Raw genomic sequence first — 93,656 nt, forward strand, 5'->3', positions numbered from 1 at the left:
GCCGTTGACCGCCGTCTGCCAGGCGTGCGAGACGCCGTTCGCCCCGGCCGCGAACACCTCCAGCCGGCCGTCCGCCGAACGCGCCGACACCACCTTGCCGGACTGCGCCGGGTACGCCGGCGGCGCGGGGCGCGGACCGGTGCCCGGCGTGCAGGGCATGGTGATGCCGCGCTCCGCGAGGTACGGGATCGGGTCGGTGCGCACGGTCGCGCCCGCGTCGGCCCAGACCCGCAGGTGCAGGTGCGGGCCGCTGGACTCGCCCTCGCTGCCCATCAGCGCGATCAGCTGGCCGGCCGCCACGTGGTCGCCGGCGGCCACCTCCCGTTCGCGCATGTGCCCGTACTCGGTGATGGTCCCGTCCGGGTGGAGGATGCGGATCCACTGGCCGTAGCCCTGCGCCGGGCCGGAGGCCGTCACCTGGCCGTCGCCGGCCGCGTAGATGGGGGTGCCGTAGTCGTTGGCGATGTCGATGCCGTTGTGCTCCGGGGTGTAACCCTGGGAGATGTAGCCGGCGGCCGGGCAGGACGCCGCGGCTCCAGCGACGGCAGCGGAGGCGGTCAGGGCGGGTGCCGCCGTGGCGGTCGCGGCCGCGGCCGGCGCGGCCGGTACGGCGACCGGCAGCAGCAGGGCGGCCGCGGCCAGGGCGAGCCGGTGGGCGCGGCGGGAGAGGGACGGGAACACCGGTGCGCCCCTCACGCCTTGCGCAGGCGGTCGATGATGCCGTCGAGGTCGAGCCGCATCATGTCGGGACGGATGATGTGGCCGCCGGGCACCTCGTGGGAGTCGTGCGGGATGCCCGCCCGGTCCAGCGCGGAGCGGAACTCGCGCTGCCCGGCCAGCACCTGCGGCTCGTTGACCTGGCTGAACCAGTCGACCGGGTCGGGGCTGGTCCCGGCCACCAGGAAGACCCGCTTGTTGCGGTAGCTCTCGATCCGCTCGACCGGGTTGTCGGCGCTCACCCGGGCCTGGTCCCACAGCGGCGCGCCGTAGATCGTGCCGCCCGCCAGGTCCAGCGCGGCGGAGGAGGCGTTGGCCCAGTGCGCCACCAGGCCGCCGTCCCGGCGCAGGCTGGCCGGGCCGGAGTGGGCGCTGACCGAGGCGAAGTGGCCGTAGTACTTGGCGGCGTACTTCAGCGCGCCGAAGCCGCCCATCGAGAAACCGGCCACCGCGCGGCCGTCGTACTCGGCGTAGGTGCGGAAGTTGGCCTCGACCCACGGCAGCAGCTGGTTGATGTGGAACTGCTCCCAGTTGCGCGGGCCCACGTTGGAGCTGACCGGGTTGGAGTACCAGCCGGCGTGCCCGCCGTCCGGCATCACCACGATGATCGGCTTGCCGATGGTCCAGTCGCGCACGCCCATCCGGTCGAAGGTGATGAAGTCCTGGTCGGTGCCGCCGCCGTGGAACAGGTACAGCACCGGGTAGGTGCGCCCGCTCGTCCAGTAGTCGTCCGGGAGCAGCACGTTCACGGCGGGGTTCCAGCCGATCGCGGAGGTCTGGAAGCGGTAGTACCACATCCGCGGGTCGCTCTCGTTGCGGTCCACGATCGTCAGGCCGAAGCCGTTGTCGGCCGCCGCCGCGGACCGCGCCGAGGCCAGCGAGCCCGCGGCGCCCAGCGCCAGCGCGGCGCCGAGCCCCCCGGCGGACTTGAGGATGCTCCTGCGGGTGGGGTGGTGCGCGGTCAACGTGGCCTCCTGGGAGCGCGTGACGGCGGTCCGTCCGGACCGCCGGGTGTCGAGCGGTTGGGACGGTAGCCACGCGCCGCGCGGCGTGGAACCCGGAACCATCCGGACTGACAGCGGCCGACCGGCAGCCGAGACTGGTCCCTCCCGCCGGGGTCGGCCGAGCAGGCGGATCGGCTCGCCCGGGGGAAGGCCGCGATTGAGCGATCCGCCGCCGCCGCCCGTACCGGTGACTGAGGGCCCCGCCGCGCGGGCGGGGCGCCACCCCACCGGAGCGGACCATGGGCCTGAACCTCCTCCACCGCGGCACAGCCCTCGGCCCGCGGCTGCTCACCCGACTGCTGCTCCAGGCGGTGACCGCCGCCGCACTCGCCGTCGACGCCGCCGTCCACGCGGACCTCGCTCCCGACTACGACTTCGGACCCGGCCCGACCCAGGGCACCCTGTTCCGGGTCGAAGCCGCCGCGGCCTGCCTGGCGGCCCTCCTCGTCCTGTTCGCCGGCCGCCGCTTCGCGGTGTGGGCGTTCGCCTTCCTCGTCTCCGCCTCCGCCCTCGGCGCCGTACTCCTCTACAGCCACGTCGACGTCGGCGCGCTCGGGCCGCTGCCGAACATGTACGACCCGGTCTGGTACCCGCAGAAGACCGCCAGCGCGGTCGCCGAGGCGGTCGGCACCGCCGCCGCGCTGGCCGGCCTCCTGCTCAGCCGCCCGCCGCGCTGGGGCGGGCGGTGGCGCCGGCGCCGGCTCTGAACGTCCCGGGGGGGACGCCTCGGAGCGCCGCCGCCGCCGTGTTCTGCTCCGAACCGCCGTCAGCAGGGGCCGGCGCCGGGGCCGCCCAGGTGGAACCCGGTGGGGGTGACCCGTCCCGAGTCGTACAGGGCGGGGCTGGTGGCGGTGACCGTCAGCCGGGCGGGGTCGGCGGAGTCCACCAGCTGGAAGTCGCGGATCCAGCCGGAGCCGGGGGCGCTGCCGAAGCGGCCGTCGCCCATGGACTCGCAGGTGCTGCCGGCCGCGTGGGCGACCTCGCCGAAGGCGGTGATGACCTGCGTGCGGGTGTAGCCGCCGTTCCAGAGCGAGCCGGGGAAGTAGCCCACGGCGTGCTGGTTGTAGAAGATCCACCAGTCGCCGCCGATGTTCACGATCCCGTAGCGTCCGGCGTCCCCGGGCCGCAGGGCCATGCCGGCGGTCACGGTGCGCGAGACCGGCACGAAGCCGCAGCCGTTGTAGCAGCTCTCCTGGCCGTCCACCCAGTGGTAGACGAACAGGTGCGGCAGCAGGTCGCCGTTGAGGCCGAGGTCGACCGTCCAGCCGACCTCCACGGTGGACTTCTTGTCGGCGGACTGCACGGCCAGCTCCTGCAGCGAGTGCGAGGAGGTGTCGCCGGGCTTGACGGTGGGGGCGGCCTGGAGCATCTGGACGCTCGCACCGGCGGCGTCGGTCGTCTGGCGGCCCGACACGTAGTCGTAGCAGGCGCCGAACCAGCAGATCGGGCCGGAGCCGGCGGCGAGCGGTGCGGCGGTGGAGGGCACCGCCGGCGGGAGGGCGTGGCTCGTGGCCGGCGCCGCCGCCGTGGTCGCGGTGGCGGCGGTGGCCGGGGCGGCGGCCGTCAGGCCGAGGGTGGCCGCCAGGACGGCGGTGCCGAGGATGGTTCGCCGAGTGCGCATGGGGGTCCGTTCAGCGAGAGCGAGTAGGGGGATGGCCGAGTCCGGTCCGGGGGGTCCTGACCCGGCGTTAACTGATGGCTTAACCTGACTTACATTCGGGCTTAAGTCAATGGCTGTCACACCGGCACGCCATAGCCTGGACACGGCAGCGGCCGGCACGCGGCAGCGCGACCGGGACGGGGAACAGGAGCGGCATGGCGGACGACCGGCACGACGACCGGCTGCGGATCGGCAGACGGATCCAGGAACTGCGCGCCGAACGCGGGCTCACCCAGCGCGCGCTGGCCGAGCCCGCCTACACGGCGGCGTACGTGTCGACCCTGGAATCCGGCAAGGTCCGCCCCTCCGACACCGCACTGCGCTACCTCGCCGAGCGGCTGGGAGTCAGCGCGGACCAGCTCGCCACCGGACGCCCCGCCCATTTCGCCACCGATCTGCGGCTGCGCCTGGCCGACGCCCGCCAGACCCTGTGCACCGGCGAATCGGCGGACGCCGCCGCGCACTTCACCGAGCTGGCCGCCGAAGCCGGCCGCTACGAGCTGGCCGACGAGCAGGCGGCGGCACTGCTCGGGCTGGGCGACTGCGCCCTGGAGATCGGCGAACTCGACGAGGCCATCGGCCACTTCCGGGCCGCCGAGGACCTGCTGCGGGACGCCCCGCTGCCCCGGCGGGTGCCCGCGCTGCGCGGCCGGGCGGTCGCCCACCTGCTCGCGGGCGACGTGCGCTACTCCTGCTACCTGCTGGAGAGCACGATCGACCGGCTCAACGCGGGCGGGCTGCCCGATCCGCAGGCACTGCTGCTGCTCTACTCCGCGGTGATCGCCCCCTACCTGGACCTGGGCGCGCACCGCCGGGCCGTGCAGGCGGCCGAACTGGCCCTGGCCCTCGCCGCGCAGGTGGACGACCCGATCGCGGTGGCCCGGCTGCACCGGTCGGTGGCCCGCACCATGCTGGCCGACGGCCGGGCCGCCGAGGCCGACGCCTCGCTGGCCCGCGCCCAGGAGCTGTACCAGCAGCTGCGGATCCGCACCGAACTGGCGCACTGCCACTGGATGCGCGGCTACCTGCGCGCCCAGGACGGCGACCTGCCCGCCGCCGAGCGCGAACTGCGCACCGCCCGCGCGATGCTGACGGACCGTCACGCCGCGCTCTACACCCAGCAGATCGACGTCGAACTGGCCGACGTGCTGCGTCGGTCCGGCCGCGGCGACGAGGCGGCGGCACTGCTCTCGGACCTGCTCGGCTCGCTGCACCCCAAGCGCGGCGCGGTGCACGCGGGCGCGGCCCACCGGCTGCTGGGGCGGATCGCCGAGGAGCGCGGCGCGGTGGCCGACGCCGAGGAGCACTACCGCACCGCGCTGGAACTGCTCCAGCACGCCGGGGCCACCGCCGATCTGGCCGACCTGTGCCGGCTGCTCGGCGACCTGCTGCGCCGCACCGGCCGCGCGGAGGAGGCCCTCGACGTCTACCGCAGCGGCCTCGGGCACCGGGCCACCCCCGGCACCACCACCCTCGGCCCGGCGCCGGCCGCACCACCGCTCGGGTCGAACGCGTCGATCTAGTGCGGCCGGTGAACGGTGTCGCCCTCGCCGGACCGGCCCCGGTCGGGTCCCGGCGCTGTCAGGACGGCCGGCCGCCGGGGTGCCAGGGGTGGACTTCGATGCTCGCGTAGCGGTCCGCGGTGAGGACGGCCCGGGCGGCGGCGGGGCCGGGGGCGCGGAGGATCGCGGCGGTGCCGAGCCAGGCGGTGGCGTCGTCGGAGAGCAGCGGCCCGTAGGCGACGAGGTCGTCGCGGTTGGCGGGGACGGTGAGGTCGGCGGGCTCGCCCTCGCCGAGGCCGAGGACGAGGAAGCGGTCGTCGCCCTCGCGGCCGCCGGGGAACTCCCACATGGTGCGCCCCAGCAGGTTCCGCCAGCGGCGCAGCAGCACGTCGCGGTAGACGCCCGCCTGGTAGGTCGGCTCGTCGAAGGCGAACGCACGGGCGGCGGCGGGATCCGGCAGGTCGAGGATGTGCACGCTCCCGGTGGGCAGTTCCCGGTCCTCGGTGAGCGTCGGGCCCCGGGCGATCATCTGCTGGGCGAAGCCGTCCATGTAGGACCAGTGCGTTTCCAGCATGTCGTCGCGCAGCGGCAGCGAGCCGGGCCGGTCGCGGTGGTAGGTGAGGAACTCCATGCCTCATGATCACCGCGGCCCGGCCCTCGGCGCGAGCGGATTTCCGGTGCCGGCGGCGTCAGCGCCGGGACGGGCGGCGCGGTGGTGAACCCAGCGCGCGGAGAACGGAGTTGTCGAGCGGGCTGGCGGTGAGGCGGAGGACCAGCGCGGTGAGTACGGCGCGCAGGCGGTGCGCCGGGCGGACGGGGGAGTGGAACGCGGTGAAGACGGACATGCGGCTCACCTCCGGGAGCGATGGCCTGCGGATCCGCAGGTGATCACCAGCCTGGACCCGTGCGGCCCCGCCACGGGCGTTCTTGACGGTCTGCTGACGGGGCCCTGACGGAACGTGAATTCGAGTGCCCAGGTCCCGCGGCCCTGGCCGGAGGCCGTGCACGCGCTGATCGCCGCGCAGCAGCGGGCCGTGGACGGCCTGCTCGGCGCACCCGAGGCCCGGACGGTGGTGATCGACTCCCGGGCGGCACTCCGGGGCCGGCGCCGCGCGCGCCGGACCGCCGCCCCGGCGGCCGCCGGCGTGCTGGTCGCGGGCCTCGGCGTCGGCGGGTACCTGCTGTGGGGCCCGCAGGACGGGGCGGGGGTGCCGGACAAGTACCTGAAGGCGCCGATCTGCGCGGAGGCGGCGGGCGGGCTGCACCTGCCGGCCGACCAGCGCAAGCCCGACAAGGACTGGTACGTCGAACGGTCCGGCACCGCCGAGACCCGCTGCTCCTGGTACGGCTCCTCCGTCGTCCAGGGCGTCCGCTCCGAGGACCACGACCCGTCCGCCACCGTCCAGTGGGAGTTGCGGCGCAGCGCGGGCAACAGTGAGAACGCCACCAAGGCGCAGCGCGACGACTTCTCCGCCGCGGCGAAGGACCGGCAGGCCGATGCCCCCGGCATCGGCGACGAGGCCTACTGGGACAGGCCCGGCACCGGCGAGACCTGCGCCCTGGTCGTCCGCGACGGCAACCTGCGCCTGTGGGTCCGGCTCGGGGGCGAGGACCACCCGGAGCCGGACTGCAAGGCGCAGGCCGCCGCCGTCGCCCGGGCGGCGCTGGCCGCGATGCCGCGCTGAGGCGGGGTCAGGGGTACTGCGGGGTCGGGCCGGGGACGACCGGGGCGGTGGTGCTCGGGGTCGGCTTCGGCGGGGCCGGGCGGTCCGGGCCGTCGAACGCGCCCAGCAGGAACGCCAGCAGTATCCCCGCCGCGCCGAGGGCGACGGCGGCCAGCACGGCACGGAGGCGTTGCCGCCCCGCGCCGCCGGACGAGGCGACGGCGCCCGCCGCGACGAACTTGCCACTCTGGAAGGGAACCGGTGCCTGGGCCGGTTGGGGGCTCCAGCGCCCGCCCGGAACCGGGGCGAAGAACGGTGGCCGGGGTTGCCACGGCGGCGCCACCGGCGGCAGAACCTCCGGTCGCCGCTGCTCGGGCACCGCGCCCGCCCGTACGGCCGGCGGCGGAACGTCCAGCAGCGACGCCAGGAACCGCCGCCACCAGGCCACTTCCGGCCCCGGCCGCGGGCATGCCGAAGGCGCGCCCGGCCCGCCGTCCGAGGCGAGCAGCGAGCGCAGGTACCGGCGCTGGAAGGTCACGGGCCGACCTCCTCGGGCCGGCGCGGTGCCGGATCCGCCGCGTCGCCGTCCGGCGCGGGGCCCTGGACGATCTCGCGGACGCTGCCGAAGGTCCCCAACTGCCGGATCAGCGCCGGTGCGGAGGCCCCGGCGGCGACCGCCGCGTACAGGCCGGTGACCTGCGAGTGCAGCAGCCAGCCGGTGAGGGCGCCGAGGGCGACCCGGCTGAGGCCGGCGGCGAGGTCGGCGGTCGGGTCGATGTAGTGGCGCAGGGGCGGCATGCGGCGGCGTTTCTCGTCGCGGGCCTTGTGCCGGGCCGCCTGCCAGGCCAGTAAACGTCCGTTGGCGATGACCAGTTCGACCAGTGCGCCGCCGACCGCGCCGTATCCGGCGGCCTGAGCCCAGTCCAACCGTGCTCCCTCCAGGGCGGGTTGTGATGTGCGGGCCAAGCATCGTGCATCCGGGGGTGGTGGATCAAGGCGGTTGGTGAACTCTTGGGGCCGCGCCGGCCCGGGGCGGTCAGCGTGCCTCGGCGGCCGCGCCCGCCCGCGTGCCGGGTCGACCGGGACGACGAGGACCGCCTGCGGGCTGCGGATCAGCGGCGGCATCGAGGACCCGCTCGGCCGGACCTCCACCGCGGCCCCGCCGGCCACCCTTGCCGCCACCGTGTCCAAGGCCCCCATGGGGGCGATGCTCTCGAGCCCCCGCGGGGGAGTCGACCGCGGTGTCCGGTCGGGCGAACATCACCCGGGCGGGTGAGCGGTGCGCCGCCCCTTCCCGGGCACCGGCGGGACCGGCGGGCCGGGGCCCGGCGGGCGTCCGGCACCGCACCGGCCCGCGTTCTCGACCGGCGGCCGAGGGCACGGGCTCGTACCGTCCGGGCAGAGGGCTCGCGTGTCCTCGTCCCACCCCCGAACCGAGGAGGCAGCCATGGATGCCGCCCGCACCCCGTCATCGCCGCCGTCACCGCCGCCGGGGGCCGGCGCCGCGCCCGCGGCCCGGCCGGCGGGCGCCAGGCCCGTCTGGTCCGCGCCCGCCGTGGAGTGCCACCGCACCGGCGCCGAGGTCACCGCGTACGCCGGACGGGCCGCGCAGTGGCGCGACCGCTGAGCCGCGAGCGGTTCGCGGCCAGGCTGTACGACCTGCGCGGACGGTACTGGGACACCCACCCGTTCCACCTGCGCCTGCACTCCGGTGGCTGCACGCCACCGGAGCTGCGGCGCTGGGTCGCCAACCGCTGGTACTACCAGCTCTGCCTGACCCGCAAGAACGCCGCGATCATCGCCAACTGCCCGCTCCCGGAGGTCCGCCGGGCCTGGGCCGGCCGCCTCGCCTACCAGGACGGCCCCCGGCCGGACGGCCACGGCCCGGACGGCCCGCGCCCGGACGTGCCGGTCGGCGCCGAGGGCGGCCTGGCCGACTGGCTGGTGCTCGCCGAGGCGGTCGGCCTGGACCGCGCCGAGGTCCTCGACGAGCGGCACGTCGCCCGCGGCGTGCGCTTCGCCGTCGACGGCTACCTGCACTTCTGCCAGACCCGGCCGTGGACCGAGGGAGTGGCGGCGGCGCTCACCGAGATGTTCTCGCCCGACCACATGGCCGAGCGCGTCACCGCCTGGCGCGCGCACTACGGCTGGATCGCCCCGGCCGGGTACGCCTACTTCGAGCACCGCATCCCGGTCGCCCGGGAGGACAGCGCCCGCACCCTCGAACTCGTCCTGGACCACTGCGTCACCGAGGCCCAGCAGCAGGCCGCCGTGGCCGCGCTGGCCTTCAAGTGCGAGGTGCTGCGGGCCATGCTGGACGCCGTCGACTACGGGCCCGACCGATGAGCACGGCCCCCGCCCCCGTCCCCGGCCTGCGTGCCGGCGTCCGCCTGGTGCACGACCCGGTGCGCGGCCGCTCCGCGCTGCTCCACCCCGAGGGCGTGCTGCTGCTCAACGCCACCGCCGCCGCCGTGCTGCGGCACTGCGACGGGCGCCGCGAGGCGCGAGCGGTCACCGCCGGGCTCGCCGAGGAGTACGCCGGGGTGGACGGCGCCCAGGTGGACGCCCTGCTCGCCGACCTGGCCGAACGGCGGCTGCTCGCCCTGGACGGCACCGGCGCCCCCGCCGTCCCCGCGGCCGCCGCCGCACCGCCCGCCGGCGCCGGCACCGTCCGCACCCCCGCCCCGCTCGGTCTCATCGCCGAACTCACCTACCGCTGCCCGCTCCAGTGCACCTACTGCGCCAACCCGGTCGAACTCGCCCGCTACCGCGCCGAACTGGACACCGCGCAGTGGCTGCGGGTCCTCGACCAGGCCCGCGCACTCGGCGTGCTCCAGCTCCACCTCACCGGCGGCGAACCGCTGCTGCGCCCCGACCTGGCACAACTCGTCGCCCACGCCCGCACCTTGGGCCTCTACACCAACCTGGTCACCAGCGGCGTCCCGCTGGCCGCCGGCCGCGCCGGCGAACTCGCCGAGGCGGGCCTGGACCACGTGCAGCTCTCGCTCCAGGACACCGACCCGAACCGCGCCGCCGCCGTCGCCGGGCTCGCCGCCCACGACCGGAAGCTCGCCGCCGCCCGGCAGTTCACCGCCGCCGGCCTGCCGCTGACCGTCAACGCCGTGCTCCACCGCGGCAACCTGCCCCGGCTCGGCGCCCTCGCCGACCAGGCGGTCGCGCTCGGCGCCGACCGGGTCGAGCTCGCCCACGTCCAGTACTACGGCTGGGCCTGGCGCAACCGCGCCCACCTCGCTCCCGACACCGAGCAGGTCCGGCAGGCCGAACGGGACGTGGCCGCCGCCCGGCGGCGCCACGGCGGGCGGATCGAGATCGTCCACGTCGCCGCCGACCTGCACGGCGGCACCGTCAAGCCCTGCATGAACGGCTGGGGCCGCGAGCAGCTGGCGGTGGCCCCCAACGGCGACGTCCTGCCCTGCCTCGCCGCCGCCGGCCTGCCCGGCCTGACACCGCCCAACGCCGTCACCGACGGCCTGGCGGCGAGCTGGCACGACTCGCCCGCCTTCAACCGCTTCCGGGGCACCGACTGGATGTCGGAGCCCTGTCGCAGCTGCGCGCTGCGCGAGCTGGACCACGGCGGCTGCCGCTGCCAGGCCTACCAGTTCACCGGCGACCCGGCCGTGACCGACCCGGCCTGCCGCCTCTCACCGCACCACCACCTGGTCACCGCCCCCGCCCCGGCCGGATCGGCGGCCCCGGTGCCCCGGCGCTTCCACCGAACTCCTGGCGAATGAGCGCGAGTTGAAGATCCGCATCCTCGGAACCACCGCCGGCGGCGGCCTCCCGCAGTGGAACTGCGGCTGCACCGAATGCGCCGCCGCCCGCCGCACCGGTACCGCCCGCCACCAGGACTGCCTGGCCGTCAGCGGCGACGGCCGCGCCTGGTACCTGGTCAACGCCTCCCCGGACCTGCGGACCCAACTCCTGGCGACCCCCGAACTCGCCCCCGCCCCCGGCACCCGCGACACCCCGCTGCGCGGCGCCCTGCTCACTAGCGCCGAACTCGACCACACCCTGGGCCTGTTGACCCTGCGCGAAGCCGCCGGCCTGACCATCCACGCCACCGCCGCGGTACGCCACGCCCTCCACCACGCATTCCCCGCGGGCCCGCTCCTCGCCGCCTACACCACCGCCGACTGGCACACCGTCACCCCGGGCAAGCCCGTCCACCTGGACGGCGGCCTGAACGCCGAACCCTTCGCCCTCGGCGGCAAGCGCCCCCGCTACGCCGCCGACCTCCCGGACGGCCCCGACTGGGTGACCGGCTACCGCTTCACCGAGGACGGCGGCGCCGCCTGCGCCGTGTACGCCCCGGGCCTCGCCGACTGGACGCCGGCCATGGACCGCGCGGTGGCCGGCGCCGACCTGGTCCTGCTCGACGGAACCTTCGCCACCCCCGACGAACTCGCCGCCCGCACCTCCGGCGCCCGCCGTTCCCCCGGCATGGGCCACCTCGCCGTCCGCGACTCCCTCCCGCACCTCGCCCGCCACCCCGGCCCCCGCTACCTCTACACCCACCTCAACAACACCAACCCCCTCGCGCGCGACACCCCGCCCGAGCTGACGGCAGCGGGCGCCGCGGTCGCCGAGGACGGCCTGCTGATCGAGCTCTGACCCCGGGGCGGCGCGGACACGGCTGTGCCCGACCGGAGGAACCGGTCGGGCACAGGATCCAAGAGCCGGGCCTCAATCCGTCACTGGCTGCCGAAGGCCACGATGTGGCCGTCCCTGGTCCCGACGAACACCCGGCCGCTGTCCGTCGCGGGGACGACGAACTTGGCCGCCGTGCCGATCGGGAAGGACCGGCGCAGGTGCATGACGCCGTTGACGGGCACCGCGTCGTACACCCGCAGCTCGCCGCCGACGCCGCCCGCGCCGGAGCCGGACCAGACCGCCCAGACCAGCGCGGAGCCGGGGTTCGTCCCGTTGGAGGTGACCACCGGGGAGCCGGAGCCGTAGCCGAAGCCCTCGTTGCTGGTGCCGGCGCTGGTCAGGGTCGGGACGCCGGAGCCGTTCAGCCCGTACCTGAGCGCCCGCATCGGGGAGCGGCCGTTGCCGGTGTCGGTGGACACCGTGTAGACGTAGCCGCCGCCACCGCCGAAGACCGCCGGGTGGCCCCAGACGCCCTCGAAGGGGCCGGCCATGCTGACCGGGTTGTCGGTGCCGTTCGGGCCCTGGCCCATGCCGCCGAGGTTGTCCCGGTCCAGCAGGAAGACCCGGCCGTCCTTGCCGACCTCGACCAGCAGGTGCGGGTGCGTGGCGGTCCCGAAGCCGGACGGCAGGGCCGTCGGCCCGCCGGAGCCGAGGTCGGTGTCGTTCGAGTCCATCGTGCGGTTGTTGGTCGGGCTGAAGAAGTCCTTGGCGCTGAGGCTGCCGTCGCTGTTCACCCCGAGCCGGATCACCGACTCGCCGAGGTGGCCGGGGGGCCGGTTGCCGGGGCCGGGGCTCGGCGAGGCGCCCGTGCCGGCGCCGTTGCCGGTGGCGACGAAGATCCGGCCGGTGCCGTCCGAGACCAGCCCGCCGCCGCTCTGCCAGATGCCGGCCTCCATGGTGTCGGAGCCGGCCTCGGTGGACCACAGGGTGAGCTTGCGGGTGCTGACGTTGACGCCGACGACCTGGCCGACGTACGGGCCGGTGTCGCAGTAGGAGGCGAAAGCCGCGTAGACGGAGCCGTTCATCAGCAGCAGGCCGGGGCGCCCGTTGGCCGTCTTGGCGTTGAACGGGTGGCCCGGGCTGTTGGTCGGCGTGCCCTGGATGGTCACCGGCCAGCCCGAGCGCTCGGCGCCGGTGGACGCGTTCAGCGCGTGCAGGTACCAGTGCGGGTGGTCGACGTCCGGGCCGTCGTTGGCCTTGCTGGTCAGGTAGACGGTGTTGGAGGAGGAGTCGTACACCGGCGTGGCGGTGATGCCGGTGTGGGCGGCCGGGTCGTTGCAGCTGACGGCCGAGGTGGGCCAGGCCGGGCCGAGCTGGCGGGTCCAGTTGGCCTTGCCGGTGGCGGGGTCGAGGCCGTAGACGTCGTTGTTCTCGGTCGCGGCGATCACGTTCGTGCCGGTGACCAGCGGCTGGGCCAGCACCGCGCCGCTCACCGCGGTCGACCAGCGCTGCCCGAACGCCGAGGAGGACACCTGGGCGTGCGACAGGTTCGGCTCGTTCGCGTCCCAGCCGGTGCGCTTGTTGTTGAGCGAGACGGTGGGATCGACGGCCTGCGCCGGTGCCGCGAAGCCGAGCAGCAGCAGGCCCGCCGCGGTCGCCGCCCCCGCTCTCAGCCGGAGCAGTGCCCGTCCCCTCCTTCCTCCTCCGTCTCGCCGGTGCGTCGGTGAACTGAGTCGCGTCATGTGATCCGCCCTGGTCTCCGGTTTGCCGTGGCCGCCGAGATCCGGCCGAGCGCCCATTGTGGTGACGTCGCGTCAGGTCGGCGCGCAACCGCGGGGCGACGCGGCGGCAGCTTCACGCGAGGGGAGCAGTGGGGTCGGCCCGGGTCCGGAAACCGCGGCGAACCGGAGTTCCCCTCGTGACCGACACCCACGGAGCCCGACTCGGGGCCGAAGCCGCCCGACTGCTGCGGGAGTTGCACGACTGCGAGATCGAACCCGGCCTCGGCGGCGAGGAGTTCGAGCGGATCGAGGCGCAGTACGGCTTCCGGTTCGCCGACGACCACCGGGCCTTCCTCGCGGCCGCGCCGCCGCTGGTCCCGCTCTACGGGCACCGCTTCCTCCCCGCCGGGCGGGGCACCAGCGGCCACCCGGTGCTGTCGATCTGGGGAACGGAGATGATCTCCTACGGCAGCGACCTCGCCGAGTACATCGACCACGAGTTCGCGCACCCGGGCGGCTTCCCCGTCCCGGAGGGCTGGGACCTGCAGGCCACCGTGCCCTTCTGGAAGGACTTCCCGGGGTAGCGCCGGGCGGCGGCCGCTCACTCGCACGGGTCGCTCCCGGGGGCGGCCGCCCGGCGGGCCGGGTTAGGACTGGACGGGACACCACCGGTCACCGCCGGGCCACGCGCCCGGGCGGCCTCACCACGCTGGGACCCCACCATGAACGACTCCCCGACCGTCGGTGCGACCGTGCACCTCGTCGAGCCGGACGGGTCCGCCGGGCCCGCCCTCGCGCACGGGTTCCTCGCCGGGCCGAGCACCGTCCTCGTCCCGGACCCGCCGAAGACGATCGGCGACCCCTGGCAGCGCTACCTGGTCGAGATCGGGCCGAACGGCGACGGCGGCGCGTCCGAGACCGTCCGGGTGGCCGGGATCAGCCTGGCCGCCACCTCGGCGGAGGGCATCCGGACGGCGGCCGCCGTCCTCGCACTGGTCGGGCCGTCCCGGCACGCGGACCAGGCGGCCGTCCGGACCACGCTCCCGGCCCTCGCCGACAGCCTGCGCCGGCACCAGGGCGACCTGTGGTCCGCGTACGCCGGCCTCGGCTTCCCGGTCACGGCCCCCGCCGTGCCGGCCGACGGGTCCGCCGCGGCCGCCGAGGCCTGGTGGATCGGGCAGGAGGGGCACGACCTGGTCGTCTTCGCCCAGGGCATCTGCTGCATCACCGTCAACTGCGGCGGCTGCAAGTAGCCGTGAGCACCGTCGCGCAGGCACAGCCCGCCGCCGACCGCCGGCGCTGGCTGCGGTCCACCCGGCTGCAGGACGCCGCCCTCGCCCTCGCCGTGATCGTCCCGGAGGCGTTCTTCTTCGGCGACCCGGTCGCGCCCGGCACCACCTGGCGCAAGCAGCTGGAGCTGGTCGCGCTCTGCGTGCCCGAGTTCCTGGCCCTGCTGTACCGGCGGCGCCTGCCCGTCCCGGCGTTCGCGGTGGTGTGGGCGGTGGCGGTCTGCGCCGACCTGCTGACCATCACCACCGACTTCCAGTTCACGCCCTACTTCGGGGTGCTGGTCGCGCTCTACACCCTCGCCCGCGACGGCGGCCGCAGTACCGGCCTGGCCGCCCTCGCGGGCGCACTGGTGCCCGCCGGGCTGGCCGTCTGGTACACCTTCGACCAGCTCGCGGTGCCCGGCTACCGCACGGCCGCGCTGATCGCCGGCATCGCCTTCTACCTGCCGGTCACCGCCGCGACCTGGGGCGTCGGCGTGTGGGGCCGGGCCGTCGCCGAGGCGGCCGAACGGGACCGCCGCGAACTGGCCCGAGCCCGCGACGCCGTCCGGCACGAACGGACGCAGATCGCCAGGGAGTTGCACGACATCGTGGCCAACGCGGTGGCCGTCATGGTGCTCCAGGCCGAGGCGGCCCGCGCCGCCGGGCCCGCCGCCCTCCCGCCCGGCGCGGACGACGCCCTGGGCCGGATCGAGGAGGTCGGCCGGGGCGCGATGGGCGAGCTGCGCCGGCTGCTGCGGCTGCTGCGCACCGCCGACGCCACCGTGGAGGCCGGCGCGGGCCGCCGCGGACTCGCCGACCTGGCGGCGCTGCTGGAGGACGTCCGGCAGGCCGGCGTCACGGTCGACCTGGAGGTGCGCGGCACCCCGGCGCACCTGGACGACAGCGTCGACCTGACGGCCTACCGGCTGGTGCAGGAGGCCGTCACCAACGTGACCAAGCACGCCGGGCCGGGCAGCCGGGCCGTGGTCCGGATCGACTGGTCGGACGTGCTGAGCCTGGAAGTGGTCGACGACGGCGCCGGCCGCCCCCGAACCGGCCCCGGCCGCGCCCTCTCGACCGGCCACGGCCTCCTCGGCCTCGCCGAACGCGTCGCCCTGTTCGGCGGCGAGCTGACGGTCGGCCCCTACCACGACGGCTTCCGCGTGGCGGCCACCCTGCCCCTCAGCCCGACACCGGACCCCGTGCCGCCGGGCTGACGGTCGGGCCCCGCGGCGACGACTTCCGTGTCGCGGCCACCCTGCCCCTCCTTCGTGCTCACCCCGCCCGAGGAGTCCGCCGAACCGAGGCGAAGCGGCTGAACCCGGGCGGCCGCCCGGCCCGTAGCTCCCCACAGGAGTGTCGTCGGACGCAGGGGAAGCATGGTGGGCGAGGAGAAGCGCCGTGGGGCGGGGGCCTCGGGCTCGGCCGGGTTCCAACGTCCGGCGGTGAGCCGGGCGTTGGCGGCCGAGGAGGAGACGGCCCCGGAGCAGGCCGAGCCGACCGGGAAGGCCGAGGCCGCCCCATGTCGCGCCCGGTGCTGACGGTCTGCGCGGAGCGGCAGGAGCCCGGCTCCTACCGCACGATCGGCGAGGCCGTCCAGGCCGCCCGCAGCGGTGCGGTGATCTCGGTGCGCCCCGGCCGGTACGAGGAGAACCTCGTCCTCACCAAGGTGGTGAGCATCACCGCCGAGGACGCGCGGGGCAGCGTGCGGATCAGCCCCCGGCGCGGCTCGGTCGTCCAAGTGCTCGCCGAAGCCGTCCAGTTGACCGGCCTGGTGCTGCAGGGGCAGGACGAGGACCTGCCCGCCGTGGACGTCCCGCGCGGCCAGCTCGCCCTGCAGGACTGCGAAGTGGTCGGCACCTCCTGGACGGCCGTACTCACCCGCCAGCAGGGCGAGTTGGCCATGCGCGGCTGCCGGGTCGTCAACCCGGCCGGGGCCGGCCTGGTCGAGACCTCCACCGGCTCCAGCGTCATCGAGGACAGCGTGGTCGAGCACCTCGGCACCTCCGCCCTGGTCATCGGCGAGCGCGCCAACCCGACCGTGCGCCGCTGCGTGCTGCGCGACGCCCGGGGCAACGGCGTGTGCGCCAACGGCGAGTCGCGCGGCGTCCTGGAGGACTGCGAGATCTCCGGCACCGACAAGCCCGCCGTCGCCATCGAGGAGCAGAGCAGCACCCGCCTGGTGCGCACCGGGATCCGCGACGCCGAACTCGGCGTCTTCGTCGGCTCCACGGCCCGCGTCGTCCTGGAGGACTGCACCGTCACGGCCGTGCGCGGCCACGGCTACGTGCTCACCAACGGCACCGACCCGCTGCTGCGCCGCTGCCGCGCCGTCCGCACCCGGGGCCACGGCCTGCACATCGCCGGCCGGGCGCGCGGCACCCTGGAGGACTGCGAGGTCACCGCCGCCGCCCAGGCCGGCATCCACGTCGGCGGATCGGCCGGCCCCAGCCTGCTGCGCGCCGTGGTGCGCGACGGCGAGGGCGACGGCGTCGAGATCACCGGGGAGAGCGCCGCCGAGTTCGACCGCCTGGAGGTGCACGGCCCGGCCGGCACCGGCGTCGTCGTCCGCGAGGGCGCCAACCCGCTGCTGCGCCGCGCCACCGTCACCGCCGCCGGCGGGCACGGCATCGAGGTGCTGCGCGACGGGCGCGGCCGGATCGAGGACGCCACCGTGCTCGACTCCGGCCGGCACGGTGTCCGGATCGGCGACGGCGCCAACACCTACCTGGGCGCCGTCCTGCTGCGCGGCGGCAAGGGCTGCGGCGTCTCGGTCGGCCCCGAGGGCGTCGCCACCCTGCGCGACGTCGAGGCCGCCGACAACGCCCTGGACGGCGCCAGCGTCGAACGCGGCGGCGAACTCACCGCCACCCGTGCCCGGTTGCGCGCCAACCGCCGCCACGGCCTGCACCTGCTGCCGGGCGCCCGCGCCACGCTCACCTCCTGCCGGCTCACCGGCAACACCGAGGACGGGCTGCGCTCCGAGTCCGCCGAGTCCGTCCGGCTCACCGACTGCCTGGCCGCCGAGAACGAGGGCGCCGGGCTGCGGCAGACCGAGCCCACCGACCGCCTCGCCGTCGAGAACCTGGACAGCCGGGACAACCGCTCGCCGGACGCCCGCGGCGCCGCCGCCGCGTCCGCCGCGTCCGCCGCGCCCGGCGGTCCCGCGGCGGCGGACGGCGGCGGCGCGCCGGGGCAGCCGCAGCCGTCCGCGGGCGGGCAGCAGCAGGGCCCGCAGGCCGTCCTGCAGACCCTGGTCGGGCTGGAGGGCGTCAAGGAGCAGGTCGCCACCCTGGTCAACCTCAACAAGCTGGCCCGGCGCCGCGAACAGGCCGGGCTGCCCGCCCTGCCGATGAGCCGCCACCTGGTCTTCGCCGGCCCGCCCGGCACCGGCAAGACCACGGTGGCCCGGTTGTACGGGGCGATCCTCGCCGAGCTCGGCGTGCTCCGCGGCGGCCACCTCGTCGAGGTCGCCCGCGCCGACCTGGTCGCCCCGATCATCGGCGGCACCGCGCTCAAGACCACCGCGGTGGTCAAGGAGGCCCTCGGCGGGGTGCTGTTCATCGACGAGGCGTACACCCTGTCCGCCGGCTCCGGCGGCGCCGGCCCGGACTTCGGGCGGGAGGCCGTCGACACCCTGGTCAAGCTGATGGAGGACCACCGCGAGGACCTGGTCGTCATCGTCGCCGGGTACGAGACCGAGATCCACGAGTTCCTGGCCTCCAACCCGGGCCTGGCCTCCCGGTTCAGCCGCACCGTCGCGTTCCGGAACTACAGCGTCGACGAGCTCACCACCATCGTCGAACACGCTTCCGGCGGGCACGGCTACGAACTCGCCGAGGGCACCCGCGAAGCCCTCACCGTCCACTTCGAGCGGATGCCCAAGGGCGCCGACTTCGGCAACGGCCGGGCCGCCCGCAAGGTCTTCGAGGAGATGGTCGACCGGCAGGCCTCCCGGCTCGCCGCGCTCGACCACTTCGACAACGCCGACCTCACCCGGCTGCTGCCCGCCGACGTCGGCGAGGAGGCCGCCGCCGCCGTCGCCCGCGCCGCCGCCGGCCAGGGCGAACCCGAGGCGCCCGGCCTGCTCGACCGGCTGCGCGGCATGGTCGGCCTGGCTGCCGCCAAGCAGCAGGTCGAGGACCTGGTCAACGTCACCCGGCAGACCCGCCGCCGGCTCGACGCCGGCCTGCCCGCCGCCACCATCGGCCACCACCTGGTCTTCTCCGGGCCGCCCGGCACCGGCAAGACCACCGTCGCCCGGCTCTACGGCGAACTGCTCGCCGAGCTCGGCGTGCTGCCCTCCGGCCGGCTCGTCGAGACCGCCCGCGCCGACCTCGTCGGCCGCTACGTCGGCCACACCGCCCAGCTCACCCGCGACGCCTTCGAACGCGCCCGCGGCGGCGTCCTGTTCATCGACGAGGCCTACACCCTCACCCCCCGCGGCGGCGCCGGCGGCGACTTCGGGCAGGAGGCCGTCGACACCCTGATGAAGCTGATGGAGGACCACCGCGACGAGGTGGTCGTCATCGTCGCCGGCTACGAGGAGGAGATGCGCGGCTTCCTCTCCTCCAACCCCGGCCTGGCCTCCCGGTTCTCCCGCGAGATCACCTTCGACCACTACGCGGACGACGAACTCGTCGCCATCGTCCGCCGCCAGGCCGAGACCGCCGGGTACCACTGCGCCCCGCAGACGCTCGCCGCCCTCGCCGCCCACTTCGCCGCCGCCCCGCGCGACCGCTCCTTCGGCAACGGGCGCTTCGCCCGGCAGGTGCTGGAATCGATGATCACCCGCCAGGCCGGTCGGCTCGCCCGCCTCGACGTCGCCGACCTCGACGAGCTCAGCCTGCTGCTGCCGCAGGACCTCCCGGCCGACCGGACCGGCGGCCGGCCGTGAGGACGTACGGGCGGTCATGCGGACGGCCGTACGGACGTCGGCCGGCTGTCAGTGCCCCCTCCTAGGGTGGAACCAACGTCGAAGGGGGCGCCGGAAACCGGCGTCGGGGCGGCGTCCGGAGAGGGGTACAGCCATGTCGGCGAACACGATCAAGCACAAGGTCAACCACGTCTCGCTGGTGGTCGACAAGTCCGGCTCGATGGGGCCGCACGCGAACCAACTCGTGCGGGTGGTCGACGAGTTCGTGAAGGGCCTCCAGGAGGAGTCGGACCGGCTCGGGCACGAGACCCGGATCAGCCTCTACGCCTTCGACCACCAGGTGCAGAACCTGGTCTGGGACATGGACGTCAAGCACCTGCCGTCGCTGCGCGGCCTCTACTCCGTCGACAACGGGGCGACGGCGCTGATCGAGGCGGCGGTGAAGTCGATCGACGACCTGAAGAACATCTGGGAGGGCTACGGGGAGCACTCCTTCCTCCAGGTCGTCGTCACCGACGGCGAGGAGAACGCCTCCGGCTGCTCGGAGAGCGGCGAGATGCACGCCCGGATGGGCGGCCGCCGGGGCTCCGCCGTCCTGAAGAACTGGCTCGACCGCATCCAGGGCGCGATGGACGAGCTGCCCGACCACTGGACGTCGGCGATCCTGGTCCCGAACTCCCTGGCCAAGCGCACCGCGCAGGAGTACGGCTTCCCGGCGGGCAACATCGCGATCTGGGACGCGGACTCCACCAAGGGCGTCGAGGAGGCCATCGGCACGGTCAAGTCGGCCGCCACGAGCTTCCTGCGCGGCCGCGAGCAGGGCGTGCGCGGCACCAGGAACCTGTTCGCGATGGGCCAGGACCTGAACACCGCCGACGTGAAGGCCAACCTGGACGCCCTCGACACCGGCAAGTACATCCTGGTGCCCGTCGACGAGAACACGCCGATCCGCGAGTTCGTCACCCGCGCCGGGCACGCGTACACGACCGGCTGCGCCTTCTACGAGCTGTCCAAGCGCGAGAAGATCCAGGGCAGCAAGCAGCTGGCCGTGGCGGAGAAGGACCCGGCCACCGGCCGGATGACGGGCCGGGTCTTCTCGGGCCCGGCGGCCCGCCGGCTCCTCGGCCTGCCGAACGCGGAGGCCACCGTGAAGCCGGGCGAGAACCCGGCGTACACCGTGTTCGTCCAGTCGACCTCGGTGAACCGGAAGCTGGTCCCGGGCACCAAGCTGCTCGTCATGCTGTGACGGGCTCCGGCGCCGACGCCGGTGAGGAAGGTTGCGTCGGAGCGGGCCGTCGCCTGACCTCCTGGGTGTCGTGCCGTTCCCGCACCCTGTCCCACGGCCCGCGGGCCCGCCCCGGTTCACCTGAACCGCCTTGGCGCGAGCCCCCGTTGAGCGGGTCGGGGCGCGGCGGGGGCCGCCTTCCGGCCAACCCCCGGCTCCGGCCGGTCGGAGGCGGAAAACCCCCTGCCGGAGCGGCCGCCGCTCGCTACGGTCTCCCGGTGGCACTCGACGCCGTCGAGTGCCAGCGGCAGGAACCGGTGCGAGTCCCGGGTACGGGACCGGGAAGGAACGACGATGGATGCGGACGAGGCGCAGGCCCGGGAGTACCTGGCGGCGCTGGTGAGCGGACCGGAGCCGATCCGGCCGGGGCAGCCCGCGCTGGCGGTGCCCGAGCAGCGGGCCGAGGTCGTGATCGCGGTGGCCCGCCGGCTGGCGCTGAAGGCGGCGCCCCGGCCGGGGACGGCAGCGGGGCCGAACCCGGCGCCGGAGCTGCTGAGCGTGGCCGAGGCCCTGGTGGTGGACGAGCACCCGGCGGCGGCCGACTGGTCGGCGGCCGACCGGGACCGGCTGGTGGGCTGGGTGGCGGTGCTGATCGAGCACCGGGGCGAGGACGGCGTGCAGGACCTGGTCCGGGCGTTAGCCGCAGAGCTGCGGGACGAGCCCGGAGGGAGCCGCTGACGGCCCACTGACGGACGGCGCGGCGGGACGTTAGCGGAGCGTTGGTGGCGCATTTGCGCCGCCCGGCACGCTGCTGTCACAGCCGCCGGCAGCGGGGACGACCGGCACAGGTGTCCCCGAGTCCGAGCGGTGCTCCCAGCCCGACCTGAGAGGTAGCGCGTGTCGTCGAAGCCGTCCGTCGCCCAGTCCGCGCCCGGCGCCGAGATCGTCCGGATTCCCGTCCAGCGCCAGGCCTCCAGCGCCGGGACCGGCCCCGAGGCTCCCGAGGCCGCCGCGTCCGCCACCGCCGTGCCCGCCACCGGTGTGCCCGCCGCGAAGCCCCGCCCGACCCTCGACCCGGACACCCTGGCCGAGATCTACCGCCTGCACGGCGGGTACCTGCTGCGCTCGCTGCTGCGCGCCACCGGAGGCGACCGCGGCAAGGCCGAGGACATCCTGCAGGAGACCCTGCTGCGCGCCTGGCAGCACCCGGAGGCGCTGGCCGCCGGCCCGGAGCAGAGCCGCCCGTGGCTGTTCACGGTGGCCCGCCGGATCGCCATCGACCACTACCGGATGGCCGCCGCCCGCGCGAAGGAGGTCATCGGCGAGGCGCCCGAGGACCGCCCGCTGGCCGAGGACCCGTACGAGCAGGTGGTGGTCGCCCGGGACATCTCGCTGGCGCTGCGCCGGGTGCAGAAGCACCACCGCGAGGTGCTGGTCGAGCTGCACCTGAAGGACCGCTCGGTGCAGGAGGCCTCGGCCCGGCTGGGGGTGCCGCCGGGGACGGTCAAGTCCCGCAACTTCTACGCGATCCGGGCGCTGCGCCCGGTGCTGGCCGCCGAGCACGGCTACGCCCCGGCCCGGTCGGCCCCCGCCGGGACGGCCTGACCGGCTGCCGCTCCGACCGGGTGCCGCCCCCACGACGAACCGCCCCTCGCCGCGACGGCGCGGGGCGGTTCGTCGTGCCCGGGCGGGAGGCTCAGAACCGGGTGTCCTCCACGGCCGGCAGCAGGACGTCCCCGGCCCCCGCGCCGTTCGCCGGGGCGGCCGCGTCGCGCTGCGCGAGGCGCGGGGCGGCAGCGGCCGGCTTGGCGCCGCAGAACGCGGGCTCCAGCGCGCTCATCAGGCCCTGGGTCACCGAGCCGTTGTTGGAGGCGTTCGCGAAGACCACGACGCTGCGGTGGCCGTCCGGGGCGGTGAAGGACTGCGTCTGGTAGCCCTGGACGATGCCGCCGTGCCCGTACACGTCGCCGCAGGACAGCGTGATCCGGCGCAGCCCCAGCCCGTAGCTGATCTTGGGGTTGGGGGTGGGCAGCACGGCGGTCATCTGCTGGAGCGAGGCGTCGCTGACCAGCCCGCCCGCGCTGCCGGCGGCCAGGGCGGTGAGGAAGCGGTCGAGGTCCTCGGCGGAGGAGATGACGCCGCCGGCGGCCCACAGCCAGGAGGCGGTCTGCTCGGTGGAGTCGAGCAGCGGCTTGGTGCGGTCGTCGTTGGTGAGGTAGCCGGTGACGTGCGGGCCGGTGATCTTCTCGTCCGGCACCACGAAGGAGGTGCGGCGCAGGCCGAGCGGCTCGATGATCCGCTCGCGCAGCACGTCCGCGTAGGGGCGGCCGGTGAGGTGCTCGACGGCGAGGCCCATCAGCACGAAGTCGGTGTTGGAGTAGGAGTAGCGGCTGCCCGGGGTGTACTGCACGCCGTGCTTGACGGACATCGCCACCAGGTCGGCCGGCGCGTACACCTGGGTGCGGATGCGGGCCTCGAAGGCGCTGGTGGTCTCCTCGCCGGGCTGCTCCAGCAGGTCGTTGGTGTGGTCGTAGATCCCGGCGCGGTGTTCCATGACCTGGCGGCCGGTCATGGTCCAGTCCTCCGGGAGGGTGCCGGCGGGCAGGTAGTCGCGCAGCGGCTTGTCGAGGTCGATGCGCCCCTGCTCCGCCAGCTGCATCACGAGAACGGCGGCGAACATCTTGCTGTTGCTGCCGACCCGGAACCTCCACGAGGATTTCATCGGGGTGCCGTCGAGGTCGGCCTGACCGACCGCCAGGGAGCGGACGGACTCCGTGTCGCCGTGGTCGCGGATCACCGCGAAGGCGCCGGGCGCGCCGGCGGCCTGGGTGGCCTTCAGGGCGGCGAGCACGCCCGCGGTGTCGGGCGCGGGGGCCGCGCCGGCGGTGCCCGGTGCGGCGGCCGTGGCCTGGGCGGCACCGGTCGCGAGCAGGACGGCCGTGGCGGCGGCCACCGCCAGGGGGCGCAGAAGGCTGGTCTTCGCCATGTTCCTCGGTCTCTCGTCGGCTGACGCGGTGTCGGACCGCGTCGATCGAAGATCCACTATCGACTGACCGGCGGCCGGTGGGCAACCTGAACCGGTCCGAGCGGATGGTCCGTTGCCGGTGGGGCCGGTGGGGCGCACCAACCGTTTTCCGGGCCGGGGCCAAGGCTTTACCTGCTGTCGTCTACCCGCGTTGACCGCGCCCCGCCATGCTGTTCCAGCAGCCCGCGCGGCCCCGGACCAGCCCGCGCCCGGGCGACTTCCCCTTCCCCTCGCCGACCGTGGAGCCCCCATGTCCCTGGCCACCTTCGCGCGCCGCACCGGCGCCCTGCTGCTCGCCACCGCCGGCCTGATATCCGCCGCGGGCACCGCGCAGGCCGCCACCGCGCGGGCCGCCCTCACCTCCGGCACGTACACCGCGGTCGTCTTCCCCGACCAGGACCACACGGTGGTCTACAACCTGATCAACTCGGCCACCAAGTCCGTCGACGTCACCATGTACGAGCTGCGCGACACGACGGCGGTCAACGCCCTGATCGCCCGTCAGCGGGCGGGCGTCAAGGTCCGGGTGATCCTGGACGCCAAGCACACGTCGGTCAACTCCGCCGCCTACAGTGCGCTCCAGGCGGCCGGCGTGGGCGTGACGTACTCCTCCTCGGCGTACGTCTACACCCACCAGAAGACCGTCACCGTGGACGGCGCCAAGTCCCTGATCCTGACCGGGAACCTGGACGCCACCTACTACAGCACCAGCCGGGACTACGGCGTCGTCGACACCGACGCCAACGACGTCGCCGCGATCGAGCGGGTCTTCGCCGCCGACTACGCCAAGACCTCCGTCACCCCCGCGGACGGCGACAACCTGGTCTGGTCGCCCACCGACTCGCAGGACCGGCTGCTGGCCCTGATCAACGGCGCGCAGACCTCGCTCGACGTCGAGGAGCTGGAGTTCGGCGACCAGGCGCTGGTCGACGCGATCACGGCGGCCGCCGACCGGGGCGTCGCCGTGCGCGTCGTCGGCATGAACCCGAGCTCGTACGGCTGGGCCTTCGACCAGGTCACCGCGTCCGGCGCCCGGGTCGTCACCTACTCCTCGACCACCGGCCTGTACATCCACGCGAAGGCCATCGTCGCCGACTACGGCACCGCCTCGGCCAAGGTGTTCGCCGGCTCGGAGAACTTCTCCGACAACTCGCTGAACAACAACCGCGAGCTCGGCCTGATCGTCGGCGACGCCGGGGTGCTCACCACCGTCGAGTCGACCTTCGCCACCGATTTCGCCAACGGGCTGCCCTACTAGGCCGGTTGGCGAGCGCACGCACCACAGCCCGCCACCCCCCGATCCGGGCGGCCCCGCGAGGGCCGCCCTTCACCCGAGGACTCGTCATGACTTCGTCCGCGAAGCCCCTGAACGACAGCCCCGCGCACCGGGCCCCCCGCTCCCGGCGCACCGCGACCGCGATCGGCTCCGCCGCCGCCCTGGTCGCCGCCTCCGCCGGCCTGTGGGCCGCCACCGCCACCGAGGCGCAGGCGGCCGGGCTGCCGACGCCCGACCACGTCATCGTCGTGGTGATGGAGAACCACTCCTACTCCCAGATCATCGGGAGCAGCAGCGCGCCGTACATCAACAACACCCTGAAGGCGGGCGGGGCGAACCTCACCCAGTCCTACGCGATCACCCACCCCAGCGAGCCGAACTACTACGCGCTGTTCTCCGGCTCCACCCAGGGCACCACGGACGACAGCTGTGTGGTCGTCGGCGGGTTCCAGGCCCCGAACCTGGCCTCCGAGGTGCTCGCCGCGGGCAAGACCTGGGCCAGCTACAACGAGTCCCTGCCCAGCCAGGGCAGCACCACGTGCAGCAGCGGCAAGTACGCGCAGAAGCACAACCCGTGGTTCGGCTTCGGCAACGTCCCGCTCAACTCCGCGATGACCTTCGCCCAGTTCCCGACCGACTACACCACCCTGCCGAAGGTCTCCTTCGTCATCCCGAACCTGTGCAGCGACATGCACGACTGCTCGGTCAGCACCGGCGACACCTGGATCAAGAACAACCTGGGCGCGTACGCGGCCTGGGCGCAGACCCACAACAGCCTGCTCGTCATGACCTTCGACGAGGACAACAGCCTTTCCGGCAACCGGATCCCGACCGTGTTCTACGGCGCCCACGTCACCCCGGGCAGCAGCTCGTCCGGCACCTACAACCACTACAACGTGCTGCGCACCCTGGAGGACCTGGCCGGCACCACCGGCCACGCGGGCAACGCGGCGACCGCGAGCGACATCACCGGGATCTGGAACTGACCTTCCAGGCCTAGGAGTTGACCGGGGCCGGCGGCTTCTCGGCGGCCGCCGGCCCCGGTTCCGGAGCCGTCCGCGCGGGCGCGGCGCCGAAGCGGCGCACGCCCGGGACCGCCGCCGTGCCTGCACAGGCCAGCACCACCAGCGCGGCGGCGGCCAGCAGCGGCACCCGGCTGCCCCAGGCGTCGGCGGCGAGCGGCGCGAGGACGTACCCGAGCGGCGCCGCCGCCAGCGAGAGCAGCCAGTCGTACGAGGTGACCCGGGCCAGTACGTGGGCGGGGAACTCCTGCTGGACGACCGTCTCCCAGACCGGGTTGAGGAACCCCAGCCCGGCCAGCGCCACCGCGTAGACGGCCACCGTGACGGGCGCGGGCGTCGGGACGGCCAGTGCCACCAGCGGCAGCCCGTACAGCGCGAGGGCGAGGTTGCCGACGAGCACCGGGCGCCTCGGCCGGACCCGCGCGGCGAGCAGCGAGCCCGCCAGCAGGCCCACCGCCGCCGCCTGGGTGATCGCCACCCAGGCGCCGTCGCCGCCGAGCCGGGTCGCCGCGATCAGCGGGCCGAGGGTGAGCGCGACGGAGCTGGCGCCGTTCCACACGCCGTGCGCGATCAGGCTGGTCCAGTACCAGTCCCGGGCGCGCACCTCGCTCCAGCCCTCGGCGAGGTCCCGGCGCAGCGAGCGCCGCTCGGTGGGGACGCGGACGACGGTGATCCGGGTGAGCAGGGCCGCGCTCAGCACGAAGGAGAGGCCGTCGAGGAGGAACGCCCAGCCGGGCCCGGCGGTGTACACCAGGACGCCCGCGAGCGCGGGGCCGCCGAGGCGGGCGGCGCTGGAGGCGGAGCCGAGCAGGGCGTTGGCGCGCAGCCGGTGGGCCTCCGGGGTGGTGCCGCGGACCAGCGGGGAGGACGTCGGCATGGCGAAGGCGGAGGCGACGCCGCCGACCGCCTCGGCGACGGCGATGTGCGCGAGGCTCGGGCGGCCGCCGAGGAGTTCGAGGCCGACGAGCAACTGGGTGGCGGCGCGCACGAGGTCGGTGGTGAGCGCGACCAGGCGCGGGTCGAAGCGGTCGCCGGCCACCCCGCCGAAGGGCAGCAGGAGCAGCCGGGGCACCATCGCGCAGCCGAGCACGAGGGCGAGCGCGCCGGAGGAGCCGGTGGCGCGGGTGACGGCGATGGCGAGGGCGGCGGGGACGACGGCGTCGCCGAGGACGGAGACCGTCCGGCCGATGAAGAGCAGCCGGAAGTCGTGCAGGCGCAAGGGGTGCTGGGGATCCGGTGGCTGGGGCATGGGACGCACTGTATTTCGGTGACGAAATTTCGGCAACGAATATTTTGGCGGCGGCAGATCTGCCGCTTTGTACACTCCTGTCATGGCCGAGCACCCGCACCGACACCCGACCGCCCCCCGCGACTGGGTGGACGGCCACGTCGACCGCTGGCAACCGGTGCTGCCCGAACTCGACCCCGACATCGAGGGCGCGGTGACCCGCATGCAGCGCCTCGTCCGCCACCTCGGCCGCGTCCGCGAACAGGGCGTTGCCGAACACGGCCTGCACAAGCACGAGTTCGACACCCTGCACGTCCTCGCCGGCCGCGGCGGCCACGCCGCCCCCTCCGACCTGCGCACCGACCTCAACCTCGCCCCGGCCTCCGTCACCGGCCGGCTGGAGGCCCTGGAACGGCGCGGCTACATCTCCCGCACCCCCTCGACCGAGGACCGCCGCAAGGTCGACATCGTCCTCACGGACGCCGGCCGCGCCGCCTGGCACGAGGCCCTGGACGTCGTCGGCCGCGAGGAGCACCGCCTGCTGGGCGTCCTCACCGTCGAGGAGCGCCGCACCCTGTCGGACCTGCTGCGGAAGGTGATGCTGGTGCAGGAGGCGGGGGGCTGAGCCGGCCCGCGGCGGCCCCGGGCTCGACCGGCGGCGCGCCGGCCTGGTATCGATGGGCGGGTGAGATTCGAACTCGTGCCGATGCCGGACGGGGTGGGAGCGCGCCCCCGCGACGGCCGCGGCTACCCCGTCCCGGCGATCACGCCCTGGCAGGACGGCGAGCCGCAGTTCGCGCTGACCGACCACGGCCGCAGCGCGGACTGCGCGCTGGAGCGCCGCTGTTCCGTCTGCGGCGAGTTCCTGCCCCGCGGCCCGGTGTGGCGGGTGGTCGGCCCCGCGGAGAGCGCGGCGATCGCGGCGGCGCTGGCCGAGGGCCGGCCGTACCGCAACCTGGCGCCCACCATGGAGGGCCCCGGGCACCGGGCCTGCATGCTGTACGCCGCGATGGTGTGCCCGTACCTGGCGCGGCCGAACGCCCGCCGGCGGGCGGGCGCGGCGGACGGCGGGGACGAGCTGGTGGCGGCCGCCGTGCGCGGGGCGGCGCGCGGCGGCCTGGGGGCGGTGGTCGGCTTCGGCGACTACGAGTACGCCGTCACCGAGGACCGGGTGCTGTTCCGCTTCCTCGACCTGGTGGAGTTCCTGCCGCACGAGTCGGCGGACGAGCACCTCGCCGAGCTGCGGGCCGAGTTGGCCCGCGGCTCGACGCGGACTCACGGCCGGTAGGCGGGCAGCCCCTTGACGGTGGAGACCTTCGTCGGCGCGGCGGAGCCGTCGGCCGGCAGGGTGGCGACGCCGTCCGGGGTGCGGGCGGCGAGGGTCCTGCCGTCCGGGGACCACGCGGGCTCGGTGTAGTCGGTGGTGGCGGACGGGGTGAGGTCCTTCTCCTTCCCGTCCGCGTCGGTGCTGCGGCTGAACAGGTGGTCGTGGCCGTTCACCGAGCGGACGAAGACCACGTGCCCGCCGTCCGGCGAGAGCGCCGGCTGGGAGCCCTTGCCCATGTCGCGGGTGTTGGGGCGGATGTAGTCGTCGTAGATGAAGACCTCGCCCGCCGGCGTGTTGGCGTACGCGACCTCGCCGCGCTGCCCGCCCGCGTTGGCCCAGGTGTTGCCGGTCTCGGGCGGCTGGGGGATGCCCTCGACGCCGCCCTCGGACCGGCTCGGGGTCAGCACCTCCGGGGTGCCGCCGACCGTCTTGGTGGGGACGGTCTTCAGCCGCAGCACCCCGCCCTTCTCGCTGGCGAAGACGAGGTTGGCGAACCGCTCGGTCTCGTTCGGTACGGCGTCGCCGCCGGCGCCCTTGGTGGCGTGCTGCCAGCTGGGGTGGGACCAGGTCTCGCCGCCCGGGTTCTTGGCGACGACCACCGTGTGGCCGCCGTCCGGGTCGGCGGTGACGAGGTCGCCGTCACCGTTGACGAACGCGGCCCGCTTGCCGTCCGGGGACCACGCGAGGTCGCGGACGACGGTGCCGAAGTCGACGGTGGTGCCGTTCATGGCGACGGTCCGGGTGCCGGTGCTGATGGTGAGGTGGTTGGCGGCGGAGGTGCCGTTGACCTCCTTGCCGCCCGGCGCCGGGGAGCCGGACGTGCCCGGAGCGCCGGACGTGCCCGGAGCGCCGGACGCGCCGGGCGCCGCCGAGCCGGTCGCCGCGCCCCCCGTCGCGGCGGCGCCGGCCCCGGGGGCCGGGTCGACGTTCTCGGGTCCGCAGGCGGAGAGCAGGACCGCGCCGACGGCGGTCGTCAGGGCGATCGCGGCGACGGTGCCGAATCTGTTGCGCACGGACATTCCAGGGCCCCCTCGGTGTGGTTCTCGTTCCCCGCAGAGCGTGGCACCACCAGGTCAGGGCGCGGTGCGCACGGTGTCACAGCCGTGGAACAACCTCGGCCCGACGCTCCGTCAGATCCCCGGGGGTGCGCCGGGGGAGCCGCCGCCCATCGGACGGCCGGACGGCACGAAGCCCCTCGCCCGGCCGTCCGGAGGAGCGGCCGCGATCGGCGAGGGGCGCGGGGCGAGCGCGGACTCAGCGGGCCAGTGCTCGGGCGTGCCTGGTGCGGCGCTGGTAGGCCACCGTGCACACGGCGATCGAAACGCCGAGGCTGAAGAAGCCGACGAAGCCGATGACGTAGACCCCCTTCGGCATGCCGGCGAGGTTCTCCTCGTTCAGGTTGCCGAAGATGAGCTCCGTCACGCCCATCGTCCCGTACGGCGCGAGGGTCAGCGCGGTGGCCCAGCCCGGGGTCAGCGGGATCCACCGGGGGACGCGCTTGCCGTGCAGGAGGGGCACCCAGCGCGGGAAGGTCTGGCCCCAGGGCCGGGTCAGGGCGCCGAGCAGCGTGATGCCGAGGACCGTGCCGACCGCGGTGAAGTCGATGCCGTGCCGTTCCAGCCAGACCAGGAACTCGGGGGCGCCGTTCTTGCGGAACTGGTCGGCGAGGTTCCCCGGGCTTCCGACCGTGCCGCCCCAGGTCCAGTAGAGCTTCATCGCGAGATAGGGGAGGCTCCCGGCGATCCCCGCCAGTGCCACCCGGCTGATGGCGGGTGACGCGGCGACGTACCACGGGCTCGGTTCGGTGCTTCGGCTCATGATGCCATTCTGGCCAGGCGGTTGGGCCCGGAACGTCCACCCTCGGCATGGTGTGCGCCTCCCCCTCGCGGGGGAGGAGGGAAGCCCGAAGGCCCAGGTGGCCGCCATCACTTCCGTCGCAGGAAGAGCCGGAGCGCGATCGGGACGACGACCACCAGGATGGCCGCCGAGGCGAGCAGCGTGTAGATCGCCGGGGACGCGGCGGACTCGGCGCCCTTGGGGGCGAGCAGGGCGCGCACGGCGTCGGTGGTGTGGGTGACCGGGTTGATCTTCACCCAGGCCTGCAGCCAGCCCGGCAGCGTGTCGGTCGCCACGAGGGTGTTGTTCCCGAACGTCAGCGGGAGCAGCGCGAAGATGCCGATCGAGCTCATCGCCTCCGGCGTCTTGAGCAGCAGGCCGAGCACGACGGACACCCAGCACATGGCGAAGCTGAAGACCATGATCAGGGCGAGCGCGGCGAGCGTGGACAGCGGGTCGGTGGTGATCCGGAAGCCCAGCGCCATGCCGAAGCCGAGCACCAGGACGAACGAGATCACGTGGCGGACCAGGTCGCCCAGGATCGCGCCGACCAGCGGTGCGGAGCGGCCGATCGGCATGCTCCGGAACCGGTCGAAGATGCCGGTGTTGAGGTCGGTGGCCAGGCCCGTGCCGACGCTGGCGGTCAGCAGCGTCATCGACTGGACGATGATGCCGGGCAGGACGAACTGCAGGTAGTCGTGCCGGTTGCCCTGGATGGCGCCGCCGAACATGAACACGAACAGGAGCGTCAGCACCATCGGCTGGATCGCGGCAACGAAGATCTGCGCGGGTGAGATCTTCAGCTTGACCAGGTTGCGCCAGGCGAGGATCAGCCCCTGCCGGAACGCGGTGACCGGGGAAACCCGGGAGCGCACCGGCGGCCGGTCCAGCGGTGCCGTCCCCATCGCGGTCGTCATGCCACGGTCCTCTTCTCTTCGTCGGATCCACCGGTGAGGGTCAGGAACACCTCGTCCAGGCTCGCCTGTCGCAGGGCCAGCCCGGTCACCGCTATGCCGGCGTCGTCCAGTCGCCTGACCAGTGCGGGAAGCACGGAGGGGTCCTGGGTGGCCGCGGTGATCAGCCCGCCCTCGACGCTCGGGGCCCCGTTGCCGATCACCTCGGTGACGAGGCGCAGGGTGTCGTCCAGGAGCTGGGGGTCGGCCGGGCGGACCTCCACCGTCTGGCCGCCGACCTTCGCCTTGAGCTGGTCGGCGGTGCCCTGCGCGATCACCTTGCCGTGGTCGATGACGACCAGGTCGTCGGCCAACTGGTCGGCCTCCTCCAGGTACTGGGTGGTCAGCAGCACGGTCAGACCGTCGGCGACGAGTCCACGCACCGTCTCCCAGACGGCGCTGCGGCTGCGCGGGTCGAGGCCGGTGGTGGGCTCGTCGAGGCAGAGCACCGAGGGCTGCCCGACCAGGCTCGCCGCCAGGTCGAGCCGCCGGCGCATGCCGCCGGAGTAGCTGCCGGCGAGCTTGCCCGCGGAGTCGGTGAGGCCGAAGCGCTCCAGGAGCTCGTCGGAGCGGCGGCGGGCGGCCGACTTGGAGAGGCCGAGCAGCCGCCCGACCAGGACGAGGTTGTGCATTCCGGTCAGCTTCTCGTCGACCGCCGCGTACTGGCCGGTGACGCCGAGCAGGCTGCGGACCTCGTGGGCCTCCGTGGCGACGTCGTACCCGCAGATCCGTGCCCGGCCGGAATCGGCCTTCAGCAGGGTCGCGAGGATGCGGACCGTCGTGGTCTTCCCCGAGCCGTTCGGACCGAGCAGACCGAGCACGGTGCCGGGACGGACGGTGAAATCCACCCCGGCCAGTGCTTGCGTGTCGGAAAAACGCTTCGTCAGGTCCTCGACCTGGATGGCGTATTCCATCCTGTCCCTCCACCATCGATTACACGGCCCGGCACATGATCGCGTCGGGCCCTTCGTACTGTCGACCGCGTCTGCAGGAAACTGCCAGGGCGGGTTCCGCTCCCGGGCCGGCCGGGCGGTGGGCGGCCGGCCGGCCCGGGAGCGGGGGCTGTCAGAACTCCTCGAGCAGGCTCAGGTCGTCCTCGGACAGCTCCACCAGCGACAGGTCGATCCCGTCCTCGTCCTCGCCCGCGCCGCTCGGGTCGACGTCGTCCGCGCCGTCCGCCGGCGCCTCGGTCGCCACCCGGGCCAGGCCCGCGACGCTGCGCTGGGTGAAGACGTCCTGGGCGGTGATCAGCAGGCCCGCCGCGCGGGCCCGGCTGACCAGCTGGATGGAGATGATGCTGTCGCCGCCGAGCTCGAAGAAGCTGTCGTCGACGCCCACCTTCGGCAGCCCCAGCACCGTGGCGAACAGGTCCGCCAGGACCTCCTCGTTCGGCGTGCTCGGAGCCCGGCCGGAGGACACCCCGAGGTAGTCCGGAGCCGGCAGGGCCCGGCGGTCCAGCTTGCCGTTGGGCGTGACCGGCAGGGCCTCCAGCGGCACCAGGGCGCTGGGCACCATGTAGTCGGGCAGCTGCCCCCGCAGGTAGTCGCGCAGCGAGATCGCGAGCGCGCCGACGTCCCGCCGGGCGATCGGGTTGTTCACCCAGGCGCTCGGGTCGGTGGCCGCGCCGGCCGGCCGGTAGAGCGCGTCCCCGGGCAGGTCCGGGCTCAGCGAGAACACCACGTCGACGGTGTCGGCGGCCCCGCTGGACCAGGTGATGGCCGCGAAGTAGCCGTTGTCCTCGGCGAGTTGGTGGAACTGCTCCGGGTCGATGTCGGACGGCAGCGGTTGCCCCCCGGCGTGGAGCGCGACCACCTCGTCGAGCGGGCTGCCCGACTCCAGGGCGCGCATCGCGCCGATCTCCCGGGCCAGCCGGCCGTTCGGCGCCCCGGTCACCCGGAGCAGCGCGGGCCGCTCGTTCGCCAGCCGCTTGGTGAGCTGCTCGACGTCCAGCACCTCGACGCCCCAGCGCCAGTGGACGGTCGCCTCGGCGGCCGGCGCCGCGCCGTCCTTGCGCAGCACGACGTCGTAGCGGTGGCGGGTCAGCTCGTTGTGGTACTGGCCGCGCTTGATCCGGATGTCGATGTCGCCGATGCCGCCCCGGGAGGCCCGCAGCGCGGGGAAGTACTCCGGGTCGACCATCAGCTCCTTCTCCATCAGCACGCCCTGCTCAACCGCCCGGCGCAGCCCGGCCGTCGACTGCGTGGCCTCCGGGCCGTGCAGCTTGATGCCGGTCTGGAAGCAGCGCTGGAGCCGCAGGTTGCGGATGTCGCCGAGGAACACCGCCCCGCCCGGCACGACCAGGTCGAGCGCCTGCCGGATCACCTGCTCCAGGTAGTCGGCGTTGGGGAAGTACTGCGCCACCGAGTTGACCACCACCGTGTCGAAGAACCCGGTGGGCAGCCCGCTCAGGTCGTCGGCGGGCTGGGTGCGCAGCTCCACCCGGCCGGCGAGGGCGTCGATCCCGGCCACTTCGCCGCGCAGCGTCTCGATCGCCGCGTCGGAGAAGTCGGTGCCCCAGTACGCCTCGACGTGCGGCGCCACCTGGGAGAGGATCAGGCCGCTGCCGACGCCGAGTTCGAGGACCCGCTCCGGACGCAGCGCCATGATCCGCTCGACGGTGGCGGCCCGCCACTCGCGCATCTGCGGCAGCGGGATCGGCTGCCCGTCGTAACTGCTGCCCCAGCCGGTGAAGTTCTCGCCGAAGGCGGTGTCGACGGACTGGCTGTAGCCGTCGTCGAAGACCACCTGCCACTCGTCGATCTGCTCGCCCTCGTGCTCCTCGTCGCGTTCGGCGGCGGCGTCCTCCTCCATCGGCACGACGTAGCCCACCAGCTGGCGCTCGCCCGGGCGGTCCTCGCGGACCACGACGGCGGCCTGGCCGACCGCCGGGTGGCGCAGCAGCAGCGACTCGATCTCGCCCGGCTCGATCCGGAAGCCGCGCAGCTTGACCTGCTCGTCGACGCGGCCGACGAACTCCAGCTCGCCGTCCGCCCGCCAGCGCACCAGGTCGCCGGTGCGGTACATCCGCTCGCCCGGGGCGCCGAACGGGTCGGCGACGAACCGCTCGGCGGTCACGTCGGGCCGGTTGAGGTAGCCGCGGGCCAGCTGCACGCCGGTGGAGTAGAGCTCGCCGACCATGCCGACCGGCACCGGCTGGAGGTTCGTGTCCAGCACGTAGACCCGCGTGTTGGGCAGCGGCGCGCCGATCGGCGGCGTCTGCGCGCCGGCCAGCGGCCGGCTCATGGTGGTGCACACCGTCATCTCGGTCGGGCCGTACGCGTTGATCATGCGGCGGCCCGCGGACCAGGTCTCGACGAGCTCCGGGGAGCACGCCTCGCCGGCCACCGCCACGGTGGTGAGCGAGCCCAGGCTGTCGGCCGGCATGACCTTCAGGGCCACCGGCGGCAGGATGGCGTGGGTGGCGCCGGTCTCGGCGACCAGCTCGGCCAGGGCCACGCCGGGCACCAGCCGCTCGGCGGGCGCCAGCACCAGGGTGGCGCCGGTCAGCAGCGTGACGCTCAGCTCGCAGAACGCGGCGTCGAAGCTCGGCGAGGCGAACTGCAGCATCCGGCTGTCCGGCGTCACGGCGAACCGCTCGCGCTTCGCGCTCGCAAGGTTCGACACGCCCCGGTGCGAGACCACGACGCCCTTGGGGCGCCCGGTCGACCCCGACGTGTAGATGACGTAGGCCGCGTTGCCCAGCCGGAGCGGCCCGTCGCGCCGGTCGGCGTCGGTCAGGTCCGCCGGGCTGAGCGCGGCCACCGCGGCTTCGGTGTCCGGGTCGTCGAGCAGAGTGCGGGCGATGCCCCGGGCGTCCTCGGGCAGCTCGGCGGCGGTCGCCGACCGGGTGACCAGCCGTGCGGGCCGGGCGTCGGTCAGCATGTAGCCGATCCGGTCCTGCGGGTAGCTCGGGTCCACCGGGAGGTAGGCGGCCCCGGTCTTGGACACCGCGAGGAGGGCGACCACCAGGTCGACCGAGCGGGGCAGCGCCAGCGCGACCAGGTCCTCGGCGCCGATGCCCCGGGCGGCCAGGTGCCGGGCGAGCCGGTTGGCCCGGGCGTTCAGCTGCGCGTACGTCAGCCGCTCGCCCTCGTAGACCAGCGCCGTGGCCTCGGGGGCGAGCGCCACCCGGGCCTCGAACAGCTCGGGCAGCGTGCCGACCGGGAGGTCGGCGGCGGTGTCGTTCCACTCCCGCAGCGTCGCGTCGCGTTCCGCACGGCCCAGCAGGGCGATCCGGCCGATCGGCAGGTCGGGCCGGGCCGCCGCGCCGTCGAGCAGTCGGACGAACCACTCGGCCAGCCGCTGCACGGTCGCCTCGTCGAACAGGTCGGTGCTGAACTCGATGTAGCCGTCCAGCCCCTCGCCGGTGCCGTCCGCCGACAGCGCCTCGCGGAAGCTGAACAGCAGGTCGAAGCGGGCCACCTGCATGCCGATCGGCTGCGGGACGCACTCCAGGCCGTCCAGCCGCCAGTCGGCCTTGTCGTTGTTCTCCAGGCCGAGCGCGACCTGGAAGAGCGGGTGCCGGGCCGTGGACCGGGCCGGGTTCAGGATCTCCACCAGCCGCTCGAACGGCATGTCCTGGTGGGCGTAGGCCGCCAGGTCGGTGACCCGGACACGCTCCAGCAGCTCGCGGAAGCTCGGGTCGCCGGAGGTGTCGGTGCGCAGCACCAGCGTGTTGACGAAGAAGCCGACCAGCTCGTCCAGCGCCTCGTCGGTGCGGCCCGCGATGGCGCTGCCGATCGGGATGTCGGTGCCGGCGCCCATCCGGGTCAGCAGCGCCGCGATGCCCGACTGCAGCACCATGTACAGGGTGGCGCCGCGCTCCCGGGCCAGCGCGGTCAGCGCCCGGTGGGTCTCCGGCTTGACGGAGAGCAGCACACCGCCGCCGCGGTAGCTCGGCGCGGCCGGCCGCGGGCGGTCGGCGGGCAGCTCCAGCTCGTCCGGGATCCCCGTCAACTGGTCGGTCCAGTAGGCGAGTTGGTTGGAGATCTGGCTGTCCGGATCGGCCTCGGAGCCGAGCAGCTCGTGCTGCCACAGCGTGTAGTCGGCGTACTGCACCGGCAGCGGGGCCCAGCCGGGGGCGTCGCCCGCGCGACGGGCGGCGTAGGCGGCGGTGAGGTCGTTCGCGAGCGGGACCAGCGACCAGCCGTCGGCGACGATGTGGTGCAGGACGAGCAGCAGCACCGCCCGGTCGGGGCCCAGCACGAACAGGTGGGCCCGCAGCGGGGTCTCGGCCTCCAGGTCGAAACCGCGGGTCGAGGCGGCGGTCACCGCCTCCTGCAGCTGTTCCTCGGTCAGCTCCCGTACCTGCAGCTCGGCCCTGCCCTCCTGGAGCGACAGGACGCGCTGGCGCGGCACCCCGGCGACCTCCGGGAACACGGTGCGCAGGCTCTCGTGCCGCTCGACCAGGTCGTCCAGCGCGCCCTGCAGGGCCACCCGGTCGAGTGCGCCGGTCAGCCGCATCGCGTACGGCATCAGGTAGGTCGAGCTCTGCCCGTCGAAGCGGTTGATGAACCAGAGCCGGCGCTGGGCGAAGGAGAGCGGGACGTCGTAGGGGCGCGGCATCGGGCGCAGCGCCGTGCGGGCCCGGTGGGCGACGCCGAGCTGCTCGGCCAGTGCCGCCACGGTGGGCGCCTCGAACAGCACCCGGATCGGCACCTCGGCGTCGAAGGCCGTGCGGACCCGGCTGATCAGCTTGGTCGCCAGCAGCGAGTGGCCGCCCAGGTCGAAGAAGCTCTCGTCGATCCCGACCTCGGACCGGCCCAGCACCTCGGCGAAGAGCCGGCAGAGGATCTCCTCCTCGGGCGTGCGGGCCGGGCGGCCGGCGGCGCCGTGGGAGAGCTGAGGCGCGGGCAGGGCCCGGCGGTCCAGCTTGCCGTTCGAGGTGAGCGGCAGGGTCTCCAGGACGACGAAGGCCGAGGGCACCATGTAGTCGGGCAGCGCGTCGGCGACGGCGGCGCGCAGACCGGCCTGGTCGGGTGTGCGGCCCGCGGTCGGCACCACGTACGCCACCAGGCGCTTGTCCCCGGGAACGTCCTCGCGGACGAGGACGGCGGCCTGGCCCACGCCGGGAGCGGCGGCGACGGCGGCTTCGACCTCGCCGAGTTCGATCCGGAAGCCGCGGATCTTGACCTGGTCGTCGGCACGGCCGACGTACTCCAGCCGGCCGTCCCCGCTCCAGCGCACCACGTCCCCGGTGCGGTACATCCGGGTGCCGGGGGCACCGAACGGGTCGGCGACGAAGCGCTCGGCGCTCAGGCCGGGGCGGCCCAGGTAGCCGCGGGCCAGGCCGCGGCCCGCCACGTACAGCTCGGCGGGCACCCCGGGCAGGGCCGGGCGCAGCGCGGAGTCCAGCACGTACAGCGCCAGGTCCGGGATGGCGCTGCCGATGCCGCCCGGGGCGGCGCCGGCGGCGCCCGCCTCGGTGAGTTCCGTGTGGGTCACGTGCACGGTGGTCTCGGTGATCCCGTACATGTTGACCAGCCGGGGCGCGTCGTCCGCGTGCCGCTCGTACCAGCCGGCCAGGCGGCGGGAGTCCAGCGCCTCGCCGCCGAAGACGACGTGGCGCAGGGTCAGTTGCCGGCCGGTCTCCGGGGCTTCCTCGTCGGCCTGCGCCAACTGGTAGAAGGCGGACGGGGTCTGGTTGAGCACGGTGACACGCTCGCGCACCAGCAGCCGCAGGAACTCCTCGGGCGAGCGGGAGACGGTGTGCGGGACGACGACCAGGCGGCCGCCGTGCAGCAGGGCGCCCCACAGCTCCCAGACGGAGAAGTCGAAGGCGTAGGAGTGGAAGAGCGTCCAGACGTCGTCGGCGCCGAAGTGGAACCAGTGGTCGGTGGCGCCGAACAGCCCGGTCACGTTGCCGTGCGGCACCACGACGCCCTTGGGACGGCCGGTCGACCCGGAGGTGTAGATCACGTAGGCGGCGTTCGCCGCGGACAGCACCGCCGTGCGCTCGCCGTCCCGCAGGTCCTCGGGCGAGAGCCCGTCCAGGGCGGCGGCCGTGTCGGCGGCGTCGACGTCGATCCGGGCCACGCCCTCGGCGAGGTCGGTGGCGACGCCGGTGGCGGAGAGCACCAGCGTGGGCCGGGAGTCGGCGACCATGAAGGCCACCCGGTCCGCCGGATAGTCCGGGTCCACCGGCACGTAGGCCGCGCCGGCCTTCACCACGGCGAGCAGCGCGACCACCAGGTCCACGCCGCGCGGCAGGGCCACGGCCACGAAGCGCTCCGGGCCGGCACCGTGCGCGGCGAGCAGCCGGGCCAGCCGGTTGGCCCGGGCGTTCAGCTCCGCGTACGTCAGCCGCTGCTCGTCGCAGACCACCGCGACCCGGTCGCCGTCGCGGCCGACGGCCGCCTCGAACAGCTCGGCGAGGGTGGCCCGCGGCGCGGCGACGGCCTTCCGGTCCGCGCCGCCCCACTCGACCAGCAGGCGGTCCAGCTCGTCCGGGGCGACCGTCTCCAGACGGCCGACCGGCAGCTCCGGGGTGGCGACGGCGGTCTCCAGCAGCCGTACCAGGCGCTCGGCCAGTTCCTCGGTGCGCGCCGGAGTGAGTACGTCGGGGCGGTAGTTGAAGCGCAGGTTGAGTCGCGCGCCGGGGACGGCGATCAGCGAGAGCGCGTAGTGGGTGGCGTCGCGGCCCTCCGCACCGACCACCGTCAGCCCGGTGCCCGGCAGGTCGAGCACGCTCGGGTCCAGCGGGTAGTTCTCGAACACCACCAGGGTGTCGAAGAGTTCACCGCCGCCGGTGAGCCGCTGGATGTCGGTGAGCGACAGGTGCTGGTGTCCGAGCAGGTCCGCCTGGTCGCCCTGCAGGCGCACCAGCAGGTCCTGGAGCGGCTCGGCGGGGTCGACGGCGACTCGGACGGGCAGGGTGTTGATGAACAGCCCCACCATCCGCTCCACGTCCGCCAGCTCCGGCGGCCGACCGGCCGCGGTGGTGCCGAACACCACGTCGTCGCGCCCGGTCAGACGGCCCAGCAGCAGCGCCCAGGCGCCCTGCAGGACGGTGTTCACGGTGACGCCCAGGCGTCGGGCCAGCGCGCCCAGCGCCGCCGTCAGCTCCTCGGTCAGGTCGACGGTCACCCGCTCGGGCAGCACCGCCGTCCGCCCAGGCACGTACGGGGCGATCCGGGTCGGCTCCGTGACGTCCTCCAAGGCCACCGTCCAGGCGCGCTCGGCCTCGCCGCGGTCCTGCCCGGACAGCCACTCCAGGTAGTCGCGGTACGGCGGTACCGGCGGCAGGCCGGAGCCGTCGCCGCGCCGCGCGTACAGCGCGAACAGCTCCTGCACCAGCAGCGGGACGGACCAGCCGTCCAGCAGGATGTGGTGGTTGGTCAGCACGAGCCGGTGGCTGCGCTCGCCGGTGCGGATCAGGGTGAAGCGGACCAGCGGCGGGCGGGCCAGGTCGAAGCGGCGCTCCCGGTCCTCGGCCACCAGTCGCTCGACCTCCCGCGCGTGCCGCTCCCGCGGCAGCGCGGTCAGGTCGTGGTCGTGCCACTCCAGCGGCACCTCGCGCAGCACGACCTGCACCGGCTGCTCCAGGCCCTCCTGGACGAATCCGGCGCGCAGCGAGGCGTGCCTGGCCAGCAGGGCGCGGGCGGAGGCGCGCAGGGCCTCGGCGTCCAGCTCCCCCTCGAGGTCGAAGAGCAGCTGCACGTTGTAGACGTCCGGGCCGCTGTCGTCGTACAGCGAGTGGAAGAGCAGGCCCTCCTGCAGCGGGGCCAGCGGCAGGACGTCGGCCAGCTCGCCGCCGGCCTGGAGCCGGTCGAGCTCGGCCTGGCGGATCCGCACCAGCGGCAGGTCGGAGGGGGTCAGCGCGGCCCGGTCGGTCCGCCCGGTGCGGCCCACCAGGGCGGTGAGGACGGCGAACCACGCCTCGGCGAGCTCGCGCACGTCCTCCTCGCCGAACAGGCCGTCGGGCCAGGTCCAGGTCGCGGTCAGGTGCGGGCCGTCGTGCCGGTCCTCGGTGAGCGCGACCAGCTCCAGCGGGTGCGAGAACGGCATCGCCGGATCCCCGGAGCCGCCCAGCGCGTCGCCCGAGGTGGTCTCCCAGCCGGGCACGCCCAGCGGGCTCTGCGCGGCGAAGCGGCCGAGGTAGTTGAAGCCGATCTGCGCCGCGGGCAGGGTGGCCAGCATCGGGCCGGTCTGCGGGTTGAGGTGGCGCAGCAGGCCGAAGCCGATGCCGTTGTCGGGGACGGCGAGCAGCTGCTCCTTGACCCGCATGACGGCCGCGCCGAGGGCGTCGCCGCCGGCCAGCGCCTCGGCCCACTCGACCGGGCCGGGGGCGATCCGGACGGGGTAGAGGCTGGTGAACCAGCCGATGGTGCGGGAGAGGTCGGCGCCCGGCACGATCTCCTCGCGGCCGTGCCCCTCCAGGTCGACCAGCAGGGTGCCGTCGCCGTCGCGGCCGCGGCGGACGCGCCACTGCTCGGCGGCGAGGGCGAGCGCGGTCAGCAGCACGTCGTTGATCCGGCCGTTGAACGCGCCGGGCACGGTGGTGAGCAGCGGGGCGGTGAGCTCCGCGGGCAGCGTGAGGCTGATCGAACGGGCGTGGGCCGCCACGTCCTTGGTGCGGTCGAGCGGGCGGTCGGCCAGGGCCGGGTCGCCGGCGCCCACCGCTTCGGCCCAGAACTGCAGTTCGTTCAGCCGGGCGGGGTCCTGGGCGAGCGCGGTCAGCTGCTCGGACCAGCGGCGCAGCGAGGTGCCCACCGGCTGCAGGCGCGGGGCGCGCCCCTGCGCGGCGTCCTGCCACGCCTCGGCGAGGTCGGGCAGCAGGATCCGCCAGGAGACGCCGTCGACCACGAGGTGGTGGGCGACGAGCAGCAGCCGGCCGGGGCGGTCCGCTCCCGCGTCGAACCAGACGGCCTGCAGCATGGTGCCGGCCTCGGGGGCCAGCCGGGTGCGGGCGGCCTCCTCCTCCGTGGCGATCAGGGTGTCCAGCGCCTGCTCGTCCAGGTCGTGGGCCGGGACGTGGCGCAGCACCTCGGCCGCCGGGACGGAGCCGCGGGCGGTGGTCTCCAGGCCCCAGATGATGCCGCCGGTACGGGTCAGCCGCAGGCGCAGCGCGTCGTGGTGGTCGATCACGGCCTGGAGCGCGGTCCGCAGCTGCGCGAGGTCGAGCGCGGCGGGCACCCGCAGCAGCATGGACTGGCTGAACGCGTCGATGGGGGCGGCGCGTTCGCGCAGCCAGTGGACGATCGGGGTCAGCGACACGGCGCCGATGCCGTCGTCCGCCGGGGTGTCGGGAGCGTCCTCGTCGATGGTCTGGGCCACGGCGGCCAGTGCCTCCACAGTCTTGTGCGCGAACACGTCGCGCGGGGTGAACACCAGGCCCGCGCGGCGGGCCCGGGTGACGAGCTGGATGGAGACGATGCTGTCCCCGCCCAGGTCGAAGAAGCTGTCGCCGGTGCCGACCCGGTCGAGCCCGAGGGCCTCGGCGAACAGACGGCACATCAGCTCTTCGGTGGGGTTGCCCGGTGCCCGGCCGTCGCCGGCCGCCTCGTACGCGGGGGCCGGCAGCGCCTTGCGGTCCAGCTTCCCGTGCGGGGTGAGGGGCAGCGCGGCCAGGACCACGCAGGCCGAGGGCACCATGTACTCCGGCAGTGCGGCCGCCGCGTGGACGCGCAGCTCGGCCCCGGTGAGCCCGGCGCCGTCCGCGGGCACCGCGTAGGCCACTAGCCGCTTGACGCCGGGGGCGTCCTCGCGGACCACGACGGCGACCCGGGCCACGGCGGGGTGGGCGGCGAGGACCGTCTCGATCTCGCCCGGCTCGATCCGGAAACCGCGGACCTTCACCTGCTCGTCGGTGCGGCCCAGGAAGTCCAGGTCACCGTCCGGACGCCGGCGCACCAGGTCGCCGGTGCGGTACATCCGGGTGCCGGGGGCGCCGAACGGGTCGGCGACGAAGCGCTCGGCGGTCAGCCCGGCGCGGCCCAGGTAGCCGCGGGCCAGGCCGGCGCCGGTGACGTACAGCTCGCCCGCGACGCCGACCGGCACCGGGGCGAGGTCCGGCCCGAGCACGTAGACCCGGGTGTTGTCGATCGGGCCCCCGATCGAGGGCGCGGTGCCGTCCGGGGTGAGCGGGGCGCTCATGGTCGCGGCGACGGTGACCTCGGTGGGCCCGTACGCGTTGATCATCCGGCGGCCCGGCGCCCAGGCCGCGACCAGTTCCGGCGAGCAGGCGTCACCGCCGACGACCAGGGTGCGCAGCTCCGGGAACCCGGCGGCGGGCAGCCCGGCCAGGGCCGCGGGCGGGATCAGCGTGTGGCTGATCCGCCGCCCGGCGAGCACCTCGCCGAGGAGTTCCCCGGCCAGCGGCCCGGCCGGGGGCACCACCAGGGCGGCGCCCGCGGGCAGGGCCATGCACAGCTCCAGCACCGACGCGTCGAAGCTCGGCGAGGCGAACATCAGCACCCGGCTGTCCGGAGTGACGTCGAAGCGCCTGGCCTCGGCGGCGGAGAAGCTCGCGAGACCGCTGTGCGTGACGGCGACGCCCTTGGGGCGCCCGGTGGACCCGGAGGTGTAGATGACGTACGCGGTGTTGAGGACGGACACGGGCGCGGTGCGGTCGGCGTCCGTCAGGTCGCCGTCGCCCTGCCGCTCCAGCTCGGCCAGGGTCGTGGCGTCGTCGAGCGCCAGCCACAGCGTCTCGGAGCGGTCGGCCGTGCCGGTGCCCTCCGGGGACAGCGCGCCGAGGTCGCCGGCGGTCAGCACGACGGCCGGGCGGGCGTCCTCCAGCATGAAGACGATCCGGTCCAGCGGGTGCTGCGGGTCGACCGGCAGGTACGCGGCGCCGGTCTTGAGGACGGCGAGCTCGGCCACCACCAGGTCGGCCGAGCGCGGCAGCAGCAGTGCGGCGGTGCGCTCCGGCCCCAGGCCCCGGGCGGCCAGCAGCCGGGCGAGGCGGTTGGCCCTCCGGTTCAGCTCCGCGTAGGTGTGGGTGCCGCCCTCGAAGTCGACCGCGACGGCGTCGGGCGTGCGGGCCACCTGGGCCTCGACCAGCTGCGCCAGGGTGGCGGGTTCGACCGGCCGCTCGGTGGCGTTCCACTCGACGAGCAGCCGGTGCCGCTCCTCCGGCGCCAGTGCGTCGGTGCGGGCGACCCGCTGCTCCGGGGCAGCGACCACGGTGGCCAGCAGCTGCCGCAGCCGGTCGGCGATCCGCTCGACCTCCGCGCGGCCGAACACGTCAGGGCGGTACTGCAGGCGCAGCCGCATCCGGGTGCCGGGGATCGCGGTGAGCGTGAGCGGGTAGTGGGCGGCGTCGCGGCCGTCCACGTCGGTGACGCGCAGGCTGCCGGACGGCGAGGTGAGGTCCGCGAAGCCGAGCGGGTAGTTCTCGAACACCGCCAGGGTGTCGAAGAGTTCACCGAGTCCGGTGAGCCGCTGGATCTCCGCGAGCCCGAGGTGGTGGTGGTCCATCAGCTGCGACTGCTCGTCCTGGAACCGGGTGAGCGTCTCCAGCAGGGTCTCGCCCGGGGCCAGCCGCAGCCGCACCGGCAGGGTGTTGATGAACAGGCCGAGGGTGTGCTCGATCCCGGTCATCTGCGGTGGCCGCCCGGAGACGGTCGTGCCGAACACCACGTCGTCGCGGCCGGTCAGCCGGGCGAGCAGAAGCGCCCACGAGCCCTGGAGGACGGTGCTGAGGGTCAGGCCGCAGGAGCGGGCGCGGGCGGTCAGCTCCGCGGTGAACTCCTCGGGCAGCTCGACCATCAGCTGCTCGGGCGCGGCGACGCCGGCGGCGGCCGCGCCGGCCAGCAGGGTCGGCTCGGTCACGCCGTCCAGCGCGGCCGCCCAGGCCTGCCGCGCGGGCGGCTCGTCCTGCTGGGCCAGCCAGGCCAGGTAGTCGCGGTACGGGGTGACGCGCGGCAGTGCCGCGGCGTCGCCCCGGGTGTCGTACAGGGACAGGAGTTCGCGCACCAGCGCGGCCATCGACCAGCCGTCCATCAGCACGTGGTGGCTGGTGAAGAGCAGCAGGCTGCGCTCGGCGGCCAGCCGCACCAGGGTGAACCGCAGCAGCGGCGGGTGGGCGGGGTCGAAGCGGCGGGCGCGGTCCTCGTCGAGGATCCGGGTGAGCTCCGCGTCCTGCCGCTCGCCGTGCAGCGCGGTCAGGTCGAGCAACTCCCAGGGCACCTCGGTGGCGCCCGGGTAGATCTGGACCGGTGTGTTCGCCCCGGTGAGGCGGAATCCGGCGCCCAGGTTGGGATGACGGCGCAGCAGGGCGTCGGTGGCGGCTCGCAGCGCGGCGGTGTCGACGGCGCCGGCCAGCTCGAACAGGAACTGGACGCAGTACACGTCCGGCGCCTGGTCGTCGTACAGGGTGTGGAACAGCAGCCCCTCCTGCAGCGGCGCGAGCGGCAGCACGTCGGCCAACTGCGGGAAGGCCCCCTCCAGTTCGTCGATGTCGGCTTGGCCGAGCGGGACCAGCGGCAGGTCCGAGGGGGTGCGGCCGCCGCTGCCCGGGCGGTCGGCGTGCGCGGCGAGCGCGGTCAGCGCCTCGAACCAGCCCTCGGCGAGGGCGCGCAGCTCCCGCTCGGGGAGCACCGCGTCCGGCCAGGACCAGTGGGCGACCAGCCGCGGTCCCTCGGCACGGTCCTCGGCGAGCGCGTTGACCTCGATGGCGTGGGCCACCGGCATCGCCGGGTCGGCGGCGCCGCGCAGACCGCCCTCGGGGGCGGGCGCCCAGGCGGTGTCCTCGCCGGCCGCGGAACCGGCGAAGCGGCCGAGGTAGTTGAAGCCGATCTGCGGGGTGGCCAGGCCGGCCAGGGCCCCGGCGGTCTCCGGGTTGAGGTGGCGCAGCAGCCCGTGGCCGAGGCCGCCCAGCGGCAGGGCCCGCAGCTGCTCCTTGACCCGCTTGAGGGCCGTGCCCGGGTCCGTGGTGGCCGGGTCCAGGCGCACTGGGAAGATGCTGGTGAACCAGCCGACCGTACGGGACAGGTCGACGCCGTCGAAGAGGTCCTCGCGGCCGTGGCTCTCCAGGTCCACCAGGACGGCGGTGTCCCGGCTGCCGGTGCGGCTCTCGCGCCACCGGGCGACGGCCAGGGCCAGTCCGGTGAGCAGCACGTCGTTGATCCCGGCGTGGTAGGCCGGGGGAACGCGGGTCAGCAGCGCCTCGGTGACGGCGGCGGGCAGAGTGAGGGTGAGGGTACGGGTGGTGGCCCCGGTGTCCCGCGCCCGGTCCAGCGGCCGGTCGGTGAGCAGCGGGTCGGGGGCCGCCAACTGGTCTGTCCAGCGGGAGAGTTCGGCGGTCTGCGCGGGCTCCTGGGCGAGCTCGCTGAGGCGTCGGGCCCAGCTGCGCAGCGAGGTCGTGGCGCGAAGCGGCGCGGGGGTGCCGGCGGTGGCGCCCTCCCAGGCCTGCCGCAGGTCGGGCAGCAGGATCCGCCAGGAGACGCCGTCGACGACGAGGTGATGGGCGACGATCAGCAGCCGGCCGGTCCGGCCGGGCCCGGCGTCGAACCAGACGGCCTGCAGCATCACGCCCTCGGTCGGGGCCAGTCGGGCGACGGCGGCCGCGTGCTCGCGTTCGATGAGCGCCGCGAGGCCGGCGGTGTCGGTGCCCGTCGCGTCGACGTGCCGCAGCAGTTCGGCGGCCGCGACGCTGCCGCGCGGGCCGGCGGTGAGCGTCCACTCGGTGTCCCCGGCGGTGCGGGACAGGCGCAGCCGCAGCGCGTCGTGGGCGTCCAGGACGGTCTGCAGTGCCGCCGCCAGCCGCTCGCGGCCGGGCTCGGCGGGTGCGGTGACCAGCATGGACTGGTGGTAGCCGTCGATCGGTCCGCCGCGCTCGCGCAGCCAGTGCACGATCGGGGTCAGCGGGACCTCGCCGGTCCCGTCGTCCGAACCGGCGTCGAAGGGGGTTTCGATGCCCTCCTCGGCGGCCTCGGCGAGCGCGGCCGGGGTCTTGCCCGCGAACACGTCCCGGGTCCGCAGCACCAGCCCCCGCTCGCGGGCGGTGCTGACCAGCCGGATGGCGATGATGCTGTCGCCGCCGAGGTCGAAGAAGTTGTCGTCCGGGCCCACTCCGGGCAGGCCGAGGGCGTCGGCGACCAGCTCGCACAGCACCCGCTCGCGCTCGGTGCGCGGCTCCCGGGCGGACGCCGTGACGGTGATCTCGGGCGCGGGCAGCGCCTTGCGGTCGAGCTTGCCGTTGGAGGTCAGCGGCAGGGCGTCGAGCTGCACGAAGGCGGCCGGGACCATGTACGAGGGCAGGCCGGCGGCCGCGTGGTCGCGCAGGTCGGCGGTGCTCGGCCGCTGCCCGGGCTCGGGCACCAGGTAGGCGACCAGGCGCTTGTCGCCGGGCCGGTCCTCGCGGACCACCACGGCGGCCTCGGCGACCAGCGGGTGGGACAGGACGGCGGCCTCGGCCTCGCCCAGTTCGATCCGGAAGCCACGGATCTTGACCTGCTGGTCCGCGCGGCCGAGGTACTCCAGCTGCCCGTCGGCGGCCCAGCGGGCCACGTCGCCCGAGCGGTACATCCGGGTACCGGGGTCGCCGAAGGGGTCGGCGACGAAGCGCTCGGCGCTCAGCGCGGGGCGGCCCAGGTAGCCGCGGGCCAGGCCCTCGCCGGCGATGTACAGTTCCCCGGCGGTGCCGGTCGGGGCGGGGCGCAGCGCGCTGTCGAGCACGTACACCCGCAGGTCCGGGATGCCCCGGCCGATGACGCTGCCGCGCCCGGCGGCGGCGGTCGCGCGGTCCAGCGCCACGTAGCTGACGTGCACGGTGGTCTCGGTGATGCCGTACATGTTGATCAGCAGCGGCGCGGTGTCCGGGTGGCGGTCGTACCACTCCTGGAGCCGGCTCAGCTCCAGCGCCTCGCCGCCGAACACCACGGCCCGCAGGGCCAGCGACGCCGGCTCGGGGCGGCGGCGCTCGGCCTGGACCAGCTGGTAGAACGCGGACGGCGTCTGGTTCAGGACCGTGACCCGCTCGCGCTCCAGGAGCGCGACGAAGTCCTCGGGGGAGCGGCTGACCGCGAACGGCACCACGACCAGCCGGCCGCCGTGCAGCAGGGCGCCCCACAGCTCCCAGACGGAGAAGTCGAAGGCGTAGGAGTGGAACAGCGTCCACACGTCGTCGGGCCCGAAGCCGAACCAGTGGTCGGTGGCGCCGAACAGGCGCACCACGTTGCGGTGCGGCACCACGACGCCCTTGGGACGGCCGGTGGAGCCGGAGGTGTAGATGACGTAGGCCGGGTTCCGGGGCTCGGCGACGGCGGCCCGGTCGTGGGCCGGGTGGCGGGCCAGCCGGTCGGCGGTGTCCGCGGCGTCGAGGTCCAGCCGGGGCACCTCGACGTCCTCGGGGACGGTCAGCTCGACGCCGGTGGCGGTCAGCAGCAGCGTCGGGGCGGCGTCCCGGAGCATGTAGGCGATCCGGTCGGCCGGGTAGTCGGGGTCGATCGGCAGGTAGGCGGCGCCGGCCTTGAGCACGGCGAGCAGGGCGACCACCAGTTCGGTGCCGCGGGGCAGGGCGATCGCCACGAACTGCTCGGGCCGTACGCCCCGGTCGGTCAGCTCCGCGGCGAGGCGGTTGGCCCGCTCGTTCAGCTCCCGGTACGTCAGCCGCTCCTCGCCGCACACCACGGCCGTGCGATCGGGGAAGGCCGCGGCACGGGTCTCGAACAGCGCGGGCAGGGTGGTGGCGGCGGGGTCGTCGGTGTCCTCCTCGCCGCTGCCCCACTCGACCAGGATCCGGCGCAGCTCGGTCTCGCCCACCAGGTCGACGCGGCCCAGCAGGGTGTCGGGGCCGACGGCGGAGAGGTTCTGCAGCAGGGTGAGGAAGTGCTCCTGGTGGTCGGCCAGTTCGGGGCCGTAGCGCTCGGGGTTGGCGTCGAAGTCGATCCGCAGCCCGCCGTCGCGGGTGCGGTCGTAGACGATCACCGACATGTCGTCGGCGGGGCCGATCGCCAGGTTGTGGCCGGTGGAGGCGTGCCCGCCGAAGGTCAGGTCGTAGTCGAACATCATGATGTTGACCTGCGGGCCGACCAACGGCTGGTCGGAGGCGAGGAGTCTGAGGTCGCGGCGCATCTCCTCGAAGCGGTAGCGCTGGTGGCGCATCGCGTTGCGCATCTGCGCGGAGACGTGGTGCAGCAGGTCGGCGACCGTCATGTCGGGGCGCACGGTCACCCGCAGCGGCAGCACGTTGGAGACCATGCCGGGCACCTTGCGGCCGACCGCGCCCAGGCGGGTGGTGACGGGCAGGCCGAGGACGACCTCGGGCGCGCCGGTCATCCGCTGCAACTGCAGCGCGGTGGCCGCGATGATCAGGGACGGCCAGGTGACGGCGGCCTCCCGGGCGGTCTCGCGAAGCCGGTCGGCGCTCGCGGCGTCCAGGTGGACGGTGCGCCGCTCCAGGCTGCGGGCGGTGCGAGGGGTGGTGCCGGAGAGGCTGGGCAGTTCCTCCGGCAGGTCGGCCAGGGCGCCGTTCCAGTAGGCGCGGTCGCGCTCGTGCTTGTCGCCGGCGAGGTACTCGGCCTCGGCGGCCAGCAGGTCGGCCAGCGGGGCGAACGGGCTCGGCCCGATCGGCCCGCCCGCGGCCAGCTCGGAGTACGTCTGGGCGACCCGCTGGGCGATCATGGCCACGGTGAAGCCGTCCACCAGGATGTGGTGGTAGCGGTGCAGCCAGAACCAGTGGTCGTCGGCGGCCCGGAACAGGGCGAAGCGGAACAGCCGGTCGCTCTCCAGGTCCAGCGGCACGGCCAGGTCGGCGCGGCCCCAGGCCTCGACCGCGGCCACCGGATCGGCTTCGGCGCTGACGTCGACGAGATCGAGGGACCACGCGGGGTCGGGATCGAGGGTCTGTACGGCGGTGCGGCCGTCGGTGCTGAACCGGGCGCGCAGGGTCTCGGCCTCGGCGACCGTCCGGCGCAGCGCCGTCTCGAAGAGCTCGGGGTCCACGGGGCCGTGGATCTCCAGGAACTCGCCGGTGTTGTAGATGGTGTTGGCCGGGTCGAGCTGCTGGGCGAACCAGATGCCGGCCTGCGCGGACGTCAGGGGAAGTGCGGAGTCGTGATGGTCGGACATGGTGCGGAAGTCCCTCAAATCCGTCGAGGCCGGAAGCCGTGCCGGGCCCGCGGGGTCCGGCACGGCGTCGTCATGGTGGGAATCTGGTCGCGGTCTCAGCGCGCGGCAGGGCCCAGGGCGACCGGGAGCGTGCGCAGGATGCGGGAGATCGGGGTGGGCAGCCAGCCCAGGTCCTTCGGGTCCGCCGCGAGCTTGAGGTCGGGGTAGCGCTGCAGCAACCGGCCGACCGCGGTCTGCGCCTGGATCCGGGCCAGCGGCGCGCCCAGGCAGTAGTGGATGCCCTGGCCGAACGCCAGGTGACCGGAGGTGTCCCGGGTGATGTCGAACAGCTCCGCGTTCGGGAAGCGCTGCTCGTCCCGGTTGGCCGACCCGAGCGACAGGGCGACGAGGTCGCCCTTCTTGATCTCGGTGTCGCCGATGGTCATGTCCTCGGCGACGAAGCGGAGGTTGTTGAGGATCACCGGGCTCTCGTAGCGCAGGACCTCCTCCACCGCGTTCGGCAGCAGCTCCGGCTTCTCCCGCAGCAGCGCGGCCTGCTCCGGGTGGTTCTGCAGCGCCAGGACGGTGCTGCCGATCAGCCCGGCCACCGACTCGTAGCCGGCCGCCAGCAGCAGGAACGCCGTCGAGAGCAACTCCTGCTCGGTGAGCCGGTCGTCGTCCTCCCGGGCCTGGACCAGGACGCTGAGCAGGTCGTCCTTCGGCTCGGCGCGTCGGGAGTCCAGCAGGTCCTGCATCCGCTCGGCGATCGCGGTGGCGATCTCGATGCGCGACCGCTCGGTCTCGATCCCGCGGGACGAGTCCGACCAGCCCCGGAAGACCGCCTCGTCCTCGGCGGAAGCCCCGAGCATCGTGCAGATCATCGAGAGTGCCAGCCGCCAGGCGAAGGCGTCCATCAGGTCGACCTCGTCCTGGCCGGCCATGGCGTCAAGGAGCTCGTCGACGCGCTGCTCCACCGTCGGACGCAGTCGCTCGACGTGCCGGGCGGAGAACGCCTGACCGACCAGCTTGCGCAGGCGGGTCTGGACCGGCGGGTCGCAGTTGCCCATGTGCTGGCCGACCACGTCGAAGATGCCGGGCTTCTCCGGCTTCGGCTCGTTCGCCCGGGCCGGGGAGTCGGGGCGGAAGTTGCTGCTGAGCCGCCGGTCGACGTGCCCGGCGCGGACGTCCTCGAAGTGGATGAGGGCGTGCACGTCGACCCCGGCGCCGGGGATGGCGGTGTGCCAGGTGCGCCCCTTCGCGCGCAGGCCCCGGTAGAAGCCGTGCGGGTCCGCCAGCACGGCCGGGTCGAACAGCTGTACCGGCTGCTCGCCTTCGTCGGCGGGCTCGGGGGTGGTGCCTTCCTGCATCGGGTGGGCTGCCTCTCTAGTGGATGGTGATGGTCGTGTCCGGAGCCGAACCGCCCTGGCGGGCGCCTTACTTGTTCGACCGGAGCCTGTCGGCGAGCACCTCGGCGATCCGGGCCAGCGGGCCGGGCCGGGTGACGTCGTTGTGCCGGCAGGCGAGGGTGTGGGTGTCGATGTGACCGGTCACGTACGGGCGCCAGGCGCCGTCGGTGGCCATGTCGGCGGGCTTGTCCTCGGTGGCGACGAAGAGCTGCAGGTCGCCGTGGAAGACGGTGGGCCGGTGCCCGGCCAGCACGCGCTCGAAGTTGGCGCCGATCCGGGTGAGGGCCGCGATGTGGCGCTCCTCCAGGCTGGCCAGGGCGCTGCCGTCGCGCCGCAGGACCTCCATCACCGCGGCATGGGTGACCGGCTGTCCGTCGAGCTCGGTCACGTCGTGGCCGAGGAACTCCAACAGCGCGGTGAGGACTTCGGCCTCCTCGTCCGCGACCGGACGCTCGGCCGCGGGGCCCGCGGCGGGCGCCGGGGCGTCCGCAGCCCGGGGGTAGGCGTCGAGGACGGCCAGCATCGCGACCTCCTCGCCCTCCTCCTGAAGCCTGGCCGCCATCTCGTGGGCGACCAGCCCGCCGAGCGACCAGCCCAGCAGGTGGTACGGGCCGGTGGGCTGGACGGCGCGGATCTGCGCGACGTAGTCCTCGGCCATCGCCGCCATGTCGGACGGCAGTTCGTCGTCCTGGCGGGCCAGGCCGCGCGCCTGCAGCGCGTAGATCGGGTGGCCGGGGTCGAGCTGCCGGATGAGCCCCGCGTACACCCAGCCGATGCCGGCCGCCGGATGGACGCAGAACAGCGGCGGGCGCTCGCCCGAGACGCGCAGCGGCAGCAGCACGTCCAGCGGGTCCCGGTCGTCGTCGACGCCCAGGCGGCGGGCCAGGGTGGCCACCGTGGGGCTCTCGAACAGCGCGCGGATCGTCACCTTGACGCCGAACACCGAGCCGACCCGGCCGATCAGGCGGGTGGCCAGCAGCGAGTCGCCGCCCAGGTCGAAGAAGCCGTCCTCGACGCCGACCGAGGGCAGGCCCAGCACCTCGGCGAACAGTGCGCAGAGCACCTCCTCCTGCGGTGTGCCGGGAGCTCCGCCCCGGAACGACGCCGTGAAGTCGGGGGCGGGCAGCGCCTTGCGGTCCAGCTTGCCGTTCGGGGTGAGCGGCAGGTCGTCCAGCGTGACCACCGCGGCCGGCACCATGTAGTCCGGCACCGTCAGGGCGACGTGGGCGCGCAGATCGGCGCCCTCCACCGGCTCGGCGTCGGCCGTCGGCACCACGTAGCCGACCAGGGTGCGCACGCCCGGCGTGTCCTGGCGGACGATCACCGCGGCACGGCCGACCGCCGGGTGCGCGGCGAGCGCGGTCTCGATCTCGCCGAGCTCGATCCGGAAGCCGCGGACCTTGACCTGGTCGTCCGCACGGCCGGCGAACTCCAGCTGCCCGTCGAGGCGCCAGCGGACCACGTCGCCGGTGCGGTACATCCGCTCACCCGGCGCGCCGAACGGGTTCGCGACGAACCGCTCGGCGGTCAGCCCCGGCCGGCCGCAGTAACCGCGCGCCAGCCCGGCCCCCGCGACGTACAGCTCGCCCAGGGCGCCCGGCGCGACCGGGCGCAGCGCCGGATCCAGCACGTAGACCCGGGCGTTGTCGACCGGCCGTCCGATCGGCGGCGTCTGCGCCCCCGACAGCGGTTCGCTCATGGTGGCGCACACCGTGGTCTCGGTCGGGCCGTACGCGTTGATCATCCGGCGGCCGACGCTGTAGCGCGCCACCAGTTCGGGCGCGGTCGCCTCGCCCGCGACGACCAGGGTCATGCCCGCGGGCAGGTCGTCCTCGGACATGGCGGCCAGGGCGGCCGGCGGGATGGTGGCGTGGGTGACCTCGTGCTCGGCCAGCACCTCGGCCAGCGCCTCGCCCGGCATCAGCCGGTCCTGCGGGGCCAGCACCAGCAGCGAGCCGGTCAGGAAGGTCATGCACAGTTCCGACACCGCGGCGTCGAAGCTCGGCGAGGCGAACTGCAGGACCCTGCTGCCCGGTGCCACCGCGAACCGGTCGATCTGCGCGGCCGCGAGGTTCGCCAGTCCGGAGTGCGGCACCATGACGCCCTTGGGGCGGCCCGTGGAGCCGGAGGTGTAGATCACGTACGCGGTGTTCGCCGGGGTCAGCGGGGCCGAGCGCTCCTCGTCCGTCACATCGGTGTGCGGGCGCCGGGCCACTTCCTCGGCCGTGGCCGGGTGGTCCAGCAGGAGCCGCGGGCCGGATTCCGGCAGCTCGACGGAGGACAGCGAGAGCAGCAGCACCGGCTGCGCGTCGTCCAGCATGTAGGCGATGCGCTCGGCCGGGTACTCCGGGTCGACCGGCAGGTACGCGGCGCCGCTCTTCGCCACCGCCAGCAGGGCGACCACCCACTCCGGCGAGCGCGGCAGCGCCAGGGCGACGGTGCGCTCCGGACCGGCGCCGTGCTCGATCAGCAGGTGCGCCAGGCGGTTGGCCCGCTCGTTCAGCTCGCCGTAGCTGAGCGTGGTGCCCTCGAAGGCCACGGCCGCGGCGTCCGGAGTGCGGGCCGCCTGCTCCTGGAAGAGCTCGGGCAGGACGGCCTGCGGCGCCGGCCGCGCGGTGTCGTTCCAGGCCACCAGCACCTGCTCGCGCTCGGCCGCGTCCAGCGTCTCGACGGTGCCCAGCAGCCGCTCGGGCTCGGCCGCCACCGTCTCGAACAGCCGGGCCAGCCGGTCGGCGAGAGTGCGGACGGTCCGCGCCTCCAGCAGGTCCGGCCGGTAGCCGAGCCGCAGCTGGAGCCCGCCGTCCGACAGCACCGCCGCGAGGCTGAGCGGGTAGTGGGTGGCGTCCTGGGCCGTGCTGCCGGAGATCCGCACGCCGCTGGACGGCGTCTGCAGCTGTTCCGGCTGCGCCGGGTAGTTCTCGAACACCGTGATGGTGTCGAACAGTTCGGGCAGGCCGGTCAGTCGCTGCACCGAGCTGAGGCTGAGCCACTGGTGGGCCATCAGGTCGGACTGCTGGCGCTGCACCGCGGTCAGCAGGGCGGCCAGCGGCTGGGCCGGGTCCAGCTTCACCCGCACCGGCAGGGTGTTGATGAACAGGCCGACCATGGTCTCCACGCCCGCGATCTCGGTGGGCCGGCCGGCGGCGGTGCCGCCGAAGACCACGTCGTCACGGCCGGTGATCCCGCCGAGCAGGATCGCCCAGGCGGCCTGGACCACGGTGTTGGGCGTCACGCCGATCCGGCGGGCCCGCTCGATCACCGCGGCCGTCGACTCCTCGGACAGCGCCACGGTGACCTGCTCGGGGGCGGCCGGCTCGCGGGACGGGTCCGGCTGGGCGACCAGCGTCGGCTCGTCCACCCCGGCCAGCGCCTCGCGCCACGCCTGCTCCGCCGGGCCGCGCTCCTGCTGGGCCAGCCAGGCCAGGTAGCCGCGGTAGGGGGCCACGCGCGGCAGCGCCGCGTCGTCGCCGCCCGACTGGTACAGCGCCGACAGCTCGCCGAGCAGCACCGGCATCGACCAGCCGTCCAGCAGGATGTGGTGGCTGGTCCACACGAACCGGTGGCGCTCGGGCGCCAGCTTCACCAGGGTGAACCGCAGCAGCGGCGGGCGCTCCAGGTCGAACCGGCGGGTACGGTCCTCCTCCAGCAGCCGGGCCAGCTCCGCCTCCTGCCGCTCCCCGTCGAGGTGGGTCAAGTCCACGTCGAACCAAGGGAGTTCGGTCTCGGACGGGATGAACTGGACCGGGTTCGCCAGCCCCTGGTGGCGGAAGCCCGCCCGCAGGTTGCCGTGCCGCTCCAGCAGGGCGCGCAGGGCCCGGCGCAGCGCGGCGGTGTCCAGCGGGCCCTCCATGCCCAGCGCCAGTTGGGTGGTGTACACGTCGAGGCCGCCCTCGTCGTACGCGGCGTGGAAGTGCAGGCCCTCCTGCAGCGGGGACAGCGGCAGCACGTCGGCGATCGCGCCGTGCTCCTCCTCCAGCCGGTCGATCTGGTCCTGCGAGACCTCCACCAGCGGCACGTCGGAGGGGGTGAGCCCGCCGGCGCCCGGCTGGGCGGCGTGCTCGACGAAGGCCCGCAGGACGCTCAGCCAGTCCTCGGCCAGCTCCCGCACCTCCTCCTCGGCGAACATGCCGCCGGGCCAGGACCAGGTCGCGGTCAGCCGGGCGCCCTCGCCGGCGTCCTCGGCCAACGCGTTGACCTCAAGCGGGTGCGGCAGCGGCATCCGCGGGTCGGTGCCGCCGGCGCGGCCGGCGGCCTCGGCGACCACCTGGTGGGTGCTCAGGTCCGTCACCGCGGGGGCCTCGAAGCGGCCGAGGTAGTTGAAGCCGATCTGCGGCGCGGGCAGCGCGGCCAGCTGCGGGCCGGTCCGCGGGTTGAGGTAGCGCAGCAGGCCGTAGCCCAGCCCGTTGTCGGGCAGGGCGCGCAACTGCTCCTTGACCCGCTTGAGGGCCCGGCCGGCGGCCGGGCCGCCGGCGCACAGCTCGGTCCAGTCCACCGCGCCCGGGTCGAGCCGGACGGGGTACATGCTGGTGAACCAGCCGACGGTGCGCGACAGGTCGCTGCCGTCACCGAGGTCCTCGCGGCCGTGGCCCTCCAGGTCGACCAGCAGGGCCGAGCCCGCGTCCTGGCCGCGCAGCCGGCGGCGGTGCGCCACGGCCAGGGCGAGGGCGGCCAGCAGGACGTCGTTGACCCCGGCGTGGAAGGCGGCGGGCACGCGTGCCAGCAACGCCTCGGTCTGCTCGGCGGACAGCTGCACGGACAGGAACCGGGAGGTGGCGGCGACGTCGACCAGCGGGTCCAGCGGGCGGTCCGCCAGCGGCGGCTCGGCGCTGTCCAGGATGCCCGTCCACAGGGCGAGTTCCTCCGCCCGGGCCGGCTCCTCGGCCAGTTCCGCCAGGCGGGCGGCCCAGCCGCGGAAGGAGGTGCGGGCGCGCTCCAGCTCGACCGGACGGCCGGCGGCGACGGCCTCCCAGGCCGTGGTCAGGTCCGGCAGCAGGATGCGCCAGGACACGCCGTCGACGACCAGGTGGTGCAGGACCAGCAGCAGGAAGCCCGGACGCTCCGGTCCGGCGTCGAACCAGACCACCCGGAGCATCGCCCCGGCCTGCGGGTCGAGTGCCGCCCGGGCGGCCTCACCGTGCTCGGCGGCCACCGCGGCGAGCTCGTCGCCCGCGAGACCGGCGACGTCGGCGCGCACCAGGCAGTCGGCCGCGTCCACGCTGCCCTTGGGCAGGACCTCCAGCGTCCACTCGGAGCCGTCACCGGCCCGGTGGAGCCGCGCGCGCAGCGCGTCGTGGTGGTCCAGCAGGGCCTGCACGGTGGCGGTCAGGCCCGCCTCGTCGCAGCCCTCCGGCGCGGGCACCGTGACCGACTGGTTGAACCGGTCGACCGGCCCGCCGCGCTCGCGCAGCCAGTGGATGATCGGCGTCAGCGCGACCTCGCCGATGGCCGCCTCCGGCGCCTCGAACACCACGTCCTCCGGCGAGCCGGCGACGGAGACCAGCGCCGCCACCGTCTTGTGCTGGAAGACGTCGCGCGGGGTGAGCACCAGGCCGGCCTTGCGGGCCCGGCTGACCAGCTGGATGGACATGATGCTGTCGCCGCCGAGGTCGAAGAAGCTGTCCTCGATCCCGACCCGGGGCAGCCCCAGGAGCTGGGCGAACAGCTCGCACAGTGCCGCCTCGCGCGGGTTGCGCGGCTCGCCGCCGCCCACCCGCACCCCGTAATCGGGGGCGGGCAGCGCCCGGCGGTCGAGCTTGCCGTTCGGGGTCAGCGGCAGTGCCTCCAGCGTCACGAACGCCGCCGGGACCATGTAGTCGGGCAGCAGCGCCGCCGTGTGGGCCCGCAGCGCGGCCGCGTCCGGGCCCTGGCCCGGCTCCGGTACCAGGTAGCCGACCAGGGACTTCACCCCGGGCTGGTCCTCGCGCACGACGACCTCGGCCTCGGCGACGTCCGGGTGCCCGAGGACGGCGGAACGGATCTCGCCGAGCTCGATCCGGAACCCGCGGATCTTGACCTGGTCGTCGCTGCGGCCGATGAACTCCAGCTGCCCGTCCCGGTTCCAGCGCACGAGGTCTCCGGTGCGGTACATCCGCTCGCCGGGGGCGCCGAAGGGGTTGGCGACGAACCGCTCGGCGGTCAGCTGCGCGCGGTTCAGGTAGCCGCGGGCCAGGCCGGTGCCGCTGAGGTAGAGCTCGCCCGCCACGCCGGGCGCGACCGGGCGCAGCGCGTCGTCCAGCACGTGGGCGCGGGTGTTCCACACCGGGCCGCCGATCGGCGGGTTGTGCTCGCCGGTCTGCGGCCGGCTGAGGGTCGCGGCCACCGTGGACTCGGTCGGGCCGTAGGCGTTGACCACCCGGCGGCCGCCGGCGGACAGCCGCTGCACCAGCTCGGCCGAGCAGGCGTCACCGCCGGTGACCAGGCAGCGCAGGCTGGCCATCCGCTCGCCGGCCAGGGTGGCGGCCATCGGCGCGGGCAGCATCACGTGGCTGACGGCGTGCCGGTCGATGTGGGCGGCCAGCTCCTCGCCGAGCAGCTGGCCGGTGCCCGGTGCGAGGACCAGGCAGGCGCCGGACAGCAGGCTCATCGCCACGTCCGCGACGGACGGGTCGAAGTTGAGCGACACCGCCTGCAGCACCCGGCTGCCCGGGGTGATGTCGAGGTGGTCCGCGTGGGTGGCGGCGAGGTTGCCGATGCCGGTGTGCGGGACCACCACGCCCTTGGGGCGGCCGGTGGAGCCCGAGGTGTAGATGACGTAGGCCGGGTGGACGGGCCGCAGCGGGGCGCGCCGGTCGGCGTCGGTCAGGTCGCCGTCGCCCAGGGCGGTCAGCGCCTCGACGGTGTCGGACGCGTCGACCGCCAGGCAGACGGTCCGGGCCGCCTCGGGCAGGGCCGCGGCGGTACCGGCGGTGGTCACCACCAGGGCCGGGGCGGCGTCGTCGAGCATGAACGCGATCCGGTCCGCCGGGTGGTTCGGGTCGAGCGGCAGGTAGGCCGCGCCGGCCTTGACGACGGCCAGCAGGGTGGTGAGCCAGCGCACCGACCGGGGCAGCGCGACGGCCACGACCTGCTCGGGGCCGACACCGCGGCCGACGAGCAGTCGGGCCAGGCGGTTGGCGCGGGCGTTGAGCTCCCGGTAGGTCAGCGACTCCTCGTCGGAGACGACCGCGACGGCCTCGGGCGTGCGGGCGGCCTGCGCCTCGAACAGCCCGCCCAGTGTGCCGGTCGGGACGTCCCGCTCGGCGCCGCTCCACTGCCCCAGCACCAGCTCGCGCTCGGCGGCCGTGAGGACGTCGATGGCGGAGATCGCGTCGGCCGGGCGGGCGGTCGCCGCCTGCAGCACACCGGTCAGCCGGTCGGCGAGGGTCTGCGCGGTCGGCGCGTCGAACAGGTCGAGGTTGAAGGTGAGTTCGCCGTTGATGCCGCCGGGGGTGCCGTCCGTGTCCCGGAGCTCGGAGAAGCCGAAGGCCAGATCGATCTTGGCGGTCCCCATGCCGACAGGCTGCGGGTGGATGGACAGCCCCGGCAGGTCGCCGCCCTCGGTGGGCACGTTCTGCAGGTTGAGCGCCACCTGGAAGAGCGGGTGACGGGCCAGCGAGCGCGCCGGGTTGAGCACCTCGACCAGCCGCTCGAACGGCACGTCCTGGTGGGCGTACGCGGCCAGGTCGGTGTCCCGGACGCGGCCGAGCAGTTCCTCGAAGGTCGGGTCCTGCGAGGTGTCGGTCCGCAGCACCAGGGCGTTGACGAAGAAACCGACCAGGTCGTCCAGCGCCTCGTCGGTGCGCCCGGCGATCAGGCTGCCGATCGGGATGTCGGTGCCGCAGCCGAGCTTGGAGAGCAGGACGGCGAGGCCGGCCTGCAGCACCATGTAGAGGCTGGTCCGGGTGTCGCGGGCCAGGACGACGAGCCTGGCGTGCAGCTCCGGGTCGAGCCGGAAGTACAGCGTCTCGCCGCGGTAGCTGATCTCCGCCGGGCGGGGCCGGTCGGAGGGCAGGTCGAGCTGGTCCGGCAGGCCGGCCAGGTTCTGCTTCCAGTAGGCGAGCTGCTGGGAGATCGGGCTGGTCGGGTCGTCCTCGTCGCCCAGGACCTCGCGCTGCCACAGCGTGAAGTCCGCGTACTGGACGGGCAGCGGCGACCACTGCGGCGCGCGGCCCTCCCGGCGCGCGGCGTAGGCCCGGGCGAAGTCCCCGGCCAGCGGGGACATCGACCAGCCGTCGCCGGCGATGTGGTGCAGCGCCAGCAGCAGCACGTGCTCCTCGGGGCCGAGCACGAACAGGAAGGTGCGCAGCGGCGGGACGACCGCCAGGTCGCTCGGCTTTCGGACGGCCGTGAGCAGCGCGTCCGGCAGCGCCTCCTCGGTGACATGGCTCACCGTCAGGTGCGGGTGCGCGGTCGCGAGGTCGAGGACCCGCTGGTACGGGACGCCGTCGACCTCGGGGAAGACGGTGCGCAGGGTCTCGTGCCGCTGGACCACGTCGACCAGCGCCAGGCGCATCGCGTCGACGTCCAGCGCGCCCCTGAGCCGGACGGCGACCGGCATGTTGTAGGTGAGGTTCTGGCCGTCCTCGAAGCGGTTGATGAACCAGAGCCGGCGCTGCGCGAAGGACAGCGGAACATGCTCGGGGCGCGTCATCGGGCGCAGCGCGGCGCGGGCGTCGGCCGCACTGCCCAGCAGCTCGGCCAGGCCGGCCACGGTCGGGGCGTCGAACAGGGCACGGATCGGCAGTTCCACGTCCAGGACGGCGCGGATCCGGCTGACCAGCCGGGTGGCCAGCAGCGAGTGACCGCCGAGCTCGAAGAAGTTGTCGTCGATGCCGATCTGCGGCACGCCGAGGATCTCCCCGAAGATGTCGCAGAGGATCTCCTCCTGCGGCGTCCGGGCGGCGCGGCCGGAGGAGAGCACGCCCAGGTCGGGGGCGGGCAGGGCCTTGCGGTCGAGCTTGCCGTTCGGGGTGAGCGGGAAGGCCGGCAGGGTGACGATCGCGGTCGGGGTCATGTAGTCCGGCAGGAACGCGCCGACGTGGTCGCGCAGCTGCGCGGGCAGCGGGGCGGCGCCGGGCTCGGGCACCACGTACGCGACCAGGCGCTGGTCGCCGGGGCGGTCCTCGCGGACCAGGACGGCGGCCTGGGCCACCTCGGGGTGGGTGGCGAGCACCGTCTCGATCTCGCCGAGCTCGATCCGGAAGCCGCGGACCTTCACCTGGCTGTCGGCGCGTCCCAGGAACTCGAGGTTGCCGTCCTTGCCCCAGCGGGCCACGTCGCCGGTGCGGTACATCCGCTCGCCGGGCGCACCGAACGGGGAGGCGACGAAACGCTCGGCGGTCATCCCCGGGCGGTACAGGTAGCCGCGGGCGAGGCCGTCACCGGCGATGAAGAGGTCCCCGGCGACGCCGGTGGGCACCGGGCGCAGAGCGGAGTCCAGGATGTACACCCGGGTGTTGCCGATCGGCCCGCCGATGGTGGGTGCGCCGGGGCGCTCGCCCAGCAGGGCGGCGGTGGACCAGATGGTGGTCTCGGTGGGGCCGTAGACGTTGGTGACGTCCGCGGCGGCCTCGCGCAGCGCCGCGGCCAGGCCGGCCGGCACGGCCTCGCCGCCGACCAGGGCCCGCACGCCGGCCAGGGCGGCCGGGTCGTGGGCGAGCAGCGCCTGCCACAGCGAGGGCGTGGCCTGCAGGAAGGTGGCTCGCGAGCCGGTGATCAGCTCGGCCAGCCGGGCCGGGTCCAGGACGGTGTCCTTGGGCGCGAGCACCACGCCGGCTCCGCTGGTCAGCGGCAGCCACATCTCCAGGCCCGCGATGTCGAAGGCGACGGTGGTGACGGCCACCAGGCGGTCGTCCGCGCCCATCGGGAAGCGCTCGGCCATGGTGGCCAGGAAGTTGGTCAGCGCCGCGCGGGGGATGACCACGCCCTTGGGCCGGCCGGTCGAGCCGGAGGTGTAGATCACGTACGCGGGCGTCGCGGGGTCGGCGGCGGGGCGGCCTGCGGCCGGGTCGCCGTCCGGCAGGCTGGCGACGGCCAGCAGGGTGGCCGGGTCGTCGAGCAGGACGTGGGTGACGGACCCGGTCGGGTCGGTGCGGTCGGCGACCTCGCCGGTGGTGACGAGCAGCGCGGGGCGCGCGTCCTCCAGCATGTAGCCGACCCGGTCGGCCGGGTAGTCCGGGTCGATCGGGATGTACGCCGCACCGGACTTGAGGACGGCCAGCAGCGCGACGACCATCTCGGCCGAGCGCGGCAGGGCGACGGCCACCAGGCGCTCCGGGCCGGCCCCGAGGGCGGTGAGGTGGTGGGCCAGGCGGTTGGCGCGCCGGTCCAGCTCGGCGTAGGACAGGACGGTGCCCTCGAACAGCAGGGCGGGGCTGTCGGGGGTGTGCCGGGCCCGGGCGGCGAACTGCTGCGCCACGTCGCCGTCCGGCACCGGTCGGGCGGTGTCGTTCCAGGTCGTCAGCAGCCGCAGCCGCTCCTCGTCGTCCAGCAGCTCGACCGTGCCGAGCGGCCGCTCGGGGTCGGCCGCCACGGCCTCCAGGAGGCGTAGCAGTCGGTCGCGCATCCGCTCGACGGTGTCCCGGTCGAACAGGTCGGTGCCGTAGCCGATGGCGCCGCCGATGCCGGCCGGCCCGCCCTCCGCGTCACGGCGCTCGGTGAAGCCGAAGGACAGGTCGAACTTCTCCGAGGCCAGGCCGACGGCCTGCTGGCCGCTGGTCAGGCCCGGCAGGCCCCAGCTCGGTTCGGCGTTGTTCTGCAGGGTGAGCGCGACCTGGAACAGCGGGTGGCGGGCGGTGGAGCGCTCCGGGTTGAGCACCTCCACCAGGCGCTCGAACGGCAGGTCCTGGTGGGTGTAGGCGGCCAGGTCGACCTCGCGGACGCGGCCCAGCAGCTCGCGGAAGCTCGGGTCGCCGGAGGTGTCGGTGCGCAGCACCAGGGTGTTGATGAAGAGCCCGACCAGGTGGTCGAGGGCCTCGTCGGTGCGCCCGGCGATCGGACTGCCGATCGGGATGTCGGTGCCGGCACCGAGCTTGGTCAGCAGGGCCGCCACGGCAGCCTGCAGGACCATGTAGACGCTCGCCTGGTTCTGCCGGGCCACCGCGGTCAGGGCCTGGTGCAACTGCGCGGGCAGTTCGACGGTCACCGCGTCGCCGCGGTGGGTCGCCACGGCCGGCCGGGGCCGGTCGGCGGGCAGGTCGAGCTGCTCCGGCAGTTCGTCCAGGGTCCGCGTCCAGTAAGCGAGTTGCTGCGCGATCGGGCTGCTCGGGTCGTCCTCGTCGCCGAGCACCTCGCGCTGCCACAGGGTGTAGTCGGCGTACTGGACGGGCAGCGGCGCCCATCCGGGCTCCTCGCCGCGGGCGCGTGCCTCGTAGGCCCGGGCCAGGTCGTCGGCCAGCGGCGCCATCGACCAGCCGTCGGCGGCGATGTGGTGCAGCAGCAGGAGCAGCACGTGCTCGTCCTCGCCGCGCTCGAACACCTCGATCCGCAGCGGGAATTCGGCGGCCAGGTCGAAGCCGCGGCCGACGGCGGCACGCAGCAGCTCCTCGACGTCGGCGCCCCGGGCGTCGGTGACGGTCAGCACCGGACGGGCGTCGGGGGCGAGCACCTCCTGGCACGGGGCGCCGCCGACCTCGGGCAGCACGGTGCGCAGGCTCTCGTGCCGGTCGAGCAGGTCCAGCACCGCGGCGGCCAGCGCCGCACGGTCGAGCGGGCCGCTCAGGGTGAGGGCGAGCGGCATGTTGTACGTCGCGCTCTGCTCCTCCAGCCGGTTGATGAACCACAGCCGGCGCTGGGCGAAGGACAGCGGGACGGTCTCCGGGCGCTGTGCCGGGCGAAGGGCCGGCCGGCGGTCGGCCGCGGTCTCGCCCAGCCGCTCCGCGAGGCCGGCCACCGAGGGGGTCTCGAACAGCGCCCGGATGGGCAGCTCGGCGCCCAGCGCGGTGCGGATGCGGCTGACCAGGCGGGTGGCGAGCAGCGAGTGCCCGCCCAGGCCGAAGAAGTCGTCGTCGATGCCGACCTCGGGGACCCGCAGCACTTCGGCGAACAGGGCGCACAGGATCTCCTCCTGCGGCGTGCGCGCCGTGCGGCGGGGGCCGGCCGCCCGAGCCGCCGGGGCGGGCAGGGCGCGGCGGTCCAGCTTGCCGTGGACGGTCAGCGGCAGCTCGGGCAGCCACACGAACGCCGAGGGGACCATGTAGTCCGGCAGGGCACGCTGGGCGTGCTCGCGCAGCGCGTCCTCGTCCTCGGTGGCGCCCTCGGCGGGCACCAGGTAGGCCACCAGTCGCTGGTCGCCGGGCACGTCCTCGCGCAGCAGGACGGCGACCTGGGCCGTCTCCGGGCGGCTCAGCAGGGTGGCCTCGATCTCGCCCAGCTCGACGCGGTGGCCGCGGATCTTGATCTGGTCGTCGGCCCGGCCGAGGAACACCAGCCGGCCGTCCGCGGTCCAGCGGGCCAGGTCGCCGGTGCGGTACATCCGGGCGCCGGGCGCGCCGAACGGGTCGGCGACGAAGCGGTCGGCGGTCTGGCCGGGGCGGCGCAGGTAGCCGCGGGCCAGGCCCTCGCCGGCGATGTAGAGCTCGCCCGCGACCTGCGGGGCGACCGGGTTCAGCTGGGCGTCCAGCACGTACAGCCGGGCGTTGCCCTGGGGCCGGCCGATCGGAACCGGGCCGGCGGGCACGTCCTGGCCCGCCTCGATCGGGTACTCGGCGCAGTTCACCGTCGCCTCGGTCGGTCCGTACACGTTGCGCACCCGGACGCCGGGGTGGCGCTCGCGCCACTCCTGGAGCGCCTCGCCGGTCAACGCCTCGCCGCCGAGCAGCAGTTCGCCGGTGGGGGAGAATGAGTCCGGCAGCGCGGTGAGCAGCGCAAGGTGGCTGGGGGTGGCCTTCATGAAGGTGGCCGGCCGCTCGCCGAGCGCCTCGACCAGGGCCGGGTCCTCGTCGTCGAGGTCGGCCAGGTGGACGGCGCCGCCGGTGGTCAGCGGCGTGTACAGGGCGGTGAGGGTGAGGTCGAACGCGAGCGAGGAGTGCAGCAGGGCGGTGCCGCGCGCCGCCTCGTAGGTGCGGCCCGTCCAGGTCAGGTAGTCGGCGACCGAGCGGTGCTCGACCACGACGCCCTTCGGGGTGCCGGTGGACCCGGAGGTGTAGATGACGTACGCCGGGTGGCGCAGGGTCAGCGGGCTCAGCCGGTCGACGTCGGTCGGGTCGGTGTCCGGCACCGCCTGCGGGACGGCGCCGACCAGCAGCCGGGCCACCCCGTCCACGGACGGCAGGGCGGCGTCGAGCGACCCGGAGGTGATCAGCAGCGCGGGGCGGCTGTCCTCCAGCACGAGGGCGATCCGCTGCGCCGGGTAGTGCGGGTCCAGCGGCACGTAGGCCGCTCCGGCCTTGACCACGCCGAGCATCGCGACGACGGCGTCGATGCCTCGGTCCAGGCAGACGGCCACCAGCTGCTCGGGGCCGACGCCCCGGCCGATCAGGTGGTGCGCCAGCCGGTTGGCCCGGGCGTTCAGCTCCGCGTACGACACCCGGTCGGCGCCCGAGACGAGCGCGGTCGCGTCCGGGGTGCGGGCCGCCTGCTCCTCGAACAGCCGGGGCAGCGGGAGGGCGCGCACCTCCTGGGCGGTGTCGTTGACGTCGGTGAGGACGAGCTCGCGCTCGCCCGGCAGCAGCACCTCCACCGCGCCGATCCGCCGGTCCGCGTCGGCGACGGCCTGCGACAGCAGCAGCTCCCAGCGGGCGGCGATCCGCTCGACGCTCGAACGGTCGAACAGGTCCTCGCGGTAGGCGAGCAGGCCCTCGATCCCGGCGGGGGAGCCGTCCTCGGCGAGGCGCTCGCGCAGGTGGACGGAGAGGTCGAACTTGGCACCGTCGCTGTCCACCAGGCGCGGGGTGACGTCCAGCCCCGGCAGCCGCAGGCTGCCGGCCGGGGTGTTCTCCAGGGTCAGCAGGACCTGGAACAGCGGGTGGCGGGAGAGCGTGCGGGTCGGGTTCAGGACCTCCACCAGGCGCTCGAACGGGACGTCCTGGTGGGTGTACGCGGCCAGGTCCGTCTCGCGGGTGCGGGCGAACAGCTCCCGGAAGGTCGGGTCGCCGGAGGTGTCGGTGCGCAGCACCAGCGTGTTGACGAAGAAGCCGACCAGGTCGTCCAGCGCCTCGTCCGTGCGGCCCGCGATCGGAGTGCCGATCGGGATGTCGGTGCCGGCCCCGAGCCTGGTCAGCAGGGCCGCGAAGCAGGCCTGCAGCACCATGAAGGTGCTCGCCTGGCTGCCCCGGGCGGTGTCGGCGACGCCGCGGTGCAGGTCGGCGGGCAGCTCGAAGGTCACCGTCGCGCCCGAGGCGGCGGGTGCGGTGGCCGGGCGGGGCCGGTCGACGGGCAGGGAGAGCGTGTCCGGCAGGCCGGCCAGGGCCTGCTTCCAGTGGGCGAGCTGGCGGGCGGTCGGGCTCGAGTCGTCGTCCTCGTCGCCCAGCACCCGCTGCTGCCACAGCGAGTAGTCGGCGTACTGGACGGGCAGGGGAGCCCAGTCGGGCGCGCGGCCCTCGCGGCGCGCCTCGTAGGCCACCGCCAGGTCGCGGGCCAGCGGGGCGGCCGACCAGCCGTCGGCCGCGATGTGGTGCATCACCAGCAGGAGCACGTGGGTGTCCGGGCCGGTCTCGAACAGGTCGGCGCGCAGCGGGAGTTCACGGGCCAGGTCGAAGCCGCGCCCGGTCCGGGCGGCCAGCAGCGCGTCGAGCTCGTCCGCGGTGGTCCGGGTGACCTCCAGGGCGGGGCGGGCGTCCTCGGCGGCCAGCACGTGCTGCGAGGGCTCGCCGTCGTGGTCCGGGAAGACGGTGCGCAGGCTCTCGTGGCGGGCCGTCAGGTCGGCCAGCGCGGCGCGCAGCGCGTCGACGTCGAGCCGGCCGGTCAGCTCCACCGAGAGCGGGATGTTGTAGGAGCCGTCGGTGTGGTCGAGCCGGTTGAGGAACCAGAGCCGGCGCTGGGCGAAGGACAGCGGCACGCGCGCCGGGCGCTCCTGCGGGGCCAGCGCCTCGCGGGCGGAGCCCTCGGCGTTCAGCCGCTCGGCCAGCGCCGCCACCGTGGGGGCCTCGAACAGACGGCGCACCGGCACCTCGACGCCGAACACGGCGCGGATCCGGCTGGTGAGGCGGGTCGCCGTGAGCGACTGGCCGCCCAGGGCGAAGAAGTCGTCGTCGACGCCGACCTCGTCCAGGCCGAGGATCTGTGCGAACAAGCCGCACAGGATCTCCTCCTGCGGGGTGGCGGGCGCCCGCCCGGGCGCGCCGGCCGCGGCGTCGGGCGCGGGAAGCGCGGCGCGGTCGACCTTGCCGTTGGCGGTCAGCGGCAGCTCGGCCAGCACCACGAACGCGGAGGGCACCGCGTAGGCGGGCAGCGCCGCGGCCGCGTGCCGGCGCAGCGCCGACAGGTCGGGGGCGTCGTCCGTGGCCGCGGGCACCACGTACGCCACCAGGCGCTTGTCGCCACCGCGGTCCTCGCGCAGCAGGGCCACGCACTGACCGACCCCGCGGTGCGCGGCGAGGGCGGTCTCGACCTCGCCGAGCTCGATCCGGAAGCCGCGCAGCTTGACCTGGTCGTCGGCGCGGCCCAGGAACTCCAGGTCGCCGTCGGCGTTGACCCGGGCCAGGTCGCCGGTGCGGTACATCCGCTCACCGGCGGGCCCGAACGGACAGGCCAGGAAGCGCTCGGCGGTCGCGTCCGGGCGGCCGAGGTAGCCGCGGGCCAGACCGGGGCCGGTCAGGTACAGCTCGCCCGCGGTGAGCGCGGGAGCCGGGCGCAGTGCGTGGTCGAGGACGAACGCGCGCATGCCGTCCAGCGGTCGGCCGATCGGCAGCGCGGCGGGCAGCTCGGCACCGGCGGCGATCCGGTGGTTGGTCGCGAAGGTGGTGGTCTCGGTGGGGCCGTAGCCGTCCACCACGACGATCCCGGGGCACGCCTCGCGCACCCGGCGCACCGCGGCGGCGGGCACCACGTCGCCGCCGGTCCACACCTCGCGCACACCCGCGAAGGCGGCGGGCGACTCCTCGGCCATCAGCCGGAACAGACCGGCCGTCAGCCACATCCCGGTGACCGAGTGCTCCCGGACGACGCGTTCCAGGACGGCGATGTCGAGTTCCCCGGGCGGAGCGACCACGAGTCGGCCGCCGCGCAGCAGCGGGACCCACAGCTCGTAGGTGGAGGCGTCGAAGGCCTGCGGCGAGTGCACCAGCACCCGCAGGTGGGCGTCCGAGGCGAACGCGCCGTCGTCGGCCAGCGCCAGCACGTCGCGGTGGGTGACCGCGACGCCCTTCGGGGTGCCGGTCGAGCCGGAGGTGTACATCACGTACGCGAGCCGGCCGGGGTGGCCCGCCGCGCCGGGGTCGGTGGCGGGCAGGGCGGCCGGTGCCGGGTCGTCGGTGCGGACCACGCGTGCGGTGTGCTCGAAGCCGATCCCGGCGTCGTCGCGGTCGGTCAACAGGACTCGGGCGGCGGTCTGCTCGACGATCATCGCCAGCCGGGCGGCCGGGAAGCGCCCGTCCAACGGGACGTAGGCGCCGCCGGCCTTCAGCACGGCCAGCACGGAGACCACCAGGTCCACCGAGCGCTCCTGCAAGACGGCCACCGTCGACTCGGCGCCGACCCCGAGGCCGATCAGGTGGTGCGCCAGCCGGTTGGCGCGCGCGTCGAGTTCGGCGTAGGTCACCTCGGTGTCGCCGAAGGCCACCGCGATCGCGTCGGGAGTAAGGGACGCCTGCCCGGCGAAACGTTCCTGCACGGAGCCGGTCTGCTGTGCGACGGGCGTGGCCGCCGCGGGGGCGAGCTGCTCGCCGGCCAGTGCGTCGATCCGTCCCACCGGGCGGTCCGCGGTGTCGGCGGCCGAGTCCAGCAGTGCCACCAGGCGGTCCAGGATCCGCCGCGCCTGCTCGGGGGCGAACAGGTCGGGCCGGTACGTCACCCGCAGGTGCAGGCGCTCGCCGGGCACCGCGAACAGCGTGATCGGGAAGTGGCTGCCGTCCGTGCTCTCCGCCTCGCCGACCCGCAGGCCCGTCCCCGGCAGCTCCGTCACCTCGGGGTCGACGGGGAAGCTCTCGAAGGCGGTCAGCGTGTCGAACAGCTCGCTGTGCCCGGCGAGTCGCTGGATCTCACCGAGGCCCAGGTGCTGGTGCGCCAGCAGGCGCGCCTGCTCGTCCTGCACCCGGGTCAGCAGGGCGACCAGGCTCTCCGCCGGGTCCAGCCGGACGCGCACCGGCAGTGTGTTGATGAACAGGCCGACCATCGACTCGATGCCGACGATCTCGGCCGGCCGTCCGGAGACCGTCGCGCCGAACACCACGTCGTCACGGCCGGTCAGCCGGCCCAGCAGCAGCGCCCACGCACCCTGGACGACGGTGTTCATGGTCAGCCCGTGCCGGCGCGCGAACGCCCCCAGCCGGGCCGTCGCCTCGGCGGACAGGTCGTGCATCACCCGGTCCGGGTCGACCGGCCGCCGGGAGGGATCGGACGGGGAAATGAGGGTCGGACCGTCCAGCCCGGCCATTACCCCCCGCCATGCGGAACGCGCGGCGTCCCGGTCCTGCTTGTTCAGCCAGGCCAAATAGCGGCGGAACGGCACCACCGGCGGAAGCGCCGAGTCGTCGGCACCGGAGGCGTACAGACGGAACCACTCGCCGAGGAGGATCGGCATCGACCAGCCGTCCAGGAGAATGTGGTGGTTCGTCAGAATCACCCGGTGGCGATCCCCCCCCAGCTTCACCACCGCGAAACGGACCAGCGGCGGCACCGCCAGGTCGAAGCGGCGCTCTCGCTCCTCGGTCGCGACGGCCCGCACCGCGGCGGCCTGCTCCGACTCCGGAAGGTTGCTCAAGTCGACCTCCCGCCAGGGGAGTTCGATCTCGCGGTGGACCACCTGGACGGGCTTCTCCAGCTTCTCGTGCCGGAAGGTCGACCGCAGGACGGAATGGCGGCGCACCAGGGTCTCGGCGGCCGCGCGGAGAACGCCGCAATCGAGCGAACCGTTGAGTTCTGCACTCATCTGGGTGGCGTAGACGTCCGGCCCGTCGATGTCGTACAGGGACCGGAACAGAAGGCCTTCCTGCAGCGGAGAGAGCGGCAGGACTGCCTCGAATCCCCGTACCGTCATTGCAATTCCTCCACTGGATTGACCACAGCTGAACCGGAGGGCGCCAGCCCGAACCAAGAGAGATCCCGGCGCCCAAATCAAACAGGCGTTCCGCGTAGCCACAACTTCCCCGACAGGAACCTGCCACCCATGCGCAACAGCGGTCGCGGCGCGTCCGCTTCCCGTCAGTGCAGGTAGCTGTCATGCGGCCTTCCGCACGTGGCGGAGCAGGGACAATGGGCATCAGTCGCCCGCAGGCGCACGCCCGAGGGGGCCGGTCCGGAGAGCCGCACATCGCACCGGTGGAACCGCCGGGGGAAGCGCAGCGCCGAGCGGCGCGGCTGGCGCAGAATGTGACGCATGACCAGCACCCCGCCGCCCCAGGACCCGCCCGCGCCCGAGCCGCGACCGGAGCCCGCCGGGCCGCCGGCCGGGGAGAGCCCCGCGGCGCGGGCGGACCGGCGGCTGGTCGAACTGCTGCAGGAACTGCGGGTGTTGCAGACCGGCGTGCAGATCGTGTTCGCGTTCCTGCTCGGCGTCGCCTTCACCCCGCGGTTCGCCGAACTCGGCGACGGCCAGCAGGACATCTACGTCACCACCCTGCTGCTGGCCGTACTCGCCTCCGCCGTCTTCGCCACCCCGGTGGCGCTGCACCGCGGGCTGTTCCGGCACCCGGGCAAGGAGCGGATCGTCCGGGTCTCGGTGCGCATCGCCCAACTCGGCCTGGTGCTGCTGGCCTCCGCCCTCAGCGGCGCGGTGCTGCTGGTGCTGGACGTCGTGCTCGGCACCCCGGCGGCCGTGGTGCTGACCGTCGTCGTCGCGCTGGTCTTCGCCGGGCTGTGGTTCGTGCTGCCCTGGGCGGTGCGGCGGCCGCTGCGCGACGGCGAGCCGGGCGGGCCGACGTGGTGAGCCGACCCCTCACCCACCTACCTCTTCCAGGAGCATCGACGATGAGCACCCCGACCGCAGGCCCGCGCCCGCCCCGGCTGGTCGCCACCGACCTCGACGGCACGATCGTGCGCGGCGACCGCACCGTCTCCGCCCGCACCGTCGCCGCCCTGACCCGGGTCGAACGGGCCGGCGCGCTGTTCGTCCTGGTCACCGGCCGGCCGCCGAGCCTGATGGGCGACATAGCCGGCGCCTTCGGCCACCGCGGCGTGGCGATCTGCTCCAACGGCGCCCTCGGCTACGACCTGCGCACCCGTACGGTCGTCGCCGAGCGGCCGATCCCGGCGGACGTGCTCGGCGAGACGGCCCGGCTGCTGCGCGCGACCGCCCCCGGCATCGGGCTGGCCGTCGAGTACGCGGACGAGCTGGTCGCGGACGAGCGGTACGAGTCGCGCCCGTGGAGCGACACCGACCCGCCGCTGCGGCGCCTCGACGACGCCCGGCTGTTCGGGCGGCCCGCACCCAAACTGGTCGGCCGCCACCCGACGTTGTCCGCCGACGCACTCCTGGCGCTGCTCCGCCCGGTGGTCGGCGAGCTGGTCACCCTCTACCACTCCAACGGCGAGCGGCTGATCGAGGCCGTCGCGCGGGGCGTCAGCAAGGCCGCCGCGCTCGACGAGCTGGCGCGCCGGCACGGGATCGCGCGCGAGCAGACGATCGCCTTCGGCGACATGCCCAACGACCTGCCGATGCTGGCCTGGGCCGGCACCTCCTACGCCGTCGCCAACGCGCACCCCGAGGTGCTGGCCACGGCGGACCGGGTCATCGGCGGCAACGACGAGGACGGCGTCGCCGAGGTGCTGGAGCGGCTGTTCCGACAGCCGTAGCCGGAACGCGGGCGGCCGCGTTTATCGGGCGTTGATCGTTCCGGTCTAACGTCGGGGCCATGGACGAGAGAGCGGCCGGGCGGCCGGTGCCCGAGGGGCGGATGACGGAGCAGGACACCGAGCGGTTCCGGGAGTTGCTGGCGCGGCTGGAGAGCTCGCTGGCGGCGGACCGGGAGGCGGCCGGCCGGGAGGGCTGAGCAGGCTGTGGGGCCCGGGGTGCCGTGGAGGCAACCGGGTCCTCGCCCGTTCCCGAGTCGGGGGTGAGGCGAGCGGTGCGCCGAAGTGCCGGTCCCGGCCCGGACGGTGACCGAAACGCGTTGACCACGTACGGTGTTCACGCGCACTTCGCAGGTGCCCCACCTATCGTGTGTGCACCATGCACCTGGACTCGCCGATGGGGCCGCGACGCCGTAGACCCGCGAGCCGGGCGAGTCCACGAGTCCGTGCGTCCGTCAGCGAGAGGGGTCGCCACCATGCGGGGAGAGGTTCCCCGGCAGGCAGCACTGCCCGAACGGCCCGAGCACTGGGTCAGCCCCGGCGACGCCGCCTACGACGAGACCCGGGCGGTGTGGAACGGCCTGCACGACCGCCGCCCCGCCCACATCGCCCGCTGCCGCACCGCGACCGAGGTGAGCCAGGCCCTGCGGTACGCGGCCGCCGCCGGCCTCGACGTCACCGTGCGCGGCGGCGGCCACCACGTCGCCGGCAGCGCCGTCGCAGACGGCACGCTGATGGTCGACGTCTCGCCGATGCGCGCCGTCACCGTCGACGTCCACGCCCGGGTGGCCGTCGCCGAAGGCGGCTGCCGGCTGCGCGACCTCGACACCGTCACCGCCCCCTACGGACTGGCCTGCCCCACCGGCACCGTCGCCGACACCGGGCTCGGCGGGCTCGCCCTCGGCGGCGGTTACGGCTGGCTCGCCCGCCGCTGGGGCCTGACCTGCGACCACATCCTCGCCGCCCAGGTCGTCCTCGCCGACGGCTCGATCATCGACGCCACCGAGCACAGCCACCCCGAACTGCTGTGGGCGCTGCGCGGCGGGGGCGGCACCTTCGGCGTGGTCACCCGCTTCACGCTCCGGCTGCGCCCGGTCGGCCAGGTCCTGTACGGCGCCGGCGTCCACGCCCTCGACGACGCCCCCGACGCCCTGGCCGCGTACCGGGCGTACACCGGGCGCCAGCCCGTGGACCTGCACACCGTCGCCCGGCTCGGGCACGCGGGCGACCAGCCGTGGGTGCCCGAGCACCTGCGCGGCGGACCCGTGCTCCTCCTGCTCGCGGTGTGGTCCGGCGATCCGGAGGACGGGCCGGCGCAGGCCGCGTCGCTCTTCGACGAGATCCCGCCCGCCGCACAGGTCGCCCGCGCCATGCCGTACCCGCACCTGCAGGCGCTCGGCGACGACACCCGGCCCAAGGGCCACCGGTACTCCACCAGCGCCGCCTACCTCGACGACCTCCCCGGCGACGCCGTGCGGCAACTCGTCGAGGCCGCCCGCGAGAACCCCTCCCCGCGCTGCTCGATCGACCTCGAGTACCTGCGCGGCGCCATCGCCGACGTGCCCGAGCAGGACTCCGCCTTCCCCGGCCGCGCCGCGCCCTACCAACTGACGGTGTCCGCGCACTGGACCGACCCCGGACAGGACGCCGAGCACCTCGCCTGGTCGCGGGCCACCGCCGACCGGACGCGGCCCTTCGGCACCGGCGGCGGCTACCTCAACCACGCCGAGCGCGGCGCCGGCCGCAGCGCCCGGGAGCACTACGGCCCGGACCGCTACGCCCGGCTCGCCGCCGTGAAGAAGGCCTACGACCCCACCAACCTGCTGCGCGGCACCGTCGACATCCGGCCAGAGGGCGACCACGGACAGGGCCTAGCAGGCGCACGGGCCGGGGCGCCCGGAGGCAACCCGGGGGAGCGGGCCGCACGGCCGGGATAGCATCGCCAGCCGTGAGATCCGCGAACGCTCCTGACGCCGCCAACGCCAACGCCGACGAATCCGCCACCGACACCGCGATACCGCAGCCGCCCCGCGAACGCTTCGACGCGGCCGGGCGCCGCGTCCTGCTGGTCTGCGTCGCGGGCGGCTTCACCACGCTGCTCGACCAGTCCGTCCTCAACACCTCCGTCCCCGCCCTGCGCGAGACCCTGCACGCCCAACCCGCCCACCTGCAGTGGATCGTGGCCGGGTACTCGCTCGCCTTCGGCCTCGCCCTCATCCCCGGCGGGCGGCTCGGCGACGTCAAGGGCCGCAAGTGGTTCTTCGTCACCGGCCTGGCCCTCTTCACCCTGGTCAGCCTGGTCTCCGCGACCGCGACCGACCCCGCCGTGCTGATCGCCGCCCGGCTCCTCCAGGGCGCCGGCGCCGGCCTCGTCAACTCCCAGATGATCGGCACCCTCCAGGACGTCTTCGACGGCCAGCTGCGCGCCCGCGCCCTCGGCATGTACGCCGTCACCGGCGGGCTCGCCTTCGCGCTCGGCCCGCCGGTCGGCGGCGCCGTGCTGGCCGCCGCCGGGCCCGGGCTCGGCTGGCGGCTCACCTTCCTGCTCAACGTCCCGTTCGGGCTGGCCACCCTCGCGCTCGCCGTCCGCCACCTGCCGAAGCCCCGGCCCAGCGCGCGCGGCGCCAACCTCGACGTGCTCGGCCTGCTGCTGGTCGCCGCGCTCACCCTCGTCCTGATGCTGCCCTTCGTCCAACCGCCCGGCTGGCGCGGCGCCCTGGCCTTCGCGGGCGCCGCCCTGCTGCTGCTCGGCGCGCTCGTGTGGTGGCAGCGCCGCTACGCCCGCACCGGCGGGCAGCCGCTGATCCACCCCGCGCTCACCCGCTCCGCGCCCTACGCGCTCGGCACGGCCACCGCGATGGCCCAGTTCGGCTCCTCGCTCGCCGCCTCGCTCGTCCTCACCATGTTCCTCCAGGACGGCCTCGGCCTGTCCCCGATGGGCGCCGCCCTCGTCGCCCTGCCCTCCGCGGTCGCCATGGGCGTCGCCTCCGCACTGGCCTGGCGGGTGGTCCAGCGCTTCGGCCGACGCACCGTCACCGCCGGCATGACCGGCTCCGCCCTCGCGATGCTCACCAGCGGCCTGGTCGCCCACTGGGCGCCGGCCGCGCTGCTGCCCTGGCTGCTCGCCCTGCTCCAACTCCTCAGCGGCGCCTCGATCGGCCTGATGGGCTCCACCAACCAGGCGTACGTCCTGCGGCACGCGCCCGCCGAGGCGGCCGGCGTGAGCGGGGCGATCCTGCAGATGGCCCAGCGGATCGCGGCGGCCGTCGCCGTCTCGGCGCTCTCCGGCGTCTACCTGCGCCACACCGCCGGCGGCGGCGGGCACCGCGCCGCCTACCTGTCCGCCAGCGCCGTGTGCGCGGGCGTCGCGGGGCTCGCCGTCCTGGCGTCGGTGCTCGCCAACCGGGCGGCCGGGCGCGCGAACACCCCGGCGGACTGACCCCGGTGGACTGACCCCGGTGGACTGACCCCGGCGGACCGACCGGGGCCGTGCAGCGGCGAACCGACCGGGGCCGTACGGCGGCGGGCCCCGAAGGCGCGCCGCCGTGCGCGGACCTCAGATCGCGGCGATGCTCCCCGGCGCCCGCTCCGCGCGGCTGAGGGCGCGCAGGACGTTCACCGGCCCGTGCCGCCACACCGCGAGCCGGGCCAGCAGGCCGACCACCGCGTCGGTGGCCTCCGGCGGGAGCTCGGGGGTCGGGACGTCCACGCTGACCGCCAGGTCGTCGCTGTGGACGGCCAGTTCCATCGTCCGGGTGGTCAGGAAGTCGTCGAGGGTGAGCGACCACGCCCCCCAGAACGGCAGCCGCACCGGCCGGCCGCCGTCCTGCGCCGCCAGCGCGCCCGTCAGCTCCGCGATCGCCGCGCCGAACTCCTCGGCCAGCGCGGCCGGCCCCTCGGCCGCGATCTCCTCGCCGCCCTCCCGCAGGCGCACGTTGATGTCCGCGTCGAGCGGGGCGCCGAGCCACTTCGACCGCTGGTAGTGCCCGAGCAGGGGGACGGTCTCCTCCTCGGGCACCGGGCCGGCCAGGACCTGCGTCACGGACAGCACCTGGTAGGCCAGGTGGCCGGCCAGGCCGGCGACGCTGAACTCGGCCAGCGCACTGGGACGTTGCCAGGCGGCCGCGACCTCCGGGCGGCGCAGCAGCTGCTCGGCCGTACGGGCCACGGCCAGGAAATCCTCTTGGGCACGGGTCATGGCTCAGCACCGTACCGCCTCCGGTGGTTCCCGACCGCTTAGCGGTCGGCGAAGCGGCCGCGCCCGGCCGCCGCACCACGCCTAGGGTGGCGGTCATGACGGATGTTCGAACCGTGGACCTGCCCGAGGTGACGCTCGCCTACCGGGTGAGCGGACGGCCCGGCGGCCCGCCGCTGGTGCTGCTGCACGCGCTCGGCGAGCGCGCCGCCGACTGGGAGGTGGTGCTGCCCGAACTCGCCCCCGGGCACCGGGTGTACGCACCCGACCTGCGCGGCCACGGCGACAGCGGCCGCACCGCCGCGTACGGCCTGCCGCAGATGCGCGACGACGTGCTCGCCTTCCTCGACGCCCTCGGTCTGGACCGCGTCGACCTGGTCGGCCACTCGATGGGCGGCGTCGTCGCCGTCCTGGTCGCCCAGGCCGCGCCGGAGCGCGTCGACCGGCTGGTCCTGGAGGACATCCCCGCGCTGCACCCGCGCCCGGCGAGCCCGCCCGCGGCGGGGGCGGACCAGCCGGCGCACTTCGACTGGGCGATGGTCCGGGCCGTCAAGGCGCAGCTCGACAGCCCGGACCCGGCCTGGCGGGAGGGCCTGTCCGCGATCACCGCCCGCACCCTGGCGGTCGCGGGCGGCCCGGCCAGCCACGTGCCGCAGCAGCGGATCGCCGAGCTGGCCCGGCTGATCCCCGACTGCCGGCTGGTCACGATCGAGGCCGGCCACCTGGTGCACGCCGCCGCGCCGGCCGAGTTCGTCGCCGCGGTCGCGCCGTTCCTGGCCCGGTAGAGCCCGACTCCGTTCAGACCCCGCGCTCGGCGGGCAGGCGCCCGCTGCGCACGGCCGCGAGCAGGTCGGCGTGGTCGGCCTCGGTCCGGTCGGCGTAGGCGACGGCGAAGGTGGCGACGGCGTCGTCCAGGGCCTCGTTGCGGCCGCAGTAGCCGGCGAGCAGGCCGGGGTCGGCGGTGTGGGCGTGGGCGCGGGCGAGCAGGGCGCCGGTGATCCGCGCGTAGTCGTCGAGCTGGCCGGGCAGCAGCGCGGCCGGGTCGACGCTGCCCTTGCGGTTGCGGAACTGCCGCACCTGGTACGGGAGTCCGTCCACCGTGGTCCAGCCGAGCAGGGTGTCGCTGACGACCTGCATGTGCTTCTGCCCGAGCACCACCCGCCGGCCCTCGTGGTCGACCGGCCCGGCGCCGGCGAGGTGCGGCAGCAGCGCGGACGGGCGGGCCTCCTTGACCTGCAGCACGAGCGGCTGGTCGCGGTGGTCGGTCAGCAGCACGACGTACGAGCGGGTGCCGACGCTGCCGGTGCCGACGACCCGGAAGGCCACGTCCTGCACCCGGTGGCGGGAGAGCAGGGTGCGCACCTCGGCGGGCACGGTCGCCACGTACGGGCCGAGCGCCTCGGCGACGGCCTGGGCGGTGGCGTCGGAGACCTCGGTGAGCACCGGGGGAGCGGCGGTGAACCGCCAACCGCCGTCCGCGGTCCGGGTGGTGCTGCGGGCGGCGAACCTGGCGCTGGTGTTGCCGAGCGCCTTCGCGCCGACCTTCCGCAGCACCTCGGCGAGGTCGTGCGCCTCGGTGAAGGAGACCAACTGCTCGTCGGCGACGGCGTTCCAGGCGTCGAGCGCGGGCAGCTTGGCGAGGGTGCGCATGGTGCGGCGGTAGGAGCCGGCCGCGTGCTGGGCGGCCTCGCGGGCGATCGCCTCGCTCGCCCCGGTCTCGCGCCCGGCGAGGACGAGGCTGGAGGCGAGCCGCTTGAGGTCCCACTCCCAGGGGCCGGGCACGGTCTCGTCGAAGTCGTTGATGTCCATGACGAGTTGGCCGCGCGCGTCGCCGTACAGGCCGAAGTTGGCGGCGTGCGCGTCACCGCACAGCTGGGCGCCGACCCCGGTGACGGGCGTGCCCGCGAGGTCGGCGGCCATCAGCCCGGCGGAGCCGCGCAGGAAGGCGAACGGGGTGGCGGCCATCCGGCCGATCCGGATCGGCACGAGGGCGGCGAGCCGGCCCGCGTTGGAGGCCTCGATCGCCTCGACGGCGCTCGGCCGGCCGGGGGCGGGTGCGAACCGGGCGTGCCGCTCCCGGGGCACCCGGTCCCGCAGCGCCCTGCCGCGCTCCTTGGCCCGCGCGGCCCGGCCGTCCCCGCCGGTCGCGAAACCGGTGACCGCGAACTGCCGCCGTGCCGTGCCCTGCTGGTTGCCGCTCACCTTGTCCGCCACGACTCCCCACCCATCCCGTTCGGTCCGACGACGGCCCGTGAGCTGCACGGATCGTTCATCCGGAGGAGTGACGTCCGGGGCGGCGCGGTGGTTCCCGGGGTGTGCCGGGCCGGGCTCGGCCCGGCACACCGTCAGGTAGTTGACGCGCCGTCAGAGCGGCAGCAGGTCGGGCCGCTTGGCCTCGACGTGGTCACCGGAGGACTCGCCGCGCAGGCGCCGGCCGACCCAGGGGATGAGGTGCTCGCGGGCCCACTGGATGTTCTCCCGTGCCTGGTCGGCGGGGGACAGGACGGGCGCGGCCGGCCACGGGGCCTCCGGGTCCTGCTCGGTGCGCAGGCCGAGCGAGCGGGCGGCCAGCAGGGCGACCCGCTGGTGGCCCTCCGGGGACAGGTGCAGCCGGTCCTCGCTCCAGGCCTGGCGGTCCTGCACCGAGCGCAGCGACCAGAGGTCGGCGACCTTGCAGTCGTAGCGGTCGGCGACGGCCCGCATGTGCCCGTTGTAGGTGGCGACCTTGCCGCGCAGGTGCTTGAGCAGCGTCATCTCGCGGGTGTCGAAGCCGGTGCAGATCAGCACCGTCCCGGCGTTGGCGGCGAGCCGGGCGACGGCGGCCTCGAAGCGCACGGCCACCTCGTCGGGGTCGCTGCCGGGGCGCAGGATGTCGTTGCCGCCGGCGCAGAAGGTGACCAGGTCGGGCTGGAGGCGCTCGACCTGCGGCACCTGCTCGGCGGCGATCTGGTCGAGCAGCCGGCCGCGCACGGCCAGGTTGGCGTAGCGGAACCGGTTCTGCGGCCGGCCGGCGGCGAGCAGTCCGGCGAGCCGGTCGGCCCAGCCGGCGAAGGCACCGTCGACACCGGGGTCGTTCAGGCCCTCGGTGAAGCTGTCGCCGAGCGCGGCGTAGGAACTGATGTCAAGGGTCTCCTGGAGATGCGGCATGAAAGAGATGGTTCACCCAATCAAGTGACCTACGCCACCGTAGGTGACCCTGGCGGGGCGTGAGATGGACCACGTACCCTCCGCGCGCCGGGCCCGGAGCGGCCGGGCGGTGTGCCGCAACGGGCCGTGCGCCGGGGCTCGCGCCGGGTGCGCGGGGGGTTGCGCCCGGCGGGGGCGCCCGCGCGGGTGTGCGAACGGCGGCGCCGGGGCAGCCGCCCCAGGAACGGACGACACCCTGAGCCCCCACCCCAAGGACGGTTGAGGACATGCCCAGCCAGACCCCGGAGCGCACCGCCCGGCCGCGGCGCTACCTGATGTGCCGGCCGACCTACTTCACCGTGGACTACGCGATCAATCCCTGGATGGACCCCGCGCAGCCCACCGACACCGCCCTCGCCGTCCGGCAGTGGGAGCGGCTGTACCGGACGTACCGCCACCTCGGCCACACCGTCGAGCTGATCGAGCCGGTGCCCGGCCTGCCCGACATGGTCTACGCCGCCAACGGCGCGACGGTGCTGGACGGCCGGGCGCTGGTGGCGAGCTTCCGCCACCCGGAGCGCGCCGCCGAGTCCGAGGCCTACCAGGCCTGGTTCCGCGAGCGCGGCTACCGCGAGGTGCACCGGGCCGGGCACGTCAACGAGGGCGAGGGCGACCACCTGGTGGCGGGCGGCCGGGTGCTCGCCGGGACGGGCTTCCGCACCTCGCGGGCCGCCCACGCGGAGGCGGCCCGGCTGTTCGGCGTCCCGGTGGTCAGCCTGACCCTGGTCGACCCGCGCTTCTACCACCTGGACACCGCGCTCGCGGTGCTCGCCGACGACCACGTCATGTACTACCCGGAGGCCTTCGACGCGGACAGCCGGGCGGCGCTGCGCACCCTGTTCCCGGACGCGATCCTCGCCGACCGGGAGGACGCCGAGGTGTTCGGGCTGAACGCGGTCTCGGACGGCCGCCGGGTGCTGCTGCCGGAGGCGGCGAAGAACCTCGCGGGCCGGCTCGCCGAGCACGGCTACCAGCCCGTCCCGGTGGACGTCTCCGAACTGCTGAAGGGCGGCGGCGGGGCGAAGTGCTGCACGCTGGAGCTCAGGCGGTGACCGTCACGGGGTGACCAGCAGCACCTCCGGGGTGCGCGGCCCGTGCACCCGGCTCCTTCCGGTCGTCCCGCCGCCGGGGTGGGAGTTCCGGATCTCAGACCAGCCAGAGGTCCGGCCCGAACACCTCGTAGTGGATGTCGGCGGCCGGGACGCCCGCCGCCAGCAGCTGCTCCCGGACGTGCTTGAGGAAGGGCAGCGGCCCGCACAGGTAGGCGGTGGTGCCGGCCGGGACCTCGACGGTCGACAGGTCGACCAGGCCGGTGCGCTCGGCCGGCCACGCGCCGAGCGGCCGCTCGTAGAAGACGTGCGCGACGGCGTTCGGCAGCGCGGCGGTCAGCTGCTCCAGGTCGGCGCGGAAGGCGTGGCGGAGCTGGTCGCGGTCGCCGTGCACGGAGATCACCCGGCGGGTGGAGCCGGTGGCGGCGAGGTGGCCGAGCATCGCGGTCATCGGGGTGTTGCCGATGCCGGCGGAGGCGAGCAGCACCGGGCCGTCGCCCTCGGCGAGCGAGACGTCGCCCAGCGGCGGCGCCAGCTCGACGGTGCCACCGGTGGGCAGGTGCTCGTACAGGTGCTGGGAGACCTCGCCGCCGGGCTCGCGCTTGACGCTGAAGCGCAGCGCGCCGTCGGCCGTGCCGGACAGGCTGTACTGGCGGATCTGGTGGGCGCCGTCCGCGAGTTCGACGCGCACCGACACGTACTGGCCGGGGCGGGCGGTCGGGACGGGGCGGCCGTCGGCGGGGCGGACGACGAAGGTGGTGACGGCGTCGGTCTCCTGGTGGCGGGTGACGACGGTGTACGGGCGCCACAGGTCGGCCGGGTCGCAGTCGGCGGCGGCCGCCTCGGCGCGCAGCCGGTCCTCGACGGCCATCAGCGCGTTGGCCATCAGCCAGTAGACCTCGTCCCAGGCGGCGGCGACCTCGGGGGTGACGGCCTCGCCGAGCACCTCGACGATGGCGGCGAACAGGTGCTCGTGGACGACCTTGTACTGGTCGTCGGCGATGCCGACCGAGACGTGCTTGTGCGCGATGCGCGCCAGCATCGCGTCCGGTCGCTGCCCGGGGTGGGCGACCAGCGCGCTCGCGAAGGCGGCTATCGAGCCGGCCAGGGCCTCGCGCTGGGTGCCGTTAGCCTGGTTGCCCCGGTTGAACAGGTCGCGCAGCAGCTCCGGGTGCGCGGCGAACAGCCGGTCGTAGAAGCGCGGGGTGATGTCACCGATCGCGGCGCCCACGACGGGCAGGGTGGCCTCGACGACCTCGGCGGACTTCGCGGACAGCATCAGACGACTCCTTATCGGTATCTCAGATTCGCATTAAAGGGCGCGCGGCGGGACCGGCTCCCCGGGGGTGTGCGATCAGTCGGTGGCGCGGGCAGTGAGGCTCAGCAGCACCGGCCCGGTGGGCGGGGCCACCAGGTCGTCGACGCAGAGCGGGTCGAGCGCGGCGAAGAACGCCTCCTGGGCGCCCCGCAGGGCCCCGCGCAGCCGGCAGGCGGCCCGCAGCGGGCACGGCGGCTCGTCCTCGCAGCCGACCACGTCGCCGACGCCCTCCAGCTCGCGCAGCAGCAACCCCAGCGAGCCGGTCCGGCCCGCGAAGGTGAGCATCAGCCCGCCGCCGCGACCGCGCCGGGCCTCCACCACGCCGAGGTGCTGCAGCCGGCTGACCACCTTCGCCGCGTGGGTGTACGGCACGCCGACCGCCTCGGCCACCTCGCGGGTGGTCGGGTGGTCGCCCTCCCCCAGGACGGCCAGCCGCATGGCGATCCGGAGGGCGATGTCGGTGCTCTTGGTCAGCCTCACGTTCGGAACGCTAGCGAATACGACTCCACAACTCCAATTTCCTGCACGCCTGCTGTCCGGAGCCGTCGGGTCGGACGAACGGCAGGGTCGGACGAACGGCAGGGGCGCCGCACCGCCTATCCCCTCGGTGGTGCGGCGCCCCGGCCGTCGTCGTGCGGTGCGCGTCACCCGGCGGGCGCCGGGTGGCGGGCGCTCAGAGCTTCTGCCAGGCCGGCTTGGCGGCGTAGGTGTCGCGGAAGTAGTCGGCGAGCTTGAGCTTCGAGGCGGCGGCCTCGTCGACCACCACGGTGGCGTGCGGGTGCAGCTGCAGCGCGGAGGCGGGGACGGCGGCGGCGAGCGGGCCCTCCACGGCGAGGGCGACGGCCTCGGCCTTGGCCTCGCCGGTGGCGAGCAGCACCAGGTGGCGGGCCTCCAGGATGGTGCCGATGCCCTGGGTGATGACGTGGTGGGGCACCTCGTCGAGGCTGTCGAAGAACCGCGCGTTGTCCTCGCGGGTCTGCCGGGTCAGGGTCTTGATCCGGGTGCGGGAGGAGAGCGAGGAGCAGGGCTCGTTGAAGCCGATGTGGCCGTCGGTGCCGATGCCGAGCAGCTGGAGGTCGACGCCGCCGGCCTCGGCCAGCGCGCGGTCGTAGGCGGTGGCGGCGGCCGCGATGTCGGCGGCGTTGCCGTCCGGGCCGAGGAAGGACTCCTCGGTGAGGCCGAGCGGCTCGACGACCTCGCGCAGCACCACCGAGCGGTAGGACTCGGGGTGGCCGGCGGGCAGGCCGACGTACTCGTCCAGCTGGCAGATCCGGGCCCGCGAGGCGTCCAGCCGGCCGTCGCCGACCCGGGCGGCCAGGGACTGGTAGATCGGCAGCGGCGTGGAGCCGGTGGCCACGCCGAGCAGCGCGTCGGGCTTGTCGGTCAGCAGATCGGTGATCGCCGCGGCGATGAGTTCGCCGGCCGCTGCGGGGTCAGGGACGATCACGATTTCCATACTGGTCCACCGTTCTGGGGCGTGGCTGAGGTCTAGACCTTCGAGGTCTAGACCAGTTTGCCGTGAACGGGGGCCCCAGGTCCACCCGGGTCCGCCGGTCGGACGTCCGCGGCGGCCACGGCGTTCTCCCTGGTGGCGGGGCGCGCGGACGGATCGGCGGCGACGGACGGGGGTCGGTCGGGCGGGCCGGTCGGGCGGGCCGGCCGCCGGGTTGCGGGCTCCGGCGGCCGGCCCTGGGGGAGGGGGCGCGATCGCCCCCGGTCCGTGGTCGTTCTCAACCGGCCTGCGGTCAGAACGGGTTGGTACAGGTGGTGACCTGCTTGTCGGCCTCGAGGGCCGGGCCGGCGGTGGCGCAGACCAGCCGCGGGCCGCTGGCGGTCACGCGCGGGGTCGTGGCCTCGGCCGAGCCGAAGCGCACGGTGGTCGCGGCGGCGACGGTCTGCCACGGGCTGCCCCAGGCGGCCTGGGTGCGGATCTCGACCCGGACGACGGTCAACTGGTCCGGCTGGGCGCTCACCCGGGCGACGCCGACGACGCCGTCACCGTCCGCCTCGTGCGAGAGGCAGGGGTGGTTGACCACCGCGGTGCAGGCCGTGGTGCCGGGCAGGGCCGTGGCGGTGGCGGCCGCGGCCGGCCCTGCGGCCAGTCCGGCTATCCCTGCCACCGTCAGCACCACAGCTGCGATCCGAGCGCGCATGTTATGAACCTCCTTGGAAACGAAGGGGATCTCACTCCTTGAGATGAGTCTTACACGGGGAGTGTGCACATGCCCACTGTGTGTTGCGTCACACTCATGGTGACGATTCAACTACGTGCTGCAACCGTTCGCCGAATGTTCGGTATGCGGACAACTCGACGCCCGGCCGGGGATCGGTTCACCTGCACCGGGCTGCCGTTCGTCTGATGACCATTCGGATGCGAGGCCTGAAATCGGCCAACCTGTCGCCGGCGCCGGCCGGTCGGGAGCGGCCCCGGGCGTGAGCGGGCGAAACCGGACGGAAGCGGATGAGTTGTGCCACATCCCTACGAACCACGGCGTGGGCGCCCGGGCGGCGGCCCTCCGGCCTGGGATCCTCGGGCGCATGATCACGAAGCTCCGCGCGGCCGCCGCGCAATGGACCGTCGTCGTTCCGGTGGTGTCGTTCGTCGTCCTCGCCCTGACCTGGCACGAAGACCTGCCCGGCTGGGTGGTGGGCGTGGTGGCCTGCTTCCTGGTGGCGGCCGTCCTGTCCGCCGTGCACCACGCCGAGGTGATCGCGCACTGGTCGGGCGAGCCCTTCGGATCGCTCGTGCTCGCGGTGGCGGTCACCGTGATCGAGGTCGCGCTGATCGTGACGCTGATGGCGGACGGCGGGGACAAGTCCTCCACCCTCGCCCGGGACACCGTCTTCGCCGCCGTCATGATCACCTGCAACGGCATCCTCGGCCTGTCCATCCTGGTCTCGGCGATCAAGTACCGCACGGCGGTGTTCAACGCCGAGGGCACCGGCGCGGCCCTGGCCTGCATCGCCGCCCTCGCCACGCTCAGCCTGGTGCTGCCCACCTTCACCACCAGCTCGCCCGGCCCGCAGTTCTCGACCACCCAGCTCACCTACGCGGCCACCGCCTCGCTCGTGGTGTACGGGCTGTTCGTCGCGACCCAGACCGTCCGGCACCGGGACTACTTCCTGCCCGTCACCCCCGAGGGCCGGGTGCTGGACGAGGAGGACCACGTCAGCCCGCCCACCGTGCGGGCCGCCGGCCTCAGCCTGCTGCTGCTCGGCGTCGCCCTGGTCTCGGTCGTCGGCCTGGCCAAGGCCGTCTCGCCGACCATCGAGTCCGCCGTCGACGACGCCGGGCTGCCGCACGCCGTCGTCGGCGTGGTGATCGCCATGATGGTGCTGCTGCCGGAGACCATCGCGGCGCTGCGCGCGGCCGTCCGCAACCGGGTGCAGACCAGCCTCAACCTGGCCCTCGGCTCCGCCCTCGCCAGCATCGGCCTCACCATCCCGGCCGTGGCCATCGCCTCCACCTGGCTGTCCGGCCCGCTCGTCCTCGGCCTGGACCCGGCGCACATGGTGCTGCTCACCCTGACGATCGTGCTCGGCACCCTCACGGTCATCCCGCGCCGGGCCACCCCGCTGCAGGGCGCCGTCCACCTGGCGGTGCTGGCCGGGTACGTGGTGCTGGCGGTGAACCCGTGAGGGCGCCGCGTCCGTAGAAAATGACGGAGAGCCCCTGGCCGGCCGCATGTGTGCGGGGCCAGGGGCTCAGTGGTGTCCCGGTCAGGTGGTGCCGCGGCTCAGACGCGGCGCCACCGGACTCCGGGAGCCCGACGCGACAGGGAGTGGCGCGTCAGGAGGCGGTGCGGCGACGGCGGGTGTAGACCACCGCGCCCACGCCGGCGGCCAGCAGGACGGTGCCGGCGCCCGCGTACAGCAGGGTGCCGTCGCTACCGGTGGAGGCCAGCTTCTTGCCCGGGATCGGGGTCGGGGTGCTGACCTTGGCGGGCTTGATCAGCGGCTGCTCCGGGCTGGTCCTGGTGCCGGCCGGGGTGGTGGTGTGCACCGGGACGGTGGCGGTCGGCGTGGTGGACGGGCCGGCGCTGGGCACGCCGCTCGGGGCGGTGGTCGGGGCGGTGGTCGGCGCAGCGGTGGCCGTGGGGGTGGCCGGGGCGGTGGTCGGCGGCACCGGGGCACCGGTCGGCGTGGCAGTGGCAGTGGCGGTCGCGGTCGGCGACGGCGCGTGCGAAGGGGTGCCGGTCGCCGGGGTGGTCGGGCCCGCGGAGGGGGTCTTGGTCGGCGTGGGCGTCGCCGACGGCGTCACGGACGGGGTCGCGGACGGCGTCGCCGAGGGGGTCTTGGTCGGCGTCGGCTTGCCGGTCGGGCCGGGCTTCTCGCTGCCGCAGTCGACCTTGAAGACCTTGTGCTTCGGGTTGTTGAGGTCGGCGTCGGCCGGCAGCTCGCCGTCGACCAGCTCGACCGACTGCCAGTACAGCTTGTAGTGGCCGTCCGGCAGGTTGATGTCCTCGGTGCGGACGTCGCCGTCCTCTAGCACCGGCAGGTCGCCCCAGGCAACGGGCGTGGCGGGGTCGTTCATGTCGTAGATGGCCCAGAGCACGTCCTGGTTCGGGTCGAAGCCGAAGGAGTCCAGGTAGAAGGTGCAGACCTTGGGCTCGTTGCGCATGTCCTCCTGGCCGGTGCCGGCGTCGTGGATCTTCACGGTGCCGTTGTTGCCGGGGGCGCCGTGGCCGCCACCCGGGGCGGCGTGCGCGGCGGGGGCGAGGAGCATCAGCGCGGCGGCGGTCGGGACGGCCACCAGGGAGCGTGCTGCGGTGGAGCGGATGTGCATGGGTGTTCCATCGGGTTCGGCAGGCCGGGACGAGCCTGCGCGGTGGGGAGGGAGCCCCCCGGCGGACGGTACGGCCGGGGGGTCGGCACCGTACGGCGGGAAGGGCACAAAAGTTCCCGCAGCGAAGAACGTGACGCAAGGGGTGAATGGCTGGATTGTGCCGTTGTGGCCGAAATATGGCGGAGAGTCCGTGGCAACAATCGGATCACCCGGTTGTGCGTGAATCGTGCCCGTCGTGACCACCTCAAGGACATCCCGGGCCCGGTGGCCGGTATTGACCGGTCCACGCCGCCGGTCCGCGTGTCGGGGGAGCGGTCCGGCACCGCCGTTCTCTATCGTCCGTCTGGGACCGCCGAGCCCCCTGGTGCCGCTGTGGCGGCGCCGGCCCGGTCCCGTCCCTCGCCCACCCAGCCCAGCCGACCCGCGGGAGTGCGCATTGCCCGGTCCAGAGCAGCCCGGTCCAGAGCGGCGCGGCGCCGAGCAGCCCGGCCCCGGGCGGACGCCCGCCCCGGCCGCCCGGACCGCGGAGGAGGCCGACGTCATCGTGGTCGGCGCCGGCCCGTCCGGCTCCACCGCCGCCTACCACCTCGCCCGCGCCGGCCTGGACGTCCTGCTGCTGGAGAAGTCCGCCTTCCCCCGCGAGAAGGTCTGCGGCGACGGCCTCACCCCGCGCGCCGTCAAGCAGTTGACCGACATGGGCATCGACGTCTCCGAATCCGCCGGCTGGCTCCACAACAAGGGGCTGCGCCTCGTCGCCGGCCACCGGCGGCTGGAGTTCGACTGGCCGGAACTGTCCGCCTACCCCCCGTACGGACTCGTCCGCCGCCGCGCCGACTTCGACGAACTGCTCGCCCGCCGGGCCGCCTCGGCCGGCGCCCGCCTGATCGAACGGGCCAACGTGGCAGGCCCGTTGACCGACCGGCGGACCGGCCGCATCACCGGCGTCACCGTCCGGCTCGGCGAGGACCGCGAACCCGCCGAGTACCGCGCCCCGCTCGTCCTCGCCGCAGACGGCAACTCCACCCGCCTCTCCGTCGCGATGAACCGCCACCGGCGCACCGACCGGGCCATGGGCGTCGCCTACCGCACCTACTTCAAGACCCCGCGCCACGACGACCGCTACCTCGAGGCCTGGCTCGACCTGTACGACCCCCACGCCTCCTCCCGCCGGCGCCTCCTGCCCGGCTACGCCTGGGTGTTCGGCATGGGCGACGGCACCGCCAACGTCGGCCTCGGCGTCCTCGACACCGCCGGCATCGACCTCGACTGGCGCGACCTGCTGCGCCGCTGGTGCGACCGGCTCCCGCCCGAGTACGGCTACACCCCCGAGGCCGTCACCGAACCCATCCGCGGCGCCGCCCTGCCCATGGGCCTCAACCGCGAACCCCACTACGCGGACGGGCTGCTGCTCATCGGCGACGCGGGCGGCACGGTCAGCCCCGGCACCGGCGAAGGCATCGCCTACGCCATGGAATCCGGCCGCTTCGCCGCCGAGACCGCCGTCCAGGCACTCGCCCGCCCCACCGACCGCGGCCGCGAACTCGCGCTGCGCGCCTACCCGCAGGCCCTGCGCTCCGCCTACGCCGGCTACTTCGCGCTCGGCCGGCTCGCCGCCGACCTGCTCGGCCGCCCCCGGCTGCTCGGCGCGGCCGGCGCCGCCGGGCTCGGCAACCCGGCCCTGCTGAAGGTGGCCTTCCGGCTCATGTGCAACCTCACCGAACCCCACTCCAAGGACGCCCTCGACCGGCTGCTCCACCTCGTCGGCCGGATCGCCCCCGGCCGGTGACCACCCGCCCGGGGCGCCCGGGCCCGGAGCGCCACCGCCGTCCTCGACGACACCTGCGGCAACCTGATCCGGCTCGCCCGGCACCACGGCTGGTCAGTCGTCGTCGGAGTCCGCCGCCCGGACCCGGCGGGTGGCCGGCGCGAGCTGGTCGAAGCAGTAGTACAGGGCCAGCGCGGCATGGGTGGCGAGCATCGCCACGGGGCTCGTGTAGGCCAGGGCGACGGTGAGGACGTAGGCGACACCGCCGACGCCGAAGCGGCGGAGCGCCGCGCGCCGGGCGGCCGGCGGGATGGGCGTGTGCAGCGCCCGGGCGTCGCGGGTGAAGGTGAGGAAGAGCAGCGAGAACGCGGCGCCCATGGCGACCATCGTCAGCGAGTACAGGGCGGCGGCGGTGTGGGCGTCGTCGGACCGCGCCGTGAGGTAGGCCGCCAGCATCCGGGTCGGGTACGGGATCACGGACACCGTCAGGAGCAGCAGCAGATTGGTGAAGAGCGTCAGCCGGTCGACCCGGCGGGCCAGCGCGCACATCGCGTGGTGGTTGATCCAGATGATGCCGATCACCAGGAAGCTCACCAGGTACGCGAAGTAGGCCGGCCACTGGTGGCCGAGCGCGTCGGCGAGGCTCCGCCCGTCGAGCGCGTCCGCCTCGGGCACCTTCAGGTCCAGCACCAGCAGGGTGATCGCGATCGCGAACACCCCGTCGCTGAACGCCTCCAGACGGGCCGTGCTGAAGTCCGGCACAGCTTGGTCGGTGGTCATCTCGTTCTCCCGGTCGGTTGCGGGCTGCGGATCCTACCGGCTAGATCCGCAGGCCGATGACACCCCAGCCGCGTCGCCCGGCCTCGCCGACCACCTCGCCCCACCCGGACAGCAGCCGGGCGAAGTCCTCGTAGTCCTCGATCCAGCCGCCCGGATCCGCGGCCAGCCGCCCGAACGGCTCGCGCAGCTCCGGCAGCGCGGGGGAGGCCTCCCGCCAGCACCGGTCCAGCCGGGCCACCGTCCCGGGCCCGGCGGCGACCAGCGGCCCGTACCGCTCCGTACGGTCGCCGGCGGGGAACACGCCCGGCTCCACGTGCTCGGCGGCCTCCCGGCCGGGGCCGTACCAGAACAGCGGCAGCAGGAAGCCGTCCAGCGCCGCCCGCAGCGCCGGCCCGGCGGCGTCCCGGACGTTCCCCCAGGCTTCCCCGGCCCGGAAGTGGGGCGTGTACGACCCGCAGCTGCGGGCGAACTCGTACCGCCCCAGCCACGCCCGCCCCGGCTCGACCGGCCACACCCACCCGGCCTCGACCGCCACCTCGTCGTACGCCGCCTCCTCCAGGGCCGGCAGCCGCGCGTCCGGCGCGATGCCCCGCAGGTGCGCCCAGTCGACGGCCACGACGGTGATGTCCACTCCCATGCGGCGAGGCTAGCCCGGGCCGATCGAGCGCCACCCCGCCGGCGGGGTGGCCCGGGTGCGCCCGGGCGGCCCGCCGTGCGCCGGCTGCCCCCACGGCACGCGCCGTGGGGGCAGCCGCAGGCGGTTCGCGGGCTGGAGGCCGGGCTGCCTCCGGCGCCCGGAGCCGGGGGCGGGGTGGTGGGGCGGCAGGCTGCGCGGTGGGGCGGGGAGCGGCCTAACCTGGAAGGGCGCGTACGGTGCGTGGCCTGCGGGCCGGTGTGCCCGTGGGTCGTCGACGGAAGCGGTGGCCATGACGGTGATCTCGGCGGCTCTGTTCGGTACCGACTGGCGGCCCGGGCTGCCCGGCGGGGCCGCGTTGCTGCGCGAGTGCGCCGCCCGGGGCTGGACGGTGGTGCTGACCGGGCCGGGGCCGGCCGGGGCGCCCGTGCTGACCGTCACCGATCCGGGGGCGGATCCGCTGCGCGCCGCGCTGGTCCTGGTGGACGGCGCGCCGTCGCACGCCGTGGCCGTCGCCGGGAGCGTGCGCGAGGTGCTGGCGGCGCGGCGGATCGGGGTGCCCTGCGTCGCCCTGGAGGCCGGCGGGGACGCCGGTCCCCAGCTGCGGGCGGCGGGAGCGGCCGAGGTCCACCGCGATGCCGCGGCCCTGCTGCGCGTCCTGGACGACAGTCTGCTCGCCCGCCCACGGGCCTTCGGCCGGGCGGGCGCCGGAACAGGCGCCGCCCGGAGCGGTTAACGCCTGCTCGTACCGGGCAACCGCCCGGGTGCGAGCACGTCACCGGAAGTGTCGGAGGTGACCGAGATGGACGGACCCGCGTTGAGCGGATGGGAACGGCGGCTGCTGGCGGAGATCGAGTCCGATCTGCGCCAGGACACCCGCCTGGACCGCAAGTTGAGCACCATGGGCGCCAAGCGGCCGAGCCGGATCGGCGGCACGCTGCGCGGCGTCGGGCGCAGCGTGGGGCGTCGGCTGACGGCCGGGGTGGTGCTGACCACCCTGGTGATGACCGCGATCTGCCTGAGCGTCGGCGTGCGGACTCCGACCACCGCCGTCCTGGCCGCCCTCGGAGTGGTCTGGGCGGCTTCGGTGGCGGCCGCGGTGGCCGCCTCGGCGCTGCTGCGCCGCCGGGCCGGGCGGCGTGCCGCCGGCCCGGAACCGGAGGACGGGCGCGAGCAGCGGGAACGCGGGGAACACGGGGAACGTGGGGAACGCAAGGAGGGCCGGGAGCGCCGGCCCTGGGACCAGCCGGAGGCGTGACATGACCGGCACCGAGCTGTGGGAGTACCGCCCGGGCGCCCATCCCGCCGCGGAACTCAGCCTGGTCGGGTACGAGGTGCGGGCCGTCGACGGTCCGCTCGGCCGGGTCGAGGAGGACACCGGCGACCACCTGCTGGTCGACGCCGGGCCCTGGGTGCCGGGCGCCCGGGTGCCGGTGACGGTCGGCCTGGTCGCCCGGATCGACCACCTGGAGCGGACCGTCCACCTGGACTGCCCGCGTGCCAGGCTCAGCACCACCCCGCCGACCGCCGTCGACCTGACCACCCCGCACCCGCGCTGAGCGACCGAGCACGCCGAGAACCGAGCACGCCGAGCACGCCGAGTAACCGAGCAATCGAGCACCCACCATGCGCTGGCCGTCCACCACCCTCACCGGCCGCACGATCGCCTTCCTGGTCGCGCCGTACGGAGCCGAGCAGGTCGAGCTGACCTCCCCCTGGCAGGCCGTCGCCGAGTCCGGCGGCACGCCGCGCCTGCTGTCCACCGCCCCCGGGCGGGTCCTGGCCGTCCACCACCACACCCCGGGCGACACCTTCGCCGTCGACGCCCTCGTCGGCGAGGCGGACCCGGCCGACTACGACGGCCTGGTCCTGCCCGGCGGTGTCGCCAACCCCGACCACCTCCGGCTGGACCGGGCCGCCGTCGCCCACGTCCACGCCCACTGCGCCGCCGGCCGGCCGGTCGCCGCGATCTGCCACGCCGCCTGGACGCTGATCGAGGCCGACGCCGTCCGCGGCCGCACCCTGACCTCCTGGCCCAGCCTGCGCACCGACCTGGTCAACGCCGGCGCGCACTGGGTCGACGAGGAGGTGCACGTCTGCCACGACGGCCCCGGCCCGCTGGTCACCAGCCGCCGGCCCGCCGACCTGCCGCTGTTCGAGGACGCCTTGGTCACCGAGTTCTCGCACGCGACGGCGAAGCAGCATCCGCGTTGACCTGACGGTCCCTCAACTGCCTTTTCCGGAACGGCGCGTACCCCCTTGCCGGTCTCGCCCTTCTTGACGACCATCGGTCAAGGCGGACGCGGTGGCCGTATCGGCCCACCGGCGGAGACCGCGGACGGAGGGGCACCAGATGAACGCACCGCGCACGACCACCCGAGCCCTGCGCACGTCGCTCACGGCGGTGGCGGCCCTGGCCATGGCCTGGTGGGCGCCGGGGATGGCGCAGGCGAACCCCGGGAACTGGCAGCTGCACACCCCCTACGCGAGCAACATGTGCCTGGACGCCGACTACGTGGCCGGCAGCCAGACCCAGAACCCGTGGCGCAACGGCGACAAGGTCCAGATGTGGGTGTGCAACGACCAGGCGCAGCAGGGCTGGCTCTTCCACCCCGTCTCCACCCCGAGCGGTGTGCCGGCGTTCACCATCACCAACCAGCGCAGCGGACTGTGCCTGGACATGGACATCAGCGGCGGCACCCACGACAACATCCCGAACGACTACCTGGGGCACCTGGTGCAGCTGTGGCACTGCCTCAACGACAGCAGCGGGCACCCCGTGCCGAACCAGGTCTGGTACCAGCTCTCCGGTGACCACGACGGATGGGCACGCCTGCAGAGCGGAGCCGACACCGGCGGCACCTTCAACTTCATGGACGCCAAGAACTACGGCGGTACGGACCCGTCGCAGAACGGCGACCCGGTGCTGGTCTGGGACTACATCCCCGGGGACTCCCCGCAGAACTGGAACTGGACCTGATCCCTCTCCTCCCACCCCCCGACGCCCGGCCGGCCCGGGCCGTCAGTCGCCGCGCAGCCGGACGAAGACGGCGGCGGGCGGCCGCCCGGTGACGGTGAGTTCGGCGCGCAGGGGGGTGGTGAGCGGGTGGACGGGGCCGTGGTCGGGGTCGGTGGTGGGCGGGCCGAGGTGGGCGCGCGCGGCTTCGGCGACCTCGCGGGCCTGGGGCGGGGTGAGCCGGGGGGTGGTCGCGAGGACGCGCCCGTCGTCGAGCCGGACGATCAGGGCGTGCGGCCGGCGGGGCGGGCCGGTGAGCGCGTGGACGGTGGCGTCCACGGTGTCGCTGCGGCGGTACTTGACCCAGGCGTGGCCCGCACCGCGCGGGCGGTAGGAGGAGCCTGCGGCCTTGCAGACCAGGCCCTCCACGCCGGTGGCGGCGAGCCGGTCCATCCACTCCAGCGCCTCCGCCCGGTCGGTGGTGGCCATGACGGGCTGGATCGGCGGCGGGACGTCCGCGAGGGCGGCGAGCAGCAGCCGGCGGCGGTCGGTGAGCGGCAGCCGGCGGACGTCCCGGCCGGGCAGGGCGAGCAGGTCGAAGGCGATCAGTCCGAGTGCCGTGTCCGGTGCGGCGGCGCGCGCCTGACGGGTGCGGAGCAGTTCCCCGAAGGCGAACCGGCCGCCGCGCCAGGCGACCAGCTCGGCGTCCAGCACCAGCCCCTCGGGCAGCCGGGCCACGGCGGCGGCGATCGGCGGGAACTCGGCGGCGAGGTCGCGCCCGCTGCGGGACTGCAGGAACGCGGGCTGCCCGCCCCGGGCGAAGGCGACGCAGCGGAAGCCGTCCAGCTTCAGCTCGTACTGCACGCCGGCGCCGCCCAGGCCGTCCGCGGGCGGGACGGCGGGGACGGCGGCGGGCCGCATCACCTCCACCGGCGGGCGGAGCACCTGGGCGGCGCGGGCCGGCGGTTCGGGCGCGGCCGGCTGCGCGGGGTCGGCCGGTCGCGCGGGGGGCGCTGAGCCGGGCGGACCGGTCGGACCGGTCGGGCCGGTGGCGAGAACGGCCGGGCCGGCCGGCAGCGGCCGCGCCCGCTCCGGGTCCAGCAGCGGCGCGAGCAGGTCGCCGTGCGCGGCGATCCGCCCCGGCACGTCGGCGAGGGTGAAGACCAGGTCCAGCTCCCGGCCGGCCCGCTCCAGCTCCTCCCAGGCGAGCGGCGTGGACACCGTGGGCTGCGGCCGGGCGCGCAGCGTGTACGGCGCGGCGGTGGTCTTCTTGGCGTTGTTCTGCGACCAGTCGACCAGCACCCGCCCCCGGCGGCGGGCCTTCGCCATGGTGTGCACGGCCAGCTCCGGGTGCTCGGCCTCCAGGGCGGCGGCGAGCGCCTTCGCGTACCCGGAGACCCGGGTGCTGGGCGTCGGCTCGATCGGGACCAGCAGGTGCAGGCCCTTGGAGCCGGAGGTCTTCACCCAGGCCGCCAGGCCGTCCGCCGCCAGCCGCTCGCGCAGCAGCAGGGCGACCGCCCGACAGGTGAGGACGTCGGCGCCCTCGCCCGGGTCGAGGTCGAGGACGAGCCGGTCGGCGAGGGCGGGCGCGGCCGCGTGCCACTGCGGGACGTGCAGTTCCAGGCACCCGAGGTTCGCCGCCCACAGCAGCGCCGCGCCGTCGTCCAGCACCACCTGGCGCAGCTCGCCGCCGCTGCTCGGCACGTCCACCGTGCGGACCCAGCGCGGGGTGCCGGCGGGCGGGTTCTTGGCGATGAACACCTCCGCCTCGACGCCGTCCGGGCAGCGCAGGAAGGAGACCGGGCGGTCCCGCAGATGGGGGAGCAGGGCGTGGTGGACGGCGGCGTAGTAGCGCAGCACCTCGCCCTTGAGGGTGCCGGTGCGCGGGTAGTACACCTTGTCGAGGTGGGAGAGGGCGAGGGTGCGCCCGTCCACCGTGAGCTGCGGCATCGGCCGCCTCCGTGGCGTCCTGCGGGTGGCCCCCGCAGCCAGTCTGCCGCGTGCCGGCGGCCTGCGCCCCGGGGCGCCCTAGCCGCCCGGTCCGACCAGGGCGTGCGCCTGGGCGACCAGGCCCTCGATCCGCCGCCAGTCCGGCGCCGGCCCGTCCAGGTACACGCCGAGCCAGCCCCGGTGGCCGACGTACGGCGGGCGGAAGTACCGCTCGGGATCCTCGGCGACGAACCGTTCCTGCGCCCCGCCGGGGGCCGCGCACCAGAACGCCAGCCGGTCGTCGTGGTGGTGGTCGGAGAGCGTCACGAACACCCGGGCGCGGCGGCCGGAGCCGGCGAACCAGGTCGGTTCCCCGTGGCTGGTCCGCTCCTCGACCTCCGGCAGCGCCAGGCACAGCGCCCGCAGCCGCTCCACCGGTGCGGCCGTCACGAGGCCGGGGCCGGGCGCGGCGCGCCCGGGTAGGTGCCGAAGGACCAGTGGTTGCCCTCCGGGTCGGCGGCGGCGAAGTCGCGCGAGCCGTAGTCGGTCTCGGTGAGGCCCGTGGTGATCCGGGCACCGGCGGCGACGGCCCGGGCGTGCACGGCGTCCGGGTCGGCGGTGACCACGTACGCCGTGAAGGTGCCGGGCCGGCCGGGCCACGGCTCGGCGCCCTCGGGCGTCGGGCGGTCCGAGCCGAGCATCACACCGCCGCCCTCCGGCCAGGCAAGCTCGGCGTGCGCGACGAAGTCGCCCTCGCCGTAGCTGACCACCTCCTGGAAGCCGAAGGCGTCGACCAGGAAGCGGATCAGCGCCCGGGCGTCGGCGGCGCGCAGCGCGGGCCAGACCTGCGGGGCAGGGGCAGGGGCGGGGGCGGGGG

At 74.8% G+C, this 93,656-nt stretch carries 62 protein-coding genes and 1 pseudogene; 32 read left to right on the forward strand and 31 right to left on the reverse strand.

Features of this window, described 5'->3' with window-relative positions:
- Together VM95_RS13235 and VM95_RS13240 are read right to left on the reverse strand one after the other, a co-directional pair.
- Positions 1 to 681 (reverse strand): M23 family metallopeptidase (locus tag VM95_RS13235; protein WP_045695941.1); only part of this gene is annotated, 681 nt, incomplete at its 3' end.
- A gap of 11 nt (positions 682 to 692) precedes the next feature.
- Positions 693 to 1,682, reverse strand: a complete 990-nt coding sequence (locus tag VM95_RS13240; RefSeq protein ID WP_045695945.1) for an alpha/beta hydrolase — start codon at positions 1,680 to 1,682, stop codon at positions 693 to 695.
- Between the two features lie 278 nt (positions 1,683 to 1,960).
- On the opposite strand from VM95_RS13240, the gene VM95_RS13245 reads away from it, so the two are divergent.
- Positions 1,961 to 2,428: a hypothetical protein gene (locus VM95_RS13245; protein WP_052707342.1), complete on the forward strand. Its 468-nt coding sequence runs from the start codon at positions 1,961 to 1,963 to the stop codon at positions 2,426 to 2,428.
- Between the two features lie 59 nt (positions 2,429 to 2,487).
- On the opposite strand, the gene VM95_RS13250 is transcribed toward VM95_RS13245, so the two are convergent.
- The gene (locus VM95_RS13250; RefSeq protein WP_052707343.1) at positions 2,488 to 3,342 is read right to left on the reverse strand and encodes a neprosin family prolyl endopeptidase; all 855 of its coding nucleotides are present in this window, start codon (positions 3,340 to 3,342) and stop codon (positions 2,488 to 2,490) included.
- Between the two features lie 194 nt (positions 3,343 to 3,536).
- On the opposite strand from VM95_RS13250, the gene VM95_RS13255 reads away from it, so the two are divergent.
- Positions 3,537 to 4,904: a helix-turn-helix domain-containing protein gene (locus VM95_RS13255; protein ID WP_045695947.1), complete on the forward strand. Its 1,368-nt coding sequence runs from the start codon at positions 3,537 to 3,539 to the stop codon at positions 4,902 to 4,904.
- 58 nt (positions 4,905 to 4,962) lie between these two features.
- On the opposite strand, the gene VM95_RS13260 is transcribed toward VM95_RS13255, so the two are convergent.
- Positions 4,963 to 5,514: a YciI family protein gene (locus VM95_RS13260; RefSeq protein ID WP_045695952.1), complete on the reverse strand. Its 552-nt coding sequence runs from the start codon at positions 5,512 to 5,514 to the stop codon at positions 4,963 to 4,965.
- 58 nt (positions 5,515 to 5,572) lie between these two features.
- Positions 5,573 to 5,728, reverse strand: coding sequence for a hypothetical protein (locus VM95_RS42520; RefSeq protein ID WP_157882089.1), 156 nt, complete (start codon positions 5,726 to 5,728; stop codon positions 5,573 to 5,575).
- Between the two features lie 114 nt (positions 5,729 to 5,842).
- On the opposite strand from VM95_RS42520, the gene VM95_RS40250 reads away from it, so the two are divergent.
- Entirely contained in the window at positions 5,843 to 6,568 is a 726-nt protein-coding gene (locus tag VM95_RS40250) for a hypothetical protein (RefSeq protein ID WP_157882090.1), read from the forward strand.
- A 7-nt stretch (positions 6,569 to 6,575) separates the two neighbouring features.
- On the opposite strand, the gene VM95_RS13270 is transcribed toward VM95_RS40250, so the two are convergent.
- Both VM95_RS13270 and VM95_RS42525 read right to left on the reverse strand, forming a co-directional pair.
- Positions 6,576 to 7,085 carry a hypothetical protein gene (locus VM95_RS13270; protein ID WP_045695955.1) on the reverse strand — a complete coding sequence of 170 codons (510 nt, stop codon included), beginning with the start codon at positions 7,083 to 7,085 and terminating at the stop codon, positions 6,576 to 6,578.
- Positions 7,082 to 7,474, reverse strand: coding sequence for a hypothetical protein (locus VM95_RS42525; protein WP_045695958.1), 393 nt, complete (start codon positions 7,472 to 7,474; stop codon positions 7,082 to 7,084). Before VM95_RS42525 ends, VM95_RS13270 begins: the two co-directional genes overlap by 4 nt.
- A gap of 520 nt (positions 7,475 to 7,994) precedes the next feature.
- On the opposite strand from VM95_RS42525, the gene pqqA reads away from it, so the two are divergent.
- The 4 genes from pqqA to pqqB are packed head-to-tail and all read left to right on the forward strand — an operon-like array spanning position 7,995 to position 11,179.
- A complete protein-coding gene (pqqA, locus tag VM95_RS13280) occupies positions 7,995 to 8,174 on the forward strand; it encodes a pyrroloquinoline quinone precursor peptide PqqA (RefSeq protein WP_045695963.1) in 180 nt (59 codons plus the stop codon).
- The gene (locus VM95_RS13285) at positions 8,159 to 8,893 is read left to right on the forward strand and encodes a thiaminase II/PqqC family protein (RefSeq protein ID WP_045695967.1); all 735 of its coding nucleotides are present in this window, start codon (positions 8,159 to 8,161) and stop codon (positions 8,891 to 8,893) included. Before pqqA ends, VM95_RS13285 begins: the two co-directional genes overlap by 16 nt.
- Complete coding sequence (pqqE, locus tag VM95_RS13290; RefSeq protein WP_052707345.1) at positions 8,890 to 10,299, forward strand: pyrroloquinoline quinone biosynthesis protein PqqE; 1,410 nt, start codon at positions 8,890 to 8,892, stop codon at positions 10,297 to 10,299. Before VM95_RS13285 ends, pqqE begins: the two co-directional genes overlap by 4 nt.
- A gap of 7 nt (positions 10,300 to 10,306) precedes the next feature.
- Entirely contained in the window at positions 10,307 to 11,179 is an 873-nt protein-coding gene (gene pqqB, locus VM95_RS13295; protein WP_045695970.1) for a pyrroloquinoline quinone biosynthesis protein PqqB, read from the forward strand.
- Between the two features lie 80 nt (positions 11,180 to 11,259).
- Here the strand turns inward: pqqB and VM95_RS13300 are convergent, their stop codons facing one another.
- Positions 11,260 to 12,900: an outer membrane protein assembly factor BamB family protein gene (locus tag VM95_RS13300; RefSeq protein WP_045696074.1), complete on the reverse strand. Its 1,641-nt coding sequence runs from the start codon at positions 12,898 to 12,900 to the stop codon at positions 11,260 to 11,262.
- A gap of 176 nt (positions 12,901 to 13,076) precedes the next feature.
- On the opposite strand from VM95_RS13300, the gene VM95_RS13305 reads away from it, so the two are divergent.
- From VM95_RS13305 to VM95_RS13335, 7 genes are all read left to right on the forward strand, one after another.
- Positions 13,077 to 13,463, forward strand: coding sequence for a hypothetical protein (locus tag VM95_RS13305; RefSeq protein ID WP_045695975.1), 387 nt, complete (start codon positions 13,077 to 13,079; stop codon positions 13,461 to 13,463).
- 138 nt (positions 13,464 to 13,601) lie between these two features.
- On the forward strand, positions 13,602 to 14,132 hold the full coding sequence (locus tag VM95_RS43240; RefSeq protein WP_045695977.1) for a hypothetical protein: 531 nt from the start codon (positions 13,602 to 13,604) through the stop codon (positions 14,130 to 14,132).
- Between the two features lie 2 nt (positions 14,133 to 14,134).
- Positions 14,135 to 15,367, forward strand: coding sequence for a sensor histidine kinase (locus VM95_RS41490; protein ID WP_052707346.1), 1,233 nt, complete (start codon positions 14,135 to 14,137; stop codon positions 15,365 to 15,367).
- 305 nt (positions 15,368 to 15,672) lie between these two features.
- On the forward strand, positions 15,673 to 19,047 hold the full coding sequence (locus VM95_RS13320; RefSeq protein WP_045695978.1) for a right-handed parallel beta-helix repeat-containing protein: 3,375 nt from the start codon (positions 15,673 to 15,675) through the stop codon (positions 19,045 to 19,047).
- Positions 19,048 to 19,180: 133 nt separating this feature from the next.
- Positions 19,181 to 20,272, forward strand: a complete 1,092-nt coding sequence (locus VM95_RS13325) for a vWA domain-containing protein (protein WP_045695980.1) — start codon at positions 19,181 to 19,183, stop codon at positions 20,270 to 20,272.
- A gap of 333 nt (positions 20,273 to 20,605) precedes the next feature.
- A complete protein-coding gene (locus tag VM95_RS13330; protein ID WP_045695983.1) occupies positions 20,606 to 20,989 on the forward strand; it encodes a hypothetical protein in 384 nt (127 codons plus the stop codon).
- 159 nt (positions 20,990 to 21,148) lie between these two features.
- Entirely contained in the window at positions 21,149 to 21,856 is a 708-nt protein-coding gene (locus tag VM95_RS13335; protein WP_244178751.1) for a sigma-70 family RNA polymerase sigma factor, read from the forward strand.
- 91 nt (positions 21,857 to 21,947) lie between these two features.
- On the opposite strand, the gene VM95_RS13340 is transcribed toward VM95_RS13335, so the two are convergent.
- Positions 21,948 to 23,237 carry a serine hydrolase domain-containing protein gene (locus VM95_RS13340; RefSeq protein WP_052707347.1) on the reverse strand — a complete coding sequence of 430 codons (1,290 nt, stop codon included), beginning with the start codon at positions 23,235 to 23,237 and terminating at the stop codon, positions 21,948 to 21,950.
- Positions 23,238 to 23,526: 289 nt separating this feature from the next.
- On the opposite strand from VM95_RS13340, the gene VM95_RS13345 reads away from it, so the two are divergent.
- A complete protein-coding gene (locus VM95_RS13345; RefSeq protein ID WP_045695986.1) occupies positions 23,527 to 24,534 on the forward strand; it encodes a phospholipase D-like domain-containing protein in 1,008 nt (335 codons plus the stop codon).
- A gap of 86 nt (positions 24,535 to 24,620) precedes the next feature.
- On the forward strand, positions 24,621 to 25,538 hold the full coding sequence (locus VM95_RS13350; RefSeq protein ID WP_045695989.1) for an alkaline phosphatase family protein: 918 nt from the start codon (positions 24,621 to 24,623) through the stop codon (positions 25,536 to 25,538).
- A 10-nt stretch (positions 25,539 to 25,548) separates the two neighbouring features.
- Here the strand turns inward: VM95_RS13350 and VM95_RS13355 are convergent, their stop codons facing one another.
- A complete protein-coding gene (locus VM95_RS13355; RefSeq protein ID WP_045695992.1) occupies positions 25,549 to 26,823 on the reverse strand; it encodes an MFS transporter in 1,275 nt (424 codons plus the stop codon).
- Between the two features lie 82 nt (positions 26,824 to 26,905).
- On the opposite strand from VM95_RS13355, the gene VM95_RS13360 reads away from it, so the two are divergent.
- Both VM95_RS13360 and VM95_RS13365 read left to right on the forward strand, forming a co-directional pair.
- Positions 26,906 to 27,427, forward strand: a complete 522-nt coding sequence (locus VM95_RS13360; protein ID WP_045695996.1) for a MarR family winged helix-turn-helix transcriptional regulator — start codon at positions 26,906 to 26,908, stop codon at positions 27,425 to 27,427.
- A gap of 60 nt (positions 27,428 to 27,487) precedes the next feature.
- On the forward strand, positions 27,488 to 28,090 hold the full coding sequence (locus VM95_RS13365; RefSeq protein ID WP_244178752.1) for a hypothetical protein: 603 nt from the start codon (positions 27,488 to 27,490) through the stop codon (positions 28,088 to 28,090).
- On the opposite strand, the gene VM95_RS38830 is transcribed toward VM95_RS13365, so the two are convergent.
- The 7 genes from VM95_RS38830 to VM95_RS13400 form a co-directional block, all read right to left on the reverse strand.
- Positions 28,078 to 29,148, reverse strand: coding sequence for a TolB family protein (locus VM95_RS38830; RefSeq protein WP_052707348.1), 1,071 nt, complete (start codon positions 29,146 to 29,148; stop codon positions 28,078 to 28,080). The two genes, VM95_RS13365 and VM95_RS38830, sit on opposite strands and share 13 nt — an antisense overlap.
- Before the next feature lie 235 nt (positions 29,149 to 29,383).
- Positions 29,384 to 29,947 carry a hypothetical protein gene (locus VM95_RS38835; protein ID WP_157882091.1) on the reverse strand — a complete coding sequence of 188 codons (564 nt, stop codon included), beginning with the start codon at positions 29,945 to 29,947 and terminating at the stop codon, positions 29,384 to 29,386.
- Between the two features lie 107 nt (positions 29,948 to 30,054).
- Positions 30,055 to 30,882 (reverse strand): ABC transporter permease, encoded by an 828-nt coding sequence (locus tag VM95_RS13380; RefSeq protein WP_045696001.1) that lies wholly within the window; start codon positions 30,880 to 30,882, stop codon positions 30,055 to 30,057.
- Positions 30,879 to 31,832, reverse strand: coding sequence for a daunorubicin resistance protein DrrA family ABC transporter ATP-binding protein (locus VM95_RS13385; protein ID WP_045696004.1), 954 nt, complete (start codon positions 31,830 to 31,832; stop codon positions 30,879 to 30,881). The genes VM95_RS13380 and VM95_RS13385 overlap by 4 nt, the downstream gene beginning before the upstream one ends.
- Before the next feature lie 151 nt (positions 31,833 to 31,983).
- Complete coding sequence (locus VM95_RS13390; RefSeq protein WP_052707349.1) at positions 31,984 to 48,933, reverse strand: non-ribosomal peptide synthetase; 16,950 nt, start codon at positions 48,931 to 48,933, stop codon at positions 31,984 to 31,986.
- 95 nt (positions 48,934 to 49,028) lie between these two features.
- Entirely contained in the window at positions 49,029 to 50,279 is a 1,251-nt protein-coding gene (locus tag VM95_RS13395; RefSeq protein ID WP_045696007.1) for a cytochrome P450 family protein, read from the reverse strand.
- A 67-nt stretch (positions 50,280 to 50,346) separates the two neighbouring features.
- Positions 50,347 to 68,430 carry a non-ribosomal peptide synthase/polyketide synthase gene (locus tag VM95_RS13400; protein ID WP_052707350.1) on the reverse strand — a complete coding sequence of 6,028 codons (18,084 nt, stop codon included), beginning with the start codon at positions 68,428 to 68,430 and terminating at the stop codon, positions 50,347 to 50,349.
- A 339-nt stretch (positions 68,431 to 68,769) separates the two neighbouring features.
- Between VM95_RS13400 and VM95_RS13405 the strand changes: the two genes are divergently transcribed.
- The 5 genes from VM95_RS13405 (at position 68,770) to VM95_RS13420 (ending at position 73,620) form a co-directional block, all read left to right on the forward strand.
- A complete protein-coding gene (locus VM95_RS13405) occupies positions 68,770 to 69,318 on the forward strand; it encodes a DUF6328 family protein (RefSeq protein WP_045696011.1) in 549 nt (182 codons plus the stop codon).
- Between the two features lie 41 nt (positions 69,319 to 69,359).
- A complete protein-coding gene (locus tag VM95_RS13410) occupies positions 69,360 to 70,184 on the forward strand; it encodes an HAD family hydrolase (protein WP_045696013.1) in 825 nt (274 codons plus the stop codon).
- A gap of 59 nt (positions 70,185 to 70,243) precedes the next feature.
- On the forward strand, positions 70,244 to 70,381 hold the full coding sequence (locus tag VM95_RS42530) for a hypothetical protein (RefSeq protein WP_157882092.1): 138 nt from the start codon (positions 70,244 to 70,246) through the stop codon (positions 70,379 to 70,381).
- 276 nt (positions 70,382 to 70,657) lie between these two features.
- The gene (locus VM95_RS13415; RefSeq protein ID WP_063773494.1) at positions 70,658 to 72,118 is read left to right on the forward strand and encodes an FAD-binding oxidoreductase; all 1,461 of its coding nucleotides are present in this window, start codon (positions 70,658 to 70,660) and stop codon (positions 72,116 to 72,118) included.
- An 11-nt stretch (positions 72,119 to 72,129) separates the two neighbouring features.
- Positions 72,130 to 73,620 (forward strand): MFS transporter, encoded by a 1,491-nt coding sequence (locus VM95_RS13420; protein ID WP_052707351.1) that lies wholly within the window; start codon positions 72,130 to 72,132, stop codon positions 73,618 to 73,620.
- Positions 73,621 to 73,737: 117 nt separating this feature from the next.
- Here the strand turns inward: VM95_RS13420 and VM95_RS13425 are convergent, their stop codons facing one another.
- Entirely contained in the window at positions 73,738 to 74,379 is a 642-nt protein-coding gene (locus tag VM95_RS13425) for a maleylpyruvate isomerase N-terminal domain-containing protein (protein ID WP_045696016.1), read from the reverse strand.
- Between the two features lie 95 nt (positions 74,380 to 74,474).
- Between VM95_RS13425 and VM95_RS13430 the strand changes: the two genes are divergently transcribed.
- A complete protein-coding gene (locus tag VM95_RS13430) occupies positions 74,475 to 75,161 on the forward strand; it encodes an alpha/beta fold hydrolase (protein WP_045696019.1) in 687 nt (228 codons plus the stop codon).
- 13 nt (positions 75,162 to 75,174) lie between these two features.
- On the opposite strand, the gene VM95_RS13435 is transcribed toward VM95_RS13430, so the two are convergent.
- Both VM95_RS13435 and VM95_RS13440 read right to left on the reverse strand, forming a co-directional pair.
- Entirely contained in the window at positions 75,175 to 76,590 is a 1,416-nt protein-coding gene (locus VM95_RS13435) for a DUF2252 domain-containing protein (protein WP_045696022.1), read from the reverse strand.
- A 150-nt stretch (positions 76,591 to 76,740) separates the two neighbouring features.
- Entirely contained in the window at positions 76,741 to 77,523 is a 783-nt protein-coding gene (locus tag VM95_RS13440) for an SGNH/GDSL hydrolase family protein (protein ID WP_045696025.1), read from the reverse strand.
- A 266-nt stretch (positions 77,524 to 77,789) separates the two neighbouring features.
- Here VM95_RS13440 and ddaH point away from each other — a divergent pair, with 266 nt between their 5' ends.
- Complete coding sequence (gene ddaH, locus VM95_RS13445; protein WP_045696028.1) at positions 77,790 to 78,614, forward strand: dimethylargininase; 825 nt, start codon at positions 77,790 to 77,792, stop codon at positions 78,612 to 78,614.
- A 94-nt stretch (positions 78,615 to 78,708) separates the two neighbouring features.
- Here ddaH and VM95_RS13450 read toward each other — a convergent pair whose 3' ends face one another.
- From VM95_RS13450 to VM95_RS13465, 4 genes are all read right to left on the reverse strand, one after another.
- Complete coding sequence (locus VM95_RS13450; protein ID WP_045696029.1) at positions 78,709 to 79,890, reverse strand: globin domain-containing protein; 1,182 nt, start codon at positions 79,888 to 79,890, stop codon at positions 78,709 to 78,711.
- A gap of 75 nt (positions 79,891 to 79,965) precedes the next feature.
- Positions 79,966 to 80,409, reverse strand: a complete 444-nt coding sequence (locus VM95_RS13455) for an RrF2 family transcriptional regulator (protein ID WP_045696032.1) — start codon at positions 80,407 to 80,409, stop codon at positions 79,966 to 79,968.
- A 193-nt stretch (positions 80,410 to 80,602) separates the two neighbouring features.
- Positions 80,603 to 81,385, reverse strand: a complete 783-nt coding sequence (locus VM95_RS13460; protein WP_045696034.1) for a glucosamine-6-phosphate deaminase — start codon at positions 81,383 to 81,385, stop codon at positions 80,603 to 80,605.
- A gap of 289 nt (positions 81,386 to 81,674) precedes the next feature.
- The gene (locus tag VM95_RS13465; RefSeq protein ID WP_157882093.1) at positions 81,675 to 82,082 is read right to left on the reverse strand and encodes a hypothetical protein; all 408 of its coding nucleotides are present in this window, start codon (positions 82,080 to 82,082) and stop codon (positions 81,675 to 81,677) included.
- A gap of 385 nt (positions 82,083 to 82,467) precedes the next feature.
- On the opposite strand from VM95_RS13465, the gene VM95_RS13470 reads away from it, so the two are divergent.
- Positions 82,468 to 83,568 carry a calcium:cation antiporter gene (locus tag VM95_RS13470; RefSeq protein WP_045696038.1) on the forward strand — a complete coding sequence of 367 codons (1,101 nt, stop codon included), beginning with the start codon at positions 82,468 to 82,470 and terminating at the stop codon, positions 83,566 to 83,568.
- Between the two features lie 151 nt (positions 83,569 to 83,719).
- Here VM95_RS13470 and VM95_RS45150 read toward each other — a convergent pair whose 3' ends face one another.
- Positions 83,720 to 84,715: an LPXTG cell wall anchor domain-containing protein gene (locus VM95_RS45150; protein WP_052707352.1), complete on the reverse strand. Its 996-nt coding sequence runs from the start codon at positions 84,713 to 84,715 to the stop codon at positions 83,720 to 83,722.
- Positions 84,716 to 85,151: 436 nt separating this feature from the next.
- Here VM95_RS45150 and VM95_RS13480 point away from each other — a divergent pair, with 436 nt between their 5' ends.
- A complete protein-coding gene (locus VM95_RS13480; protein WP_078859845.1) occupies positions 85,152 to 86,501 on the forward strand; it encodes a geranylgeranyl reductase family protein in 1,350 nt (449 codons plus the stop codon).
- Between the two features lie 93 nt (positions 86,502 to 86,594).
- Here the strand turns inward: VM95_RS13480 and VM95_RS13485 are convergent, their stop codons facing one another.
- Positions 86,595 to 87,260, reverse strand: coding sequence for a TMEM175 family protein (locus VM95_RS13485; RefSeq protein ID WP_045696039.1), 666 nt, complete (start codon positions 87,258 to 87,260; stop codon positions 86,595 to 86,597).
- A 40-nt stretch (positions 87,261 to 87,300) separates the two neighbouring features.
- Complete coding sequence (locus tag VM95_RS13490; RefSeq protein WP_045696042.1) at positions 87,301 to 87,897, reverse strand: hypothetical protein; 597 nt, start codon at positions 87,895 to 87,897, stop codon at positions 87,301 to 87,303.
- A 289-nt stretch (positions 87,898 to 88,186) separates the two neighbouring features.
- Between VM95_RS13490 and VM95_RS13495 the strand changes: the two genes are divergently transcribed.
- The 5 genes from VM95_RS13495 (at position 88,187) to VM95_RS13515 (ending at position 90,874) form a co-directional block, all read left to right on the forward strand.
- The gene (locus VM95_RS13495) at positions 88,187 to 88,630 is read left to right on the forward strand and encodes an HAD family hydrolase (RefSeq protein WP_052706655.1); all 444 of its coding nucleotides are present in this window, start codon (positions 88,187 to 88,189) and stop codon (positions 88,628 to 88,630) included.
- Between the two features lie 66 nt (positions 88,631 to 88,696).
- The gene (locus VM95_RS13500; protein WP_157882094.1) at positions 88,697 to 89,152 is read left to right on the forward strand and encodes a hypothetical protein; all 456 of its coding nucleotides are present in this window, start codon (positions 88,697 to 88,699) and stop codon (positions 89,150 to 89,152) included.
- A 1-nt stretch (position 89,153) separates the two neighbouring features.
- Positions 89,154 to 89,453: a hypothetical protein gene (locus VM95_RS13505; protein WP_045696049.1), complete on the forward strand. Its 300-nt coding sequence runs from the start codon at positions 89,154 to 89,156 to the stop codon at positions 89,451 to 89,453.
- A gap of 67 nt (positions 89,454 to 89,520) precedes the next feature.
- Positions 89,521 to 90,108 (forward strand): type 1 glutamine amidotransferase domain-containing protein, encoded by a 588-nt coding sequence (locus tag VM95_RS13510; RefSeq protein ID WP_045696052.1) that lies wholly within the window; start codon positions 89,521 to 89,523, stop codon positions 90,106 to 90,108.
- Positions 90,109 to 90,247: 139 nt separating this feature from the next.
- Positions 90,248 to 90,874: an RICIN domain-containing protein gene (locus VM95_RS13515; RefSeq protein WP_045696055.1), complete on the forward strand. Its 627-nt coding sequence runs from the start codon at positions 90,248 to 90,250 to the stop codon at positions 90,872 to 90,874.
- A 42-nt stretch (positions 90,875 to 90,916) separates the two neighbouring features.
- On the opposite strand, the gene VM95_RS44320 is transcribed toward VM95_RS13515, so the two are convergent.
- The 4 genes and pseudogenes from VM95_RS44320 to VM95_RS13530 form a co-directional block, all read right to left on the reverse strand.
- Entirely contained in the window at positions 90,917 to 91,771 is an 855-nt protein-coding gene (locus VM95_RS44320) for an ATP-dependent DNA ligase (protein WP_244178754.1), read from the reverse strand.
- A 150-nt stretch (positions 91,772 to 91,921) separates the two neighbouring features.
- Positions 91,922 to 92,800 (reverse strand): annotated as a pseudogene (gene ligD / locus VM95_RS44325) (non-homologous end-joining DNA ligase); the annotation flags it as partial.
- A gap of 78 nt (positions 92,801 to 92,878) precedes the next feature.
- Positions 92,879 to 93,229 carry an MmcQ/YjbR family DNA-binding protein gene (locus VM95_RS13525; protein ID WP_045696058.1) on the reverse strand — a complete coding sequence of 117 codons (351 nt, stop codon included), beginning with the start codon at positions 93,227 to 93,229 and terminating at the stop codon, positions 92,879 to 92,881.
- Positions 93,226 to 93,656: VOC family protein (locus VM95_RS13530; protein ID WP_045696061.1), on the reverse strand; the 431-nt coding region annotated here is incomplete at its 5' end. The genes VM95_RS13530 and VM95_RS13525, both read right to left, overlap by 4 nt.

Origin of the sequence: Streptomyces rubellomurinus, assembly GCF_000961885.1 — a bacterium.
Lineage (GTDB): Bacteria > Actinomycetota > Actinomycetes > Streptomycetales > Streptomycetaceae > Kitasatospora > Kitasatospora rubellomurina.

Coding starts and splice junctions, on each gene's coding strand:
- VM95_RS13415 (WP_063773494.1), top strand. CDS start 70,658: ATGCGGGGAGAGGTTCCCCGGCAGGCAGCACTGCCCGAACGGCCCGAG.
- VM95_RS13360 (WP_045695996.1), top strand. CDS start 26,906: ATGGCCGAGCACCCGCACCGACACCCGACCGCCCCCCGCGACTGGGTG.
- VM95_RS13300 (WP_045696074.1), bottom strand. CDS start 12,900: ATGACGCGACTCAGTTCACCGACGCACCGGCGAGACGGAGGAGGAAGG.
- VM95_RS13345 (WP_045695986.1), top strand. CDS start 23,527: ATGTCCCTGGCCACCTTCGCGCGCCGCACCGGCGCCCTGCTGCTCGCC.
- VM95_RS13340 (WP_052707347.1), bottom strand. CDS start 23,237: ATGGCGAAGACCAGCCTTCTGCGCCCCCTGGCGGTGGCCGCCGCCACG.
- VM95_RS38830 (WP_052707348.1), bottom strand. CDS start 29,148: ATGTCCGTGCGCAACAGATTCGGCACCGTCGCCGCGATCGCCCTGACG.
- VM95_RS13440 (WP_045696025.1), bottom strand. CDS start 77,523: ATGCCGCATCTCCAGGAGACCCTTGACATCAGTTCCTACGCCGCGCTC.
- VM95_RS13425 (WP_045696016.1), bottom strand. CDS start 74,379: ATGACCCGTGCCCAAGAGGATTTCCTGGCCGTGGCCCGTACGGCCGAG.
- VM95_RS13410 (WP_045696013.1), top strand. CDS start 69,360: ATGAGCACCCCGACCGCAGGCCCGCGCCCGCCCCGGCTGGTCGCCACC.
- VM95_RS13320 (WP_045695978.1), top strand. CDS start 15,673: ATGTCGCGCCCGGTGCTGACGGTCTGCGCGGAGCGGCAGGAGCCCGGC.
- VM95_RS13385 (WP_045696004.1), bottom strand. CDS start 31,832: ATGGAATACGCCATCCAGGTCGAGGACCTGACGAAGCGTTTTTCCGAC.
- VM95_RS13330 (WP_045695983.1), top strand. CDS start 20,606: ATGGATGCGGACGAGGCGCAGGCCCGGGAGTACCTGGCGGCGCTGGTG.
- VM95_RS38835 (WP_157882091.1), bottom strand. CDS start 29,947: ATGAGCCGAAGCACCGAACCGAGCCCGTGGTACGTCGCCGCGTCACCC.
- VM95_RS43240 (WP_045695977.1), top strand. CDS start 13,602: ATGAACGACTCCCCGACCGTCGGTGCGACCGTGCACCTCGTCGAGCCG.
- VM95_RS13255 (WP_045695947.1), top strand. CDS start 3,537: ATGGCGGACGACCGGCACGACGACCGGCTGCGGATCGGCAGACGGATC.
- VM95_RS13395 (WP_045696007.1), bottom strand. CDS start 50,279: ATGCAGGAAGGCACCACCCCCGAGCCCGCCGACGAAGGCGAGCAGCCG.
- VM95_RS13355 (WP_045695992.1), bottom strand. CDS start 26,823: ATGCCCCAGCCACCGGATCCCCAGCACCCCTTGCGCCTGCACGACTTC.
- VM95_RS13350 (WP_045695989.1), top strand. CDS start 24,621: ATGACTTCGTCCGCGAAGCCCCTGAACGACAGCCCCGCGCACCGGGCC.
- VM95_RS13505 (WP_045696049.1), top strand. CDS start 89,154: ATGACCGGCACCGAGCTGTGGGAGTACCGCCCGGGCGCCCATCCCGCC.
- VM95_RS13245 (WP_052707342.1), top strand. CDS start 1,961: ATGGGCCTGAACCTCCTCCACCGCGGCACAGCCCTCGGCCCGCGGCTG.
- VM95_RS13250 (WP_052707343.1), bottom strand. CDS start 3,342: ATGCGCACTCGGCGAACCATCCTCGGCACCGCCGTCCTGGCGGCCACC.
- VM95_RS13465 (WP_157882093.1), bottom strand. CDS start 82,082: ATGCGCGCTCGGATCGCAGCTGTGGTGCTGACGGTGGCAGGGATAGCC.
- VM95_RS44320 (WP_244178754.1), bottom strand. CDS start 91,771: ATGCGGCCCGCCGCCGTCCCCGCCGTCCCGCCCGCGGACGGCCTGGGC.
- VM95_RS42520 (WP_157882089.1), bottom strand. CDS start 5,728: ATGTCCGTCTTCACCGCGTTCCACTCCCCCGTCCGCCCGGCGCACCGC.
- VM95_RS13430 (WP_045696019.1), top strand. CDS start 74,475: ATGACGGATGTTCGAACCGTGGACCTGCCCGAGGTGACGCTCGCCTAC.
- VM95_RS13400 (WP_052707350.1), bottom strand. CDS start 68,430: ATGACGGTACGGGGATTCGAGGCAGTCCTGCCGCTCTCTCCGCTGCAG.
- VM95_RS13510 (WP_045696052.1), top strand. CDS start 89,521: ATGCGCTGGCCGTCCACCACCCTCACCGGCCGCACGATCGCCTTCCTG.
- VM95_RS13260 (WP_045695952.1), bottom strand. CDS start 5,514: ATGGAGTTCCTCACCTACCACCGCGACCGGCCCGGCTCGCTGCCGCTG.
- VM95_RS13470 (WP_045696038.1), top strand. CDS start 82,468: ATGATCACGAAGCTCCGCGCGGCCGCCGCGCAATGGACCGTCGTCGTT.
- VM95_RS45150 (WP_052707352.1), bottom strand. CDS start 84,715: ATGCACATCCGCTCCACCGCAGCACGCTCCCTGGTGGCCGTCCCGACC.
- pqqE (WP_052707345.1), top strand. CDS start 8,890: ATGAGCACGGCCCCCGCCCCCGTCCCCGGCCTGCGTGCCGGCGTCCGC.
- VM95_RS13405 (WP_045696011.1), top strand. CDS start 68,770: ATGACCAGCACCCCGCCGCCCCAGGACCCGCCCGCGCCCGAGCCGCGA.
- VM95_RS42530 (WP_157882092.1), top strand. CDS start 70,244: ATGGACGAGAGAGCGGCCGGGCGGCCGGTGCCCGAGGGGCGGATGACG.
- VM95_RS13495 (WP_052706655.1), top strand. CDS start 88,187: ATGACGGTGATCTCGGCGGCTCTGTTCGGTACCGACTGGCGGCCCGGG.
- VM95_RS13450 (WP_045696029.1), bottom strand. CDS start 79,890: ATGCTGTCCGCGAAGTCCGCCGAGGTCGTCGAGGCCACCCTGCCCGTC.
- VM95_RS13325 (WP_045695980.1), top strand. CDS start 19,181: ATGTCGGCGAACACGATCAAGCACAAGGTCAACCACGTCTCGCTGGTG.
- VM95_RS13380 (WP_045696001.1), bottom strand. CDS start 30,882: ATGACGACCGCGATGGGGACGGCACCGCTGGACCGGCCGCCGGTGCGC.
- ddaH (WP_045696028.1), top strand. CDS start 77,790: ATGCCCAGCCAGACCCCGGAGCGCACCGCCCGGCCGCGGCGCTACCTG.
- VM95_RS13490 (WP_045696042.1), bottom strand. CDS start 87,897: ATGGGAGTGGACATCACCGTCGTGGCCGTCGACTGGGCGCACCTGCGG.
- VM95_RS13390 (WP_052707349.1), bottom strand. CDS start 48,933: ATGTCCGACCATCACGACTCCGCACTTCCCCTGACGTCCGCGCAGGCC.
- VM95_RS13460 (WP_045696034.1), bottom strand. CDS start 81,385: ATGGAAATCGTGATCGTCCCTGACCCCGCAGCGGCCGGCGAACTCATC.
- VM95_RS13515 (WP_045696055.1), top strand. CDS start 90,248: ATGAACGCACCGCGCACGACCACCCGAGCCCTGCGCACGTCGCTCACG.
- pqqA (WP_045695963.1), top strand. CDS start 7,995: ATGGATGCCGCCCGCACCCCGTCATCGCCGCCGTCACCGCCGCCGGGG.
- VM95_RS13500 (WP_157882094.1), top strand. CDS start 88,697: ATGGACGGACCCGCGTTGAGCGGATGGGAACGGCGGCTGCTGGCGGAG.
- VM95_RS13485 (WP_045696039.1), bottom strand. CDS start 87,260: ATGACCACCGACCAAGCTGTGCCGGACTTCAGCACGGCCCGTCTGGAG.